The organism is Mesorhizobium sp. CC13 (genome assembly GCF_039907765.1).
In the GTDB taxonomy this organism is placed as follows: domain Bacteria; phylum Pseudomonadota; class Alphaproteobacteria; order Rhizobiales; family Rhizobiaceae; genus Aminobacter.
Window position 1 is genome coordinate 277,481 of record NZ_JARDJI010000003.1, and the last position, 112,490, is coordinate 389,970.

A 112,490-nucleotide genomic window follows, 5' to 3' on the forward strand; every position below is an offset into this window, starting at 1 on the left:
TAGGCTCGGCAGCTTCCTTTCTGTGTGCGAAGGCCGCCGTGGGCGGATAGCCCAGGCTCCGACGCCTGCGCATGCGGGCAGGCGCGCGACCGCGTCCGGACCATAGCATCTCCGCTTTTCTTCGAAACGCGGAAACGCTCCATCTCTTTGTTTTTGCGCAATTCCGGACGGAAAACCGCTGCGCGCTTTTCCTGGAATTGCTCCAGGTCTCGCTGGCTTCAACCTTCGGCTCCGGCACCTCGCCGGAGCATGGCCCGATCAACGCTGCAGGGTACACAAGCCCTTCGCGACAAGCTGACTGCGACCGGCGCAAGTCACGCCGCCTGCGCCATCCGCTCCGAAGCGATGCGGTATGAGATCGCCTCGGCCAGGTGGATGCGGCCCACGCCGTCGCTGCCGTCGAGATCGGCGAGCGTACGCGCGACCTTGAGTACCCGGTGATAGGCGCGGGCCGAGAAGCCGAGCTTCTCGCTCGCATCCCTGAGCAGCGCCAGCCCGCCGGCATCGGGGACGGCGATATCCTCGATCAGGCCGGCAGAGCACTGAGCGTTGGTCGTGGCGTTCGTCGCACCGAGCCTCTCCAGGCGCTCCCGCTGCACGGCACGGGCACGGGCGACGCGCACCGCCACCTGCGTGCTCGCTTCCGATCTGGCGCCACGGATGAGGTCGGTGGCAGAAACCGCCGGAACTTCGATGCGCAGGTCGATGCGGTCGAGCAGCGGGCCGGAAATGCGCGCCTGGTAATCGGCCTGGCAGCGCGCGCCGCGCAGGCAGCGATAGCCCGGCTCGCCCGCCATGCCGCAGCGGCACGGATTCATGGCGGCGACGAGCTGGATGCGGGCAGGGTAGGTGACGCGGTGGTTGACGCGCGCGATCATGCATTCGCCGGTCTCGAGCGGCTGGCGCAGCGAATCGAGAACCTGCGGCGAGAACTCGGGAAGCTCGTCCAGGAACAGCACGCCGTGATGAGCAAGCGAAACCTCGCCGGGGCGGGCGCGCAGCCCGCCGCCGACCATCGCCGCCATTGAGGCCGAGTGATGCGGTGCCCGGAACGGCCGGCGGTCGGTGAGCCGTCCCTCGGCCAGTTCACCCGCCACCGAAGCGATCATCGACACTTCGAGCAGTTCCCTGGGCGACAGCGGCGGCAGGATCGACGGCAGGCGCGCCGCCAGCATTGACTTGCCGGCGCCCGGAGGACCGACCATCAGGAGATTGTGCCCGCCGGCCGCCGCCACCTCGAGCGCGCGCCTGGCGGTCTCCTGGCCTTTGATATCCGCTAAATCCGGCAACCCGGCCGACGGCGCGCGGATGCCCGGCTCGGGTCGCGACAGCACCTGCGTGCCACGAAAATGGTTGGCCAGGGCAATCAGGCTGCGCGGCGCGAGAATGTCGATGTCGGTCCCTGCCCATGCCGCTTCCGGCCCGCACGCCGAGGGGCAGATCAGGCCCTTGCCCTCGGAGTTTGCTCCGATCGCGGCCGGCAGCGCGCCGGCCACCGGCGCTATGGTGCCATCAAGCGAAAGCTCGCCCAACACGATGTAGGCAGCAAGCGCGTCGCCCGGCACGGCCCCCAGCGCAGCCATCAGGCCGAGGGCGATGGGCAGGTCATAGTGGCTGCCTTCCTTGGGCAGATCCGCCGGCGCGAGGTTGACCGTCACCTTCTTGGGCGGCATCGATAGCCCCGATGCATGCAGCGCCGCCTGCACGCGCTCCCGGCTCTCCGCCACGGCCTTGTCGGGAAGGCCGACGATCTGCATGCCGGCCTTGCCCGGTGCGACCATCACCTGCACATCGACCGGAACCGCCTCGATGCCCTGGAACGCGACCGTGCGAACCCGTGAAACCATGCTGCCCTCCCGTTCGATGGATGAGCGTGGCCCTGCCCCAGGCACACGGCCATATCCTTTCTTCAGACAAGCATAAAAAATTATCCAAGACAAGAACATTTATAGAACAAACGGAAACACCGCCTGGAATGCTTGAGCTGCGACTTTCCCTCTCCAGCCGATTTTCAACAGCGCTCGCTGTCAAGCTGAGATCAGGAAGGACAACTTGAGAGGTCCCAGGATCAATTTTGTCGGCACCGCGCGCCGCGCCACGATAGTCTTTGCGGCAGGGGGGTCGTGCCAGGAATGCGCATCCGGCACCGCCGATCCGGCCGGTCCGTGGCCCAGCACGCCGTGGAAGCGCCGCTACACAGTCTCCCAGCCGTCGTGCTCGCCGGCGCGGAAGATGGCGTCGATGACCTTCTGGTTGAGCACCGACTCTTCCAGCGAGAATACGCGGTCCTTACCGCCCTGCGCCGCGCGCACGAAGGCCTCGACCTCGAGCCTGTACTGCTGCGTGCCGGGAAAGCGGAACACGGTGGCCTCGGTGTGGCCGGCATTGTGCAGTTCGACGCGGTGATGCTCGTAGAGCCCGGCATTGAAGGGCGAGCGCACTTCGATGAAGCCCTTGTCGCCGTGAAAGACCATCAGCTGGCGGTTGGCGAGTTGGGTGGACAGGTAGAAGGACAGCTCGAACTCGCCGAAATCGGCGCGCACGCTCGAATAGATGTCGGTACCGAACTTTTTGTCGCGCTCGATGCTGGCCTGCACGCGCAGGGGCTCCCTGCCGGTCGAGAACCGCGTCGTCACGGTTGGGTAGACGCCGATGTCGGGCAGGGCGCCGCCGCCGAGATCGAGCTTGTTGCGCATGTTGTCGGGGTCAACGTTGAAATAGGAGAACGCGCCCTGGACGTGGCGCAGCCTGCCGATGGTGCCCGAGGCGATCAGGTCGCGCACCTTGTGCCATTGGGGGTGGTAGGTGACCATGAAGGCTTCGGACACGACCACCTTGCTGCGGTCGCGGATGGCGATCAGCGGCGCGATGTCGTCTGCCTTCAGCGCCAGCGGCTTTTCGACCAGCACATGCCTGCCGGCCTCGGCTGCCCTGGCCGCCCATTCGAGATGCTGCGAGGTGGGCAGAGGGATGTAGACGCCGTCGACCGCATCCGAAGCGAGCAGGTCCTCGTAGGAGCCGAAGGCGTGGCGAGCACCGAAACGGTCGGCGAGCGCCCTGGCCTTGCCGAGATCGCGGCTGGCGACCGCCGCGACCACGCCGTTGTCGGAATCGGCGATCGCCGGCAGGACATGGTCGCGTCCGATCTTGGCGGTGGATAGTACGCCCCAACGAAACATCTGGCCTCCACGACTGGCTGGCAATGCGATCGGCCGTCACGGCCGCGCCCGATGTTGGCCGATGCGGCTGCCAAATTCCAGTGGAGATTCGGCTAAGGCCAATCAGCTGCGGCGGCCGGTGAACTCCATGTCGAAGGCGACGATGTTCGAATAGATCGGCGTACCGACATCCATCTGGTAGCGCGAGCGCAGCACCTTGCCGCTGACATGGAAGCGGATCTGGCGACCATTGAGGCTCTGCAGCTCGGCCTGGAATTTCTCGGTGAACGTGCGTCCCCTGGCGGTGAGGCGACCGGTGATCATCGCGGTGTTTTCGCCGGTGCGCGTCACGCTGGTCGAGCGGAAGACGATTTCCTGCTCGTTGGTCGTATCGAAGACCGCATCCGACTTGAGGAAGGCATCGACGCGGCCCTCACCGGTACCGACGCTGTCGGGGAAGATGGTCAGGTCCACGCGCGACCGCCCGATGTCGCCGCCGTCGATACGGATGGAGCCCTTGAAACGGCCGAAGGCGCCGTTCAGTCCGCCGCCGCCAACCTTACCGATGGCAAAACGGATGGCCGAACCGTCGGCGGAAATGGCGTAGCGCCCGGCGGCATCGGAAAGTGCCACCGCCCCGGCGCTCCCGACGACGCTGATGACGGCGAGGAATGCTGCAAGCCCCAAGCGTGTTGTGATCATTGCCTCGGCACTCCCTGTCGGTGCGGCTAGATCCAACCGCACAGGCAGTGAACGAATCTCGTGCCGCCGCTATTCCGGACCGTGGTCCCCGCGGCCGAGCGAAGGCGAGATCATCCTCGCCATGACCGCGTCGCGCAACCAGAAATGATGCCGCAGGGCCGCCAGGAAATGCAGCGCCACCAGGGCCATGCCGAGATAGGCGAGCCAGCGGTGGCCGAAGATCCAGAAGGTCTCGGCCTGCTCGGAAACGCCGAGAGGCAGATGCGGCATGACGAACAGGTTGAACGGCATCGAGGGGATTTCGAGCACAGAGACCGATACCAGCACCCAGCCGGACAGCGGCACGACGAGTTGCGCGGCGTAAAGCGCAAGGTGGACGGCAGGCGCTGCCTTGCGTTCCATCGCCCCGACCTCGGCCGGCAGCTCCGGCCTGGCATTGCCGAGACGCCAGCCGATGCGGATCAGCACCAGCCCGAGCAGCAGGAAGCCGAAGGACTTGTGCAGCTGGATCAGCTCGAAGGAGGTGCGCTGGCTGGCCACTCGGATCATCGCCAGGCCGAGCGCGAACTGGCCGATGAAGACCAGTGCGACGAGCCAGTGGAAGACGATCGCGGCCCAGCCATAGCGGGTAGTGGTGTTGCGCAGCATCGACGGCACCTCCGTGGCACAACGAATCTGCCACGGATTTCGTCCCGGGACAGCAGCCTACCAGTCGACGACGGTCACCTCGGGCCACATCTCTCTGGCACGCCGGCCCTTGGCCTCGTGGGTGGCGCGGTTGTCGTTGCGGTGGTTGGGCGTGAGCCGGAAGGCGAAGATGTCGTCGAGACCGAAGGGCGCCCAGACCTCTGGCGCGCCGTCGACGAGGGCGATGCCGACGGCATGCGTCCGCGAGGCGAAATGTTCAAGCGACTCGGCGCTGGATCCCAGCGGCGCGCGCGGCGAGCCGAAATGGTCCTCGAACCAGAGATGGACGCGGGCCTGGTTGCGGATCTCGACCGGCAGCGGCAGATCCGCAAATGCGTCATTGCCACGGCGGATGACGGCGTCCTCGGCCTCCCAGGAAAGGTCCGAGCCGTCGAAGTAGAAGAGGTCGATGTCGCGGACGCCGTGACCGACCGGACGGCCGGTCAGATGGTTCCAGACGCTGTTGTAGAGCGCGCCCGAAACCAGCATCCACTGGGGCAGGCCGAGCGTCTCGGCCGCCGCGAGCGCGGGGCGGACGATCGGATCGGCGAGGAGGATATCGAGCAGAACCTGCCGCTGGTCTTCGAACGGCAGGCCCTTGTAGCGAAGATGCTCCATGCTCCTCCCCGAGGGCGGCTAGAGCGGCGGACGCCCGAAAAAATCCGGGCTGCCGCTCTATCCGTTTGTTTTCGCCGCATTTTTGCGACGCCAAGCGATCCCTCTTGGCTGCAAAATGCTCTAGCTCCGGAGCGCGCCGCCGGACTGCTTCTTGACGTTGTCGACGATCTTGGCCGCAAGCGCCTCGAAATCCTGGTCGGTCAGCGTCTTTTCGACCGGCTGGATGGTGACCTCGATGGCGACCGACTTCTTGCCCTCGCCGAGCGCAGCGCCCTCGAAGACGTCGAAGACGGAAACGCCGGTGATGAGCTTCTTGTCGGCGCCAAGGGCGGCGCGGGTCAGCGTGCCGGCCTCGACGGCCTTGTCGACGACGAAGGCGAAGTCGCGCTTGACCGCCTGGAACGGCGACAGTTCGAGCCTAGGCTTGGTCTTGGTCGGCTTGGCCTTGGGCTCGGGGATGGCATCGACATAGACCTCGAAGCCGCAGAGCGGGCCCGACACGTCGAGGCCTTCGAGCGTATTCGGGTGGAACTCGCCGAAGGTGCCGAGCACGACCTTGGGGCCGAGCTTGATCACACCCGAGCGGCCCGGGTGGTACCAGGCGGGAGCGCCGGTCTCGATCTGCAGGCGGTCGACCGGTGCGCCACAGGCTTCGAGTGCCGCGATCGCGTCGGCCTTGGCGTCGAACACGCCGACATTGCCCGCATTGCCCGACCAGTTGCGGCCAGAACCTTCAAGCTTGGCGGTGCCGCGACGGACGCCGGCGGCGACGCGACGCTGGCCCTCGGCCGTGTCGTTCTCATAGGTGCCGGAGACCTCGAACAGGGCGACGTCGCCCAGGCCACGGTCCGCGTTGCGCTGGGCAGCCGCCATCAGTCCGGGCAGCAGCGATGGACGCATGTCCGACATGTCTGATGCGATCGGGTTCGACAGCTTCAGGCTCTCCTGGCCGCCGCCGAACAGCTCGGCGTGCCTGGCCGGGATGAACGACCAGGTGACGGCCTCCATCATGCCGCGCACGGCGAGCGCGCGCCGCGCCGAGCGGGTGCGGATCTGCAGCGTGGTCAGGATCTTGCCGTTGACGGCGTCATGCGCGCCGAGCGGCTGCGGCGCGATGTTGTCGACGCCGTGGATGCGCATGACCTCTTCGACCAGGTCGGCCTTGCCGTCGACATCGGGACGCCAGGACGGCACCGAAACGTCGACGACATCGCCACTGCCCACGACACCGAAGCCGAGGCGGGTCAGGATATCGAGGCTCTCGGCCTTATCGACCTCGATGCCGGTCAGGCGCTTGACCTCGCTGAGCGGGAAGGAGACGACCTTCGGCTCATGGCCGGCGTAGCCGACGACATCGGTCTTCGTCGGCTGGCCGCCGCAGAGCTCCAGCACCAGCTTCGTCGCCAGCTCGACGCCCGGAACCATGAATTCGGGGTCGACGCCGCGCTCGAAGCGGTAGCGCGCATCGGTGATAATGCCGAGCGTGCGGCCGGTGCGGGCGACGTTGAGCGGCGCCCAGAGAGCGGACTCGATCAGCACGTCGGTAGTGTTCTCGTCGCAGCCCGAATGCTCGCCGCCCATGACGCCGGCGATGGATTCGACGCCGTTGGCGTCGGCGATGACGCACATCTCCGATGTCAGCGCATATTCGCGGCCGTCGAGCGCCAGCACCTTGTCGCCTTCGCGGCCACGGCGGACCACCAGGTTGCCGGCGACCTTCCTGGCGTCGAAGACATGCAGCGGGCGGCCGCGGTCGAAGGTGACGTAGTTGGTGATGTCGACCAGCGTGTTGATGGGGCGCAGGCCGATGGCCAGCAGGCGCTGCTGCATCCACTTGGGCGAGGGGCCGTTCCTGACGCCGCGCACCAGGCGTAGCGCGAAGCCCGGGCAGAGCTCCGGCGCCTCGATCGACACCTTGACCGGGCAGTCGCCTTCGCCGGCGATGGCTGCGACCGCGCCGTCCTTGAGCGTGCCGAGGCCGGAGGCCGCCAGATCGCGGGCGATGCCATGGACGCTGGTGGCGTCGGGACGGTTCGGCGTCAGGTTGATCTCGATGACCGGGTCGTCGAGATGGGCGTAGGCGGCGTAGGACGTACCCACGGGCGCATCGGCCGGCAGGTCGATGATGCCGTTGTGCTCGTCCGACAGCTGCAGCTCGCGCTCGGAGCACATCATGCCGTGGCTTTCGACACCGCGGATCTTGCCGACCGACAGGGTGACATCGATGCCGGGAACGTAGGCGCCGGGGGCTGCGAAGGCACCGATCAGGCCGGCGCGCGCGTTGGGCGCACCGCAGACGACCTGGACGGGGTTGCCCGTCCCGGTGTCGACGGTCAGCACCTGCAGCTTGTCGGCGTCCGGGTGACGGCTCGCCGTTAGCACCTTGGCGATGACGAAGGGCTTGAGCGCCGCCTTGTCGTCGACCGACTCGACTTCGAGGCCGATCGAGGTCAACCGCTCGACGATCTGGTCGAGCGTGGCGTCGGTATCGAGGTGATCCTTGAGCCAAGAGAGCGTGAATTTCATGGGTTCACTCGTTTCGTGTCGTTGCGGTCGAGCACTTCCACCAGCCGGAACCGCTCACAAACCAAAATCATGTCAGGCGAAAAGCCGCCATTGCGGGCGAAATAGGCCTCGTGGGCATCACGCCAGTATTCGTAGGACAGGTCGCCCTCGCCTTCCGCGGCAGCAAACTCGGCATCGACCTCGTCGAAGCGACGCTGGATCGCCTCGACGGTTTCGATGACGGCGGCGCGGCGACCCTCACCGTCGAGCACGACATCCCTGCGGCCGACCTCCGGCACCGGCTCGGCACCGCCATAGTCGCGCAAGGCGCCGCAGGTCGCGGTCTTCTTGCCCGACAGCACCAGCGCCAGAAGCTCATCCGCGAGCTCCGGGGTGTCGCCGAAAGCGAAGGTCACCGCACCGGCATATCGGTCGGCGGCCTGGGTCATGCGCTCAGGCCACCGAACAGGGTCGGCATGTCGAGCGGGCGGAAACCGTAGTGCTGCAGCCAGCGGACATCGGCGTCGAAGAAGGCGCGCAGGTCCGGCATGCCATATTTCAGCATGGCTATGCGGTCGATGCCCATGCCCCAGGCAAAGCCCTGGTACTCGTCCGGATCGAGCCCGCCGAAGCGCAGCACGTTGGGGTGCACCATGCCGCAGCCGAGGATCTCCATCCAGTCGTTGCCTTCGCCGAAACGTACTTCGCCGGGACGCGAGCGATCGCACTGGATGTCGACCTCGAGGCTCGGCTCGGTGAACGGGAAGAAGGACGGACGGAAGCGCATCTTGACCGAGGGCACCTCGAAGAACGCCTTGCAGAATTCCTCCAGCACCCACTTCATGTTGGCGATGTTGGCGGTCTTGTCGATCACCAGACCCTCGACCTGATGGAACATCGGCGAGTGCGTCGCGTCCGAATCCTGGCGATAGGTCTTGCCCGGGATGACGATGCGGATCGGCGGCTTCTGCGTCTCCATGGTGCGGATCTGCACCGGCGAGGTGTGGGTGCGCAAAAGCTTGCGCTCGCCGCTCTCGACGGGCGGGAAGAAGAAGGTGTCGTGCATCTCGCGCGCCGGATGGCCTTCGGGGAAGTTCAGCGCGGTGAAATTGTAGTGGTCGGTCTCGACATCGGGACCTTCGGCGATCGAGAAACCGAGGTCGCCGAAGATCGCGGCGATCTCGTCGATCACCTGGCTGATCGGGTGGATACGGCCGCGCTCGGCCGGCGACTGGCGCACCGGCAAGGTGACGTCGACTGTCTCGGCGGCGAGGCGGGCGGTGATCGCCACATCGCGAAGTTCGCCCTTGCGGGCGGCGAGCGCGTCGGTGACGCGGTTCTTGAGCCCGTTGATGGCGGGGCCCTTGGTCTGGCGCTCCTCGGGGCTCATGCCGCCGAGGGTCTTCAGCATTTCCGAGACCGAGCCCTTCTTGCCAAGGGCGGCGACGCGCACCGCCTCGATCGCCTGCTCGTCGGCGGCGGAGGCGATTTCTGCCAGAAGCGATGCTTCGAGCAATCCTAGATCGTGGCTGCTGGCGTTCATGAACGAACCTATTCGAAACGGCGGATCATCGCGTTCTCGGCGGACAATCCACCTTCAGTTGACTTGCGGCCTAAAAGAAAAAACCCGCGCTAGCCCTGCCAGCGCGGGTTTCCCAAATCACAATGCAGAAAGCTTGGGAAGCGCTGGTCTTTACGCGACAGCGCTTTCAAAAGCGTTCGGGGTGGTGTTCTTGAGGTACTCAAGAGCGACCTTGGCCTTGGCGACGAGAGCGGCGAAAGCCTGCGGCTCGTGGATGGCCATATCGGAGAGGATCTTGCGATCGATCTCGATGTTCGCCTTGTTCAGGCCGTCGATGAAGCGGCCGTAGGTCAGGCCATGCTCGCGAACGGCGGCGTTGATGCGCTGGACCCACAGGGCGCGGAAGTTGCGCTTGCGGTTCTTGCGGTCGCGATAGGCGTACTGCTTCGACTTCTCCACCGCCTGCTTGGCAATGCGGATGGTGTTCTTGCGGCGGCCGTAGAAACCCTTGGCCTGCTCGAGAACCTTCTTGTGCTTGGCGTGGGCGGTTACGCCCCTTTTGACGCGTGCCATGTCATGATCTCCTTAAAACGCTGGCCGGGCTCAGAGGCCGTTCGGCAGAAAATTCTTGATGACCTTCTTGGCATCCGGTTCAGCCAGAACCATCGTGCCGCGGGCATCGCGAATGAACTTGTTGGTGCGCTTGATCATGCCATGACGCTTGCCAGCGGCCTGCGCCAGGACCTTGCCAGTGCCGGTTACCTTGAACCGCTTCTTGGCAGCCGATTTGGTCTTCATCTTGGGCATTTTGCTACTCCGTTCTTCGGGAATCCCGCAGCACCCGGAGGTGCCTCGAAATCCCTTCATGTTGTTGTTTTCAGGCCGACCAAAGCCCGAAAAGCAAATGAAACCGCCACGGCATGCCCTGCCGGGCGGTTCTGGGACGCGGCTATATACGCGGAAGTTCGACGCAGCGCAACACCCAGAAAGGGCCGCAAGCGCAATGAATCCGCGGCCTCAGGGGAGGCGAAACAGTACCGGCAGCGCGCCGGTGATCTGGGCATGGTCGATCAGCTCGAACACCGGCAGCGCCACCAGGAAGACGAGTCCGTCCAGCAGCGTGTTGAGCAGGAGCTTCGGCCTGAAGCTTCCCGTATCGCCCTCCCGGTAGAGCGACAGCTTCGGCCAGAAGCGGGGCACGCGAGCGAGGTAGCTCTGGTATTCGGCGCCGAATTCGGAAGCGAGATAACGCTCCTCGCGCCGGATGACGACGTGGAAGGCGCCTGCGCACAAAAGCGCAAAGCCGATGGTGGCGACGATGGACCCCATCTGGGCGCCGACGCCGGCCGCGGCAAGTGTCGAGAACACGTAGAGCGGATTGCGGGTCACCGAATAGGGGCCGCCGGTCACCACTTCGTCCGACTTGCGACCGCCGATGTAGAGCGTGCACCAGAGACGCCCGACGACACCCAGGAAGATCATCAGGATGCCCAGCATCTCCACGACCTCGTGGAACGTGGTGTCGGGCGGGAAGGAGGACTGGCCGAAGAGCAATGCCGCGAACATCGCGACGACCATCACCGCAAGCACGAGCCTGCGCATGCGCTGGTAATGCCCCAGCCCGTTCCTGTTCCGTGAATTCATGCCAACCCAAACGCGAGCGGCCCGCCTGAAAGGCCCGGCCGCTAGGCGCCCCACCATGCAAGGATATGCCGGCCCCGGCTCATGCCGGGGCATTGCGGCATCAGCGTGGCGCCAGCACCATCATCATCTGGCGACCTTCGAGCTTGGGCTCGGCTTCGACCTTGGCAATCGTTGCGACTTCCTCACGGACCTTGTTGAGGAGCTGCATGCCGAGTTCCATATGCGCCATCTCGCGGCCGCGGAAGCGCAGCGTCAGCTTGACCTTGTCGCCTTCCTCGAAGAAGCGGCGCACCGCCTTCATCTTCACCTCGTAGTCGTGGCTGTCGATGTTCGGGCGCATCTTGATCTCCTTGATCTCGATGACCCGCTGGTTCTTGCGCGCTTCGGCCGCCTTCTTCTGGTTGGCGTATTTCAGCTTGCCGAGGTCGAGGATCTTGACGACGGGCGGCGTGGCATTGGGGGAAATTTCGACGAGGTCGAGGCCGGCCTCTTCGGCAGCCAGGAGCGCTTCGTTGATGGAGACGTCGCCGCGGTTCTGGCCGTCGGCGTCGATGAGCTGGACCCGGGGAACCCGGATGTCGCGGTTGGAGCGCGGGCCGTCCTTGGTGGGCGCGGCTGCTTTAAAAGGTCTGCGAATGGTCGTGGTCTCCTCGAGCCATTGACGTTCGATGGGTTTCGGACGCGCCAATGTGGGTAGCGCGCGGGCGATGTCAATAGCACAGCAATCACAACAAATCACCAGCAACTGTGTATGCGGACTGCGCCAAACGAAGGTTTTTGGCGAGACTGTTCGCCATAGCCGAGCTATGCCACAAGTCCGGCCAAGGGGATCCGACATGACCGCAAGTGCTCCAGCCTTCATCGAAGTCGACGGCAAACGCATCGCCTACCGCAGGCAGCCCGGCAAGGCGCCGGGCCTCGTCTGGCTCGGCGGCTACAAGTCCGACATGCTGGGCACCAAGGCCGAGACGCTGGCCGGCTGGGCTGCGGGCGAAGGGCGGAGCTTCCTGCGCCACGACTATTCCGGTCACGGCGAAAGCGGCGGCGCATTCGCCGACGGCACGATCTCGAAATGGCTGGCCGAAAGCCTCGCCGTGTTCCGCAAATTCACCGAAGGCCCGCAGGTGCTGGTCGGCTCGTCGATGGGCGCATGGATTGCGTTGCGCATGAACGAGGAACTCAACAAAGCGGGCGAGGGCGAGCGGGTCGCGGGGCTGGTGCTGCTGGCACCGGCGCCGGACTTCACCGTCGAGCTGGTGGAGCCGCAGCTGACCGACGCGCAGCGCCTGGAGCTGGCCGAGAAGGGTTATTTCGAGGAGCCGTCGGAGTATTCGCCCGAGCCCTACATCTACACCCGCGCGCTGATCGAGGATGGTCGCCAGAACCTCGTCATGACCGCTCCTATCCACACCCATTGTCCCGTCCACATCATCCAGGGGCTGGCCGACCCCGACGTGCCGCACAGCCACGCGCTGAAGCTGATGAGCCTTTTGCCCGCCGACGACGCGACGCTGTCCTTGGTGCCCGCCGGCGACCACCGCCTGTCGCGGCCTGAGGACCTCGAGCTGATGACCCGCGCGGTTGGCGAAACCATCGCAAGGGCGGCGGGCTGATGCGCGCCTCGATCCCGATCTCGGCCTTCGTCGCGGCGATCGTCGGCTTCGGCGGCACGCTCGCCATCATCATCGCCGCGGCGAACGCGGTGGGAGCGACGCACATACAGACGGCGAGCTGGGTCACCGCCATCTGCCTCGCCATGGCCTTCGAGACGGCCTGGCTGTCATGGCGGACCAAGATGCCGGTCATCTCCGCCTGGTCGACGCCGGGTGCGGCGCTGATCGCCGCCAGCAGCGGCTTTTCCATCGGCGAGGCTGTCGGCGCCTTCCTGGTCGCCGGCGCGCTGCTGGTGCTGACCGGCCTCATCAAGCCGCTGACGCAGCTGATCTCGCGCATCCCGGCCTCGGTGGCCTCGGGCATGCTCGCCGGCATCGTCGTCACCTTCGCCATCAACGCCGCCAAGACGGTGCCGTCCGACCCCTGGCTGATCGTGCCGCTGATCGCCGCCTTCTTCCTGATCCGGCTCTACAATCCGGCGCTGTCGGTGCTGGTGGTCCTGGTCGGCGGCGGGCTTGCCGCATTCCTCACCGGCCGCGTCGGCAGCCTGCCGGCGCCGGAGCTTTCTACGCTGACGCTGATCATGCCCGAATTGAGCCTAGCCGCCATCTTCGGCCTGGCACTGCCGCTCTACCTCGTCACCATGGCCTCGCAGAACCTTTCGGGTCTGGCCGTGCTGCGCGCCGCCGGCTACCACCCCGAACCCGCCCCGCTGATCGGGGTGACCGGGCTGTTCTCGATCCTGTCGGCGCCCTTCGGCGCCTCGACCACCAACCTGGCGGCGATCTCGGCGGCGATCTGCACCGGCCCGGACGTGCATCCCGACATGGCCGAGCGCTGGAAGACGGGGCCGTTCTACGCGCTGGCCTATCTGGTATTCGCCGCCTTCGGCGCCTCGCTGGTGGCAATCTTCGCAGTGCTGCCGCCGAGCCTGATCGTGCTGGTGGCGGGGCTGGCGCTGATGGCTTCGCTCGCCAATGCGCTGGCGATCGCGCTCAAGGACGACCACCACCGCATGGCGGCAACGACGGCCTTCGTGGTTACCGCATCCGGGCTCACCCTGTTCGGCGTTGGCTCGGCGTTCTGGGGGCTCGTCGCGGGGCTGGTGGTGCTGGTCCTGGAGAACCTCAAAAAAGGATCGCCTTTCCAGAGCCTTGTCCGGTTTTGGACGACGCCGTCTTGAATCGCCATTTTTGCCATCCCATGTCGATTGGAGCAGCTTTTTCCCCGGCTGCCTCGAACAAAGGAACGGCAATCTAGATGACCACGACTGCACTGATCCGTCCGGCTTGGACGCCGGCAACCATCGCGTTGATGGTGATCGGCTTCATGGTGTTCTGGCCGCTCGGCCTCGCCATGCTTGCCTACATCATCTGGGGCGACCGGCTTGACGGCTTCAAGCGTGACGTGAACCGCGCGACGGACGGCGTCTTCGCCGGCTGCCGCCGGGCTTCCTACCGGGCCACCGCCCGGACCGGCAACGTCGCCTTCGACGACTGGCGCGAGAAGGAACTCGAGCGCCTCAACGAGGAGCGCCGCAAGCTGGACGAGATGCGCGACGAATTCGACGCCTATGCCCGCGAACTGCGCCGGGCCAAGGACCAGGACGAGTTCGACCGCTTCATGGCGAACCGCAACAAGCCGACCGCGCCCACGGTCACGCCCAAGAAGGGCGGCAAGTCCGGCCTGCTCGACGACTGAGGCAACGCCTCGACGATGAACGCCAACGGCGCCGTGAACGCGGCGCCGTTTTCTATTGCGCCCAATTCCCTCGAATCATCTAGTCTCGCGCCCATGTCCTTTGGCTTCTTCCGCAAGCTGGCAAAGCCCGCACCCGCCCCTGTACAGGAGCGGGACCACGTGGTTGCCGGCCGGACGCTGCCGCTGCGCATCGTCGAGAACGACCGGGCGCGGCGGCTGACGCTGCGCATCGACGCGGGCGGCCGAGGCCTGCGCATTACCGTGCCGCCCGGCCTGCGCCAGGGCGAGGTCGAGCGCTTCCTCACCCGCCACCAGGGCTGGCTGGAACAACGCCTCGCCAAGGTTCCCGACCGGCCGCAAGTGCGTCCCGGCATCAAGATACCCATTCGCGGTGTCCCGCATCTCATCGTTCACGAAGGGGGTACGCGCGGCACCGTGCGCCTGAGCGAAGACGAAACCGGGCCGACGCTGGTCGTCCATGGCGATCGCGCGCATCTGGCCCGCCGCGTTGCCGATTTCCTCAAGCGCGAAGCCAAGCGCGACATAGAAATGATGGTGGCAAGGCACTGCGAGGCCGCCGGTCGGCGCGCCAAGGCGATCCGCTTCCGCGACACCTCCAGCCGCTGGGGCTCGTGCACCTCCGACGGCACATTGTCGTTCTCGTGGCGGATCATGATGGCGCCGGCGCCGGTCATCAATTATCTCGTCGCCCACGAGGTCGCGCATCTCAGGGAGATGAACCACGGCCCGAAATTCTGGAAGCTGTGCGAGGAGCTTTGCCCAGACACCGAGCGCTGCAAGGCATGGCTCAAGCGCAACGGCGGGGCGTTGCAGGCGATCGTGTTCGAGTAGCGAATAGGGAATGGCGAATAGTGAGTAGTGGGGTCGCGCCTGGACAATGCGCCCCGGCCAGGCCGACCAGCCGCGGCAGACCATTTGCCATTCGCTACTCGCCATTCCCTATTCGCTACTTGCTACTCCCTGTTCGCAAGCTTTCCTCGACTCCGCCACCGTTTCGTGCCAATCCCGACCCATGGCACTCGACATCAAGATCTGTGGCCTGAGCACCGCCGACACGCTTGAAGCCGCGCTTGGCAACGGCGCGAGCCATGTCGGCTTCATCTTCTTCGCCAAGAGCCCGCGCAACGTCTCGCCCACGCTTGCCGCACAGCTGCGCCAGGCGGCGAAGGGCCGGGCGCAGGCAGTGGCCGTGACGGTCGACGCCGACGATGCCTCCCTCGACGCGATCGTGGCCGCGGTTGAGCCCGACATGCTGCAGCTGCATGGCAAGGAGACGCCGGCGCGCGTGGCCGAGGTGAAGGCGCGCTACGGCCTGCCCGTGATGAAGGCCTTTTCCATTCGCGAGGCCAAGGATTTCGACGCGATCATGCCCTATGGCGGCATCGCCGACCGCCTGCTTTTCGACGCCAAGCCGCCCGCCGGCTCCGAATTGCCCGGCGGCAATGGCGTCTCCTTCGACTGGCGGCTGCTTGCGGGCCTTGACGCCTCCGTCGATTACATGCTTTCCGGTGGCTTGAACGCCGCCAATATCGGCGACGCCCTCAGGTGTGCTGCCCCGCCCGGCATCGATATTTCCTCGGGCGTGGAAAGCGCACCGGGCGTCAAGGATGCGGCGCTGATCGACAATTTCTTCAGGGCCGTCCGGGCCGCGCGCGAAGACAGCGCCGCCTGAGTGTGCCTCCAGCCGCAAGGAGATCGGCCTTGAACCAGCCGGCAGAGCCCAATTCCTTCCGCACCGGACCCGACGAGCAGGGCATGTTCGGCATATTCGGCGGCCGCTTCGTCGCCGAGACGCTGATGCCGCTGATCCTCGATCTGCAGCGCCACTGGGACGAGGCCAAGAACGACCCGGCCTTCAAGGCGGAGCTCAACGAGCTGTCGACCTTCTATGCCGGCCGGCCGTCCAAGCTCTATTGCGCCGAGGGCCTGACCCGTCATCTCGGCGGCGCCAAGATCTACTTCAAGCGCGAGGACCTGAACCACACGGGCTCGCACAAGATCAACAACTGCCTGGGCCAGATCCTTTTGGCCAAGCGCATGGGCAAGACCCGCATCATCGCCGAGACCGGTGCCGGCCAGCACGGCGTGGCGTCCGCGACCGTCGCCGCACGCTTCGGCTTCCCCTGCTTCGTCTACATGGGCGCCACCGACGTCGAGCGGCAGAAGCCCAATGTCTTCCGCATGAAGCTGCTCGGCGCCGAAGTGCGTCCGGTCAGCGCCGGCCACGGCACGCTGAAGGATGCCATGAACGAGGCGCTGCGCGACTGGGTCACCAACGTGCACGACACCTACTACCTGATCGGCACCGCCGCCGGCCCGCACCCCTATCCGGAACTGGTGCGGGACTTCCAGTCGGTGATCGGCTCGGAGGCGCGCCAGCAGGTGCTGGAGCAGGAAGGCCGCCTGCCCGACATGATCGTGGCAGCCGTCGGCGGCGGCTCCAACGCCATCGGCCTGTTCCATCCCTTCCTCGATGACCGCAGCGTCAAGATCGTCGGCATCGAAGCCGGCGGCCGCGGCCTCGACGGCATCGAGCACTGCGCCTCGATGAATGCCGGCAAGCCCGGCGTGCTGCACGGCAACCGCACGTATCTCTTGCAGAACGAGGACGGCCAGATCCTCGACGGCCATTCGATCTCTGCCGGCCTCGACTATCCCGGCGTCGGCCCTGAGCATTCGTGGCTGCGCGACACCGGCCGCGTCGACTACCAGCCGATCCTCGACGACGAGGCGCTCGACGCGTTCCAGCTGACCACGAAGGTTGAAGGCATCATCCCGGCGCTCGAATCCGCCCACGCGATCGCCTATGCGGTGAAGACCGCGCCGACGATGGGCAAGGACAAGATCATGATCGTCAACCTGTCCGGCCGCGGCGACAAGGACGTGCATACGGTTGCCAAGATGCTGGGCATGGAGATCTGAACATGACGACCACCCGCATCGACCGCCGCATGGCGAAGCTGAAGGCCGAGGGACGCCCGGCGCTCGTGACCTATTTCATGGGCGGCGATCCCGACTACGAGACGTCGCTGTCGATCATGAAAGCGCTGCCCAAGGCCGGCAGCGACATCATCGAGCTCGGCATGCCCTTCTCCGACCCGATGGCCGACGGCCCGGCGATCCAGGCCGCCGGCCTGCGCGCGCTGAAGGCCGGCCAGACGCTTGCGAAGACGCTGCAGATGGCGCGCGAATTCCGCAAGGACGACAACGACACGCCGATCGTGATGATGGGCTACTACAACCCCATCTACATCTACGGCGTCGGCCGCTTCCTCGAAGACGCCGTCGCTTCGGGCATCGACGGGCTGATCGTCGTCGACCTGCCGCCGGAGATGGATGCCGAGCTGTGCATCCCGGCGCTCAAGGCCGGCATCAACTTCATCCGCCTGGCGACGCCGACGACCGACGACAAGCGCCTGCCCAAGGTGCTCGAGAACACGTCCGGCTTCGTCTACTACGTGTCGATGACCGGCATCACCGGCTCGGCGCTGGCCGACACGGCCAAGGTGAGCGAGGCGGTGAAGCGCATCAAGGCGCATACCGACCTGCCGGTCTGCGTCGGCTTCGGCGTCAAGACCGCCGAACAGGCGCGCACTATCGGCGGCTCGGCCGACGGCGTGGTCGTCGGCACGGCGATCGTCAATGCGGTGGCCAATGTCATCGGCCCGAAGGGCGAGAAGACCGCCGACCCGGCCGAGGCGGTGGCGACGCTGGTCAACGGCTTGTCCCAAGGCATTCGTGCCGCGCGCCTTGCCGCCGCCCAATAAATATCCCATGTCCTAGGTTCGAAGAGGACCAAAACCATGAACTGGATCACGAACTTCGTTCGTCCGAAGATCAACTCGATGCTCGGCCGTCGCGAGATGCCGGAAAACCTCTGGATCAAGGATCCCGAGAGCGGCGAGATGGTGTTCCACAAGGACCTCGAGGAAAACCAGTACGTCATCCCGTCGTCGGGCCACCACATGAAGATCTCGGCGAAGGAGCGGCTGCGCTTCTTCTTCGACGAGGGCCGCTATGAGGTCATCGACAACCCGAAGGTCATGGTCGACCCGCTGAAGTTCCGCGACGAGAAGCGTTATGTCGACCGACTGAAGGACGCCAAGGCCAAGACCGGCCTGGAAGACGCGATCCTGTCGGCCACCGGCAAGGTCGAGGGCCTGCCGGTCGTCGTCACCGTGCAGGACTTCGCCTTCATGGGCGGTTCGCTCGGCATGGCCGCCGGCGACGCCATCATCCGCGCCTTCGAGGTTGCGCTGGAAAAGAAGCGGCCGCTGATCCTGTTTGCCGCCTCGGGCGGCGCTCGCATGCAGGAGGGCATCTTGTCCCTCATGCAGCTGCCGCGCACGACGGTGGCGCTCGACCGGCTCAAGGAGGCCGGCCTGCCCTACATCGTGGTGCTGACCAACCCGACCACAGGCGGCGTCACCGCCTCCTATGCGATGCTGGGCGACGTGCACATCGCCGAGCCCGGCGCGCTGATCGGGTTTGCCGGCCCCCGCGTCATCGAGCAGACCATCCGCGAGAAGCTGCCCGACGGCTTCCAACGCTCCGAGTACCTTATGGAGCACGGCATGGTCGACATGGTGGTGTCGCGACTGGAGATGAAGTCGACCATCGCCAACCTGCTCAAGATCTTGGTCAAGGCGCCGGTGGAAGCCAAGCCGGCTGAGGCCGAGATCCTGCCGCCTATCGCGCCGGCGCCGGAGCGCCGCCCGCAGGCCTGATCCGTCCATAGCAGCGTAGTGCCCGGGGAAATGCCATGACCACGCTCGAAGCCGACGTCGAAATCGAGCGCCTTCTGGCGCTTCACCCGAAGGGCTTCGACCTTTCGCTCGACCGCATCACCCGGCTGCTCGACAGGCTCGGCAATCCGCAGGATCACATCCCGCCTGTGATCCATATTGCCGGCACCAACGGCAAGGGCTCTTGTGCAGCGTTCTCGCGCGCTTTGCTTGAGGCGCAGGGTCGGCTCGTCCACGTCCATACCTCGCCGCATCTGGTGAACTGGCACGAGCGCTACCGCCTGGCCGCACCCGGCGGCGGCAAGCTGGTGGCCGATGACGTGCTGGCGGATGCGGTGCGCCGCGTCGGCGAGGCCAATCGGGGCGAAAAGATCACCGTCTTCGAGATCCTGACCGCCGTCACCTTCGTGCTGTTCTCCGAGCATCCGGCCGACGCTTGCATCATCGAGGTAGGGCTTGGCGGACGTTTCGACGCCACCAACGTGATCGGGAAGCCGGCCTGCTCGGTGATCATGCCAGTCTCGATGGACCACGAAGCCTATCTCGGCGACAAGGTCGAGCTGATCGCCGCCGAGAAGGCCGGCATCGTCAAGCGCGGCTGCCCGGTGGTCATCGGCGCCCAGGAAACCGAGGCGGCGCAGCAGGTGCTGATCGACACGGCCGAACGGCTGAATTGCCCGCTCGAGGTCTATGGCCAGGATTTCGTTGCCTTCGAGGAAAACGGCCGCATGGTCTACCAGGACCAGACCGGACTCATGGATCTCACCCCGCCGCGCCTGCCGGGCCGCCACCAGTACGCCAATGCGGCGGCAGCGATCGCGGCGGTGAAATCCGCCGGCTTCCCCGTGGATGAGCGCATCGCCGACAAGGCGATGGCCTCCGTCACCTGGCCCGGCCGCATGCAGCGCCTGCCGCAAGGCGCGCTGACCGATCTCGCGCCCAAGGGCGCGGAGGTGTGGATCGACGGCGGCCACAATCCGGGCGCCGGCACCGTGATCGCCGAGGCGCTGACCGAACAGGAGGAGAAGATGCAGCGGCCGCTGTTCCTGATCTCCGGCATGATCAACACCAAGGACCAGACCGGCTATTTCAAGCCGTTCCACGGCATGGCACGGCATGTCTACACCGTGCCGGTGCGGATGAGCGAAAGCGGCGTGCCCAACGAGGAACTGGCCGTGCGCGCGACCGAGGCCGGGCTTTCGGCCGAACCGGTGAGTTCGGTCGCCAATGCGCTGATGCTGTTGCGCGACACCTGGGACGAGAACGAGCCTGCGCCGCGCATCCTGATCGGCGGCTCGCTCTACCTGGTGGGAGAGGTGCTGGCCGAGAACGGCACGCCGCCGACCTGATCCTCACGAATTTCCCAACAAAAAAGCCCGGCAGTGCCGGGCTTTTTCGTATTCGAAAGCAGTTCGCTCAGACGTTGCCGGCGATCCAGTGAGACAGGGCGGTCTTGGGGGCCGCGCCAACCTTGATGTCGGCCACTTCGCCGCCCTTGAAGATCATCAGCGTCGGGATCGAGCGCACGCCGAACTGGGCGGCGATTTCGGGGTTCTCGTCGATGTTGACCTTGGTGATCTTCACCTTGCCGGCCAGCTCGTCGGAAATTTCCTCGAGCGACGGACCGATCATCTTGCAGGGGCCGCACCATTCCGCCCAGAAATCGACCACGACGGGCTCCTTGGCTTCGAGCACGCCGGACTTGAAGTTGCTGTTGTCGATCTTGACGGTGGCCATGATGCCGATCCTCTTGCGGTTAGCTGTCGCGCCATATGTGGTAGTGCGCGGACCCGTGGTCAAGCACCCCTTGTGTCACGCTTGGGTGAGTCGAACAAGGGCGGCGTCCATCGCCGCAGCGGGCAAGGGGATGAGACGAGGCGCCTCCGTGAAGAGCAGCGCGGCCGAGACGGTTCTGCCGGGATAGAGCGGCTGGAGCAGCGCCCGGTAGAGCGCAAGCTGCACGACGTAGGCCTCCGGCACTTGGTCGATCGATACCGGCGGCACGTTGTTGGTCTTGTAGTCGACGATCAAAACCTCGTCATCGGTGATCGCCAGCCGGTCGATCTTGCCGGACACCGAGCGCGGCTTGCCGCGCACGTCCAGACTGCCCATGACCGAGACCTCGGCGCGGGAGGAGGGCGAGAAGAGGGGAGCGAAACGTTCGTCGTCGAGGATCGACAGCACCGAGGCGAGAGCCGCAGCACGCTGCGCGCCGTCCCAATCCCGGCCGGCGCGGGCGAGGTAGCGCTCGGCGGTCGCACGGCGCTGGTCGGGATCGAGGCGCGGCAGCATCTGCAGCAGGCGGTGCAGCGCCGAACCGCGGGCAATGGCAAAAGCGGGCTCGGCTTCCGCGTCGAGAACCGGCGAGCGGCCGGAGATGACGACCTCCTGCGTCCCCTCGATCAGGGCCGAGGCGCCCGACGGCGACAGCGGTCGCGGCAGGTCCTCGAAGGGCGGAGGGCGGTCGAACAGGGTTTCGGGCAACCGGGCGGGCGCGAAAACTTCCGCGGCCTCGGGTTCGGGCGCAACCTCGGCTGCACCCGACAGGGGCGTGACGCGGAAGCGGTGGACCTGGAGATCGGCGACCACGGGATGGCTGCGCAACTCGCTCTCGGGCGCGGCCGACAGCGCACGCGTGACGATCGAGTGCCAGGTGTTGCCGCCGGGCGCGCGCTTGCCATGGTAGCCGCAGACGATGAGGCGATCCTCGGCGCGGGTCATGCCGACATAGAGCAGGCGGCGGTATTCGTCGTCGGCCAGTTCGCGGGCGGTGAGCGCCGCTCCCCTGGAGAAGGCATTGGCGACGTCGGCGCCGGCGCGCCAGAGGTAACCCTTGCCGTGCCAATGTCTTCCACGCGGCAGGAAAGGCATCAGCCGGGGCAGATGCTGGTCGCTGAACGGCGCCGAGCCGCTGTCGACCAGGAACACGACCGTCGCCTCCAGACCCTTGGCGGCGTGCGCAGTCATGATTCGGACCTCGTCGCGGGTCTGGTCCATCTCGCGCTTGATCTCTGGGCCGGCGTTTTCCAGCGTCGACAGGAAAGCTTCGAGACCGGGCAGGCCCGTGCGCTCCTCCGCCAGGCAGAAATTCAGGAACTCGTCGAGAATGTCGCCGGCCTCCTGGCCGAGGCGGGAGATCATCTTCTTGCGCACGCCGTCGCGCCCGCGCCCGCCAGAGAGAACGCCGGAATAGAACTCGAAGACCGGCCGGAACGCAGCCTCCGTGCCCCACGCGTCGAGCTGTTCGGCGACCACCGTCAGAGCGGCATCCGTCTCGGCGGCGTCGCGCAGCGAGGCGATGAGCGAGCGGCTGCGCGACCGGCCGGAGGCGAGCGCAAACAGCGCCTCCTCGGACAAACCGAAGACCGGGCTGCGCAGCACGGCGGCCAGCGACAGGTCGTCCTCGGGCTGGATGAGGAACCGGCCGAGCGCGATCAGATCCTTGACCGCGATGTGGCCGGGCAGGCTCAGCCTGTCGGCGCCGGCAACGGGGATGTCGCGGCGCTTGAGGGCGCGGGACAGCGCATGGACGAAGCGGTCGCGCTTGCGCACCAGCACCATGACGTCGCCGGCGCGCAGGCGCTTGCCGGTGCCTTCGATGATCTCGCCGTCGTCGAGCCATTTGCGGATCGTCGCAGCCACCTGCTCGGCCACGACGACGGCAGGGGCATGGGCATGGTCGATGGGCTTGCGCCAGTCGTCGGGCTCGTCGACCACATCAGTGCCGACCGACGGCCAGACCTCGACATAGCCCGGCGCGCCGGCACGGATGGCCTTGTGGCTCGGCGGCTCGGGCGCGCGGGTGACGCCACGGCGGACCGTCGGGTCCTCGAACACGCGGTCGACGGCCGACAGAACGTCGTCGGTCGAGCGGAACGACCAGGTCAGCGTGACGTCCTCGAAGCGGCTTTCCGCAGCGCGGATGCGCGCGGCGAATTCCTGCTTGGAATCGTCGAAGGATTCAGGCGCGGCCCCCTGGAACGAATAGATCGACTGCTTCTCGTCGCCGACGGCAAAGACGGTACGGTGGACATGGTCGCGGGCGCCGGATCCGGCGAAGAATTCCTCCGCCAGCCGCTTCACCACCTCCCACTGGTCGGGGCTGGTGTCCTGGGCCTCGTCGAGCAGGATGTGGTCGATGCCCTTGTCGAGCTTGTACTGCACCCACGGCCCTGCATCTGGGCGGGCGAGCAGGCTGACCGTGCGCGTGATCAGGTCGTTGAAATCGAGAAACCCACGGCCGGTCTTCAGCCGCTCGTAGCGGGCGATCAGCCAGTCGGCGATGGTGAGTGCTGAGCGCGTCGCTTCCAGCATGCGGAAGTGGGCGAGGCGGTCGGAGGCACGCATGATCGCCTCCGCGGTCGCCTGGTAGCGCTCGGGCAGCTCGGGCACGCGGTCGAGCAGCGCTTTCTTGAAGGTGCTCGGCGTGTAGGGATCGCCGTCGGCCTTGAGGAAGGCGTCGGCGAGCAGCCCGAGACGCTTGATCGGGTCGGTCTCGGCATAGGCGAGCCTCGCAAAGGGCAGGATGTTGTTGAGCACGCTGCGTGCATCTGTGGCGTCGGCCGCCACGGCAAAGGCATTGAAGAACTCGGGCTCGAAACCTGGGAGCGGCCAGATGGAGGCGGCGATGCCTTCGGCGCTGTCGTCCTGGGAAAAGCCGAACTCCTCGTAGAGCGCGCCGAACGGCCAGGCGAAGTCCATGACCTGGCCGATGAAAGCACGCAGGCCGTCGCGCTTGGCGACGATCTCGGAGAGCAGGGCGTCGAGCCCTGCCTCGCCGCCACGCTCCAACACCATGGCGAAGGCTTCGGCCAGCTCGGGATTGGCGGCGCCGCCGGTCACCATCTCGCGCCGCGCGGTGGCGAACAGCGTCGCCTCCATCTGCGGGTCGAGCATCTCGAAATGGGCGGCGATGTTGGCCTCGAGCGGGAACTGGTGCAGCACCGACTCGCAGAAGGCGTGGATGGTCTGGATCTTGAGGCCGCCGGGCGTTTCCAGCGCCTCGGCGAAGAGACGGCGGGCACGGCGCAGCATCGCCCGGTCGGGTTGCGCACCGTCGAGGGCAGCGATGCGCTTGGCCAGCTCCACATCGGGCAGCATGGTCCATTCCGACAGGTTGGCGAACACGCGGTTCGACATGTTGGCGGCGGCGGCGCGGGTGTAGGTGAGGCAGAGGATCTTCGACGGGTCGGTGCCGCGCAGCAGAAGCCGCATCACGCGCTGCGACAGCACGTGGGTCTTGCCCGAGCCGGCATTGGCCGACACCCAGACGGAGTTGCCGGGATCGGAGGCGCGCGCCTGGCGATCTGCGGTTTCCTGGGGGACGAAGAACTTCTTCTTCATTCCTCGCCCTCCGAACCGCCATCGCCGCCGGCAGACCATTCGAGAACGCGGGCGAGATGGTCGTAGTCGCCGTCGGTCTCGCCTTCGCGGAAGGGCAGGGCGCGTGAAAGATAGCCGGTCGTCGGGTCGTCGTAGTGGACGAGCAATTGCTCCAGCCGCATCCAGGCTTCTTCCGACAGCTCCGCCGCCGACTTGGGCTTGCGGTTGTGCTCGAGGATCGATTCCTCGAACACCTCGCCATTGGGCTTGAGGCGGACGAAGGCGAGCTGCGACGGCTCGCGCTGGCCGAGTTCACGGAACGCGCCGCGGCGGAGCAGCGCGCCTTCGAGGGCCAGCTGTGGCGCGATCAGCGTGTGGGCCTGCGCCTTGGACGGCGACGAACCCGTCTTGTAGTCGATGATGTCGGCCATGCCGCCGGCGAGCAGATCGATGCGGTCGGCGCGGCCCGACAGCGTGATGCCGGTGCGGCCAACTTCGGTGGCAGCAGCACTTTCCTCGGCATGGCGGCTGGCGACGGCTGCGGCGCGGCTGCGCTCCCATTCGAGGATGCCGTCGGCCATGCGCTCGAAGCGCGGCCACCAGACGGCCTCGACATCGGCGGGCAGGGCGGCTTCGGCGAAGCAGCGCCTGCCGGCGGCGATCAGCACGTCACGCGCCTGCGGCGTCCTGGGGTCGCCCACCGTTGCCGAGAACAGGTGCAGGATGTCGTGAAACAGCGTGCCGCGCTCGGCGGCACCGGGGTCGCGCACCAGCGGGTCGACCGGCATCAGCCCGAGAATGCGGCGGGCATAGACAGCGTAGGGGTCGCGGCGCAGCGTCTCGATCTCCGTGACCGAGAAGCGGCGCGGACGCACGTCCACAGCCGGCTTGGGTTCCGGCCGCGCGGCGAATTCGGTCTTGATGCCGGCGTCGAGCTGGCGGGCCCAGCCGAGCAGCCTGTGGCCGCGCTTGCGCAGCACGGCGGCGTGGTCGGGGCCGACATAGGTGAGCAGGCGCTGCAGCCAGCGCGAGGGCACGGCGGGCGCGTCGCCGGAACGGGCCGAGCGCGACAAGACGACGTTCTTGGCGCCCATCGCCATCTGGAAATCGTGGGCGGCGAGGCCGATGCGGCGCTCGGGCGGTTCGAGGTCGATGCCCGATTTCATGACGCGCGACATGAAGCGGTCGGCCTCGGCCTTGCGCGGCCAGCTGCCTTCGTTGAGTGCGCCGATGATCAGCGTGTCGACGGTCAGCAGGCGCGCTTCGAGTGCGCCCCAAATGGAGATGGCGCGGTCGGCGCCCTGCGACGGCTTCACCGCCTCGGGAGCGACCAGCGCATCGAGCACGTCGGGCCATTCGGCAGCAGCGAAACCGAACCTCGCCTGGGCCGAGACCAACCCACGCAGCGACTCGGCGAGCTTTGCGCCGGCGTCGCCGTCATAAAGCGTCGCCAGCCCGCCTGTTTCGTCGCGCCCGAGGTTTTCGAGCGCCTCGACGGTGGCGCGGACGATTGCGGCGAGATCGACCTCCTCGTCGCCGCGAAATGCGGTAAGCGGTGCGACAGCCGTCACCAGCCGGGTCACGACGCTGCGCGCCTCGTCGATGCGGCGGACCGTGACGCGATCAAACCAGAACGGCTTGCGCGAGGCGTCGCCGAGGCCGGTGAGACGAATATCGAAATCCTCGGCCAGCCTGGCGATATCGGGACGGCCGACGCCACCGCGCAGCACGACGAGCTCGATGGTTTCGGCCGCACGCCTGACGATCGAGCGCTCCAGTCCGAGGCGCAGCAGCGGATGCTTGAGCAGCGACAGCACCGCGACGGGATCGCCCGGGCGGATCGCCGCCTCGACCATGGTGCGCAGCAGCGCCGCGGGCGGGGTGTTGGCCAGCGGCACGCCGCCGGAATCGTCGGCCTGAATGCCGAAGCGGCGGAGCTCGGAGGCGACGCGGCGGGCGAGGTTGCGATCTGACGTGACGAGAGCGGCGCGATGGCCATCCTGGGCGACCGCCTCGCGCAAAGCGATCGCAATCGCCGCCGCCTCGTCGCGCTCGTGGGCGGCTTCGAGCAGCGTCACCCCGGCCAGCGCCTCCGATATCTCGGCGTCGCTGACACTGCTGCGCTTTTCGGCCCAGGCATCGGTCGTCTCGGCCGGGCGCAGCGCCTCGCCGACGATGGCCGCACGGCGCATCAATGCCGGTGACGCCGTGCCCAGCTCCTCGACGTCGCCGCGCAGGATGCCGAGCTTGCCGATCAGCTTGGCGAGGCCGTATTGCGGATGGCCGAGGACCGAGGCGCGCAGGTCCGGCGCGGTGATGGCATCGAAGGCGGCTTGGTCGAGCGAGGCATCGAGCCCGGGCAGCACGACGGCGCCGCGCGGCAGGCGGGCGATGGCCGCAAGCAGCTCGGCGGTGGCCGGAATGGAGCCGGTGGAGCCGGCGGCGATGACAGGGCCCGTGGGCGGGTTGCGCCTGAGGCGCTCGGCCTCGAGCCGGATGAGGGCGCTGCGGTGCGCTGCCGGATTGGACTGGTCGCGTTCGGCCAAAAGATCGGGCCAGACTGAGGTGACGATGGACAGGAAGTCGAGCGTGACCTGCCACCAGCTGGACAGTTCGCCCGAGACGAGGCCGCCGAGCTTCGCCCAGTCGGAGCCCTCGGTCTCGATCTCGTCCATCAACCCGGCCAGGTCGCGCGCCAGCCAGATGGCGTCCGCGGCGGAGGCCGGAACGACGACCTCTTCCTCGAACAGGGCGGCGACGTGGGCCGGCAGGCGGCGCTTCCAGGCGCGCACCAGCGGCGCCAGCATCAGCAGCCGGTCGGTGGACGAGATCGGCGGCGCGAGGTCGAGGGCACCAGCGCCTTCGCTACCGAAGGCGGCTTCGTCCTCGTCGAACTCGCCGAGCGGCTTGATGACCGGCAGGATGGCCGAGCGGCCGCCGGCGGCATCGACGAAAACGCTGCGCAGGGCGCGCGCGGCGCGGCGCGTCGGCACGTAGATGGTGACGTCGGCCAGCGCCAGCGGATCACCCTCGAAGCGGAAGTCGGGAATCAGGCTGCCGTCGAGCAGCGATGCCGCCAGCGTCGGCAGGAAGGGAGCGCCGGGCGGGATAGAGAAGACGCGTGGCGACGCGCGGCCGCTCATCGCGCCCCTGCCAGGGCCCTTTTCACCGCAGCCTCGGCCGGCGCGATGGCGTCAGGCGTGCCGACGGTGATCCAGCTGCCCCGCATCTGCAGGCCATGCAGGCGTCCGGACGCGATCGCTTCGTCGAAATAGCGGTTGAGCGACGCCGGCTTGGCGGCGGCATCGGCGAAGATACGCGGATGAACGATGGCGGCGCCGGCATAGATCAGGCCATCGGGCGCGCCCCTGGCGCGGCTCAGCCGGCCGTCCGGAGCGAGAAGGAAGTCGGTGCTGCCGGAATGGCCGGTCGCCTGGTCGAGTTCCGCGAGCATGATCAGAATATCCATGCGCGCGTCGTCCCAGGCAAGGGCGAGGCGGGTGAGATTGGGTTCGCCTGCGTCGATCCAGAAGGTGTCGGCATTGACGATGTAGAACGGCTCGGTGCCGAGCTCGGGCAGGGCCTTGACGATGCCGCCGGCGGAATCGAGCAGGCCGTCGCGCTCATCGGAAATGACTATGCGCGGCGCGGCGCGCGAGGCAACATGCTCGACGATCTGGTCGGGCAGGTAATGGACGTTGACGACGGCCTTTTCGACACCTGCTTCGGCCAGGCTGTCGAGCCCCCAGTCGAGCAGGGTCTTGCCGGAGATGCACACCAGCGGCTTGGGGATCGTGTCGGTGATCGGCCGCATGCGCTTGCCGAGGCCGGCCGCAAGCACCATGGCGACCGACGGGTTCCTCAAAGGCCCACTCACGTCAGAACTCCTCGAGCAGGCGGTTGTCGCGATAGAAGTCGCGCAGCGCGGCCAGGGCTGGATGCGCCAGAGCGCGATGCAGATAGTCGCGGATGCGCGGCAGGTGCCTGAGGTATTGCGGCTTGCCGTCGCGACGGTCGAGGCGAACGAAGATGCCGAGGATCTTGGAGTTCCGCTGTGCCGCCGTGATGGCGTAGGCCTCGCGGAAGGCGGCCTCGTCGAAGCTGCCGGCGGCGTGGCGGGCGGCGACATAGGCATCGACCGTGGCGTGCTCGATCTCCGCCGAGACCGTCACCCGCGCATCCATGGCGAGCGAGGCGACGTCATAGGCGACCGGGCCGATCAGCGCATCCTGGAAGTCGACGATGCCGAGCCGGTCGAAACCCTTCTTCTCCGCGCGCCAGATGATGTTGGGCGAATGGTAGTCGCGCAGCACCAGCCCATACTGTTTGTCGGCGAGGCGATCGAAGACGGCGTTCCAGGCGGCGCGGTAGCCGTCGCGCAGCTCGGCGGAGGCGGGTGCGCCGGTGACGGCGGGCACGTACCAGTCGACCAAAAGGTCGACCTCGATCGTCAGCGCGTCGAGGTCGAATGGCGGGACCTGGTGGAAGACGCCGGGCGCGGCCTCCAGCCGGTCGTCCCAGTGTTTCCCGTGAATCATCGCCAGCAATTCGGCGGCGGCGGCGTAGCGCCCGGCGATCGGCTTGCCCTCGGGATCGAGAAAGGCGCCGGAGCCGAGATGTTCAAGCAGCAGGAACCCCCGCTCGAGATCCTGGGCGACGATGCCGGGCACGGTGACGCCGCCTGCGGCAAGCGCGCGGTCGACGGCCGCGAAGGCGGCGACGGTCTGGGCGGTATGCGCGATCTCGGCATAGGGCTTGCCGTCGCGCACAGGCGGGCCGAGCACAAGACGCGGCGAGTTCATCAGCACCAGCGGCGCATGACCGACGCGCGTCACCGTCTCGTAGGCGCGGGCGGAAGCGTCGCCGACGAAGCGGGCGCGATGCGCCTCGCCCCAGCCGGAGGCGACCAGGAAGTCGCGCATGGCGAGCGAGCGGGCGACACGGTCGAAGGCCGGACCGTCGCCCGAGATCGTGACGCGGCGGCCGTCGCCTTCATGCTCTATGGCGAGCCGCAGGCTGGTGGCGGGCATGGCGTCGGCAGCGCGCTCCGGCCATTCGACCAACGCGACACCTGTTGCGGCCGCCTCGTCGAAGCCGAGCTCTTCCAGCTCTTCCGACGACGACAGGCGGTAGAGATCGAAATGGTGGACGGGGACCGGCGTGTCGTAGCTCTGGACCAGGGTAAAGGTCGGGCTCGGCACCTCGTGGGCGGGATCGCCGGCCAGCGACCGGATCAGGCCGCGCGCGAGTGTCGATTTGCCGGCGCCGAGGTCGCCGTCGAGCAGGAACACGTCGCCCGGCCTGACAGCCATGGCGAGGTCCTCGCCCAGCTGCGTCGTCGCGGCCTCATCGGGCAGGAAGCGCTCCAGCGATCTGGCCGCCAAGGGGCTACTCCGCCGCCACCCGGACGCCTGCCGGCGTGTCGGGGAAGAGGCAGACCACGGTCGTGCCGCGGTCCTTGCCGCTGTCGATACGGACGGTGCCGCCATGCAGCTCGACGAAACTCTTGACGATGGAGAGGCCGAGGCCGGCGCCACGGCGGCGGCCGCCATTGACGCGGGATTCGAAGCGCTGGAATACCGTGTCGAGCACCTCCGGCGGCATGCCGGGGCCATCGTCATGGACGGAGAACTCAACGCCGTCGGGACGCTGGCGGCAAGCGAGCGAGATGGTGCTGGCCGACGGTGCGTAGTTCACCGCATTGCTGAGCAGGTTGTAGAGGATCTGGCGAACGCGGGTCTCGTCGCCGCTGAAGCTCTTGGGAGCAGCCGCAAGATCGACGGAAAGCTGGATCGAATGCTCCTGCAGGCGGTCGGCCACCAGCTCGACCGCAGCTTCGATGGCACGGTCGACGCGGACCTCGGAGATGTCGAGCTGCATGATGCCGGCGTCGACGGTGGCGAGGTCGAGGATATCGTTGACGATCGTCAAGAGCACGCCGGAGGACGAACCGATGTGCTCGACGTATTCGCGCTGGCGCTGAGACAGCGGGCCGGTGCCGGGCAGGGACAGAAGCTCGGTGAAACCGATGATGTTGGTCAGCGGCGAGCGCAGCTCATAGGAGACGTGCTGGACGAATTCGTTCTTGATCTGGTCGGCGCGTTGCAGCGCCTCGTTCTTGTCCTTGAGGGCGCGCTCCATGTTGACGCTGTCGGTGACGTCGACGAAGGTCAGCATCACCTGGCCGTTGGGCAGATGCACGACGGCGTGCTGCAGCACGGTGCCGTTGAGCAGTTCGGTCTGCCCGCGCCTGTCGCTGCGCTCGTCGAAGCCGGTGACGGCGGCAACGAAATCGCCCCACGGGCTGTTGTCGGCGTGCATGTCGCATTCGGCGCGGATGGCCGAGATGTGCGTGCTGGGCCGCAGGATGTCGTCGGAGACGCCCCAGAGCTGGCCGAAGGCCGGGTTGAACAGGCGGATGCGGCCGTCGGGACCGAAGACGACGACGCCTTCGGCGAGATTGTCGAGGGTTTCGCCCTGGACGCGTACGGCGGTGGTGTAGCGGCTTTCGAGATCGATCTTCTCGGTCAGGTTCTCGAACACCCAGGTGACGCCGCCCTTGGGCTGTGGGTTGGCGACGACGCGGATGGTGCGGCCGTCGGGCAGATGCCAGAGATGCTCCTGCGGATCGACGGCGCGATAGGCGCCGAGTAGGTTTTCCTTCCAGCGTCGCCATTCCGGCTGCTCGGGCAGCTTGCGCTCGCTGCGCAGGCGGTCGAGCAGCAGTGCATTGTCGGGCGCGCTGGTGAGATAGCCGGCGTCGAGGTCCCAGAGCTTCTGGAAGGCCTGGTTGTAGAAGCGCAGCTTCTGGCCCGCGTCGAAGGTGGCCACGGCCGTCGCCACCTGGTCGAGCGTGTCGGAATGGCTGCGCACGACCTGGGTGAATTCCTCGCGGATGGCGTCCGCTGCGCTCATGTCCACCGCCAGGCCGGCCGAGCCGCCCCTGCCGACCACGTCGGTGACCAAGAACATCCTGCGGTCGCCGTCGATCACCGTCGACATGTTTTGCTGGAAGGCGGGTCGCGAAATCTGCTGCTGGGCGATGGCCTCGCGCGACCGGGTTCCCAGGAACTCCTTGCCGTCGCGCACGACAGCGGAGGAATCGGTCGCCTCGACGGCCCGGGCGAAGGCCTTGTTGACCCATTTCAGGCGGCCGTCGGCGTCGCGCATCCAGAACGGCATGTCGACGGCGTCCATCAGGCCGACGAGCGTTTCGTATTCGGCGCCGATGCGCTGGTTCTCGAGCTTCAGCCGGGCCTGCAGGCGCTGGGCTTCGGAAATGGACATGAAGCGGACGATGACGTGGGCGCCGCTCTTGCGGCCCTGCACCTCGAGCACCGCACCCGCATGGGTCTCGACCACCAGCTCGAAGGCGGTCCCCTTGTCGCGCAACGTGGCCACGGCGTTTTCGAGTGCTGCAGCCGAGCGCGGCATCACCCAGCGGCCGAACGCAAGGAAGGCCGCGCGTTCGTCAGGCGCCCCAGTCTCGACAGGCAGCGAGCCGATCAGCTCAGGCTTCTTGTTTTCGCTCGCCCAGACGACGATGCGCTGGTCGCGCAGGTTGAGCAGCGCATCCGAACGCTGCAGCGAGGCATTGAGGTCGGCGACGCGGCCGCGCAACTCTGTGTTCTGAGACGACAGGCGGCCCTTTTCGCGGATCAGCGCAACGGCGGTGATGAGCGCGGCGCCCATGACGCCGACGAACATGGCGAGCTGGATGACCTCGGCGGTTCCGACGGGAAGGCCGGCGACCGAGGCCTGCTGGGCATGAGCGACGTCGAGCTGGGTCCAGAGCGCGGTCGTGCCGAGCACGAGGAAAGCCACGCGACGCCCCAGCCGACGCACGGCCAACCACTGGCCGCCCGGAAGGGCTTTCTGCGAATCTTCATGGCCGCCGGAGGCGGCCCTTCCCGCTGGAAGCGGGTATTCCCCCGGCATGTCCTGTTATCCTCTGTGCCGCCCGTTTGCGCGACCGCCCCGAGGCGCCCGGCTGTGCCGCCAGCACCGGACGCGTGACGAATCACGTCACAATACCGCTTAGGCGAATCGCCGTGAAGGAGCCGGCGCGGCAAAAGAAATGCCGGGCGAAAAGTCAATCGCCCGGCATCAATATCTTGTAGGTATTAGCGCTATGGTTAATAGCGATAGTGTTCCGGCTTGAACGGCCCCTTCGGCGTGACACCGATATAGGACGCCTGCTCGTCGGACAGGGTGGTCAGCTTGACGCCGAGCTTGTCGAGGTGCAGCCGCGCAACCTTCTCGTCGAGATGCTTGGGCAGCACATAAACCTCGTTCTTGTACTGGCTACCCTTGGCGAAGAGTTCGATCTGGGCCAGCACCTGGTTGGTGAAGGACGCCGACATGACGAAGCTCGGGTGGCCGGTGGCGTTGCCGAGATTGAGCAGTCGGCCCTCCGACAGCAGGATCATCCGCTTGCCGTCCGGGAAGGAGATCATGTCGACCTGCGGCTTGACGTTGGTCCACTTCAGATTGCGCAGGCCTGCGACCTGGATCTCGTTGTCGAAGTGGCCGATGTTGCCGACGATGACCATGTCCTTCATCGCCCTCATGTGGTCGAGGGTGACGACATCCTTGTTGCCGGTGGTGGTGATGACGATGTCGGCCGTCGGCGCAGCGTCCTCGAGCGTGACGACCTCGAAGCCGTCCATCGCCGCCTGCAACGCGCAGATCGGATCGACCTCGGTGACCTTGACGCGGGCGCCGGCCCCCTTGAGCGAGGCAGCCGAGCCCTTGCCGACGTCGCCGTAGCCGCAGACGACGGCGACCTTGCCGGCCATCATCACGTCGGTGCCGCGACGGATGCCATCGACCAACGATTCCTTGCAGCCGTACTTGTTGTCGAACTTCGACTTGGTGACCGAGTCGTTGACGTTGATCGCGGGGAAGGGCAGCAGGCCCTTCTTCTGCAGCTGGTAGAGGCGGTTGACGCCGGTCGTGGTCTCCTCGGTGACGCCACGGATCGCCTCGCGCTGCCTGGTGAAGAAGCCGGGCGTCGCGGCAAGGCGCTTCTTGATCTGGGCGAACAGGATCTCTTCTTCCTCGCTGCCCGGCCTGGACAGCACGTCCTCGCCTGCCTCGGCGCGGGCGCCGATCAGGATATACATGGTGGCATCGCCACCGTCGTCGAGGATCATGTTCGAGGTGCCGCCGTCGGCCCACTGGAAGATCTTGTCGGTGTATTCCCAGTACTCCTCGAGCGTCTCGCCCTTGACCGCGAAGACCGGAATTCCGGCATCGGCGATTGCCGCCGCGGCATGATCCTGGGTCGAGAAGATGTTGCACGAGGCCCAGCGGACATCGGCGCCGAGCGCCTTCAGCGTTTCGATCAGCACGGCCGTCTGGATGGTCATGTGCAGCGAGCCGGAAATGCGCGCGCCCTTGAGCGGCTTGGCCTCGCCGAACTCGGCGCGGCAGGCCATCAGGCCCGGCATTTCGGTTTCGGCGATCTCGATTTCCTTGCGTCCCCAGCCGGCGAGCGAAATGTCGGCGACCAGATAATCCTTGCTACCCGTCATGGTTTGCTCCGATTCCTGTTGCTGCGCGCCGGCGCGGGAGGCCTAGTCGTGGGCGCGCGGAAAGAAGCGCCTGACTATCAGATCAGGCCGCCACCGACAATGGGACATAAAGAAATCTTTATTCGTGCATGTCGCCTGGCCGATGCCGGCGATCAGCATTCCTCGCCGAAACGCGCAGCGACGAGGGTGGCGAGCGCCTCGACGGCCTCGGCCGCCTCCGGTCCGCTGGCGCTGACGCGGATCGTGCAGCCGGGGCTCGCGGCCAGCATCATCAGGCCCATGATCGAGGTGCCGCCGACCGAAATCCCGTCCTTCTCCACGGTCACCGAGGCCTGGTATTCGCCGGCGATCTGGACGAACTTGGCGGAAGCCCGGGCGTGCAGGCCGCGCTGGTTCACGATGGCGAGGTCGCGCACGACGTGACCCTGTTCGGCGGGATAGGGCATGCCGCTCATTTTCCGCTCAGCACCTGGCTTGCAACGTTGATGTATTTGCGACCGGCGGCCTGCGCCTCGTCGAGGGCGGCGGCCATGTTGTCCGCCTTGCGCACGCTCGACAGCTTGATCAGCATCGGCAGGTTCATGCCGGCGATGACCTCGACCCGGCCGGCTTCCATGACGGAAATGGCAAGATTCGACGGCGTGCCGCCGAACATGTCGGTGAGCACGACCACGCCGGTGCCGGTATCGGCGCGGGAAACGGCAGTGATGATATCGCTGCGGCGCTGCGCCATGTCGTCATCGGCACCGATCGATACGGTCTCGAAATTGTCCTGCGGTCCGACGACGTGTTCCACCGCATGGCGGAACTCCTCGGCCAGTTGACCGTGCGTCACTAGCACGAGTCCGATCATTCTGATTTGGCTCCCGTCATGGCCCCTTCACAGCCGCGCAGTATGCTCGCCGCCTTCGGATGGCGGGAGCGCTATCTTGTCGACGGCGAAGGCGTTTACAAGCCCCTATTTACGGCACAGCACGCCATTTTGACGCAATGCAGCAAAAAATTTGGGCAGCGTCACGCGCGGAGCCCGATGCCCATGCGCGTCAGTACGGCAGGCACCGCGGCGAATGTTTCGCGCTGGGCGAGAACAAGTCTCGCCACGCTGCAACCAAGAAGCGTCTCTTCCGTTTCGTCGGGAAGCCGCTGCACATCGGCGGGCGGCACGAGCCTGGCGATCAGATCCACCACCGTGGCCGGCTCGTGGTCGCAAGCGACAGGCCCGATCCCGCGGATCTCGGCCAGACCGGCAATCGCAGCCGGAGCGCGGCAGAGCAGGCGTCCACCATGACCGGACAGGAACACCTGATCGTCGGAAACCAGGCGTCCAAAGAGACCTTGAGCGCGCACCCGATCGACGAGGGCGAGCGCCAAGGTCGACTTGCCGGAGCCGGAAGGCCCGGCGACGAGCACCCCGCGATCACCGAGGACCACTGCCGTCGCATGCATGTTGAACCTCGGCACGATCAGCCTTCGGCAGGAAGCGTGACGATGAAGCGGGCACCCTTGATCTCGCCCGGCTTGGTGCCGCTGATATTTTCCGCGCTGAGCGTGCCGCCATGCGCTTCGACGATCTGGCGGCTGATCGAAAGGCCCAGTCCGGAGTTCTGGCCGAAGGCCTCGCTGGACGGCCGATCGGTGTAGAAGCGCTCGAAGATGCGGTCGATGTTCTCGGCGCGGATGCCGGGACCGTTGTCCTCGACGGTGATGACATTGAACTTGCCGACACGCGCCAGGCCGATGTCGATCCGGCCATACTCATCGGGCACGAAGGAACGGGCGTTCTCGATCAGGTTGGTGATGACCTGGCCGATGCGCAGATCATGGCCCACCGCGTTGTAGCCCTTCACGTTGGCCGGCAGCTTGGCCGTCTTGAACTCGATCTCGACGGGTTTCTTGTGGCGACCGGTCTCGCGCGAAACCGAAACCAGGTCGCCGATGAATTTCTTGAGGTCGACCTTGGTCGCGTCCTCGCGCGCCAGCTCGGCGTCGAGGCGCGATGCATCGGAGATGTCGGTGATCAACCGGTCCAGGCGCTTGACGTCGTGCTGGATGATTTCCATCAGCCTTTCGCGCGAACTCTCGCTCTTGGCCAGCGGCAAGGTCTCGACCGCGCTGCGCAGCGAGGTGAGCGGGTTCTTGAGCTCGTGGCTGACGTCGGCGGCGAAGCTCTCGATCGCCTCGATGCGGGCATAGAGCGCATTGGTCATGTCGCGAACGGCGACCGACAGATTGCCGATCTCGTCCTGCCGGTCGGAGAAGTCGGGGATCTCCTCGCGATTCTTACCGCCGCGGCGGACGCGATTGGCAGCCGCAGAAAGCCTGCGCAGCGGATTGGCGATCGTCGAGGCCAGCAGCAGCGACAGCAGCGCGGTCACCAGAGCGGCGACGCCGAAGACACGCAGGATCGCCTTGCGCTCGGCCGCGACGATCTTGTCGATGTCGCCGCCTTCGGTCGAAAGCATCAGCACGCCGAGCACCGCCCGGAAGCGCTGGACGGGAACGGCGACGGAGACGATCTGCTCGCCCTTCTCGCTGATACGCACGATCGTCGCCGGACTGCCGGTAAGCGCCTGCATCACTTCCGGGAATGCGGAACCGTTGCCGCCCGGCTGCTCCTTGTAGACGGGCAGCGTGCTGTCGCGGAAGAAATCGAAGACGAACTTCTGCGCCCGCTCGAGCAGCGTCGCCTCCTCCTCCTCGACCGGCGGCAAGTCATATCGGAGGATCTGGCCGCGCGAATAGAGATGGCGCGAGTCGAGCAGGAGATTGGCTTCGCGGTCGAAGATGCGCGCCCGCGTCCGCGTCGGCGAAATGAGGCGGCGCAACACCGGCGCAACACGCTCCGGATTGATCGGGAAATCCAGGCTCTCCAGCTGGTCGGACCCAGGCGCGAGCGTTTCGCCGGCTTGCAGCTCGAGTAGCTTTTCCGGGTCGATGCTGATCGAGTCCGTCTCGACCGTCGCCGAGGCGGCAATTGCGCCGGCGATGATCTCGCCCTGCGTCATAAGGCTTTCGACGCGGGCATCGATGAGGCCGTCGCGGAAGGTGTTGAGGTAGAGGATGCCGGCGACCAGCACGCCCAGCCCGGCGAGATTGAGAAAGAGGATTCGCCGCGTCAGGCTGGAGAAGAAATGATGGCCGAGGAAACGACTGAGCCGCAGACGCGTCCGGTCGATCACGGCCGACAGGCGCCCGCGTGGTCGCTTGGCGGTGGCCGCCGGCTTCCTGATCTCCGCCTCAATCGCCATGTGATCTCAGCCCTCGCCGGAATCACGCCTCGCGGAATCTGTAGCCGACGCCGTAGAGGGTCTCGATCATCTCGAAGTCGTCATCGACGGCCTTGAACTTCTTGCGCAGGCGCTTGATATGGCTGTCGATGGTGCGGTCGTCGACATAGACCTGCTCATCATAGGCCGAATCCATCAGGGCGTCGCGGCTTTTGACCACGCCGGGACGCTGTGCCAGCGAGTGCAGAATGAGGAATTCGGTGACGGTCAGCACCACCGGCTCACCCTTCCAGGTGCAGGTGTGACGCTCCTGGTCCATCACCAGCTGGCCGCGTTCGAGCGAGCGCGACGCCTGCGTCGGAGCCTTGGCGGCGGCTTCGCGGGCGCTGGCGCGGCGCAGCACGGCACGTACCCGCTCGACCAGCAGACGCTGCGAGAACGGCTTGCGGATGAAATCGTCGGCGCCCATCTTGAGGCCGAAGAGTTCGTCGATCTCGTCGTCCTTGGAGGTCAGGAAAATCACCGGAAGATCGGTCTTCTGGCGCAGCCGGCGCAGCAGTTCCATGCCGTCCATGCGCGGCATCTTGATGTCGAGGATCGCAAGGTTCGGCGGCCGGGCGGTCAGGCCCTCCAGCGCCGAGGCGCCATCCGTGTAGGTCTCGACACGGTACCCTTCGGACTCGAGCGCAATCGAAACCGATGTAAGAATGTTGCGGTCGTCGTCGACAAGCGCGATCGTTGCCATCTCCGGCGGCTCCCTCATATGGCTGTCCCTTCCTGCGATAAGCAGGGCTTTTGCAGGACAAATTAGGTACAAAATGTGGCATAGCCCCCGCCGACGGAGAGCGCAACCGCCATGCCCGATGCTTGCCTTATATGGGGCAGCCCCGCCAAAACTCGAACAAAAAACTGCCTACGTCCTGTGCGTCGCCGCCTAGTTCGTGATCATTTAAACGATTTAGATATTTTTCAAATTTTTTAAATCGATTAATGATTTGATATCGTTTGGCTTTTCTGTTTCTGGCTGCCTCCAGTCCCCTCGGGACAGCGGCGTCCGGCCCGTCGACCGGACATTGGCGTCAAAGCAAACGAGGCTGTACCACATGTCGGAAACCGGTAAGCGCAATCCCGCCTGCGGGATCGAGACGGCAGGGCTCAAGACATCGGGAAAGGTCCGTTACAACTTGGGCGCCGCGTTTCTCACCGAAGAGGCCATCCGCCGCGGTGAAGCGCAGCTGACCGCCCATGGCGCGCTGGTTGCCGAGACCGGCCAGCACACCGGCCGCTCGCCGAAGGACAAATTCGTCGTGCGCGACGAAAACACCGAGCCGCACGTCTGGTGGGACAACAACAAGCCGATCAGCCGCGCCCAGTTCGACGCCCTGCATGCCGATTTCCTGGCGCATGCGGCCGACAAGGACCTTTACGTGCAGGATCTGATCGGCGGCGCCGACCGCTCGCTCTGCCTGCCGACGCGCGTCGTCACCGAATTCGCCTGGCACTCGATGTTCATCCGTAACCTGCTGATCCGTCCGGAAGAAGCCGAGCTTGCGCGTTTCGTGCCGGAGATGACGATCATCGACCTGCCGTCGTTCCGCGCCGACCCGGCACGCCACGGCACGCGCACCGAAACCGTCATCGCGGTCGACCTCACCCGCATGATCGTGCTGATCGGCGGCACGGCCTATGCCGGCGAGATGAAGAAGTCGGTGTTCACCGCGCTCAACTACCTGCTGCCGGCCAAGGGCGTGATGCCGATGCACTGCTCGGCCAACGAAGGCCCCGACGGCGACGCCGCCGTGTTCTTCGGGCTTTCCGGCACCGGCAAGACGACGCTTTCGGCCGATCCCAAGCGCACGCTGATCGGCGACGACGAGCACGGCTGGGGGCCTGGCGGCATCTTCAACTTCGAGGGCGGCTGCTACGCCAAGACCATCCGCCTGTCGGCCGAGGCCGAGCCGGAGATATTCGCCACCACCCGGCGCTTCGGCACCGTGCTCGAGAACGTCGTGCTCGACGAGAACCGCGTGCCCGACTTCGACGATGGTTCGCGCACCGAGAACACCCGCTGCGCCTATCCGCTGGACTTCATCCCGAACGCCAGCGCAACCGGCCGCGCCAGCCACCCGAAGAACATCATCATGCTGACGGCCGATGCCTTCGGCGTGATGCCGCCCATCGCCAAGCTGACCCCGGCGCAGGCGATGTACCACTTCCTGTCGGGCTACACGGCCAAGGTCGCCGGCACCGAGCGCGGCGTAACCGAGCCGGAAGCGACCTTCTCGACCTGCTTCGGCGCGCCGTTCATGCCGCGCCACCCCAGCGAATACGGCAACCTGCTGCGCCAGCTGATCGCCGAACACGGCGTCGACTGCTGGCTGGTCAACACCGGCTGGACCGGCGGCGCCTATGGCACGGGCTCGCGCATGCCGATCAAGGCGACCCGCGCGCTTCTGTCGGCAGCGCTCGACGGCTCGCTGAATTCGGTCGAGTTCCGCACCGACCCGAACTTCGGCTTCGCCGTGCCAGTCTCGGTGCCCGGCGTCGACGGCAAGATCCTCGACCCGCGCTCGACCTGGGCAGACGCTGCGGCCTATGACCGCCAGGCCAAGAAACTTGTGTCGATGTTCGTCGACAATTTCGGCAAGTTCGAAAGCCATGTCGACGCCACCGTGCTGGGCGCTGCCCCGCAAGTGCGCGAGGCGGCCGAGTAAGGCCGGCAACGCCCCGGAGATTTTCGAAAGGCCCGGCCCAGCGCCGGGCCTTTTCTTTTCTGCGCCGGCGCGGCATGACTTCGCTCATGAACGCCGACGACAAGATCATCATCGCCGACGACGTGGTCATCCATCCCGACGACATCGAGGAGAACTTCATCCGTTCCTCGGGGCCGGGCGGGCAGAACGTCAACAAGGTGGCAACCGCCGTGCAGCTGCGCTTCGACGCCGCCAACGCCCCGGGGCTGCCCGAGCGCGTGCGGGCGCGCACCATCAAGCTCGCCGGGCAGAGGGCGACCAAGGACGGTGTCATCGTCATCGAGGCTGGCCGCTACCGGACGCAGGAGCAGAACCGCGCCGACGCGCGCGCCCGGCTGGCAGCATTGGTGGCCAAGGCCGCCGAGCCGCCGCCACCGCCGCGCAAGAAGACCAAACCGACAAAGGGTTCGGTCGAGCGGCGCCTGAAAAGCAAAGCCGGACGTTCGACAGTCAAGAAGCTGCGCGGGCGCGTCGACGGCGACTAGAACTCATCTTGCATATTCCTAATGGAAGGCGCTTCGCACCTTTCCTGGAATGTCCTCGCTCACAGCTGTTGGTTGCCGCTTCCAATTTGGTCTAGCAGATGCCAAGTTTCGGCGACTGCCACAGCAAGGGAGACCACGGATGGGCATGTTCGATTTCGTCAAGAATGTCGGCAAGAAGCTTGGTTTCGGCGGCGAAGACGAGGCGCCGACGGCAGAGACGTTGAAGAAGGAGCTCGATTCGCACAAGCTTGGCACCGACAACGTTCAGGTCGTGGTCAAGGGCGACACGGCCGTGCTGACCGGCGTGGTCAAGGACCAGTCGATTTTCGAGAAGGCCGTCATCGCCGTGGGCAACACGCTCGGCGTTTCCAAGGTGCAGGCGGACGAACTCAAGGTCGTGGCGCCCGATTCCGGCCTGAAGCTCGACGGCAAGGTCGACATGACCGAGTTGGTGAAGGCTGCGACCCCGGCCAAGCAGCCGGTATTCTACACGGTCAAGAAGGGCGACAACCTGTCGAAGATCGCCGAGGCCCAGTACGGCAAGGGCAAGGCGTCGAAATACACCGTCATCTTCGAGGCCAACAAGCCGATGCTGACGCATCCCGACAAGATCTATCCCGGTCAGGTGCTGCGCATCCCCGACATCGCGACTGCCTGATCCGGAAACATCCATTCCAACGAACGGCGGCTTTCGGGTCGCCGTTTTTCGTTTCGGGTGGCATGCTTGGCGGCAGAATCGACGAGGCCTCATGATCGTGCTCGTGCTCCCGAAAGGCGTTCGCCACATGCCCGGCTTCCTGTCCCGCGAGGTGCAGGAAGGCTTGGTCGAAAGCGTGCGCGAAGTGGTGAAGCAGGCACCGCTCTACACACCCGGGATGCCGCGCACGGGCAAGCCGATGAGCGTGCGCATGACCAATTGCGGCAGCCTCGGCTGGGTCACCGACAAGGATCGCGGCTATCGCTACCAGCCGACCCATCCGCTCACTGGCGAACCCTGGCCGCCCATTCCGGAAGCCCTGCTTGCGCTGTGGCGCGAGGTTTCCGGCTATCCCCATCCGCCCGAGGCCTGCCTGGTCAATTTCTACACCGACAGTGCCAAGATGGGCTTGCACCAGGACCGCGACGAGAAGGAGTTCGAAGCACCCGTCGTCTCGGTGTCGCTGGGAGACGCCTGCCTATTTCGCGTCGGTGGCTCCCGGCGCGACGACCGAACGGTGTCGATCCGGCTGGAGAGCGGCGACGTGGTGGTGCTGGGCGGGGAGGGGCGGCTCGCCTTCCACGGCGTCGACCGCATCTATCCGATGACCTCCGCGCTGTTGAGGCAGGGCGGACGCATCAACCTGACGTTACGGCGGGTGACGAAGCCAGAAACGGCGTAAGCGACCAGCCGAGTTCAAACCTCAGAGCTTGCGGATCGCCACTTCCTCGACCAGGTGGCCGGCGCCCTTCTTGAGGATCAGGTCGGCGCGCGGGCGTGTGGGCAGGATGTTCTCGCGCAGGTTCTTGAGGTTGATGTTGGCCCACAGCCCCTCGGCGATGGCACGGGCGGCATCTTCTGACAGCTGCGAATAGCGATGGAAGAAGGACTGCGGGTTGCGGAAGGCGGTCTCGCGCAGGCGCATGAAGCGCTCGATGTACCATTCGTGGATGATGCCTTCCTCGGCATCGATGTAGATCGAGAAGTCGAAGAAATCGGACACGAAGGGCACGAACTTGCCATCCTTGGGCAGTTCGCGCGGCTGCAGCACGTTGATGCCCTCGAAGATCAGGATGTCCGGCCGGTCGACGGTGACGAACTCGCCGGGCATGACGTCGTAGGTCAGGTGCGAATAGACGGGCGCACGCACATTGGGCTGGCCCGACTTGATGGCCGAGAGAAAGCGCAGCAGCGCGCCGACGTCGTAGCTGTCTGGAAAGCCCTTGCGCTCCATCAGATTGTCTCGCCTCAGCACCTCGTTGGGGTAGAGGAAGCCATCGGTGGTGACGAGATCGACCTTCGGGCTCGACGGCCAGCGCGTCAGCAGTTCCTTCAGGATACGCGCCGTGGTCGACTTGCCGACGGCGACCGACCCGGCCATGCCGATGATGAAGGGGGTCTTGGTGCCTTTCCTGTCGGAATTGAAGAAACGCTGGCGCTGGCGGAACAGCTGCTGGCTGGTCTCGACATGGGCGGACAGCAGCCGCGACAGGGACAGGTAGATGCGCCGGACTTCCTCGAGGTCGATCGGCTCGTACATGGAGCTCAGCCGCGCGACCTCGTCCCGGGTCAGGGTCATCGGCGTGTCGGCACCGAAGCCCGCCCAATGCTCGGCGGAAAAGAACCAGTACGGGGAGTATTTTTCCGTCGGCGCGAGTTGATCCATCGCATGTTCCCTGCAGGGGGCCTGGGCCCGGGGCAAGCTACTTCGTCCGGGAGGCCTTCTCGGCTAGCCCCGACTGTGCGGTGCGGCGTTCGAGTTCGGCCATCACCTCAGACATCGGGACGCCGGCGACGGCCAGCACGACGAGCCAATGATAGAGGAGATCGGCACTTTCCGAAACGAGGCCCTTGTCGTCGCCCTTGACGGCGGCGATCACCGTCTCGACCGCCTCTTCGCCGAGCTTCTTCGCCGCCCGCTCCATGCCGCTTTGGTAGAGCTTGGCGGTCCAGGAACTGGCATCGCCCGAGCGGGCGCGCTCGGCGACGATCCTCTCGAGATCGGAAAGGGAGAATCCGGTCATTTCTATCTCCCGCGTCAACCGATCGGATCGAGCCGCATCGGCAAGCCCGCTTTTGCCATGTGGGCCTTGGCCTCGGCAATGGAATAGGTGCCGAAGTGGAAGATCGAGGCGGCGAGCACCGCCGTCGCATGGCCCTCGCGGATACCGGCCACCATGTGGTCGAGAGTGCCGACGCCGCCCGAGGCGATGACGGGCGCGCGCACCGCATCGGCCACGGCGCGGGTCAAAGCGATGTCGTAGCCGATCTTGGTGCCGTCGCGATCCATCGAGGTCAAAAGGATTTCGCCCGCGCCGAGGTCGACCACCTTGCGGGCGAATTCGACGGCGTCGATGCCGGTGCGCTCCCGGCCACCATGGGTGAAGATCTCCCAGCGGTCGGCCTCGCTTGCCTGGGACACCTTCTTGGCGTCGATGGCGACGACGATGCACTGGTTGCCGAACTTGTCTGCCGCCTCGGCGACGAAATCAGGGTTCTTCACCGCCGCCGTGTTGATCGACACCTTGTCGGCGCCGGCGAGCAGAAGCTTGCGGATGTCGGCGACCTGCCGCACGCCCCCGCCGACGGTCAGCGGCATGAAGCACTGCTCGGCGGTACGGGCGATGACGTCGAAGATGGTCTCGCGGTTGTCGGAAGAGGCGGTGATGTCGAGGAAGCAGAGCTCGTCCGCGCCAGCGGCATCATAGGCCTTGGCGGCCTCGACCGGATCGCCGGCGTCGACGAGATCGACGAAGTTCACGCCCTTGACGACACGGCCGTCTTTCACGTCGAGGCAGGGGATGACTCGAGCTTTGAGGGTCAAAGGACGGCCTCCGTTTTTGTTTGCGCGTCCTCGCCGCTTCGCGGCTGCGGGCGACGCGGGCCGTCCTTCACGTCGAGGCAAGGGTTGACGCGGGCCTTGAGGGTCATGGGCGTTCCTCAAATAGTCCGGGCTCGGGCTTGAGCGTGCCACGAAGAATGGCGAGCGCCTGGGCCGGGTCGATGCGGCCGTCATAGAGCGCGCGGCCGGAGATCGCGCCTTCGAGCTTCTTCGCGTCGGGCATGGTCATGCGGACGATGTCGGCAATCGAGGCGAGGCCACCCGAGGCGATGATCGGGATCGACACGGCTTCGGCGAGATCGATGGTCGAATTCCAGTTGATGCCGGCCAGAATGCCGTCGCGGTCGATGTCGGTGTAGATGATGGCGGCGACGCCGGCGCCCTCGAACTTCTTCGCCAGCTCGACGACGCCGAGGCTCGCGGCTTCGGCCCAGCCTTCGACTGCGACCTTGCCGCCCTTGGCGTCGATGCCGACGGCCACCTTGCCGGGGAATTTTTTGCAGGCTTCCTTGACCAGATCGGGGTCGCGCACCGCGACCGTGCCGAGGATGACGCGGGCGAGGCCCTTGTCCAGCCAGCTTTCGATATGGGCGAGAGTGCGAATGCCGCCGCCGAGCTGGACCGGGTTCTTCGTCGCCTTGAGGATCGCCTCGACGGCCGAACCATTGACGCTCTCGCCTGCGAAGGCGCCGTTGAGGTCGACCACGTGCAGCCACTCGAAGCCCTGGTCCTCGAAGGCCTTCGCCTGGGCGCCGGGGTCTTTGTTGTAGACGGTCGCCTGGTCCATGTCGCCGAGCTTGAGGCGCACGCACTGGCCATCCTTGAGGTCGATGGCGGGGAAAAGGATCATGCTCAGACGCCTTCGACGATGACGAACTTGCCGATGGAGGCGGCGTGCCGAAGCTTCACCACCTCCTGGTATTCGGGGGAGTGGTAGCAGGCGACCGCCTGCTCGTAGGATTCGAACTCGACGACCACGTGGCGGTTGCCGGTCGGGCCCTCGGGGTCCTCGTGACGGCCGCCGCGGACGATCAGCTTGGCACCGTAGGGGGCGATCGCCGCGCCGTTGGAGGCGATGTAGGCCGGATAGGCCTCGGGGTCGGTGATCTCGATCATCGCGATCCAGTAGCCCTTCTTGGTCGTCATGGCTTCCACCTCAGGAAGTTGGCGATGAGGCCGAGGCCAAGCGCCTGGCTCTTTTCGGGATGAAACTGGGTGCCGACGAGATTGTCGCGCGCCACGGCGGCGGTGACGCGGCCGCCATAGTCGGCGGTTGCCAGCACCTCTTTCTCGTTCGTCGCGTCGAGATGGTAGGAATGCACGAAATAGGCATGCAGGCCCTGTGGTCCCGTTTCGATGCCGTGGAACACCGGATGGGCCTGTTTCACGTGAATCGTGTTCCAGCCGATCTGCGGAATCTTGAGCGTCGGGTCGGACGGCGTGATCTCCTTGACGTCACCGGCGATCCAACCGAAGCCGTCGGTGACGGTCTTCTCCAGCCCACGTTCCGACATCAGCTGCATGCCGACGCAGATGCCGAGGAAGGGATGCGCCTTGCGTATGGCGACCTCCTCGACCGCTTCCCACATGCCGTCGACGGCGCGCAGGCCGGCGGCGCAGTCGGCATAGGCGCCGACGCCGGGAAGCACGATGCGGTCCGCCGTCAGAACGCGATCGGCATCCGCGGTGAGGTCGATCTCGGCGGAAATGCCGGCCTCGCGGGCGGCGCGTTCGAAGGCCTTGGTTGCCGAGCGGAGGTTGCCCGAACCGTAGTCGATGATGGCGACACGCATGTCAGTTTCTTCCCGGATAGTTCAGGAGGCCAAGCGCCGCGCCAGTGGTCGGCGAGCGCGGCGCAACGGCAGGGGAGATGGCGACAGTGGCCGGCACAGGTTCGTCCTCAAGCGTTCCCGCGGCAAACAGGTATCGCATCTCGGCGTCGTCGGCCGAGTCGGCTTCGAGCACGCCCCACTGGCTCCAGCCGGCACGGCGCAGCGCGGCGATCCGCAGGGCGCCGCCCTCGAGCCCGACATAGAGTGAAATCAGCAGCGGCAGCAGGGGGGCTGCAATGGTCAGGCCGGCCCACTCGCTCGCCGCGGCCAATGCCAGACCCACGGCGAAGGTCACCACGGCCTCGAGCCACAGCCTGTGCCAGAGCATCCACAGGATCGGCGCGACGAAGCCGAAGAAATACACGCCGTCGCGGACGAAGACTGCACTTTCCGAAGCGTTTTTTCCTGCCGAGGCTGGAGGCTCCATGACGACATGGATGGCCATGGCTATCCCTTCAGGCTGCCCTTGGTCGAGGGTACTGCGTCAGGCTGGCGCGGGTCGCTTTCAAGGGCCGTGCGCAACACGCGCGCCACGGCCTTGAAGCAGGTTTCGGCGACATGATGGTTGTTGGCGCCATAGTGGTTGGTGACGTGCAGCGTTATGCCAGCATTCTGGGCGAAGGCCTGGAAGAACTCGCGCACCAGCTCGGTGTCGAAGCTGCCGATCTTGGGCGCCGAGAAATCGACGTTCCAGACCAGGAACGGCCGGCCCGACACGTCGATCGCCGCGCGCGTCAGCGTCTCGTCCATGGCGAGGTCGATCGAGGCGTAGCGCATGATGCCGCGACGGTCGCCAAGTGCCTTGGAGAGCGCCTGGCCAATCGCAATGCCGCAATCCTCGACGGTGTGGTGGTCGTCGATGTGCAGGTCGCCCTTGGCCGAGACCTTCATGTCGATCAGCGAATGCCGCGACAGCTGGTCGAGCATGTGGTCGAAGAAGCCGACGCCGGTTGCCATTTCCGAGCGGCCGGTGCCGTCGACATGGACCGAGACGGAAATCTCGGTTTCCTTGGTCTTGCGGCTGACTTCGGCGGAACGGGGGGCCATGGCTGATCCTTGTCCTTGGAACGTGAGCCTTCTAACAGCATGATCGGCCGGTTGCCAATTGCTGGAAAGTGCATTTCGTCCCCGCTCCGGCCGATTTGCAATCCTTGCCTGGCGGCATACATAAGGTCGAACTTCCACTCGTAACGCGCTCGCCGCCTGAAAGGGGCAGCGCGCCATCGGAGACCCGAATGTCCAACGAACAGAGCATGCACGCCACGACCATCGTGACCGTGCGCAAGGGCGGCAAGGTGGTGATCGCCGGCGACGGCCAGGTGAGCCTCGGCCAGACGATCATGAAGGGCAACGCCCGCAAGGTCCGCCGCCTGGGCAAGGGCAACGTGATCGCAGGGTTCGCCGGCGCCACGGCGGATGCATTCACGCTACTCGAAAGGCTCGAGGCCAAGCTCGAGCAATATCCCGACCAGCTGACGCGCGCCTGCGTCGAGCTCGCCAAGGACTGGCGCACCGACCGCTACCTGCGCCGCCTCGAGGCGATGATGCTGGTGGCCGACAAGAACGTGTCGCTGGCGCTGACCGGCACCGGCGACGTGCTGGAACCCGAACACGGCGTGATGGCCATCGGCTCGGGCGGCAACTACGCGCTGGCCGCAGCGCGTGCGCTGATGGACACCGACAAGGACGCCGAGGAGATCGCCCGCAAGGCGATGCAGATCGCCGCCGACATCTGCGTCTACACCAACCACAGCTTCGTCGTCGAAACGCTCGATGCCGAATAAGGCATCTGCGCACTACGACTTCCGCCCGGTGACCAGGGCCGACCTGCCGATGATCAGGGCCTGGTTGGCCCAGCCGCATGTCGCCGAATGGTGGGATGACCCAGAAGACGAGATCGCCGCGATCGAGGAGCACATCGACAGCATCTCGGTCGAGCCGCTAGTCATCGAGCTGGACGGCAAGCCGATCGGCTACCTCCAGAGCTACGATCCCCACATGGAGGACGACCACCCCTACCAGGACCAGCCCTTCGGCACGCTTGGCATCGACATGTCGATCGGCGTGCCGGATCTGGTCGGCAAGGGTCACGGTTCGGCCATCATCCGGCAGTTCGTCGCGGATCTGTTCGAGGAAGGCGTGCCAAGGGTGATCATCGACCCGGACCCTGCCAACAAGCGGGCCATCCGTGCCTATGAAAAGGCCGGCTTCGTGGCTTTCGACACGCGAACGTCGATCTACGGCCCGGCGCTGATGATGGCGATCGACGCCGATGGGGAGGAATTCTAGGGATGGTCGCAGGGGAGGACGCCGTCCGGGCGGAGCGCGAAAGACTGGGCTGGTGGCTGCTCGCCGCGGCCCTGATGATCGCGGGGCAAGGCCTGGCGCTCTACTGGATGGGCCACCCGGCGATCTGCAAGTGCGGGTACGTCAAGCTGTGGCACGGGGTGGTGCAAAGCTCTGAGAACTCGCAGCACATCTCCGACTGGTACACTTTCTCGCACATCATCCACGGCTTCCTGTTTTATGCGTTGCTGCGGTGGCTGATGCCCAACAGCCCGCTCGGCCTGAGGCTGGCGATCGCGGTCGGCATCGAGGTGGCCTGGGAGCTGGTGGAGAACAGCGACTTCATCATCAACCGCTACCGCGAGGGGACCATTTCCCTCGACTACTACGGCGACAGCGTCATCAACTCCGTGTCCGACACGCTGGCCATGGCGCTGGGCTTTGTGATGGCCGCACGGCTTCCTATATGGAGCATCGTGGCCCTCGCTCTCATCTTCGAAATCGGCGTCGGCTACGTCATCCGAGACAATCTGACGCTCAACGTCATCATGCTGCTGCATCCGTTCGACTCCATCAGGCAGTGGCAAGCAGGAATTGTGTGATCCATGAGTAATTTCTCCCCCCGCGAGATCGTTTCCGAACTCGACCGCTTCATCATCGGCCAGAAGGACGCCAAGCGCGCCGTGGCGATCGCGCTGCGCAACCGCTGGCGCCGGCAGCAGCTCGAAGGCCAGATGCGCGAAGAGGTGATGCCGAAGAACATCCTGATGATCGGGCCGACGGGCGTCGGCAAGACCGAGATCTCGCGCCGCCTGGCCAAGCTGGCGGGTGCGCCCTTCGTCAAGGTCGAGGCCACCAAGTTCACCGAGGTCGGCTATGTCGGCCGCGACGTCGAGCAGATCGTGCGCGACCTGGTCGAGGTCGCCATAGGGTTGGTGCGCGAGAAGATGCGTGAGGACGTCAAGGCCCGCGCCCATGTCAATGCCGAGGAGCGCGTGCTCGAGGCGCTGGTCGGCAAGACCGCGAGCCCGGCCACCCGCGACTCGTTCCGGAAAAAACTGCGCGACGGCGAACTCGACGACAAGGAGATCGAGGTCCAGGTGGCCGATACCGGTACCGGCGGCATGCCGAGCTTCGACATTCCCGGCATGCCGGGCGGCAATGTCGGCGTGCTCAACATCAACGACATGCTGTCGAAGGCGATGGGCGGCCAGCGGACCAAGACGCGCAAGACGACCATCAAGGATTCCTACGCGCTGCTGATCCAGGACGAATCCGACAAGCTGCTCGACCAGGACGAGGTGGTGCGCCGGGCGCTGGAAGTGACGGAGAACGATGGCATCGTCTTCCTCGACGAGATCGACAAGATCGCCCGCGGCGACGTCCAGGGCGGACCTTCGCGCGAAGGCGTGCAGCGGGATCTGCTGCCGCTGGTCGAAGGCACGACGGTTGCGACCAAATACGGGCAGATCAAGACCGACCACATCCTGTTCATCGCCTCGGGCGCCTTCCACATCTCGAAACCGTCGGACCTCCTGCCTGAGCTGCAGGGCCGCCTGCCGATCCGCGTCGAGCTCAGGGCGCTGGACAAGGACGACTTCCGCCGCATCCTGACCGAAACGGAGGCGAGCCTGATCAAGCAGTACATCGCCCTGATGAACACCGAGGGCGTCAACCTCGAATTCACCGACGACGCCATCGATGCGCTCGCCGGCATCGCGGTCGATCTCAACGCCACCGTCGAGAATATCGGCGCGCGGCGCCTGCAGACGGTCATGGAGCGCGTTCTGGACGAAATCTCCTACGACGCACCCGACCGCAACGGCTCAACCGTCAAGATCGACGCGGCCTATGTCGAAAAACACGTCGGCGACCTGTCCAGGAACACAGATTTGTCGCGTTTCATCCTTTAACAGGCCCGCGCCGGAGCTTCCGGCGCGACGGTTCGCGGGCGGCGGGCCGGCAACCGGAACGTGGCCGAATGCAACACTCGGCCACCTTTCGTCGGACGAGATGGGTGGCGCTCTCGACTCGACGGGACGCTTTTCCTACTTTGCCCGGCATGACCATGGGCAAGCGGCGGCGCATGAAAAAGGCTTACATTTCGGCATTCATTGCAGTTTCGATACTGAGCGCGGGATACGCCTCGGCAGCGACCGTGGTCGCCTCGGGCAACGTCAATGTCGAGCAACCGCAGGTGCCCGGAGCATCGGCAAGGCGCACAAAGGCGGGGAACACGAGCTTCGAGGCCAAATACCGCAAGGTCTATGCGCTGCTCCAGAACGACAGCAAATTGCGGGGCAAGATCAAGTCGGTGGCGCGCGACTACGGCATCGACCCGATGCACATCGTCGGCGCGATCGTCGGCGAGCACACCTACAATGTCGATGCCTACGACCGCCTGCAGACCTACTACGTCAAGGCGGTCTCGTACCTGTCGAGCAAGCTGCAGTTCAGCTACGAAGGCGAGGACATCACCGATTTCGTCAAGCGACCGCAATTTGCGGAATGCGCCGCCAAGTCGGGCAGCTACGATCTGTGGTCGTGTCGCGAGGCGGTGTGGGAACAATCCTTCCGTGGCAAGACGGTAGATGGCACAAGTTTTCCCGACGACCGCTTCAGCGCCACCTTCTTCCAGCCCTTCTATGCCGGCCAGACCTTCGGCATCGGTCAGCTCAATCCGCTGACCGCGCTGCAGATGAGCGACGAGGTCAACAAGGTCTCGGGTCTTCCGAAGCTGGACGTCGGCGACCCCAATGCCGTCTACAAGACGATCATGGACCCGGACCTGACGCTTCCCTACGTGGCGGCAACGCTGAAAACCTCGATCGACGCCTACAGGCGCATCGCCGGCTTCGACATCTCAGGCAATCCTGGGCTGACGGCCACGCTCTACAATGTCGGCAATCCGGAAGCGCGCGCCTATGCGCTGAAGGCCGAGAACGAGCGCCGCAAAGCCGCCGGCGAGCCGGAAAAGGTGCCCGAGGAGAACTACTACGGCTGGCTGGTCAACGACCGGCTCGCCGAACTCAAGGCGCTGTTTTAGACTAGAGCGGCGGGCATTCTGACGGATGCAACTCCGCCGCTCTCGTTGTTTTTCCTTGCCGCATTTGTGCGATGCCGGACGGCTCCGTCTGGCATCAAAAATGCTCTATGCGCCCTTCCGCCGCGCCAGCGCTTCGCGTAGCTGGTCGCCGAGCGCCAGGAGCTCGGCTTCGCTCAGCTCGCCGACCGCCGTTGCCAGCAAATTGGCGACCTGGGTGGCCGCGGGCGACAGGCCCGACGTGTCGACCACGACGCGCGGCCGCGACCCCTCCGCGAGCTTCTGGAGCTCCTCCGCGTCGTCCCAGATGACGTTGAAGTAGCCGATGATCTTCTGGATCATCGGCCAGCTCGGCACGCCGCGGTGGCCGTGCTCCAGTGCCGACAGGTAGGCCGCGCTGACGCCGATGGCAGAGGCCATGTCCTTCTGGCTGACGCCGCGTTCGCGCCTGAGTTCGCGGATGCGCTGGCCGAGCGGGGTCAATGGCCCGCCCTCCGACGCAGCCGGACGTAGATCGCCCCCGAGTCGCCGTGGTGGCGGGCGGCGTGGTCGTGGCTGCCGACCAGCAGTCGGAACGGCGCGGTTGCCAGCCAGGCAGGCACCATGCGCTTCAGCACGCCGTCGCCACCCTTGGAAGTGCCCTTGCCGGTGATGACCAGCACGTAGCGTAGCCCGCCGGCATGGGCGCGCGACAGGAACATGTAGAGCAGCGAATAGGCCTCTTCCTGCGTCATCCCGTGCAGGTCGACCCTGCCTTCGATCCGGAGACGGCCCTTGGAAAGCTTGTCCAGCGTCGGTTCGTCAAGGTGGTGCGAGAGGTGCTGGCGCTTCGGCGAGACCGACGGGCGCGGAGACACGTTTGGCATAGCCTGCGCCGGCGCCGCGTCCGGCATGGCGGTTGCCGTTGCTTCCGGTATTTCGACGGCTCCCCGACCCTTGAGCGGCATCGCCGTCCTGGCGACGACCGTCCACAGCACCCGCTCCTCGTCGGTAAGCTTGCGGTCGCGCCCTGCGCTCATGACGAGCCTCCGGCGAGCAGGGGCCTGGGCAACAACGCAAAGAAGTCGGCGTCGTTGCGCACGACGCCCGCGACCTCGCCGGCCGCGTCGCCAGAGCCCGCGAACAGGTCGCCGCGCGCAGGCCCGGTGATGGCCGAACCCGTATCCTGCGCGATCATCAGCCGGCCAAACGGCTTGCCGTCGAAGGCCGTCAGCGACGGCGAAGCGATGAAGAACGGCGTGCCGAATGTGTGAAGCAGGCGGTCGACTGCAACCGACCGCCCCGGAGTCAGCGGCACTTTTGCGGCGGCTATCGGTCCGAGCGAGGCGTCGTCCACGGGCGCATCCCTAAAGAAGATGTAGGAGCGGTTGCGCCAGAGAATATCGTCGATGCGATGCGGATTGGCTCTGAACCAGGCGCGGATCGACTGCATCGTGACCTCGGCCAGCGGTATTTCGCCGATTTTCGCCAGGATCCCGCCCGGTCCGGTGAAACGCTGCCCCGATTTGGCGGCGTAGGTAACCCGCCGCAACGTGCCGTCGGGCATCCTCAGCCGCGCCGCGCCCTGGACATGGACGAAAAACGCGTCGACCGGATCGGCCAGCCAGGCAATGTCCAGCCCACGGGCGCGCAAGGCCCCGCGCTCGATCGCCTCGCGGTCGAAATACTCGACCAGGCCGTCAGGGGTCTGCCGGGCAAAGGCGAGGTACGGATCCATGCCGGTCGGCCGGTTGGCCACGTCGACGTCGACCAGGTCGGCTGGCCGCCCGAGCAAGGGCACCGTGAAACGTTCGGTCCGGACGGGGGAGGCGTCGACCTCGGGCTCATAGAACCCGGTGACCAGCCCTGCGGGGCGACCAGCTGGCGCCACGAAGGCCGGTTGGAAATGCCGCGCGAAGAACGAGCGAGCGGCAGCTCCGTCACGACAAGAGCGTTCGCGCGCCTCGGCATAGGCTTCGCCGAAAGCACCGGAATCCACGCCGAGCGCGCCAGTGCGATAGGGCTTGGTCAGGACATGGAAGGCCGAACGGCGGAAAGCTTCGAAGGCGCCCAGCTGGTCGTCGGCGAGCCAGCCGGGCAGGTCGGCGAAGCTGATCGGCCGGAATGCGGGGGCGAGCGGCACAGGCGTCGTCCGCCCTATCTGATCAGTCTTCTTCCTCGGTCGCGACAAGCTTCCAGTTCGGGTCGCGCGAGCGCGTGTCGCGGGCGAAGGTCCAGACGTCCTTGACCTCGGCCACGGTTTCCGGGTCGCCGTCGATGACCGTGCCGGCCTTGTCGCGCGTCGCCGAGATAAGTTCGCTGACGATCCGCAGCGTGACATGGGCCTCCGAGCCCTTCATCTCGGCCGAAACGATGTCGGCCTTGTCGATGCCGACAAAGGACGACTGGATCTTCTCCGAACGGCCCTCGCGGTCGCTGATGGCAGCGACGAAGCCGTCGAAGACTTCGCGCGACAGCAGGTTCTTCAGCGTCTTTCGGTCGCCATCGGCATAGGCCATGACGATCATCTCGTAGGCCATCTTGGCGCCGTCGACGAAACCCTTGGGTTCAAAGGAGGCATCCGCGTCCTTGATGGCGCGTAGGCCCTTGTTGAGGTCCGTACCCGGCTGGGCGAAGGCGTCGATCGCGGCATAGGCCTCTTCGCCGGTTTCACCGGCGGCGCGCTTGCGCGGCAGCGAGACGACGTTCTCCGACTTGCCATTGGCGTCCTGGGAACGGTTGCGTGCGGCAGTATAAGGGTCGAACGGCGGGCGTTCGTTGCCGGTACGGCGTCCGAGCACGTTGCGGAGTTGGAAAAAGATCACAACCGCCGCGATCAGAAAGAAAATCGTGCCGAAATCGAAGAATTCCATATCTTCCGCCGATCCGTCCCTTGTTCGCGGCCTGAGCCGGACTATCTGCCATTCGCTGGTGCCCTGCGAGCACCCCTTAGCCCTTGCATATAGAACGCATGCGCCGATCATTCAAATCAAAGGCGCAGCGTCCTATCTAGAGATGTATGCGATTTGCGTGTGACCGCATGTCGCTGGGACCTTAACTCGAACCGGACCAATCCATGCTGCCCCTACTGATCCTCGCCCTGCCGCTGCTGGAGATCGCCGGTTTCGTCGTCGTGGGCAGCGAAATCGGCGTGCTTCCGACCATCGGGCTGGTGCTGCTCAGCGCCGTCGTGGGCTCGGTGCTGCTGCGCGTACAGGGTTTCGGGGTCATGACCCGCATCCGCAACGAACTCGATGCCGGACGAGATCCCAGCAAGGAGCTCGCCAACGGCGCCATGATCGTACTCGCCGGCATCCTGCTCCTGATCCCCGGCTTCATCACCGACGTCTTCGGCATCCTGCTGTTTCTGCCGCCAGTGCGCGAGCTCGCTTGGCGCTTTCTGAGCAAGCGCGTGCATTTCGCGACGGATTTCAGCGGTTTCGCCCGCCGCGGCGGCCCGACGCCCGGCAAGACCATCGACCTCGACAAGAACGATTTCTCCCGTCAGCCGAACCCCAATTCGCCTTGGCGCTCCATCGGCAACGAACGTGGTGACAGGGACTGACGCCGGCAAAACCTTGTCTTGCCATGCCGAGCATGCTAGCCAACGCGCGATTCCAATACGGGCCGCGCCGCGGCCAAGCCAAGAGGAAACAGGCTTATGGCCACGAACGATGCGCCTGAAGGCGCCAACGGCAACGGGAACTCGCAGCCGACGCTCAACGTCCTGGCGCAATATGTGAAGGACTTCTCCTTCGAGAGCCCCGGCGCGCCGAACTCGCTGCGCGGCCGTGACAAGGCCCCCGGCATCAACATCAACGTCAACGTCAACGCCAATCCGATGACGGACAAGCAGTTCGACGTGAACCTGACGCTCAACGCCAAGGCCGCCTTCGACAACGACGTCCTGTTCAACGTCGAGCTGGTGTACGGCGGCGTCTTCCGCATCGACGGCTTCCCGCAGGAGCACATGCTGCCGCTGCTTTTCATCGAGTGCCCGCGCCTGCTGTTCCCGTTCGCCCGCCAGATCATCGCGGACGCGACCCGCAACGGCGGCTTCCCGCCGCTGATGCTCGACCCGATCGACTTCGCTCAGATGTTCCAGCAGAAGATCGCCGAGGAAAAGGCTGCCTCGAAGGTCAAGGCGAGCTAAACCTCGGCGACCCATCGCATTTCGTTCAGAGCCCGGCCTTGTGCCGGGCTTTTTCGTTTCAAGGATTGTTGGAACGCTTTTGGTGCCTGGGCAGGCGGCACTCACGCTCGCCGCGTCACGCGGACGGCGTTTGTTGGGCGAGCTTGCTCCAGATCGCCTTTTCGCCCAGCTGGCCGACCAGCTTTTCATGGGCAGCGATCTCAGCCTCGCTCAGCCGTGGGGGCAGCGGTTCGGGCCGCGCCGATATGACGATCTCGACGTCTACGGAACTGCGTCCGTTGGCGGCCGAACCGGCCGCACTGTCGAGCACCAGTGCGGCCTGCTTGCCGCCGATCAGTTCGATATAGACTTCCGCCAGGAGTTCGGAGTCGAGCAGCGCGCCATGCTTGGTGCGGCGGCTGTTGTCGATGCCGTAGCGCCGGCAGAGCGCATCGAGCGAATTCGGCCCCATCGGGTGCTTGCGGCGGGCAAGCGCCAGGGTATCGATCACCAGACCCGGATCGACGGCAGCAACGCTGAGCCGCGCGAACTCGGCATTGATGAAGCCCATGTCGAAGTTCGCGTTGTGCGCCACGAGCTTGGCGCCGTCGATGAATTCCAGAAAGTCATCCAGGATCTCGGGAAAGGTCGGCTTGCCCTCGAGATCGGCATTGCTGATGCCGTGCACCTCCTGTGCCTCGGGGTGCACCGAGCGCCCTTGCGGATTGATGTACTGGTGGAACGTCCGCCCGGTCGGGAAGCGGTTGATCAGTTCGACGCCGCCAATCTCGATGACGCGATCCTCGCGGTTGTCGAGGCCGGTGGTTTCGGTATCGAAAATGATCTCGCGCAAGTGATTCTCCTTGGCTGCGAGCATGCCCTCCCGCCCGGCCGGCGGACAAGTGCGGCGATTCGCCGGCCTAGGGCTTTCCCACCGTCAAATCGTCGATGATTGCCTGGACGGCCGCGCGTGCCGCGTCGAGCCCACGGCTGGTGTCGACGACATAGTCGGCGAGCTTGCGCTTTTCTGCGTCGGGAACCTGCTTGGCCAGGATCGCCTCGAACTTCTCCGCCGTCATGCCGGGGCGGGCGAGCACGCGTTCGCGCTGCACGTCGGCAGGGGCCGTCACCACCACCACCTTGTCGACGCGGCCGCGTCCGCCGGTCTCGAACAGAAGCGGGATGTCGAGCACGGCGATGGCAGCACCTGCTGCCCGGCACCGCTCGAGAAATGCGTTGGCGTCGGCCCGAACCAAAGGATGCACGATGGCCTCCACCTTCTTCAGCGCCGCGGCGTTGCCCAGCACATGGCGGGACAGCTCGGCGCGATCGACGACGCCGTCCATGACCGTACCTGGAAAGGCCGCATCGATCAGGGGGGCCGCCTCCCCGGCATAGAGCCGGTGCACCGCCTCGTCGGAATCGTGCACCGGCACGCCCGCCTCGGCGAACATCCTCGCCGTGGTCGACTTGCCCATGCCGATGGACCCGGTCAGCCCCAGTACGATCATTTCCTGGCGTCCAGGTCGGCAACGATCAGGTTGCGCAATTCGGGCGTAACCTCCGGCCGGCGCCCGAACCAGCGCTCGAAGCCGGGCACCGCCTGGTGCAGCAGCATGCCGAGACCGTCCACCGTTTTCAGACCTCGCGCCCTGGCCGCAGCGAGCAGCGGCGTCTCAAGCGGCACATAGACGATGTCGGTGACGATTGCATGGTCCGGCAGGCCGGCGGGATCAGCCGGCAGGCCCTCGTTGCCGTGCATGCCGAGCGCGGTGGTGTTGACCAGGAGCGAGGTGTCGCCGAGCAATTCGCCGGTCGCGGCCTGGGTGTGAGCAGTCACGCCCGGTCCGAACTGGCTAGCGAGTTCCTCGGCTCGTGCAACGGTGCGGTTGACGATGCGGATATCCTTGAAGCCGCGCTGCTTCAGCGCGTGGATGATGGCCCGCGCGGCGCCGCCGGCGCCGAGAACCACTGCAACGCCTCCTGCCGCCCAGCCCGGTGCGAACTGATCGAGGTTGGCGGCGAAGCCGTAGGCGTCGGTATTGCCGCCCCAGAGCATGCCGTCATCGAGCCAGAGCGTATTCACCGCACCGATCTGCTCGGCCGCTTCGTCGCGAAGCTGGACCTGAGCAAACGCGACCTCCTTGTGCGGGATGGTGACGTTGCCGCCACGGAACCCGGTGGCAGCCAAACCATCGAGAAAGGCCGAAAAATCCTCCGGCGCAACGTCCACGGCCGTATAGGAGCCGTCGATGCCGTGGCTTTTCAGCCAGTGGCCATGGATCATCGGCGAGCGCGAATGGGCGATCGGATGACCGCAGACGAATGCCTTCAGTTCAGCCATCGACAGCGCCCAGTTCCCTCAGTTTCTCCAGGACAGGCAAAAGCGGCAGTCCGACGATGGTGAAGTAGTCGCCTTCGACCTTGTCGAAGAGCTGGATGCCTTCGCCCTCGATCTGGTAGGCGCCGACGCTCGACAGGGCCTTGTCGCCGACCCGCGCTAGGTGACGGCCGATGAATGCGGGATCGAGCTCGCGCATGGTCAGCGAAGCGATGCCGACATGCCGCCATAGCGTCTCGCCGTCGCGGACGAGCACGGCGGCGCTGTTGAGATGGTGCGTCTTGCCCGACAGCTTGAGCAGGTGGCGACGGGCGCCTTCCATGTCGGCCGGCTTGTGGAACACCTCGTCGCCGAGAGACAGCGTCTGGTCGCAGCCGAGCACCAGCCTGCCGGGGTGTTCCTCGCTGACGGCCGTCGCCTTGGCTTCGGCAAGCACGAGCGCCACGTCCTCCGGGGATGCGCCGCTGTCGGCCAACGGGGCTTCCAGCGCGCGTTCGTCGAGATCCGCGGGGATTGCCTCGACGCCGATGCCGGCATGTTCGAGCAGCTTCTTCCGGAATGGGCTTCCGGACGCCAGGATGAGTTTTTCGGTCACGGGCCTTGCCTGTCTCGTGGCGCGGCCATCGGCGCCGCCAGTCTTCGCTCCTAGCGGCTCTTGTTGCGCAGGGCAACGATCGCCGCGGCCGTCTCCTCGATCGAACGGCGGCTGACGTCGATCATCGGCCAGTTGTGCCGGGTGCATATCTGCCGCGCATAGGCGAGTTCCTCGGTGATCGAGGCCCTGTCGATATATTCCTGGGCGTCGAACGCCATGGTCGAGCCGAGGATGCGGTTTTGACGGACATGCGAGATGCGTTCGGCCGTCGCCACCAGCCCGACGATCAGCGGCACCCTGGCGGAGACCAGGCTTTCGGGCACCGGCACGCCGAGCACGATGGGGATGTTGGCGGTCTTGATGCCGCGATTGGCCAGATAGATGCTGGTCGGCGTCTTAGACGTCCGGGAAATGCCGATCAGCACGACATCCGCCTGGTCGATGTCGTCCGGCAGCTGCCCGTCGTCGTGCTCCATGGTGAAGTTCAGCGCGTCGATGCGGCGGAAGTATTCGGCGTCGAGAACGTGCTGGGCGCCGACCCTGCGGCCCGCCGGCGCGCCCAGGTAGGACTGGAATACGGTCAGCACCGGTTCGAGCACCGACACGCACGGCAAGCCCATCGCCGCACAACGGCTGTCGATGATGCCGGCCAGATGCTGGTCGACCACCGTGTACAGCACGATGCCTGGCTCTTCGTCGATGTCGTCGAACACCTTCATCAGCTGCTTTTCGGTGCGGATCAGCGGGTAGATGTGCTCGATCGCGCGGGCGTCCTTGTATTGCGCCGAAGCCGCGCGGCCGGCGGCCAGCAAGGTTTCGCCGGTAGCATCGGAAATGAGGTGCAGGTGGAAGAAGCTTTGCGGTTTGTTCACAGCGGGCGCCCGGGTCTGTGGTCAAATGTGGATAAAGGGCCGGCACGGCCCGATGCGGTCGGCGCGACTGTATCAGATGCCAATTTGTCCACAATTCGGTCCGCTGTCAGTTTCGCCGCGGCGGCGGGGAGTATTGTGGGGATTGTTTGATCATCCCTGGCCGCTCACAGAATCAGGATCCCTTCGCCGGGCAGCTAGGGCTTTGATTCAGATCGTTGAATCGAAAGCAGTCACGGAGTTTTCCCCAGTGGCCAAAACGCTTGCGCGTCACTATGACAGGTGGAAAACGGGGGCCGCCTATGAACAGGTGCCAATCCACGATTCCAACAGAGTCTAAGAATCAGAAGACTCTTTCTCTAAGAATTTTTGTTTATAGATGGCTCCAGGAAAGCGAGGCTCAATGCCCGTGAAACGCGCCCTTCTCCAAGTCCTCAAAGGCGAGAGCCTCGACGTTCCTCCGCTCTGGATGATGCGCCAGGCCGGACGCTATCTCCCCGAGTACCGGGAGACACGGAAAAAGGCGGGGAGCTTCCTCGACCTCTGCTACAATCCCGATTTCGCCGTCGAGGTGACGCTGCAGCCGATCAGGCGCTTTGATTTCGACGCCTCGATCCTGTTCTCCGACATCCTGGTCGTTCCCCACGCGCTCGGTCGCGACCTCCGCTTTGAAGAGGGGCGAGGGCCGTTGATGACGCCGATCACGGCGAATGAAGTTGCCGCGCTCGATGGCGAAAAGTTTCACGTGAATCTCGAACCGGTCTACGAGACCGTGCGGCGGCTGCGGCGGGAATTGCCGGACAAGACCACCCTGATCGGCTTCTGCGGCGCACCCTGGACTGTCGCCACCTACATGATCGCCGGCCATGGAACCCCCGACCAGGCGCCGGCGCGGCTGTTCGCCTACCGCGAGCCCGAGGCGATGGCGAAGCTGCTGTCGATCCTTGCCGATCATTCGGCCTCCTACCTCATTCGCCAGATCGAAGCGGGTGCCGACGTGGTGCAGATCTTCGATTCCTGGTCGGGCGTGCTCGACGAAGCGAGCTTCGACAAGTGCTGCGTGAAACCGGTGGCCGAGATCGTGCGCAAGGTGAGGGCGGCGCATCCCCATGTGCCGATCATCGGCTTTCCCAAGGGGGCCGGCGCGCAGCTCTCCAGCTATCGCGAACGGACCGGCGTCACCGGTCTTGGCCTAGACTGGACGGTTCCGCTCGCGCAGGCGAAGGCGCTGCAGGCGGGTGGCGCGGTGCAGGGCAACCTCGATCCGCTCCGCCTCGTTGCGGGTGGCAAGGCCCTGGAACAAGGCATCGACGCGATCCTGGATGCGCTGGGGTCGGGGCCGCTGATCTTTAATCTCGGCCATGGGATCACGCCGGAGACGCCGGTCGCGCATGTCGAGGCAATGGTCAAGCAGGTGAGAAGGGCAGTGCGGCGATGAGCATCAACGTACAATCGAGTGGCGGATCTGCCGCCAAGCGTGCGGCTATTGCCATCGTGGTCCTTGTCGCGCTGACGGCAGCGCTGTTTTTTGCGGCGCCCGAAGGTTTTTATCTCTGGGCCAAGGCGATCCATGTCATCGCGGTGATCTCGTGGATGGCCGGGATGCTCTACCTGCCGCGGCTGTTCGTTTATCACGCGGAGGCCGAAAGGGGCTCGGTGCAGTCCGAGACCTTCAAGGTGATGGAACGACGCCTGCTGCGCGGCATCATCAACCCTGCCATGACCGTGACCTGGGTTTTCGGTCTGTGGCTCGCGTGGAAAGGGTTTGGCTTCTCCGGCGGATGGCTGCATGCCAAGATCGCCGCCGTTCTCCTGATGTCGGGTGTGCATGGCTACCTGTCGGCATCGGTGCGCCGCTTTGCCGAGGATCGCAACGAGAAGCCGTCGCGGCACTGGCGCATCGTCAATGAGGTCCCCACGGTGCTGATGATCGCGATCGTGATCCTGGTGGTGGTCAAGCCGTTTTAGATCGCTTCCAAAATCGTGGGACCGCGCCTTGCTCTTTCGGCTGGGGAGGGATACAAAGCTGTTCTTCCTTCCAGCCATGCGCCGTCTTCACCCGCTCTCTGGCCGCGCCCGGCGCTTATCGCGATAAGCCGATAGAATTTTCCCCACGCTCACCCAGAGTCCGTTCATGCAGGAAATGAAACTCCAGGATTTCAAGAACAAGAAGCCGACCGATCTGATCGCGTTTGCCGAATCGCTCGAGGTCGAGAACGCCAGCGTCATGCGCAAGCAGGAGCTGATGTTCGCCATCCTGAAGAAGCTTGCCGCGCAGGACATCGAGATCATCGGCGACGGCGTGGTGGAAGTGCTGCAGGACGGTTTCGGCTTCCTGCGCTCGGCCAACGCTAACTACCTGCCGGGACCGGATGACATCTATATCTCGCCCTCGCAGATCCGCCGTTTCTCGCTGAAGACCGGCGACACGGTGGAAGGCCCGATCCGCAGTCCGAAGGAAGGCGAGCGCTATTTCGCGCTGCTCAAGGTCAACACCATCAATTTCGACGATCCCGAGAAGATCCGTCACAAGATCCACTTCGACAACCTGACGCCGCTCTACCCGACGTCGCGGCTGAAGATGGAAGTCGAGAATCCGACGACCAAGGACATCTCGCCCCGCGTCATCGACCTGGTGGCGCCGCTCGGCAAGGGCCAGCGCGCCCTGATCGTGGCGCAGCCGCGCACCGGCAAGACCGTGCTGCTGCAGAACATCGCGCACTCGATCACCACCAACCATCCCGAATGCTATCTGATCGTGCTTCTGATCGACGAGCGTCCGGAAGAAGTGACCGACATGCAGCGCTCGGTGAAGGGCGAGGTGGTGTCGTCGACCTTCGACGAACCGGCCGTTCGCCACGTCCAGGTTGCCGAAATGGTCATCGAGAAGGCCAAGCGCCTGGTCGAACACGGCCGCGACGTCGTCATCCTGCTCGATTCGATCACCCGCCTCGGCCGCGCCTACAACACCGTCGTGCCGTCATCCGGCAAGGTGCTGACCGGCGGTGTCGATGCCAACGCGCTGCAGCGTCCGAAGCGCTTCTTCGGTGCAGCCCGCAACATCGAAGAGGGCGGTTCGCTCACCATCATCGCCACCGCGCTGATCGATACCGGCAGCCGAATGGACGAAGTCATCTTCGAAGAGTTCAAAGGCACCGGCAACTCGGAAATCGTGCTCGACCGCAAGGTGGCGGACAAGCGCATCTACCCTGCGATGGACATCCTGAAGTCCGGCACCCGCAAGGAAGACCTCCTGGTGCAGCGGCAGGATCTGCAGAAGATCTTCGTTCTGCGCCGTATCCTCGCGCCGATGGGGACGACCGACGCGATCGAATTCCTCATCGACAAGCTGAAGCAGACCAAGACCAACGCCGACTTCTTCGATTCGATGAATACCTGAGCCGTCAGCGCCGGCGCAGCGCTGCTTCGAGCGCTTCGGGATCGTTGATGACAGGAAGGCAAGTGAGGCCGGCGCAGAGATAGGCGCCGGCCTTTTTCGTGTCCGGCAGTTCGTCTCCCGGCAGCGTGGCGTGGGCCGGTTGCTCCCCGAGCGCGAGAATTATGTCTACCCGGCGCGGGTCCGGGCTTCGATTCGCCACCGGAACAAGCTTTGGTTCGACTGGGTCCTCGACGATTATCAGCTTCTTGGGTTCATGCAGCAGGACGCAGGCATTGACGATGCCGGCCTGGCCATATTGCTGTCCCTGGATACGACCGGTGGCATGGGCGCCGACGTCCCAGGCCCTGCGTTCCAATTCAAGGTCGCCCGTGGCGGAAGCCAGCCGCACCATGGCCTCGATGACCTGGCTCGAGGCGGATGGGATCGCTTCGTCGACATCGCCGCGTATGCGCAGTGGCACATCGCCGCTGTCCGCGGCGGTGAGGTAGTAACCGCTGCCTGTCGCATCGAGATACCAGCGGTCGAGTTGCTCGAGGAAGTCGCGGGCGCGATCGATGTAGGTGCTGTCCCGCGTTGCTTCGAAAAGCGAAACCGCTGCGTTGATCATGGCGGCATAGTCGCTGGAAAGCGCCGGAAAGAGCCGCCTGTCCCCGAGGCTGGAGTGGGGAAGGCGCCCGTCCTGGTCGACCGCTGCCGCGATCGCCTCGAAGGCACTGGCAGCGGTGGATATCCACTCCTTGCGGCCGAGCGAGCGCCCGGTTTCGGCAAGAGCGGCGATCGCCAGGCCGTTCCAGTCGGTCAGCGTCTTGTCGTCGCGGCCGGGGCGTATGCGATTTTCGCGCGATAGCTGCAATCGTTCCAGGACTGTTCGAACGGTTTTGCTTTCGGTCAGGGCCAGATCGGCTTGCGCCTGTGTCTGGCAGACGACGGGGTCGCCTTCCCAAGCGGCCGGCTTCTCCAGTGAGAAGTATTTGAAAAATATGGAGGAATCGTTTCCAAGCGCGGATTCGATTTGAGCTCTCGTCCAGGTGTAAAAGCGACCTTCTTCGCCTTCGCTGTCGGCATCTAGGCTCGACGCGAATGTTCCCGCCGGCAACTGCATCTCGCGAAGCATCCAGTCCACCGTCTGTTCGATTCGCATCCGAAACAGTTCGTCTGCAGAGGCTGCATAAGCCCAGTTGAGCAGCCTGATGAGCTGGGCGTTGTCGTACAGCATCTTCTCGAAATGCGGGATCAGCCATTCGGCATCAGTGGAGTACCTGGCCAACCCGCCGCCGACTTGGTCGTAGATCCCGCCACGCAGCATGTGCTCCAGGCTTTCGAGAACGTCGTCGCGATGCTTCTCGTTTCCCGACTTAAGCCAGGAAAGCCATAGCGTCTGCATGAACGGCGCATTGGGGAATTTCGGCGCTCCGCGCAAGCCGCCCAGTTCCCTGTCGATGAGGCTGGAAATACCGGAGGCCAAGGTCCTGACCGCCTCTGCGGTGAGTTCGGCCGGAGCTGCACTGCCGCCCAGCCTCTGACCTACATGCTGGCTGAGTTCCTGGGCGCTCTGGAGGATATTCGCTCGCTTGCCACGCCAGGCTGCGTCCACGGCATTGAGCACCTGGATGAAGCCGGGGCGGCCATAACGCGGTTCGCGTGGGAAGTAGGTACCGCCCCAGAACGGCTTGGCGTCGGGCGTGAGAAACATGGTCAGCGGCCAGCCGCCTTGTTCGCCCATGCTGGCCAGTCCGGCCATATAGATCTGGTCGATGTCGGGCCGCTCCTCGCGGTCCACCTTGATATTGACGAACAGCCGGTTCATTACCTCGGCGACCTGCTCGTTCTCGAAGCTTTCATGGGCCATGACGTGGCACCAGTGGCACGCGGCATATCCGACCGAGAGCAGAATGGGGCGGTCGAGGCGGACGGCCTCTGCCAGCGCACCCTTTGACCAGGGCCTCCAATGCACCGGGTTTTCGGCATGTTGGCGCAGATAGGGGCTACCTTGGTCGCGCAGCAGGTTCTTGGTGGGAAGCATGCTCGGCTTGCTCCAAAACAGATGCTAAGAGACTTCAAACCTAGGGCGCTTCCATAGGGCGAGCAAATGCAATTCACCGATTCGATCGTCGCCTTGTCGAGCGGACATCTCCCGTCCGGCGTGGCGATCGTGCGCATCTCCGGCCCGCAGGTTCGATTCGCTCTCGAAACGATTGCCGGCAGCGTTCCAAACCCGAGGCGAGCGCACTATGGCCCCTTGCGCAGTGGCGGCGAGCTGATCGACCACGGCCTGACGCTTTTCTTTCCAGGTCCCAACAGTTTTACCGGCGAGGATTGCGGCGAATTCCATGTTCATGGCGGGAGGGCGGTGGTTTCGGCGCTGCTGGCCGCGGTCAGCGGCCTGGCTGGATTCAGGCATGCGGAGGCAGGCGAGTTCACCAGGCGGGCATTTCTCAACGGCAAGGTGGACCTGCTCGCGGCAGAGGCGCTCGCGGACCTGATCAATTCGGAAACGGAAGCGCAGCGGCAGTTTGCAGTCCTCAACGCGGGCGGCGCCCAGAGCGAACTCTACCGCTCGTGGCGGCAGCAACTGATCCACGCGCGCGCCATGATAGAAGCCGAGATGGATTTTGCCGACGAGGCCGACGTGCCTGGATCGGTCTCTGACCAAGTGTGGCACGACGTCGAAATGCTGGTCGCCGAGATCGATCGGCACATCGCCGGCTACGGCAGGGCGGAGATGATCAGGGACGGTTTCGACGTGGTCATACTCGGGGCACCCAATGCCGGCAAATCCAGCCTGCTGAACGCCCTGTTGAAGCGTGAGGTAGCGATCGTCACCGACGAGCCGGGCACGACGCGCGACCTCGTCGAAGCGGCGCTCGACCTGGATGGAGTGAAGATCCGCGTGACGGACACGGCCGGCCTGCGTGAACCCGCAGGCAAAGTCGAGGCAATTGGTATCGCCAGGGCGCGGGAAAGGGCCAGATCGGCCGATCTCATCCTCTACCTCGAGGACCTTGCCGGGCCCCGCGGCAGTGCAGAGGCGCCCGCAGAAACGCCTGTTGTGACGGTGGGCACCAAACTCGACCAGGTCGAAGGAGGTTCGGGCAATCTCTCCAGCTACGACGTTGCAATATCGACGCGCACGGGCCAAGGCCTGGACACGTTGCTGGACTTGGTTGGCGAGCGCGCGCGGCAGGCCGTGGGCAAGCGAGGCGAAGTGCTGCCTTCGCGCTTGCGGCATGTCGAACTGCTCAGAGAGGCTACCGGTTATCTGCGTGAAGCCCTGGCAGCCGACTCGCAATTCTTGGAGATCAAAGCTGAAAATCTGCGTCTCGCGAGCGATCGGATAGGTCGCATCTCCGGTGCGGTGGATGTGGAAGATCTGCTCGACGTGATCTTTTCACAGTTTTGCATCGGCAAGTGATTCACGTGAAACAACGGCCGGACATTGCGTGATTCACGTGAAACACTGAAGAAATGCCCGGCGGCCACCCCGCTGGGTTGTTTCACGTGAAACCACCACCTGTGCGATTCCCTTGACAGGCAGTGTCGTAAGGGACATCTGTCCTGCCATGCATTTCAGGAGAGATTCATGAGCGAACGCTACGACGTCGTCGTGGTCGGTGGGGGGCATGCCGGCTGCGAAGCCGCTTCCGCATCGGCGCGCGCCGGTGCCATGACCGCGCTTGTGACCCTTCGGTGCGACACGATCGGAACGATGTCCTGCAATCCGGCCATCGGCGGCCTCGGAAAGGGGCACCTCGTGCGTGAGATTGACGCGATGGACGGCCTAATGGGTCGGGTGGCCGATGCGGCGGGCATCCAGTTTCGCCTTCTCAACCGACGCAAGGGTCCGGCGGTCCGCGGCCCGCGCACCCAGGCAGACCGCAAGCTCTATCGCCTGGCCATGCAGGCTGCCATTGCCGAACAGCCGAACCTCGACGTCGTCGAAGGCGAAGTCTTCGATTTCGTACTCGACCAGTCCGGAGTCCAGGCGGTAGTTCTCGCCGACGGCCGTCGTCTCGACTGTGGGGCGATCGTGCTGACCACCGGCACGTTCCTGCGCGGCCTCATCCATATCGGCGAGCGCAAATTCGCTGCCGGTCGCATGAACGAACAGGCTTCGATAGGCCTGTCGAAAACGCTGAAGCGGGCCGGTTTCGCGCTTGGACGACTGAAGACGGGGACCCCGCCGCGCCTCGACGGCAAGACGATCGATTGGGCTTCCCTCGAAAAGCAGGCGGCGGACGAGGATCCGGTGCCCTTTTCGCTGCTGACCGACCGGCTGGCAAATCCGCAGATCGAATGCGGCATCACCCGCACGACCGAGCGCACGCACAGCATCATCCGTGAAAATCTTGGCCGTTCGGCCATGTACTCCGGGTCGATCGAAGGCGTGGGGCCACGCTACTGTCCGTCGATCGAGGACAAGATCGTCAAGTTCGGCGACCGGGATGGGCACCAGATCTTCCTGGAACCAGAAGGGCTCGACGACGACACGGTCTACCCGAACGGCATCTCGACCTCGCTCCCGGAAGACGTTCAGCTCGACATCCTCAAGTCGATCCCCGGGCTGGAAACGGCCGTGATGCTACAGCCGGGCTATGCGATCGAATACGACCATGTAGATCCGCGCGAATTGGAACCGACGCTCGAGACCAAGCGTGTCACAGGGCTCTACCTGGCCGGCCAGATCAACGGCACGACTGGATATGAAGAGGCGGGCGCGCAGGGATTGGTCGCCGGCCTCAACGCTGCGCGCAGGGCCGGAGGCGCCGAGCAGCTCGTCTTCAGCCGCGCCCAGGCCTATATCGGGGTGATGATCGACGATCTGACCAGCCGCGGCATCAGCGAGCCATATCGGATGTTCACCTCGCGCGCCGAATTCCGCCTGTCGCTGCGGGCGGACAACGCCGATGAGCGGCTGACGCCCCTGGCCATTGAACTCGGGGTCGCTTCCGGCGAACGTAGCGCGCGCTATGGCGAGATGGTCGCGCGGGTCGAGCGGGCGCGAGCCCTGGCCAAATCGCGCACGCTCTCTCCAAACGAAGCGCGGCGGCACGGCATCGAAGTCAATCTCGATGGTATCAAGCGTTCGCTGTATGAACTTCTCGCCTACCCCAATATCGATATTGCCAATCTGGCATCGATCGAGCCTGAATTGAAGTCGCTCGACACCAAGACGGCCGAAGCGCTTGAAACGGAGGCGAAATATTCGGTCTATCTCGACCGTCAGAAAGCCGATGCAGCGCTGATCCTCAAGGAAGAAGAGAGAATCATTCCCGAAGCACTTGATTTCGAGTCGGTTCCCGGGCTCTCCAATGAGTTGAGGCAGAAAATGCGCTTGCGCCGACCCCGGTCGCTGGCCGAGGCACAGCGTATCGACGGCATGACTCCTGCAGCTCTTGCCATCATCCTGGCTCATGTCCGCAATGCCGAGGCGGAAAACAGGGGTGCCGCGTGAAAGACAGTGCCTACGCCCGGTTGCAGGATGTCGCCGGGCCAGTTTCACGTGAAACATTCGATCGGCTTGCGGCATTTGAGCGTGTGTTCCGCAAATGGGCACAGCGGATAAACCTCGTCGCGCCCTCCACGCTCGACGACGTCTGGGAGCGTCATATCCTCGACAGCGCGCAGGTGGTGCGGCTGGGCGGCGCCGCTGCGCGGTGGCTGGACATAGGCTCGGGTGGCGGTTTCCCTGGCCTGATCATCGCCTCGATGATCGCCGGTCGCCCTGGCGCCTCGATCGATCTGGTGGAAAGCAACCGCAAGAAGGCCAGCTTCCTGCAAGCGGTCGTTGGCGAGTTGGCGCTGCCCGCCCGGGTGCATGCGAAGCGAATCGAAGATGTTCATGGCGTGATTCGCGCTCCGGATGTCCTGAGTGCGCGTGCCTTGGCGCCTCTGCCGCTGCTGCTCGAGCTTTCTTCGCCCTGGCTGGAGACCGGAACGACGGCCCTGTTTCACAAAGGCCGGGATTACCGGCAGGAAATCCAGGATAGCGCTCCCAGCTGGAGATTCGATCTGGTAGAACATCCCAGCCTGACCGACGCGCAGGGAGTAATTCTCGAGATTCGGAACCTGCGTCGCGCCTGATCTGCGACGCCGAGACGGAAAATAGCAGTCGAGCCATGAAGACCGGACCAAGAATCATCACCATTGCCAATCAGAAAGGCGGGGTCGGCAAGACGACCACCGCGATCAACTTGGCGACTGCGCTGGCTGCAATCGGCGAGCGTGTTCTCATCATCGACCTCGATCCGCAGGGCAATGCCAGCACTGGCCTGGGCATCGACCGCCGCGACCGCAGCGTGTCGTCCTACGACGTGCTGACGGGAGAGCTGGAGATCGAGCAGGCCGCCATGGAGACGGCGGTGCCGGGTCTCTCCTTGGTTCCCTCGACGCTCGATCTCCTTGGAATCGAGATGGAAATCGCCGCGCAGCCGGATCGCGTGCTGAAGTTGCGCAACGCGCTGCGCGCTGCTGCCGCGCGTTCGGCCAACTACAGCTACGTGCTGATCGATTGCCCGCCGTCGCTCAACCTGTTGACGCTGAACTCGATGGCTGCTGCCGACTCGGTGCTGGTTCCGTTGCAGTGCGAGTTCTTTGCGCTCGAAGGTTTGAGTCAGTTGCTTGAGACGGTGGATCAGGTCCGGCAAACCATCAACCCGGACCTTTCGATCCAGGGCATCGTGCTGACCATGTTCGACGGCCGCAACAATCTGGCCAACCAGGTGGTCGAGGACGTGCGCGCCCATATGGGCGAGAAGGTCTACGAGACGGTGATCCCGCGCAATGTGCGCATCTCGGAGGCGCCGTCGTATGGAAAGCCGGCGATCCTCTACGATCTCAAATGTTCCGGCAGCCAGGCCTACCTTCAGCTGGCGTCGGAGGTGATCAGGCGCGAACGTAAATTGCGGGCGGCGTAGACCGATTCGGTAACGAAACAATCCGGAAAAGAACAAGAAAATGAGCGAAGACCTTTCCAGAAAGCGGCTCGGACGAGGCCTCGCAGCCCTGATCGGCGAGATGGACAAGCCGGTCGCGCCGGAAAAACCGGCAGCGCTGGCCGACGGACGCGTGCCGATCGAATTCGTCAGTCCCAACCCGCGCAATCCGCGTCGTCACTTCGCCGAGGCGGACCTCGCCGATCTCGCCCAGTCCATCAGGGAGCATGGACTCGTCCAGCCGGTGGTCGTGCGCCCCGCGGCGCAGGCCGGGCGTTATGAAATCATCGCCGGCGAGCGCCGATGGCGTGCCGCGCAACGCGCCGGCGTCAACGAGATCCCGGTCATCGTCCGCGAGGTCAACGATCGCACCGCGCTCGAACTCGCCATCATCGAGAACGTCCAGCGCACCGATCTCAACGCCATCGAAGAGGCGCTCGGCTATCAGCAGCTCATCGACGACCACAACTACACCCAGGCGGATCTCGGGCAGGTGATCGGCAAGAGCCGGAGCCACGTCGCCAACACGCTGCGCTTGCTGAAGCTGCCGGACGTGGTGCGCGACATGCTGGTCAATGGCGAGCTGTCGGCCGGCCATGCGCGCGCGCTGATCACCGCGGAAGATCCCGTGGGCCTCGCCAAGCGCATCGTGGAGGACGGACTGTCGGTGCGCCAGGCCGAGGCGCTGGCGCAGATGCCGGTATCCGCAAGCGCCGAGCAGAAGCAGCGAAATCCGCTCGAGAAGGATCCCGATACGGTCGCGCTGGAGAAGCTCCTGAGCGACGTGGTCGGCATGAAGATTTCGATCGCGCACAAGGACAAGGGCGGTGGCGAACTGCGCGTCGCCTACCGTTCGCTCGAACAGCTGGACGATCTCTGCCGTCGCCTGAAATTCGAGCGCGGCTGACCGGCCCAACGGCTGGTCCGGCGATTACGCGAGCATGACGTCGGGCTTGTGGTGCGACGGGTTGGTCTCCTTGCCCGGCGCCAGCTCCTCGAGCGCCGCGCCGACATGAGTGCCGCCGGCGAAGCTGGACAGATGCCGGAAGCTCGAACCGAACCGCTCGCCATGGGAGAATGGATCGAGTGGCGCTTCGGTCGCCACGAAGGGCTCCGAAATTCCTTCCTCGTTGATGGCGGACTTTGTCGCTGACATAGCGATACCCACTCTGCCTGTCGAGAAGAGGTGACCGTGGCGGCTTGCCGGGTCAAGTCCGGCGTCCACCACCGAGACTTTGTCGGCGCCCCAAAAGCAAAACGGCGGACCTTTCGGCCCGCCGTTCGCGATATGCCTTTGGCAGGCAGATTACTCGGCCGAAGCCTCGGCCGGAGCAGCAGCGGCTGCAGCGATCGCCGCGGCGGCATCGTCCTGGGCCTTCTTCAGGGCAGCCAGGCGCTCCTGGGCCTTCTTGCCCGGCTCGCCCTTGGTCGGGTTCGAACGAACTTCGCGCTTCACGACGCCAGCCTGGTCGAGGAAGCGGGCAACGCGGTCGGTCGGCAGGGCGCCGTTCGACAGCCAGTGCTTGGCGCGGTCGGCGTCGAGCTTCACGCGGTCGCCATCCTTGGGCAGCAGCGGGTTCCAGGCGCCGATCGCCTCGATGAAGCGGCCGTCACGCGGGCTGCGGGCGTCGGCAACGACGATGTGGTAGTAGGGGCGCTTCTTCGAGCCGGCGCGGGCCAGACGGATCTTGAGGGACATTTTTTTCTCCTGGGATGGTTCTGTCTTGGGTTGTTTCTGGTCTTCAGTCTGTTCCGCCGTCAGGCGGAGGTAGTCTTGTCCGACGCGCCGTTGTGTTCGGCGGCCAGCATTTCGTGGTGACGGATCACCTCGCGGATGATGAAGTTGAGGAACTTCTCCGCGAAATCGGGGTCGAGATGCGCCTCGTCGGCAAGCCGGCGCAGGCGCGCGATCTGCGTCTGCTCACGCGCCGGATCGGCCGGCGGCAAGCCGTGGGTGGCCTTGAGCACGCCCACAGCCTTGGTGCAGCGGAAGCGCTCGGCCAGCATGTGGATCAGCGCCGCGTCGATGTTGTCGATCGAAGCGCGCAGTTCCTGGAGCTGTGCCTGCGGGGTGATGCCGGTCATCGCGCCCTCCTCACTTCTTCTTGCCAAGGCCAGGCAGGCCGCCGCCGAGGCCCGGAAGCTTCATTCCGCCCGGCACGCCGGGAAGACCGCCACCGCCAAGACCGGGCAAGCCGCCTCCCGGAAGTCCCTTGAGGCCCTGGCCGAGACCAGCGGCTTCCGCCTGCTTCTTCAGCGCTTCGAGCTGCTTGGGGTCCATCTTGGAGAGGTCCGGCATGCCGCCGCCGGGCATCATGCCGCCGAGGCCCATCTTCTGGGCGAGGCCGCCCATCATGCCGCGCATGAGGCCGCCGCCCTTGCCCTTGCCGCCCATGGCTTTCATCATGTCGGCCATCTGGCGGTGCATCTTGAGCAGCTTGTTGATCTCGGCCGCATCGGTGCCGGAGCCGGACGCGATGCGCTTCTTGCGCGAATGCTTGAGGATGTCGGGGTTGGCGCGCTCGGCCTTGGTCATCGACGAGATGATGGCCAACTGGCGGCCGAACATCTTGTCGTCCAGGCCGGCCGCCGCCATCTGGTCCTTCATCTTGCCCATGCCGGGCATCATGCCCATGATGCCGCCCATGCCGCCCATCTTCTGCATCTGGCCAAGCTGGTCGGCGAGATCGTTCAGGTCGAACTTGCCCGACTGCATCTTCTTGGCCATCGCCGCGGCCTTTTCCGCGTCGATGGTCTCGGCAGCCTTCTCGACGAGGCTGACGATGTCGCCCATACCGAGGATGCGGTCGGCGATGCGCTTGGGATAGAACTCCTCCAGCGCATCCATCTTTTCGCCGACGCCGATGAGCTTGATCGGCTTGCCGGTGACGGCGCGCATCGACAGCGCCGCGCCGCCGCGGCCGTCGCCGTCCATGCGGGTGAGCACCAGGCCGGTGATGCCGACGCGATCGTCGAAATTCTTGGCGAGGTTGACGGCGTCCTGACCGGTCAGCGAGTCGGCGACAAGCAGGATTTCGTGCGGGTCCGACACCTTGCGGATGTCGGCCATCTCGACCATCAGCGGCTCGTCGATATGGGTGCGGCCGGCGGTGTCGAGGATGACGACGTCATGGCCGCCGAGCTTGGCCGCCTGGACGGAACGCTTGGCGATGTCGACCGGCGACTGGCCGGCGATGATCGGCAGGGTCGCGACCTTGGTCTGCTCGCCGAGCTGGCGCAGCTGCTCCTGCGCGGCAGGCCGCCGCGTGTCGAGCGAGGCCATCAGCACCTTCTTGCCCTGGCGCTCGGTCAGCCGCTTGGCGATCTTGGCGGTGGTCGTCGTCTTGCCCGAGCCCTGCAGGCCGACCATCATGATGACGACGGGCGCCGGTGCGTTGAGGTCGACGGCGACGCCTTCGGCACCAAGCATCTCGACCAACTCGTCATGGACGATCTTGACGACCATCTGCCCGGGCTTGATCGACTTCAGAACCGCGGCGCCAACGGCCTTCTCGCGCACCCGGTCGGTGAACGAACGGACGACCTCGAGCGCGACGTCGGCCTCGAGCAGGGCGCGACGGACCTCGCGCAGGGCTGCCGAAACATCGGCCTCCGACAGCGCGCCACGGCCGGTGAGGCCGTTCAGGATCGATCCAAGCCGCTCTTGCAGCGATTCAAACATTCGACTTTCCCTTTCTCGGACAAACCAGCTTTGGCCGAGAAGTAATGCCTCCGCGCCCAAGCGCCAAACCAATCATGCGGCCAAAACCAAAAAGCACCCGGGGGCGCATCGCGCTGCCGGGTGTTGGCCTCCGGGATCGTTCGACAACCACTTGGGTGTCCCGGTCGGCCGCTCGGAGTGGAACTCTTCGCGGAATTTCGAGGGCTGTAGACAGGAAAATGGCCGAGGAGTCAAGCTTTGCCGGCATTTTCGAGCCGGCCGGGCCGACATACGATGTCCGCCAGGGCGACCCGTACCTGCGGTATCGGTTTTGCGGGCTCTCCCGCGGATGGGAGTATAGACTAAACGCCCTGGCGGGATTGGGATGCCGCCCTCGCTATGCTTCACGGGTGGAAATGCAGGGCATAGCCGCCGAAGCGGTTCCAGGGAGGTTGTCATGCAGGAAGCAACAAAGCCCGATGTCCTCCAGCAGAGTGCGCTGCTGCCGCTGACCTCGACCGAGATCGTCAACACCATGGCGCACTACCACCGCGCCGAGATGGCCCGGATGGCCGGCTGGCGCGATCGCATCGACCGCACCAGCAACTGGGCGATCACAGTGGTGGCGGCGATGTTGTCGGTATCGCTGTCCACCCCCAACGCGCATCATGGCGTGCTCCTGTTCGCCATGCTGCTGGTCTTCCTGCTCCTGTGGATCGAGGCACGCCGCTACCGCTTCTTCGACGTCTACCGCTCCCGGGTCCGCACCTTCGAGCGCTACTATTTCGCACCGATCTTCGCGCCGGTCATCGGCGAGGCCGTGAACTGGCGGCAGATGCTCGGCGAAAGCCTGCGCGACCCGCAGTTCCGCATATCCTATGCGGACGCGTTTTCGCGGCGGCTGAGGCGCAACTACATCTGGATGTTCCTGATCCTGCTGTTGGCCTGGGTGCTGAAGATCTCCACCCCGCAACTGCAGGCCGAAGGTGCCACCGGGGGGCTGGTTTCGTCGCTGCGCGAAGTCCTGCGAAATGCGGCCCTTGGGCCGTTGCCGGGGTGGCTCATCATGCTTGGCGTGGCGGGTTTCTACGGTTGGCTGCTCTACGCCTCGCTGCGCCCCTATGACGACGCGGCCGAAGGCAGCCTGGGACAGGTGCATGTGTGAAAGGCGCGGCTGCCGGACATCCGCCCGGCAGCCTGATCGCATTACCTTGGCCATCCTAGCGCATCACATAGACGATGCGGCGCGTGGAGGGATCCACCAGGACGGGCTGGTTGTTCACATAGACGTAACGGTACTGGTAGTCGGGGATTGCTGCCAGCTGGACCGTCTCGGGCAGACTCGCGCCCACCACGACCTCACCGTCCAGATAGACCGGTTCTAGCGGCCGGCTGGCCACATAGGTGCGGACCTCGCCGGGCGGATCGATCGCGGTACCGGTCGCACCGCCCGCGATCACGCCGGCACCGCCGCCAACGGCCGCACCGACCGGTCCGCCGATCACAGCGCCAGCGATGGCACCGGTGACGCCGCCGACAACGGCGCCCGTATCACCGCCACCTTTTGGCCGATCGACCATGACGACACCGGAATCCGCCGGGCGCTGCGAAAGCACCACCTGCTGGCCACCGAAATCGCCGACCAGGTAATCGGCGTAGACCCAGCCTTCACCGCCGGATTCCGAGATCGAGCACCATTTGCTGTTGTCGAGACAGCCGCGAAGGATTGTGGACTGGCCTGCCGCAATCACGCCGATGACCGGGTATTGCGGCCCAGGCCCGGCCCTCACATTGAGATCAGCGGTAGCTGAAACCGCGGTCTCGGCAAAAGCCGCGCCCGAAAGTGCCAGGAACGCGCCCAATGTAGCGGGCAGGAACAACGAATGCTTCATCGTTCTTCTCCGTTTGCTTGACCCCTCGGATCGAAAACGGGCCGGGCAACGGTCAGTTCCGCTGCCGAAGGCTCACGATTTGTTCCATTTTCTTGCGGCAGGCGGCAGAAATCTCATCGCTGCAGCTGCCCCACGACCTGCCGGGCCACCTGCTCGCCCGACAGGCGGGCTCCGCCGCAGGTCTGGATCAGCGGTCCGGCAAGGTGCTCCCCGGCGAAATAGATCCGGTCGGCGACCGGCTGCGCGAGGATGGAACGCGCCTCGGCTCGTCCCGGCCGTGCCGCCGCATAGGCACCGCGGACATATCGCTCGGCCCCCCAGTCGGTCATCATGGCGCGGCCGACATGCCTGCGGCTGTCGTTGCCGAACAGTTCGCACAGACGGTCGACGGCAAAGTCGATGCCGGCGGCCTCTCCCGCAGCCGACATCTCCCAGGCGAAATCGCCGCCGATGAAACCGACCATCAGGTCGAGATCGAAAGGAAAGCAGAGGAAATAGATGTCGTGGCGCGCTACGCGCTCGACCAGGAGGTCATCGAAGGGCTTCAGGCCCAGGCGCGTGCCGCGGATCTCGAGCGGCAGCTTGGTCAGCATGCCCATGGGCAGGTCGAAGAACGCCGTCATATGCGCGTCCGGCAATGCCGGCGAGAAGGCGATCTCCTCGAAGGCGAGCACCGCCGGGGAAGCCGTGACGATCGCCGCGCGGGCCTGCAAGGTGCCGCGCTCGGTCTCGCACGCGACACCCGGACCGTCCCAGTGGATCCGCTTCACCGGCGTCGACAGCTCCACCGGCACGTCCGCGCCGAAGCGCGCCACCAGCGCGCCGTAGCCCTCCCAGGTGAAGTAGTTCGGGTCGAGATCCGCCGCCGCCTTGAAATCGGCGATGGAAATCTCGTCCTCATCGGAACCGAAATCCATCGGGCCCGAGAAGGTCGCGGCGGCGCGCGACGAGCGCCCTTTGGCCAGCAGCGCGCCCAGGCGATCGTCGTCACCGGAGTGGCTTTCCATGAGCGCCGCGATAGCGGCATCGGCCGCCTTGACCTGTGCCTCCTCCGCCTCGCTGGCCTTTCGCCCGCGATAGTAGAGATGATCGATGTTCATGTCGTGATGATGCAGCGTCCAGCCGGAGACCTGGGCCTCGGGGAAATAGGGATTGCGGTCCGCGGCATGCAGCCAGGCGCAGCCGATATCGAAAGGCACGCCGAAATGCGCGTCGCTGGTCCAGGCGCGTCCGCCGATGCGGTCCATGGCTTCCAGCAGCCGGAAGTTGAGGCCGGCGTTGCGCAGGACTTTTGCCGCCGAAAGACCGGCAGAACCTGCCCCGATGATCACGACATCGACATCTTCCATCGATTTTCCCCCTCTCGCCACATTCACAGCTTGATCGTATGCGAGTTTTTTGCCACCAGCCATTGCATGCTGGCGGGGACATGAACGCCTTCTTAACGATGACAAGAGAGCGTTTGGCTGGCAACATCCCTCCCAAGGGTTCACGATTCAGGCATCAGGAGAACGGCATGGCAGTATTTGCCAGAGTGAAGACTTTTGCTGCGGCTTCCGCCATGCTGGCGGCCACCGCGAGCGTCGCGCTTGCTGCCCCTTGCGGCAACGACAAGGGCGGATTCGACGCGTGGAAGGCGCAGTTCGCGCAGGAAGCGGCGGCCAATGGCATCCAGGGCAAGGCGCTCGACGCCCTGTCCCAGACGACCTATGCAACCAAGACGATCTTTGCCGACCGCAACCAGAAGAGCTTCAAGCTGTCGCTCGACCAATTCATGATCAAGCGCGGCGGCAAGGCGATCGCTTCCAAGGGCAAGACCATCAAGAAGCAGAATGCGGCCCTGTTCGAGAGCATCGAGGCCAGCTACGGCGTGCCTGCCGGCCCGCTGATCGCCATCTGGGGCATGGAGACCGGCTTCGGCGGCTTCATGGGCAACCAGCACACGCTGTCGGCCGTCGCCACACTCGCATACGACTGCCGCCGCTCGGAGTACTTCACCGACCAGCTCTATGCCGCACTGAAACTGATCCAGAACGGCAATCTTTCTCCCAGCGCCATTGGCGCCGCGCACGGCGAGATCGGCCAGACCCAGTTCCTGCCGGTCAACGTGCTCAAGTTCGGCGTCGACGGCGACGGCAACGGGCGCATCGACATGATCCGCTCCAAGGCCGACGCGCTGGCCTCGACGGCCAACTTCCTGCGCGGCCACGGCTGGAGCGCCGGCGGCGGCTATCAGCCCGGCCAGGCCAATTTCGGGGCGCTGCAGGGCTGGAATGCGGCCAGCGTCTACCAGCAGGCCATCGCCATCATTGGCGCCGAGATCGATGGAAACTGACCTTCCGCACGGTTTCGCAATGTCAGGATGATTTCCTGGCACGCTGGCGAAAACGGTCAGCACGACACATGTTTGGAAGCCCGGTGGCCCCACCGGGCTTTTTTCATGCGGCCAATGCGCCACCAATCCGGGTAGCGCGAGAGAGGTAGTCAGATGAAGTCAGCGAGCGGACAGCCAGCCGATATCTCGGCGTTCGGCAATTTCGAGGGCTATTCCCACCACGCCAAGACCGTCGCGCCGGAGCCGCCCGTCACCGCCGGCGGCGGCCTGCTCAAATGGTACGACATCGCCCACCAGGACGCTGCGGTGGCGCGCGAGACCCGCGCCCTGGCGCAACGCTTCCTCGCAGCCGAGACGGCGACCGGGCGCCTCTGCCTCGAGGGCGAGCTGGGTTTCGTCATCCTCCACCGCTGCGGCGGCGATTTTCACTTCCTGCTGGTAAGCTCGTGGCGCAATGCCAACGAGATGTGGGAGACGGTCTACGCCAAGACGGCCGACCAGCCCGACTTTTCGCTGCTGCCGCTGCCGGGGCCGCATCGCGCGACCTTCTGCGTCTGGGAACTGGCCGCAATCAATCACGAGCGGCAAGCCTTCGGGCGGTATCTGTACTCGCGGCGCGACGACGCCGCCAAGCGGGTCTATCTGGCGGACATGTACAGCGGCGGAGCGTAGGCTGGAAGAGGAGCATGCCTACATCCTCGAGGGCTGCTTGACGCTGAAGCTCGGCCAACGGCGCTACGTGATAACGGCGCGCGGTTCCCGCTACGGATCGTCCGATACGACGATGAATAGGGCATTTCCAGCGGCTACATCCGTGCAAGACCGGCACGGAAAGGAACGACATGACGGCAGACACATCCGGGCTGCGTGATGTCTGGCGCGGCGGCGTCGCCACCTGGGAATGCGACGAGATGGGCCACATGAACACGCGCTTCTATGTAGCGCGCAGCGTGGAGGCCGTCGCCATGACGTTCGGCCTCGCCGGCCTGCCGCTGCTGTTCGCGCCCGCCTCGGCGACGACGCTGGCCGTCACCAGCATGCATATCCGCTTCCTGCGCGAGGCGCGTGCGGGAACCTCGATGCACATGACCGCCGGCTTCACGTCCATTGGCGACACCAGTGCCGACATCGTGGTCATGATGTTCGACAGCGCCTCGGGCGAATGTGCCGCGACCTTCCGCATCGGCCTGAGCCATGTCGAGGTCGCGAACGGTGCCGCGCGGGCCTGGCCGGAAGCGTTCGCCACGCGTGTCGCGTCGGATCTCGCCGACACGCCGAAGCTGGCATTGCCGCGAAGCACAGGTGAACTGCCGGCAACCACGTCCGCCTCGGGCGCGCGGGCAAGGGAGCTCGGCTTGCGCCAGCTCGGCCAGGGCGCAGTGCAGCAGCAGGCCTGCGATCCCTTCGGAAAGATGCTGCCTCAGGGCTTCGTCGCGGCGATTGCCGACAGCGTCCGCAACATCATCACCCCGCTGCGCGAACTTTGCGCCCGTCACAGCGACCGCAACGGCCCCCATTTTGGCGCAGCCGCGCTCGAATTCCTGATCCTGGTCGACGACATGCCTGGCAACGGCGACTGCTGGGAGGTACGCTCCGGCCTCGCCCGCGCCGACGGCCGCACCATGAACATCGTCAACTGGATGCTCGATCCGTTCTCCGGCCGCGCCTTCGGTACGATGGAGGTGATCGCCATCTGCTTCGACCTCGAGGCGCGCCGGCTGATTCCGATCGCGCCGGCGGCCCAGGCCGAACTGGCAGGCTGGACCATACCGGGTCTTGCTCTCTGACCCCGCAAACGAAAACGCCGCCCGCTTTCGCGGACGGCGCTCGGAGTCGGTCGGCTTGCCCGGTCAGTCGATATCGAAAGACACGCCCTGGGCCAGCGGCAGCGCCTTGGAGTAGTTCACCGTGTTGGTGGCGCGGCGCATATAGGCCTTCCAGGCATCCGAGCCGCTCTCGCGGCCGCCGCCGGTCTCCTTCTCGCCACCGAAGGCGCCGCCGATTTCGGCGCCCGAGGTGCCGATATTGACGTTGGCGATGCCGCAGTCCGAGCCTTCGACCGACAGGAAGCGCTCGGCCTCCTGCAGGTCGAGCGTGAAGATCGACGACGACAGGCCGGCGCCGACTTCGTTGTGCAACTCCAGCACCTGGTCGAAATCGGAATACTTCATCACGTAGAGGATCGGCGCGAAGGTTTCTTCCAGCACCGGGCCAACCTGGCCCGGCATCTCCACCAGAGCCGGCTTGACGTAGTAGGCGCCGTCATGGCCCTGGTCGACGCGGGCGCCGCCGGTGATCTTACCGCCGTGCTCGCCGGCTTCCTTCAGCGCCTTCTGCATGCCGTCGAAGGCGGCCTTGTCGATCAGCGGACCGACGAGCGCCGAGCTCTCAAGGGGGCTTCCGACCGAGACGCTCTCATAGGCCTTCTTGAGGCGCGGGACGAGCGTCTCGTAGACGCTGTCATGCACGAACAGGCGGCGCATGGTGGTGCAGCGCTGGCCGGCGGTGCCCATGGCGCCAAAGGCAATCGCCCGCAGCGCCATGTCGAGATTGGCCGAGGGGCAGACGATGCCGGCATTGTTGCCGCCGAGCTCGAGGATGGCTCGGGCGAAGCGCTTGGCGAGGCGCGGGCCGACGTCGCGGCCCATGCGGGTCGAGCCGGTGGCCGACACCAGCGGCACCTTCGGGTTGTCGACCAGCACCTCGCCGACGGCGCGGTCGCCGATCAGCACCTGCGACAGGCCTTCGGGCGCGTCAGTGCCGAAGCGGGCCGCGGCGCGCTTGAAGATCGCCTCGCAGGCGAGCGCGGTCAGCGGCGTCTTTTCCGATGGCTTCCACACCACCGAGTTGCCGCAGACGAAGGCAAGCGCGGCGTTCCACGACCACACCGCGACGGGGAAGTTGAAGGCCGAGATGACGCCGACGACGCCGAGCGGGTGCCAGGTCTCCATCATGCGATGGCCGGCGCGCTCGGTGGCGATGGTCAGGCCGTAGAGCTGGCGCGACAGGCCGACGGCGAAGTCGCAGATGTCGATCATTTCCTGGACTTCGCCCAGGCCTTCCGACGGGATCTTGCCGACTTCGATCGACACCAGGCGGCCGAGATCGGCCTTGGCGGCGCGCAGTTCCTCGCCGAGCAGGCGAACGAGCTCGCCGCGCTTCGGCGCCGGCACGTTGCGCCAGGCCTTGAAGGCCTTGTCGGCACGCTCGATGGCCTTGCCGGCTTGGGTGGGCGAAATCGACGTCAGCGCGCCGATCTGCTCGCCGGTCACCGGGCTGCGCACGATCAGGTCGCCGCCGGTGTAGTCGGCCTTGGCGACGCCGAGCCGTTCGAGAAGTGCCGCGGTTTCGCTGATCACGTTCATGCTGAGTACCTTTCCTCGTTCCTCACCCGCCGCCGGCGCACAGCTCGCGTTTCGTCTGTCGCGGGCCGCGGCGGCCATAGTTTCGTTTCTCCGCAGCAAAGGCCGGGAGACGCTTGGCACTGCCTATAGCCTGTAAGGCCACCCGAACGCCACACCGGTGATTGCTCCGCACGGTCTGTCCGGCGCATTGCATGGCTGTGGCCCAGTGGCGGGAGGCCAGGGCGGTCGTTGCTGGAGTTTTGGAGGGCTGAAAAAACAACACCCGCCGGGGGAGGAGGTCCGGCGGGTGTCGTATTGGTGGCCAGCGTCTGGGAGGAGGTAGGCGCTGACCTATTCGTCGAGGTCTGGGAGGAGGTAGGCCCCGACAAATTCGATGAGTGATATCTAGCCCCGCAGGTTCGGGTTTTAAAGTGTTGATATTGCATAGGAGCATTGCATATTGTGCAATGCAGCAGAATTGACGCGCTGCAACATCAAAAGGACGCTGCGGAAGCTGGGGCGAGCCTGCCAGGTGGCGCGGAACTTCCGGCTGGCCTGCCGGTTAATTGGCATCGTCAGGGGCATGCCATGATCGACTATCGGCCGGCGCGCCTCAACATGGTGGAGCGCCAGATCGCAAGGCGCGGCGTCAGCGACCTCGCCGTGCTCGAAGCCATGTCCGAAGTGCCGCGCGAGGAATTCGTTCCCGAGAACCTGCGCGACTACGCCTATGAAGACACGGCCCTGCCGATCGACGGGTACCAGACGATTTCGCAGCCCTATATCGTGGCGCTCATGGCTTCGGCCGGCGAATTGTCGCCAGGGCAGAAGGTTCTCGAGATCGGCACCGGCTCCGGCTATGCGGCGGCCGTCATGGCGCGGATCGTGTCCCGCGTCGTTACCATCGAGCGACTGGCGTCGCTCGCCGACACCGCACGCATGCGCCTGACCCGGCTGGGTTACGGCAACGTCGAGGTGGTGACCGGCGACGGCGTTGCCGGTTGCGAGGCCGAGGCTCCATTCGATGCCATCCTGTCCGCTGCCGGTTCGCGCAGGATTCCGCCGGCCTGGAAAAGCCAGCTCGCCATAGGCGGCAGGCTGGTGATGCCGCTGGGCCCCTTGGGCGACCAGATCCTGGTCAAGGTCACCCGCCTGAAGGACGACGACTATGTGGAGAAGGCGCTCGCCGCGGTTCGCTTCGTCCCGCTGATCGGCGGCGGCTGAATTCAGCCCGTGCCGCCCTTCGCCCGGAACATGCGCTCGGGCATGGAGCCGGGATCCGGCGGCAGGCTGGTGCCGCCATTCAGCGGAAGCTGCATGAAGACGGTGTCGAGCCAGCGGCCATGCTTGTAGCCGGAGCCGTCCAGCCGGCCCGAATGCTGGAACCCGAGCCTCTCATGCAGGCGCACCGACGCGCTGTCCGCGTGGCCGTCGCCGATCACGGCGATGATCTGGCGGAAGCCGAGCTTTGCCGCCTCCTCGATCAGTACCTCCATCAGCGCCTTGCCGATGCCGGCACCCTTGGCGTCGGGCGCGATGTAGATCGAATCCTCGACAATGAACCGGTAGGCCGGCCGGGCCCGGAACGGTCCGGCATAGGCATAGCCGACGATCCGGCCCTGCCGTTCGGCGACGAGATAGGGATAGTTGCCGGCGCTCAGGGTCTCGAACCGCACCCCCATCTCCGCCCGTGTCGGCGGCTCCAGCTCATAGCTTGCCGTGCCGTTCAGCACCGCGTCGGCATAGATTTCGGTGATGCGGTCGAGATCGCCCGCCAAAGCGTGTCGGATCGTCATGCTCACTATTTAGGCAGCCTGTGTTTCTGCCACCCATAAGAGCAAATCGTTCCGGAAATGGAAAGGGCCGAGATGCATTTCGAGGCGATTTGCGGCAGGCCCCCCCTCAAACGGCGACGGAGTGACGCGCCGTTCCCTTGCCGAGATACGCGTCGAACCGTGCCGCGACCGAACGGACGAAGGGCTTGCCCTGTTCGGTGACGACAAAGCGGTTTCCGGACCGCGCAAAGATCCCGTCGCCACTGTTGGCTAGAAGCAACTCAGCCTCCGCGATGACCTCCCGCGCCGGCTCTCCGAATCGGGCGACCAGGTCGCAGGGCGAGAATGAGAATTCGCACATCAGTCGCTCGATCACCCAGGAACGCATGCGATCCTCCTCGGTGAGGGCGATACCGCGCTCTGTCGCCAGGCCGCCGGCCAGCACGCGGCGCTCGTATTCGGCCGTGGCCGGCATGTTCTGGACATAGCCCTGCGGCAGAAGGCCGATCGAGGAAGCCCCCAGGCCGATCAGCGCATCCGCCTGGTCGGTGGTGTAGCCCTGAAAATTGCGCCGCAGCGTGGCCGAGCGGGCGGCCATGGCGAGGCTGTCGTCCGGAAGCGCGAAATGGTCCATGCCGATCGCCTGGTAACCCGCAGCCAGGATCAGCCGCGCCGCCGTCTCCGCCTGCGCCAGGCGCGCCTCGGCGCCGGGCAGCAGCGCCTCGTCGATCATCGTCTGGTGCTTCTTCATCCACGGAACATGGGCATAACCGAACAGGGCGATGCGGTTGGGCCGTAGCGACAGCACCTGCCCGATCGTTGCCGCGATGGTTTCGAGCGTCTGGTGCGGCAGGCCGTAAAGCACGTCGAGATTGACCGAGCGCACGCCGCGTGCGCGAACCGCATCGACCACGGCCTTGGTCTGTTCGAACGTCTGCTCGCGGTTGATGGTTCGCTGCACGTGTGGATCGAAATCCTGGACGCCGAGGCTGGCGCGGGTCATGCCGATGGCGGCGAGCGCGTCGAAGCGCGCCTCGTCCATGTCGTTGGGGTCCATTTCGACGCTGATCTCGGCATCGTCCGCGAAGGCGAATCTGCTGCGCAGGAGCCTGCCCAGCGCAATCATGTCGTCAGGCGCGACCAGCGTCGGCGAGCCACCGCCGAGATGCAGCGCCGTTATGATTAGCCGGCTTTCAGCCTCGGCCGAGATTGATTCGATCTCCGCTGCGAGGGCTTCGAGATAGCGGGCGACGGGATCGTAGCGGCGGACCTGCTTGGTGTGGCAGGCACAGAACCAGCACAGGCGGTCGCAGTAGGGAATGTGCACGTAGAGCGAGGTTGCGGTTCCCTCCGGCAGGGCCCGCAGCCACTCGGCATAGGTCGCCGCCGAAACATCGGTCTTGAAGTGCGGCGCTGTCGGATAACTCGTGTAGCGCGGCACCGGCGCGGCATGTTTCTCGACAAGGGTCCGGTCCATCAGCCTCTCCATGAGTAGCCGCAACTTGGACCTTGGCCTCCGTGGCCGCCTTGACATGGATCAACGGCTGGGAGCGCGTGGACACAATGACACGGTTCCAATTCCGGGAACTGGAACATAGATTGGCCACAATCAGACATCGGACGACGCGATGGCGGTTCGCCAGGACATTCACAACTCAGAAATACCAGTGCTGTGCCGCTCATGCGAAGCGCGGCACAAGGGCGTTTGCGGTGCGCTCACGACCGAGCAACTGGTCGAGCTCAGCCGTCACACCACCAAGCGCAAGGTCGAACCGGGCACGATGCTTGTCTCGGACTCCGAAACCGTCGACAGCTACGCCAATGTGCTCGCCGGGGTGGTCAAGCTGACCAAGACACTCTCTGACGGCCGCCAGCAGATCGTCGGCCTCCAGTTCGCTCCCGACTTCCTCGGCCGCCCGTTCAAGCACGAGAGCTCGACCAGCGCCGAGGCCGCCACGCCGGTTCGGGTCTGCTCCTTCCCCAAGAAATCGCTCGACCGCATGATCGAGCAGTCGCCGGAACTCGGGCACCGCCTGCACGTGCAGGCCCTGAACGAACTCGACGACGCGCGCGACTGGATGCTGACGCTCGGCCGCAAGACGGCGGCCGAGCGTGTCGCCTCGTTCCTCCAGCTCATCGCCAGGCACGGCGATCCCGAGGCGGAGAGCGAAGGCGAGGTCAGCTTCGACCTGCCGCTGACGCGTGCCGACATAGCCGACTTCCTCGGCCTCACCATCGAGACCGTCAGCCGTCAGCTCACCAAGCTGCGCAAGGACGGGCTGATCTCGGTCGAGAACAACCGCCACATCACCGTCTTCGACCTCGCCAAGCTCGAGCGGCGCGCCAACATCTAGTCCCGCGCCTCGCAGTCCGGTGCGACCTGCGCCATGACATGGTCGCGCTCGAAGGCGATGTGGCGCCTCAGCGCGCCGAAAAAGCCGCGCAGCATGAAGCCCAGCGTCTCGGGATTCTCAGCCCTGCCGCGCCGTGCGGTGGCGCGCAAGGTGTCGCGCAGTTCGGCGGCATAGCCCTCATCCTCGCAATGCTCGCTCTTGAGCCGCGCAATGGTCTTGCGCGCCTCGGCGCTCTGCAGCAGCCGGGCGGCGAAATGGGGGTAGACGTGCTGCTCCTCGAAGCGATGGACCTTGATCATTGCTGGGCCGAGGGCGCGCGCCGCCAACAGGCACTCGCGCCTGTCCAGCCCGCCGGGCAGCGAATCCGCTATCGCTTCCAGCCGGTCGCAGAGCATTAGCTTGGCAGCGTGGGCGCGACGCACGGCGGCTATCGCCTCGGTGAGAGCCGTCTGCTCCGTCCCGACCTTCATTTCCCGGCGTGATCTCATGTCTTCTCGAGGTTCCCCATTGCCCGAAGGCTGAGGCGGAGCGCCCGGCTTGACCTTGATCCAGATCAAGGCAGGAGCGGCAATTGTCGTGGATGTGTGGCGTCTGGCGCCGAAAGGGATCTTCGGTCGCCCTGAGTTCGTCGGGGTTCTCTCATGAAATACGCAACCGAAATCATCCTGCTCGCGGTGGCGGCCTTCGCCGCCCTGCTGGGCGCGGCCTTCGCGCAGGACAACCTGTTCGCCGCCCACATGTGGGTGCTGTTCTTCGCACTCACCGCCGGTGCCATCGTGCTGATGCGCACCACCAGCTACGCCACGGTCAATATAGCCGAAGCGCCGTCCCCCTATATGGACGGTCCGGTGCGCTACGGCGTCATAGCCACGGTGTTCTGGGGCGTCGCCGGCTTCCTGGTCGGCGTCATCGTCGCAGCCCAGCTCGCCTTCCCCGATCTCAACATCGAGCCCTGGCTCAATTTCGGCCGCCTGCGTCCGCTGCATACCTCGGCCGTGATCTTCGCCTTCGGCGGCAACGCGCTGATCGCCACCTCCTTCTACGTGGTGCAGCGGACCTCGCGGGTGCGCCTCTTCGGCGGCAACCTCGCCTGGTATGTCTTCTGGGGCTATCAGCTGTTCATCGTCATGGCGGCGACCGGCTATCTGCTCGGCATCACCCAGAGCCGCGAATACGCCGAGCCGGAATGGTACGTCGACCTGTTCCTGACGGTCGTCTGGGTCGCCTATTTCGTCGTCTTCTTCGGCACGATCCTGACCCGCAAGGAGCCGCATATCTACGTCGCCAACTGGTTCTACCTGTCATTCATCGTCACCATCGCGATGCTGCATATCGTCAACAACCTCGCGGTGCCGGCATCCTTCCTCGGCTCGAAGAGCTACTCGCTGTTCGCCGGCGTGCAGGACGCGCTGACGCAGTGGTGGTATGGCCACAACGCCGTCGGCTTCTTCCTGACCGCCGGCTTCCTCGGCATGATGTACTATTTCGTGCCCAAGCAGGCCGAGCGCCCGGTCTATTCCTACCGGCTGTCGATCATCCACTTCTGGTCGCTGATCTTCATGTACATCTGGGCAGGGCCGCACCACCTGCATTACACCGCCCTGCCCGACTGGGCGCAGACGCTCGGCATGGTGTTCTCGATCATGTTGTGGATGCCCTCCTGGGGCGGCATGATCAACGGTCTGATGACGCTCTCCGGCGCCTGGGACAAGATCCGCACCGACCCGATCATCCGCATGATGGTCGTTGCCATCGCCTTCTACGGCATGTCGACCTTCGAAGGCCCGATGATGTCGATCAAGGCGGTGAACTCGCTCAGCCACTACACCGAGTGGACCATCGGCCACGTGCACTCCGGTGCGCTCGGCTGGAACGGCATGATCACCTTCGGCGCCATCTACTTCCTGGTGCCGCGGCTGTGGGGTCGTGAGCGTCTCTACTCGATGCGGCTGGTCACCTGGCACTTCTGGCTCGCCACGCTCGGCATCGTCGTCTACGCCGCCGTCATGTGGGTGGCAGGCATCACGCAGGGCCTGATGTGGCGCGAATACGACGAGCAGGGCTTCCTGGTCTATTCCTTCGCCGAAAGCGTCGCGGCGATGAACCCCTACTACATCCTCCGCACCATCGGCGGCCTGATGTACCTCGCCGGCGGTCTGGTCATGGCCTGGAACGTCTACATGACGATCCGCGGATACCAGCGGAAGGAAGAACCGCTGCCCGGTGCCGCTCCAGCCCTCCAGCCTGCCCAGTAAGGATTGAGACATGGCACTGCTCGACAAACACCAGACAATCGAGAGAAACGCGACGCTGCTTCTGATCGGCTCGCTGATCGTCGTCAGCATCGGCGGCATCGTCCAGATCACACCCCTCTTCTACCTCGAGAACACCATCGAGAAGGTGGAGGGCATGCGTCCCTACTCGCCGCTGGAGCTCGCCGGCCGCAACATCTACATCCGCGAGGGCTGCTACGTCTGCCACAGCCAGATGATCCGGCCCTTCCGCGACGAGGTGGAGCGCTACGGCAACTACAGCCTAGCGGCGGAGTCGATGTATGATCATCCCTTCCAGTGGGGATCGAAGCGCACCGGACCCGATCTCGCCCGCGTCGGCGACCGCTATTCCAACGAGTGGCACGTCCAGCACCTCGTCGAGCCGCGATCGGTGGTGCCGGAATCGGTCATGCCCAGCTACGCCTTCCTCAAGGAAACGCCGCTGGCGGTGAGGACCATCAGCTACGACCTGATCGCCAACCGTCGCGTCGGCGTTCCCTACAGCGACGAGATGATCGCCAGCGCCGAGGCCGACCTCCGGGCGCAGGCCGACCCGAATGCCGATACGAGCGGCGTTCTGGCGCGCTATCCGAAGGCCAAGCTCGGCGATTTCGACGGCAACCCGGCGACGCTGACCGAGATGGACGCGCTCGTCGCCTATCTGCAGATGCTCGGCACGCTGGTCGACTTCTCGACCTACGACGCCGAAGCCAACTACCGCTAGGAGGCTTGTCGTGGACTACACCACCCTCAGACATTTCGCCGACAGCTGGGCTTTGCTGGCCATGACGATCTTCGTGGCCGGCGTGTTCATCTTCGCGCTTCGCCCAGGCAGCCGCGAGGCAGCCGAGCGGGCGGCCCAAATCCCGCTCAAGGAGGACTGATCTGTGAGCGACAAGCATATCGACGAGCTTTCCGGCGTCGAGACCACCGGACATGAGTGGGATGGCATCCGCGAACTCAACAACCCGATGCCGCGCTGGTGGCTGTGGACGTTCTACGCCACCATCGCATGGGCGCTTGCATATACGATCGCCTATCCGGCCTGGCCGATGATCCGCACCGCCACCACGGGCATGCTCGGCTATTCGAGCCGGGCCGAGGTCCAGGCCGAGCTCGCCGCGGCCGAGGCCGCCAAGAGCGTCTATGTCGAGGCGGTGAAGACCAAGGGCGTCGGCGAGATCCTCGCCGACGACAATTTGCGCCAGTTCGCCACCTCGGCAGGCTCGGCAGCGTTCAAGGTCAACTGCGTGCAGTGCCACGGCTCCGGTGCGCAGGGTTCGCCCGGATTCCCCAACCTCAACGACGACGAGTGGCTGTGGGGCGGCAAGATCGAGCAGATCTACCAGACGATATCGAACGGCGTCCGTTTCGCCGGCGACGAGGAGACGCACAGCTCCGAAATGCCGGCCTTCGCCGAAGTGCTCGAACCGCAGCAGGTCAACGAGGTTGCGGCCTTCGTCGCGAGCCTGTCGGGCCAGGCGCTGACGCCGGAGCTGGTTCCGGCAGGGGCAACCGTGTTCGCCGAAAACTGCGCCGCCTGCCATGGCGACAATGCCAAGGGCAACAGGGAAATGGGCGCGCCCGACCTGACCGATGCGATCGCGCTCTACGCCTCCGGGCAGGCGGCCATCGCCCAGCAGGTGCGCCGGCCCAGGCATGGCGTGATGCCGGCGTGGGGCGCCCGACTGGGCGACGTGAAGGTCAAGGAACTTGCCGTCTTCGTCCATTCGCTCGGCGGCGGTGAATAACCCTCCAAGGCTGGGGGCGATGGATGAAGGGGTGGGGGGAGGCCCGGCAGAAATGCCGGGCCTCCTTGCGCACTTCCCCGGCTTGACCTGGGTCAAGGCCTAGGTGCGCCAGATGAGGCAAAGACGAAGCGACCCTGTCGATCTTGACCGGCAGGCGGTCAGCAGGAGACGAGAATGCTTGACGAACGGGAAGTGGAGCGGCTCGATGTCGAGGCGGTCAACTCGGCAAAGACACGCCAGCCGCTTTATGCCGCTCGCAAGAAAGTCTTCCCCAAGCGGGCCTCCGGCCGGTTCCGTCAATTCAAGTGGCTGGTCATGCTGGTCACGCTCGGCATCTACTACCTGACGCCGTGGATTCGCTGGGACCGCGGCCCCTATGCGCCCGATCAGGCGGTCCTGCTCGACATCGCCAACCGCCGCTTCTATTTCTTCGCCATCGAGATCTGGCCGCAGGAGTTCTTCTATGTCGCCGGCATGCTGGTCATGGCCGGCATTGGCCTGTTCCTGGTAACCTCGACGGTCGGCCGTGCGTGGTGCGGCTACACCTGCCCGCAGACCGTCTGGGTCGATCTTTTCCTGGTGGTCGAACGGGGCATCGAGGGAGACCGCAACGCCCGCATCAAGCTCGACGGCGCGCCGTGGTCGTTCGACAAGCTCGGGAAACGTGCCGCCAAGCACGTGACCTGGCTGTTGATTGCGGTGGCAACCGGCGGCGCCTGGATCTTCTATTTTGCCGATGCGCCCACATTGCTTGGCGAGCTGGTTACCGGAAAGGCAGCGCCGGTCGCCTACCTCACGGTCGCCATCCTGACCGCCACCACCTACGTCTTCGGCGGCCTCATGCGCGAGCAGGTCTGCACCTATATGTGCCCGTGGCCGCGCATCCAGGCAGCGATGCTCGACGAGAACTCGCTGACCGTCACCTACAACGACTGGCGCGGCGAACCGCGTTCACGTCATGCCAAGAAGGCTGTCGCCGAAGGGCTTTCCGTCGGCGACTGCGTCGACTGCAACGCCTGCGTCGCCGTCTGCCCGATGGGCATCGACATCCGCGACGGCCAGCAGCTCGAATGCATCACCTGCGCGCTCTGCATCGACGCCTGCGACAGCGTCATGGACAAGATCGGCAAGGAGCGCGGCCTGATCTCCTACGCGACGCTCGCCGACTACCAGTCCAACATGGCGATCGCCACCAACCCGACCACCGGGGCGATCGATCCAAAGCAGGTGCGTGATGTCGACGGCAAGCTCGACAAGGGCATTGCCCATTTCCACATCCGCCGGATCTTCCGGCTACGCACCTTTGTCTATGCCGGTGCCTGGAGCCTGATCGGCGTCGCGCTGCTCGTCGCACTGTTCAGTCGCGACCGGCTCGACCTCAACGTGCTGCAGGACCGCAATCCGCAATTCGTGCGCCTGTCGGACGGATCGATCCGCAACGGCTACACCGTCAAACTGCTCAACATGGTGCCGGAGCCGCGCACCCTGACGCTGCGTCTCGACGGCCTGCCCGGCGCGGCGATGACCATCGTCGGGATGGGGCAGGCCGAAGGCCGTTCGGTCGACATCGAGGCCCAGCCCGACAAGCTCACCACGCTGCGGGTCTATGTCCGCCAGCCGCTCGAGCAGGTCAGCGCGGGGCAGAGCTTCACCTTCGTGGTCGAAGACAGGGCGAGTTCCGAAAGCGACTCCTACGTGGCCAACTTCAACGTTCCGGAGACCGGCAAATGACCCTGCGGCCCCTGCGGCAGCCAAGGCAGTTCACCGGCCGGCACATGCTGGCGATCATGGTGGCCTTCTTCGGCACCATCATCGCCGTCAACCTGGTCATGGCAACCTTCGCCAACACCAGCTGGACGGGTCTCGTCGTCCAGAACACCTATGTCGCCAGCCAGCAGTTCAACGAGCGGGTTGCCGAAGCCAGGGCGCAGCAGTCGCTCGGCTGGAAAGGTGCGCTCGCGATCAAGGCTGGCGAGATTCGCTACAGTCTGGTCGATGCCTCGGGAGCGCCGGTGCCGGCCGAATCCGTCACCGTTTCCTTCCGCCGGCCCTCCTACGAGGCCGAGGACTGGCAAGTGAAGCTCGAGCGTGCGGCCGACGGCGCCTATGTCGTGCCCGCTGCCGTTCGCGACGGCAACTGGATCGTCAACACCGAGGCCGTGATCCCCAACGGCGCCCCCTACCGCGAGGCGCGGCGCATCGTCGTCAGCAAGGGAGAGGTCAAATGAGCTGCTGCGCTCCCGCCGCCGAAGCGGCGCTGCTGCTGCAAGGTGGCACTGCGAAGGGCCCGTCCCGCGAGGAACTGGCACTGTCGAGCCGTCCCGTGCCCGGCGACCTGCGCCAGATCGACCTTTCCGTGCCCGGCGTGCATTGCGGCGCCTGCATGGTCAACATCGAGGCGGCGTTGGGCGCGCTCGACGGCGTCGAGCATGCTCGCGTCAACCTGTCGACCAAGCGCGTTTCGGTGCGCTGGCGCGAAGCCGCCGGCGTGCCCAGGATCGTCGATGCACTGGCGCGGCTGGGCTACGAAAGCCACCTCTTCGAACAGGGCGCCGACGACAAGGACGAGACCCTCGCCGAACTGATCCGCGGCCTTGGCATCGCAGGATTCGCGGCGGCAAACATCATGCTCCTTTCCGTGTCGGTGTGGTCCGGGGCAACGGACGCCACGCGCGACCTGTTTCACTGGATCTCGGCGCTGATCGCACTCCCGGCGCTCGCCTATTCCGGCCGCATCTTCTTCCGCTCCGCCTGGGGGGCCTTGCGTAACGGCCGCACCAACATGGACGTGCCGATCTCGATCGGCGTGCTGCTCGCCTACGGCATGAGCCTCTACGAGACCGCCAACAGCGGCCCGCATGCCTATTTCGACGCTTCGGCGTCGCTGCTCTTCTTCCTGCTCATCGGGCGTGCGCTCGACCATGTCATGCGCGAACGGGCCCGCGTCGCGGTCAAGGGCCTGGCGAGGCTCGCGGCACGGGGCGCAACCGTGCTCCATGCCGATGGCTCCAATGCCTACCTGCCGGTCGGCGACATCAAGCCAGGCATGCAGATCCTGCTCGCCGCCGGCGAACGCGTCCCGGTCGACGCCCGGGTCATCAAGGGGAATTCGGAGCTCGACTGCGCCATCGTTTCCGGAGAAAGCGATCCCGTCGCGGCGGATCCGGGCGCTACCTTGCGCGCCGGCACGCTCAACCTGACCGGACCACTGACCATCGAAGCCACCGCGGCGGCCGAGGATTCGTTCCTGGCCGAGATGATGCGGCTGATGGAGGCCGCGGAGAGCGGCCGCGGCGGTTATCGCCGCATCGCCGACCGTGCTTCGGCGCTCTATGCGCCGGTCGTGCACCTGACGGCCTTCCTGGCCTTCCTCGGCTGGATGGCGGCTTCGGGCGACGCCTACCGCGCCATTACCATCGCCATCGCCGTCCTGATCATCACCTGCCCTTGCGCGCTCGGCCTTGCCGTGCCGATCGTGCAGGTGGCCGCCGCGCGGCGCCTGTTCGAGGCCGGCATCATGGTCAAGGACGGCTCGGCCATGGAGCGCCTGGCCGAGATCGACACCGTCGTCTTCGACAAGACCGGAACGCTGACGCTCGGCATGCCCAGGCTCGTGAATGCCGGCGAATTGTTGTCCCGGACCCTTTCGCTGGCCGCGGCGATCGCCCTGCACTCGCGCCATCCGATATCCCGCGCCCTGGCGGACGCGGCCGAGGGCTGCGGCGAATGGAATTTCGACAGGGTCGACGAGCTGCCGGGCTTCGGCCTCGAAGCCGGGAGCGGCGCCGACAGCTACCGGCTGGGGCGCGCGGAATGGGCGTTGCAAGATGATGTCGGGGGCGCCGGCGGCACCGTGCTGTCGCGGAATGGCGCGCTCGTGGCCGAGTTCCGTTTCGAAGACCAGCTGCGTTCGGGCGCGGCCGCGACGGTCGCCGCGCTCCGGCAGAGCGGTCTCGCGGTCGAGATTCTGTCCGGCGATCGCGTTGAGGCGGTGGCGACGGTCGCAAAGGCGCTCGGCATAGCGCAAGCCTCGGCCGGCGTGCTGCCGAGCGGCAAGGTCGCGCGTCTCGAACAGCTGAAGGCCGAAGGCCGCAAGGTGCTGATGGTGGGCGACGGCCTCAACGACGCGCCGGCATTGGCGGCAGCGCATGTGTCGATCGCGCCGGCGAGCGCCGCCGACATCGGCCGGAGCGCCGCGGACTTCGTCTTCTTGCGCGAGAGCCTCGCGGCCGTTCCGCTGGCGCTAGCCACCTCGCGCGAAGCCAAGCGGCTGATCCGCCAGAACCTGATCCTGGCCGTCGCCTACAATGCGATCGCGGTGCCGATCGCGCTCGCCGGCTACGTCACCCCGCTGGTCGCGGCATTGGCCATGTCGGGCTCGTCGGTTATCGTGATCGCCAACGGGCTCAGGCTCGGCGCCGGCAAGGCCAGGCGGGCCAGCCGCTCGTTCGAGGCGCCGGCGGCGTTTCCGCCCAAGGAGGCAATGGCGTCATGAGCGGGCTTATCTTTCTTCTCCCGATCGCCCTGTTGCTCGGTGGCCTGGGGCTGGCCGCCTTCCTGTGGTCGCTGAAAAGCGGTCAGTACGACGACCTGGATGGCGCCGCCCAGCGCATCCTGGTCGACGACGAGTAGGGACAGCCCGATCCAAAAAACCTGCGGCACGGCCGGCACCGTATGCTAACAGGGTGCCATGGCTCAGAAGAAAGCACATGAGGTCGATTCCTGGCTCGCCCGTCCCGCTCCGGAGGCGGTGATCGTGCTGATCTACGGGCCGGATCGCGGTCTCGTCTCCGAGCGGGCCGCGGCCTTCGCGGCCAAGACCGGACTGCCGCTCGACGACCCGTTCTCGGTGGTGAAGCTCGACGCCGGCGAGGTCGAACGCGACAGCGGCCGTCTCGTCGACGAGGCACGCACCGTGCCGATGTTCTCGCCGAGGCGGCTCATCTGGGTCCGCAATGCCGGCGCCCAGAAGAGCCTCGCCGACGACGTCAGGGCACTCACCGCCGAACCGCCCCGCGACGCGGTGATCCTGATAGAGGCGCAGGACCTGAAGAAGGGCGCGCCCCTGCGCACGGTGGTCGAAGGGGCGTTCTGCGGCATGGCCCTGCCCTGCTATGGCGACGAGGCGCGCGATCTCGAAACCATCATCGACGACGAATTGCGTGCGGCCGGGCTGACGATGGCGCTCGATGCGCGCAATGCCCTGCGCCGCAGCCTCGGCGGCGACCGGCTGGCGACGCGCGGCGAACTGCAGAAGCTGACGCTCTACGCCATGGGCAAGGGCGAGATCAGCCTCGACGACGTCAAGGCGATGACGGGAGACGTGTCGGCGCTGTCGCTGGACGATGCCGTCGACGCCGCCCTCGGCGGCAACATCGCCGAATTCGACGCGGCCTTCACCAAGCAGTGCCAGAACGGCAGCCAGGCCGCGCAGCTGCTGGCGGCGGCCTTGCGCCACCTGCAAAACCTGCACCTGATGCGCGGCGAGCTCGAAGGCGGCAACCGCAATGCCGCGGCGATTATCGCGACGGCACGGCCGCCGGTGTTCTTCTCGCGCAAGCGAGCGGTCGAGCGGGCGCTGACGAGCTGGAGTTCGGCGGCGCTCGATCGCGCGCTGGCGCGTCTCCAGGCAACGACGCTGCAAACCCGCCGCCGGCCCGAGCTGGCCGTGGCCCTGGCGCGCCAGGCGATGCTGGGAATTGCCGTGGAAGGCGCCCGCCTGGCGGCGGGGCGGCGTTAGAAGGCGGTCGAAAACGGCCAACATTCCGGTCTCGGACAATGCGCCGCCAGGTGAATGGCGGCGCTCGCCGAAGCGGTTCCCCCACTTCGGAAGCGGGGGCCCGTGGCGATCAGCGGTTGCGCGCGGCCAGCGTACGCAGGCGTAGCGCGTTCAGCTTGATGAAGCCGGCGGCGTCCTTCTGGTCGTAGGCGCCCTGGTCGTCCTCGAAGGTGACCAGCTTGTCCGAGTAGAGCGACTTGGCGCTCTCGCGGCCGATGACCATGACGTTGCCCTTGTAGAGCTTGAGCGTGACTTCACCCTCGACGTCCTTCTGGCTGAGGTCGATCGCCGCCTGCAGCATCTGGCGCTCCGGCGAGAACCAGAAGCCGTAGTAGATCAGCTCCGCATAGCGCGGCATCAGCTCGTCCTTGAGATGCGCGGCACCGCGGTCGAGCGTGATCGACTCGATGGCGCGGTGCGCCGAGAGCAGGATCGTGCCGCCCGGGGTCTCGTAGACGCCGCGGCTCTTCATGCCGACGAAGCGGTTCTCGACCAGGTCGAGGCGGCCGATGCCGTTGTCGCGGCCGTAGTCGTTGAGCTTGGCCAGAAGCGTTGCCGGCGACAGGCGCTCGCCATTGATCGAGACTGCATCTCCCTTTTCGAAGCCGATCTTGATGATGGTCGCCTTGTCCGGCGCGGCCTCGGGCGAGATGGTGCGCATGTGCACGTATTCGGGCGCCTCGACGGCCGGATCCTCCAGCACCTTGCCCTCGGAGGACGAGTGCAAGAGGTTCGCGTCGACGGAGAAGGGGGCCTCGCCCTTCTTGTCCTTGGCAACCGGGATCTGGTGCTTCTCGGCGAAGTCGAGCAGGTCGGTGCGGCTCTTGAAGCTCCAGTCGCGCCACGGCGCGATGATCTTGATGTCGGGGTTCAGTGCATAGGCCGACAGCTCGAAGCGGACCTGGTCGTTGCCCTTGCCGGTGGCGCCGTGGGCAATGGCGTCGGCGCCGGTCTTGCGGGCGATGTCGACGAGGTGCTTGGAGATCAGCGGGCGGGCGATCGAGGTGCCGAGCAGGTAGACGCCTTCATAGACGGCATTGGCACGGAACATCGGGAAGACGAAGTCGCGGACGAATTCCTCGCGCACGTCCTCGATGAAGATCTCCTTGATGCCGAGCATCTCGGCCTTCTTGCGCGCCGGCGCGAGTTCCTCGCCCTGGCCGAGGTCGGCGGTGAAGGTGACGACCTCCGCGCCGAGTTCGGTCTGCAGCCACTTGAGGATGATGGAGGTATCGAGGCCGCCCGAATAGGCGAGCACGACCTTCTTGACGTCTTTCCACTTGGTCATTTGAGCAGGGCACCTTTCGCAGGCGGCCAGAGCCGCGTTTTCCCGGGCTTTCTAACACGAACGGCCAAACGGGCAAGGGCGATCATGCCGCTGCGGAGCAGAGGGCGGTTCGGCTCGCTGCAGAAGGAGCGCGGCGTCGCGGACGGCGTTCTTCTCCCCGTCCTTCACGGGGAGAAGATGCCGGCAGGCAGATGAGGGGCAGCGCAAACGTCCCAGGATTGCCCCTCACCCTTACCCTCTCCCCGCGAAGAACGGGGAGAGGGGGGACGTCCGCGTCGCGCCTCTGCATCACCGGAGATGCCCCGGCTACGGGACTGCCGAGCGAGACGGAGACCGGGAGCCGGCCTTGACGTCCTCGCGCGTTACTTCCGCTTCATCGCCTCGAGCAGCGCCGCGCCGAACGCGCCTTGCTGCGCCGGCTTGTTCGGCTGCGGCTTGGGCGATGCAGAGCTGAACTTCATGTCGCGGCCCTTGGCGGGCACTGCCGAGCGCGGTGCCGGCTCGCCGCCATCCTTGCGCATGGTGAGCCCGATGCGCTTGCGCGGGATGTCGACCTCGACGACGCGGACCTTGACCACGTCGCCGGCCTTCACCACCTCGTGCGGGTCCTTCACGAACTTGTCGGCCAGCTGCGAGACATGGACGAGGCCATCCTGGTGCACGCCGATGTCGACGAAGGCGCCGAAGGCGGCGACGTTGGTGACGGTGCCCTCCAGCAGCATGCCCGGCTTCAGGTCCTTGATGTCGTCGACGCCGTCGGCAAAGGTCGCGGTCTTGAAGCCCGGACGCGGGTCGCGGCCTGGCTTTTCCAGCTCGGCGATGATGTCGCGCACCGTCGGCAGGCCGAAACGCTCGTCGACGAAGGCGCGGGGGTCGATGGCTTTCAGCGCCGCGCTGTCGCCCATCAGCTGGCGCACATCGCGGCCGCAGGAGGCGACGATCTTCTTGGCGACGCCATAGGCCTCGGGGTGGACCGACGACGCATCGAGCGGTTCCTTGCCGTCGCGGATGCGCAGGAAGCCGGCGCACTGCTCGAAGGCGCGCTGGCCAAGACGCGGGACCGACAAGAGGTCGCGGCGCGTGGCGAAAGCACCCGAGGCATCGCGATAGGCGACGATCGATTCCGCCAGCGACGGCCCGAGGCCGGAGACGCGGGCGAGCAAGGGCGCGGAGGCAGTGTTGAGGTCGACGCCGACGGCATTCACCGCGTCCTCGACCACCGCTTCGAGCGAGCGGCCCAGGCGATACTGATCGACGTCGTGCTGATACTGGCCGACGCCGATCGACTTGGGCTCGATCTTGACCAGCTCGGCCAGCGGGTCCTGCAGGCGGCGCGCGATGGAGACCGCGCCACGCAACGACACGTCGAGATTGGGGAATTCGGCCGCGGCGGTGGCGGAGGCCGAATAGACCGAGGCGCCGGCTTCGCTGACGATGACCTTCGTCGGCTTGGGCGCAGGCAGATCGCCAAGCATGTCGGCGACCAGGCGCTCGGTCTCGCGGCTGCCGGTGCCGTTGCCGATGGCGATCAGCTCGACCTTGTGGCGGATGATCAGCCGCGCAAGCTCGGCCTGGGTGCCGCGCACGTCGTTCTTGGGCGGGAAGGGATAGACGGTGGTGGTGTCGAGCACCTTGCCGGTAGCATCAACGATCGCGACCTTGACGCCGGTGCGGATGCCCGGATCGAGGCCCATGGTGGCGCGCGACCCGGCGGGGGCGGCGAGCAGCAAGTCCTTGAGGTTGCGCGAGAAGACGCGGATCGCCTCTTCCTCGGCCGCCTCGCGCAGGTCGCGCATCAGGTCGAGCGACAGCGACAGCGACAGCTTCACCCGCCAGGTCCAGCCGGCGACCTGCATCAACCACTGGTCGCCGGGCAATGTCGCGCCGATCTGGTAGGCGGCGGTGATCATGCGCTCCACCGGCTTGATCGGCGAGGTGTCGTCGGCGTCGACCTCGAGGTCGAGCGACAGCACGTCTTCGTTGCGGCCGCGCAGCATGGCGAGCGCCCGGTGGCTCGGCACGCCGGCCCAGCGCTCGGAATGGTCGAAATAGTCGGAGAACTTGGCGCCCGCCTCCTGCTTGCCGTCGACGACGCGGGCGCGCAGCACCGCGCGCTCCTTCATGTGGCCGCGCAGGCGGCCGAGCAGGTCGGCGTTTTCCGAGATGGCCTCGGCGACAATGTCGCGCGCGCCTTCGAGTGCGGCCTTCACGTCGGCCACTTCGCCGCCAACATAGGCCTCGGCCAGCTCGGCCGGCACCTTGGAGCGGTCGAAGAGGATGGCTTCGGCCAGCGGACCGAGCCCGCGCTCCCGGGCAATTTCCGCCTTGGTGCGGCGCTTGGGCTTGTAGGGCAGGTAGATGTCCTCAAGCTCGGCCTTGGTCGTTACGGTAGCGATACGAACCGCCAGGTCGTCGGTCATCTTGCCCTGGCCGGTGATGGATTCGACGATCGCGGCGCGGCGCGCCTCAAGCTCGCGCAGATAGGCGAGGCGCTCGGAGAGATCGCGCAGCTGGGTGTCGTCGAGACCGCCGGTGACTTCCTTGCGGTAGCGCGCGACGAAGGGAACGGTCGCGCCCTCGTCGAGCAGTCCGACGGCGGCCACGACCTGTTCGGGCTTCGCATTGATCTCGGCTGCGATGATCGCAGCGATTTTCCTGTTGTCGCCAGCCATGGAATCCTGGTGCCTGTTGAACGGGTGCGCGAACATAGTGACTGCCGGCGCGAACGCCAAACGGGCATTTTCCTGCGCCGTCTCAGGCTCCACAGAAAAGCGGCAGGGCTGCGGCAATCGGCGCGACAAACGAACGACGTTTTGCTGGGCGGCTTCCCTATGCCCTTGGGTATGATGGGGTGATGATACCCCCACCCCCTAAGCTTTTTGCGGGGACCTGGCTCGGTCGGACGCGATGCCGGACGTCCGACTCCCTCCTTGTGGGGAGGGGGGTACCTTCGCTCCACGCCTGAGAACAGGAGAAAAGAATGAATTTCGATCGGGTTCTGTTCGTCGCGGGTGCGTTGTGTGGCGCGGCCGGCGTGGCGCTCTCGGCGGCATCCAGCCATGGCGGCAGCACGAACGTCGCCGTCGCGGCCAACTTCCTTCTCATCCACGCGCCGGCGCTGCTTGCCCTGTCGCTGGTCGCCGGCGGCAAGCTGCTGCGCGCCGGCACCTTGGTGCTGATCGCTGGGCTGCTGCTGTTTGCAGGGGACCTCCTGGTGCGGGACTATCTCGGGCAGCGGCTGTTCCCCTTCGCGGCACCCGTCGGCGGGGCCGGCATGATCCTCGGCTGGCTGACGTTGGCCCTCGGCGGGATTTTCGCCGGGCGCTAGCCGATCCGGTATGGCAGCGGGTGACGGACGTCCTTGTCGATCACCAGCCGGCGCTTGAGCGGCGGAATGGCGCGCTGCTGGCAGTTGGTGCGCTCGCAGATGCGGCATGAGATGCCGATGGGATCGAAGGCGGTCTTGCTGCCGAGCTCCAGCCCGTCGGCATAGACGAAGTCCTGCGCATAGGCGACCTCGCAGCCGAGCGCGATGGCATAGCGCCGGTGCGGTGCGTTGAATCCGACGCCGCCCTTGGAGATCTCCGTCGCGATGCAGAGGTAGCGTACGCCGTCAGGCGTCTCGGCCAGCTGGCGGATGATGCGCCCCGGAGCCTCGAAGGCCTGGTGCACGTTCCACAGCGGGCAGGCTGCGCCGAAGCGGGCAAACTGCAGCTTGGCCGCACTATGGCGCTTGGTGATGTTGCCGGCGCGGTCGATGCGGGCGAAGAAAATCGGCACCCCCTTGAAGCCCGGGCGCTGCAGGGTGCTCAAGCGATGCGCGACCTGCTCGATCGAGGCGCCGAAATGGGCGGCGAGCAGTTCCAGGTCGTGGCGCAGCTCCTGCGCCGCCTTCATGAACGCCTGGTAGGGCAAGGTCAGCGCCCCGGCATAATAGTTGTGCAGGCCCATCTTGCAGATCTCGACCGCCTCGTTGGTGCGGAAATCGGCGGAACGCGCGATCTTTGCAACCTGGGCCTCCATCTCCATTTCGGCGATCTGGAAGGCGATCTGGAAGCTTCGTGTCGCCACGGGCGAATAGGGGTTGAGGAACAGGACGCCGGATTTGGGGTCGAAGCGCCTGAGCGCGTCGTCGCCCGCGTCGGCGCGAGCGATACGCACGCCGTGGCGACTTTCGAGATATTCGCTGAGCGCCGCATAACTGTCACGTCCGCCGATGCCGAGCTCGCCGGCCAGCCGCTCGGCCGCCACGTCGAGCCCGTGGATGTAGTTGTCGACGAAGTGGAAGAAGTCGCGCACCTCCTCATAGGGCGTCGGCTCGGCGAAACTCGCGCTCCTGCCCAGAGTGTCGTCCAGGCTCGCCAGCTGTTCCGAGTTGCGGCGATAGGCCTGGTGGGCCGAGATCAGCGCCCGGGCGAAACCCGGCGCGTTCTGCGTCACCAGCTTGAGCTCCTGCAGGTTCGGCGCATAGTTCTCGAAGATCGGGTCGGACAGCGCCTCGGTCAGGGCCGACAGCAGCCGGTCGCTGTCGCCCTGCGAGATCTCGGCGATGTCGATCTGGAATTTCTCGGCGAGCGCCAGGAGCACGGAGGCCGAGACGGGGCGCTGGTTGTTCTCGATCTGGTTGAGGTAGCTCGTCGAGATGCCGATGCGTTCGGCGAAGCTCTGCTGCGTCGCCTTGTTGGTCTCGCGCAGCTCACGCACCTTGCGGCCGATATAAAGTTTGCGGGTCGCCATGTTTGCAATTTCGCAATTTTCAGTTCTCGAATTTGTACATTACGCTTTTGCACATTTTCAACGGTTTTCCGGAAGCCGACTTGAGCGTAATGGGCGCTATTCGCTCCTTGCCGTGGAAGTGGCGAGGAGCCATTATTTTTCAACCTCATAGTGCGGGAGAAAGCCCATGACGCTCTACCAGGTGGTTGCCGACAGGCCGACAGGCCGGCTCACCCCGGCGGATGTCGTGGCCGTCATCGCCGGCTCGCTGCTGCTGACGCTGTCGGCTAAGGTCCAGGTGCCTTTTTATCCCGTGCCGATGACCATGCAGACGCTTGCAGTGATCGGGCTCGGCTTGGCGCTCGGCCCGGTGCGCGGTGCCGCCGCCGTGGCGCTCTATCTCGCTGAGGGCGCGCTCGGCCTGCCGGTCTTCGCCGGCACGCCCGAAAAGGGCATCGGCCTCACCTACATGATGGGCCCGACCGGCGGCTATCTGCTCGGCTACATTTTCGCTGCCCTGCTTGCCGGCTGGCTGGCCGAGCGAGGCTGGGACCGCAACGTTTTCACCGCCATGGCCGTGGCATTGATCGCCGGTGCCGTGATCTACGTGCCCGGCCTCTTCTGGCTCGGCAGCGTCATCGCCTGGGACAAGCCGGTGCTGGCCTTGGGGCTTTTCCCCTTCATCCCCGGTGACATCATGAAGGCCGTGTTGGCCGCCGTCGCCTTCCCCGCCGCATGGAAGTGGCTTTCCGCAAAGGGCATGAACTGATGCGCGCCGTTCTCGAACAACTGGAAGACCGCCGCACCGAAGCCCGCCTCGGGGGTGGCCAGAAGCGCATCGACGCCCAGCATGCCAAGGGCAAGCTGACCGCGCGCGAGCGCATCGACGTCCTGCTCGACGAAGGCTCCTTCGAAGAGTTCGACATGTATGTCACCCATCGCACGACCGAGTTCGGCATGGCCGAGCAGAAGGTGGCGGGCGACGGCGTGGTCACCGGCTGGGGCACCATCAACGGCCGCCTGGTCTATGTCTTCTCGCAGGACTTCACCGTGCTCGGCGGCTCGCTGTCCGAAACCCATGCCCAGAAGATCTGCAAGATCATGGACATGGCGGTGCGCAACGGCGCCCCGGTCATCGGCCTCAACGATTCAGGCGGCGCCCGCATCCAGGAAGGCGTCGCCTCGCTGGCCGGCTATGCCGACGTGTTCAAGCGCAACGTCGACGCCTCCGGGGTGATCCCGCAGATCTCCGTCATCATGGGTCCCTGCGCCGGCGGCGCGGTCTATTCGCCCGCCATGACCGACTTCATCTTCATGGTGCGGGACAGTTCCTACATGTTCGTGACCGGTCCCGACGTTGTGAAGACCGTCACCAACGAGATCGTCACCGCCGAGGAGTTGGGCGGCGCCCGCACCCACACGTCGAAGTCCTCGGTCGCCGACGGCGCCTACGAGAACGACATCGAGGCGCTCGAGCAGGTGCGCCTGCTGTTCGACTTCCTGCCGCTCAACAACCGCGAGAAGCCGCCGGTGCGGCCGTTCCACGACGACCCGGCGCGGATCGAGAAGCGCCTCGACACGCTGATCCCAGACAGCGCGACAAAGCCCTACGACATGAAGGAGCTGATCCTGGCCGTCGCCGACGAGGGCGATTTCTTCGAGATCCAGGAAGCCTTCGCCAAGAACATCATCACCGGCTTCATGCGCATCGAGGGGCAGACCGTCGGCGTCGTCGCCAACCAGCCAATGGTGCTGGCCGGCTGCCTCGACATCGACTCGTCGCGCAAGGCGGCGCGCTTCGTGCGCTTCTGCGACGCGTTTTCGATCCCGATCCTGACTTTGGTCGATGTGCCGGGCTTCCTGCCGGGCACCGCGCAGGAGTATGGTGGCGTCATCAAGCACGGCGCCAAGCTGCTCTTCGCCTATTCGCAGGCGACCGTTCCCATGGTCACGCTGATCACGCGAAAAGCTTATGGCGGCGCCTATGACGTCATGGCCTCCAAGCATATCGGCGCCGACATCAACTATGCCTGGCCGACCGCCGAGATCGCCGTGATGGGTGCCAAGGGCGCGACCGAGATCCTTTATCGCTCGGAACTGGGCGACGCGGAAAAGATCGCCGAGCGCACCAGGGAGTACGAGACCAACTTCGCCAATCCGTTCAAGGCGGCCGAGCGCGGCTTCATCGACGAGGTGATCATGCCGCATTCGTCGCGCCGCCGCATCGCCCGCGCCTTCGCAGCCCTGCGCGGCAAGAAGGTGGATGCGCCGTGGAAGAAGCACGACACGATACCGCTGTGAGCAGGTCAAAGATGTTCAAGAAAATCCTCATCGCCAATCGCGGCGAGATCGCCTGCCGGGTCATCAAGACCGCCCAAAAGCTCGGAATCGCCACCGTCGCGGTCTATTCCGACGCCGATCGCGAGGCGCTGCATGTGAAGATGGCCGACGAGGCCGCCCGCATCGGGCCTGCGCCGTCGAGCCAGTCCTACATCGTCATCCAGAAGATCATCGACGCCATCCGCCAGACCGGCGCGGACGCGGTGCATCCGGGTTACGGCTTCCTGTCGGAGAACCCTAACTTCGCCGAGGCGCTGAAGGGCGAGGGCGTCGCCTTCATCGGCCCGCCGCCGGTCGCCATCGAGGCGATGGGCGACAAGATCACGTCCAAGAAGATCGCAGCCTCGGCGGGCGTCAACACCGTGCCCGGCCACATGGGGCTGATCGAGGGCGCCGACGAGGCGGTGAAGATCGCCAATTCGATCGGCTATCCCGTCATGATCAAGGCTTCCGCCGGCGGCGGCGGCAAGGGCATGCGCATCGCCTGGAACGATGCCGAGGCGCGCGAGGGCTTCCAGTCGTCGAGGAACGAGGCCAAGTCGTCCTTCGGCGACGACCGCATCTTCATCGAGAAATTCGTCACCCAGCCGCGCCACATCGAAATCCAGGTGCTGGGCGACCAGCACGGCAACCTCGTCTATCTCGGCGAGCGCGAATGCTCGATCCAGCGCCGCAACCAGAAGGTCATCGAGGAGGCGCCGTCGCCCTTCCTCGACGCCGCCACCCGCAAGGCGATGGGCGAACAGGCCGTCGCGCTGGGCAAGGCCGTCGGCTACTTCTCGGCCGGCACGGTCGAGTTCATCGTCGACGGTGACCGCAACTTCTACTTCCTCGAGATGAACACCCGCCTGCAGGTCGAGCACCCGGTGACGGAATTGATCACCGGCATCGACCTGGTCGAGGAGATGATCCGCGTCGCGGCCGGCGAGAAGCTGCGCTTCACCCAGGCCGACGTGAAGCTGAACGGCTGGGCGATCGAAAGCCGCCTCTACGCCGAGGATCCCTACCGCAACTTCCTGCCGTCGATCGGCCGGCTGACCCGCTATCGCCCGCCGGTCGAGGGCAAGCGCGACGACGGCACCGTGGTGCGCAACGACACCGGCGTCTTCGAGGGCGGCGAGATCTCGATGTATTACGATCCGATGATCGCCAAGCTCTGCACCTGGGCGCCCGATCGGGCCGCCGCGGTCGAAGCCATGGGCCGCGCGCTCGACGATTTCGAGGTCGAGGGCATCGGCCACAACCTGCCGTTCCTGTCGGCGGTCATGGACCACCAACGCTTCCGCGCCGGCGCGCTGACCACCGCTTTCATCGCCGAGGAATATCCCGATGGCTTCTCGGGTGTCGCGCCCTCGGAGGCCGATGCCAGGAGGCTCGCGGCGGTCGCGGCCCTGATCAACCTGTTCGTGCAGCGCCGCGGCGCCCAGATTTCCGGTGCGCTCGCACATCACCAGCGCCCCGTGGGAGCCGACTGGGTGGTCACGCTGGCCGGCTTCACCCTGCCGCTGCGGATCAACGAGGGTGGCGACGGCACCGTCGTCGAGTTCGACGACGGCACGTCGCTCGCAGTGTCGAGCGACTGGCTGCCCGGGCACCTGCATGCCAACTTCGCAGTCGGCGGCACCTCCATCGGCGTCAAGATCTCGCGCTCGGGCACCGGGTGGCGCCTGCGCTGGCGCGGCATGGACGTGGTCGCGCATGTGCGCAGCCCGCGTGTCGCCGAACTGGCGAAGCTGATGCCGGTGAAGCTGCCGCCCGACACCTCGAAGATGCTGCTCTGCCCGATGCCGGGCGTAGTAACTTCGGTGCTGGTCAAGGAAGGCGATGTCGTCGAGGCCGGCCAGTCGCTGGCGACTGTGGAGGCGATGAAGATGGAGAACGTGCTGCGCGCCGAGCGCAAGGGCGCGGTCAAGCGCATCGCCGCGGCGGCGGGCGAGAGCCTCGCCGTGGATGAACTGATCATGGAGTTCGAGTGATGGACGCGCAAAGCACCCCCACTCCGGTTTGCTGCGCAAACCACCTCTCCCCCTGCCCGGGGGAGAGGAACTCGAGTTCTGCCAACTCGCGGCGTTCGCGATTAGAGTTTCCTCTCCCCCGGGCAGGGGGAGAGGTGGCCCGAAGGGCCGGTGAGGGGGTGATTTCGCCCGTTTCCAGGAGGCCTCAATGACCGACAAGCCAAACATCGTTTCCTGGAAAAAGCTCGCCGAGCGCGAGATCAAGGCGTCGCCCGACACGCTGACCTGGAACACGCCCGAGGGCATCGAGGTCAAGCCGCTCTACACGGCCGACGACCTCGAGGGTGTTGGCCATCTCGGCTCGTTGCCGGGCTTCGAGCCGTTCCTGCGCGGGCCGCGCGCCACCATGTACACCGGCCGCCCGTGGACGATCCGGCAATATGCCGGCTTCTCGACGGCGGAGGCCTCCAACAACTTCTACCGCAAGGCGCTTGCCGCCGGACAGCAGGGCGTGTCGGTCGCCTTCGACCTTGCCACTCATCGCGGCTACGACAGCGACCATCCGCGCGTCGTCGGCGACGTCGGCAAGGCGGGTGTGGCGATCGACTCCGTCGAGGACATGAAGATCCTGTTCGACGGCATCCCGCTCGAGCAGATTTCGGTGTCGATGACCATGAATGGCGCCGTCATCCCCATTCTCGCCAACTTCATCGTTGCCGGCGAGGAACAGGGCGTTTCACGTGAAAAGCTGTCGGGGACCATCCAGAACGACATCCTCAAGGAGTTCATGGTCCGCAACACCTACATTTATCCGCCCGAGCCCTCGATGCGCATCGTCGCCGACATCATCGAGTACACGGCCAAGGAAATGCCGAAGTTCAACTCGATCTCGATCTCCGGCTACCACATGCAGGAGGCCGGCTCGACGCTGGTGCAGGAACTCGCCTTCACGCTGGCTGACGGGCGCGAATATGTTCGTGCCGCACTGAAGAAGGGTCTCAACGTCGACGATTTCGCCGGCCGGCTGTCGTTCTTCTTCGCCATCGGCATGAACTTCTTCATGGAGGCCGCCAAGCTACGCGCCGCGCGGTTGCTCTGGTCGCGCATCATGACCGAGTTCGAGCCGAAGAAGGCTTCGTCGCTGATGCTGCGCACCCATTGCCAGACTTCCGGCGTGTCGCTGCAGGAGCAGGATCCCTACAACAACATCGTCCGCACCGCCTTCGAGGCAATGTCGGCGGCACTCGGCGGCACCCAGTCGCTGCACACCAACTCATTTGACGAGGCCATCGCGCTGCCGACCGAATTCTCGGCCCGCATCGCCCGCAACACCCAGCTGATCCTCCAGCACGAGACGGGCGTGACCAAGGTCGTCGATCCCCTCGCCGGGTCCTATTATGTCGAGGCCCTGACCAACGATCTTGCGGAAAAAGCCTGGGCGCTGATCGAGGAGGTGGAGGCCATGGGCGGCATGACCAAGGCGGTCGCCTCCGGCCTGCCCAAGCGCCTGATCGAGGAAGCGGCGACGCGCAAGCAGGCGGCCATCGACCGCGGCGACGAGGTCATCGTCGGCGTCAACAAGTACCGCCTCGAGCAGGAAGACGAGATCGACATTCTCGAAATCGACAACTCCGCCGTCCGCCAGGCCCAGATCGCCCGCATCGAGCGCACGCGCCGCCAGCGCGACCCGAAGCGCGTCGAAGAGACACTGTCAGCACTGGAGAAGGTGGCGCGCTCGGGCGAGGGCAACATCCTCGCCGCCGCCGTCGAAGCGTCGCGGGCCCGCGCCACCGTCGGCGAAATCTCCGACGCCATGCGCCGCGCCTTCGGCGACCACGCGGCAGTTCCTGAGGTGGTTGAGAACGTCTACGGCAAGGCCTATGACGACGAGCCGGAGTTCCGGACGCTGGTATCGCGCCTCGAGCAGTTTGCCGGTTCGCTGGGCGAGAAGCCGCGCATCATGGTGGCCAAGCTTGGCCAGGACGGCCACGACCGTGGCGCCAAGGTGATCGCTTCTGCCTTCGGCGACATCGGCTTCGAGGTTATTGCAGGGCCGCTGTTCCAGACCCCGCAGGAGGCCGCCGACACGGCGATTTCGTCCAAGGTGCATGTGGTCGGCATGTCGTCGCTGGCGGCCGGCCACAAGACGCTTGCCCCGCAACTGGTCGAGGCGCTGAGGGCCAAGGGCGCGGACAACGTCATCGTCGTGGTCGGCGGTGTGATCCCCCGGCAGGATTACCAGTACCTGATCGACCATGGCGTGGCCGCCGTCTTCGGTCCGGGCACCAACGTGCTCGACGCCGCGCGTGCCGTGCTCGACCTGATGGAAGGCAAGCGTCGCAACCAGTGAGCGGCGCGGCTACGCCGATCAAGCAGCCTGCGATTGTGCTCGAAACGAAAAAAAGAGGCCCCGGTTTTGCCGGGGCCTCTTTTCATTGCGGCCGGGGTGATCCGACCGAAATTCGCTTGGCTGTTACTCGCGGTTGCCCAGGAACGACAGCAGGAACGAGAACAGGTTGATGAAGTCGAGATAGAGCGTCAGCGCGCCCATGATCGCCTTGCGGCCGGCAACGAGCACGTCGTCGCCCTCGAAATACATCTCCTTGATCTTCTGCGTGTCGTAGGCGGTCAGGCCTGCGAACACCAGCACGCCGATCGCCGAGATGGCGAACTGCAGGGCCGACGACTGCAGGAAGATGTTGACCACCATCGCGATCAGGATGCCGAACACGCCCATGATCAGGAACGAGCCCATGGCCGTCAGGTCACGCTTGGTCGTGTAGCCGAACAGCGACAGCGCGCCGAAGGAGGCAGCGGTCACGAAGAAGGTCTGCACGATGCTCGCGCTGGTGTAGACCAGGAAGATCGACGACAGCGACAGGCCCATCAGGCCGGCGAAGACCCAGAATGCGGTCTGCGCGCCGGAGACGCTCATCGATTGGATGCGGGCACCCAGGAAGAACACCATGCCGAGCGGCGCCAGCATGACGACCCACTTGAGCGGCGAACCATAGAGTGCCACGCCCAGGCTGGTCAGCATCTTGCCGTTGCCCAGCGTCGCAACCGCGGTCGCGGGGTCGTTGGTCGTGGCCAGCATCATCGTGGCGAGCGCGGCAAAGCCGGTGATGGCAAGGCCCAGGCCCATAAGGTTGTAGACCTTGAGCATGTAGGCGCGCAGGCCTTCGTCGATCGACGCATCAGTGCGGGCACCGGTGGTCGCCATGCGCGTCTGGTAATTTCTGAAGTCAGACATGGTTTCCTCTGTTGCTTCTGCCCCGTCGGGTGTCGGGTGGAGAACCCAGGCGCCGCTGGCGGGACTCCAGCATGCCTGCGGCGAAATATGATGCTTCTTTCGGGCCAGAACAAGGCCCGTAACCGTCTGAAACCCAGCGTGAGGGCACATTTCTCATACAAATGTATTTGAGAATCGTTTTCGACAAGCCCTCTTATCTATTCGGTCCGCAGCACCGGTGCGGCCTTGTGTCCCAGCACGCGCCAGGTGCCCACGAGGCCGAAGCCGACCGTCAGAATCAGCGCCGCGGCGATCGTCGCCACTGCAACCTCGGGCAGAAACTGCGACGGCAGCGTCATGATGCGGGCGACGACGAACCAGGCCGCCACCCCACCGGCGGCGAGCGCGAAGACGGCGGTGGCGAGGCCGATTAGCATGTATTCAAGCGAAAACGCGGCGATCAGCGTCCGGCGCGTCGCGCCGAGCGTCTTGAGGATGACCGCGTCGTGGATGCGGGCGCGATTTCCCGCAGCGAGCGCCCCGGCCAGCACCAGCACCGAAGCGATCAGCGCCACGCCTGCCGCGGCACGGATCGCCGTGCCGAGCTGGGCGACCAGACGGTTGACCACGTCGAGCGCATCCTTGACCCGCACCGTGGTGATCGCCGGATAGCTGCGCGTCACCGCGTTGAGGATGCGCGATTCCTCGACGGGTGACGCCTTGGCCTCGGTCAGCGTTGCGAGCCAGCTGTGCGGTGCGCCGGCAAAGGTGTTCGGCGAGAACACCATGACGAAGTTGATGCCCATCGATTCCCACTGCACCTCGCGGAAGCTGGCGATCTTCGCGGTCACGTTGCGGCCCAGCACATTGACCGTCACCGTGTCGCCGAGCTTGAGGCCGAGTTCGCGCGCCTCCTGCGCCGAGAACGACACCAGCGGCTCGCCGGCATAGTCTGCCGGCCACCATGTGCCCTGCGACAGCGTCGAATTCTCCGGGATGTTCTTCGCATAGGTCAGGCCGCGGTCGCCGCGCAGCACCCAGGCGCCTTCCGGCGGCACGTTGAGCTTCTGCACCTCGGTGCCGTTGAGCGCCATGACCCGGCCGCGCAGCATCGGCACGCGCACCAGCTTGCCGCCGGGGGCTTCCTGCTCGACCAGGCTGGCGAAGGCGTCGACCTCGCCGGGCTGGATGTCGACGAAGAAGAAGTTCGGTGCCCGCTCCGGCAGGCTGCCGGCGATCTGGCGGCGCAGGTTGCCGTCGATCAGCGCCAGCGTCACGAGCAGCGTCAGCCCCAGGCCGAGCGACAGCACCACCGAAGGCGTCAGCGCGCCGGGACGATGGATGTTGCCGACAGCCAGCCTGAGCGCCGTCGAGCGCACGCGCGGGCTTTTCCGCGCCAGCCATTGCACGGCGAGCGCCACGGCCCTCAGCACCAGGAACGAGAAGACGGTCGCGCCCACGAAGATGGTGGCGATGCGCCGGTCGCCGGCGAACCAGATGGCGAGCATCGCCAGAACAGCGGCGATGCCCAGCGCCACAGCGACATAGACGAAGCGCGGCAGGCCGCGGCCCTCGAAGCCCATCTCGCGGAACAGGGCGGTGGCCGGCACGTCGCGGGCGCGGCCGAGCGGCAGGATGGCGAAAGCGAGCGTCACGAGCACGCCGAACAGCGCCGCGATCGCCAGCGCTGCCGGATAGACGCCCGCCTCGGCGGGTACGGGGATGACCGACTGGAGTGCAGCGCTTGCCGCAAACGGCATCATTGCACCGAGCGCGAGGCCGATGACGATGCCGAAGCCGGCGATCAGCATGATCTGGATGAGATAGACCGCAAGCACGAAGCCACCCGAGGCGCCCAGGCTCTTGAAGGTGGCGATCACGCCGCGCTTGCCGTCGAGATAGGCGCGCACGGCATTTGCCACGCCGACGCCGCCGACCACCAGCGAGGTCAGGCCGACCAGCGTCAGGAACTGTGAGAAGCGCTCGATGTTGGCCGACAGAGCCGGCGCGGCGTTGGTGCGGGTGCGTATGCTCCAGCCGGCCTCGGGGAAGTCGGCATTTGCCCGTTCGCGCACCGCACGCAGTTCAGCCTCGCTGGTGCCGGCAGGCAAACGCAGCTTGTAGGCATGCTCGACCAGGCTGCCGGGCTGGATCAGCCCCGAGGCGGTGAGGCCCTCCATGGAAACGAGCAGCCGCGGCGCGAAGCCGAAGCCGTCGGACACGGCATCCGGCTCGGTGACGAGTTTTGCGCGCAGCTCGAAGGTGGCGCCGCCTAGCATCACGCGGTCGCCGAGCTTGAGTTTCAGGCGCTCGAACAGAAGATCGGGCGCGGCCGCGCCAAAGGCCCCGGCCTTCTCGCCAAGCAGGTTGGCGCGCGGCAATGCCGGTTCGGTCACCAGTTGCCCATAGAGCGGATAGGCGTCGTCGACAGCCTTCGCCTCGACCAGCGACTGGTCGGAGCCGTCCTCCAATCGCGCCATCGAGCGCATGCCGGCATTGTGCGAAACGGTGCCGAGGCTTTCGAGGAACGCGCGTTCCTTGTCGGTCGCCTCGCGCTGGATCAGCTGAAAGCGGATATCGCCGCCGAGCAGTGCCTGGCCCTCGCTGGCAACGCCGGCAGTAATGGCGCGGGCCACAGAATTGACGCCGCCGATCGCCGCCACGCCGAGCGCGATGCAGGTCAGGAAGATGAGGAAGCCCCGCAGGCCGCCGCGCATCTCGCGCGAGGCAAAGCGGAAGGCGAGAGGCAGGTCCTTCAGCACGGGCGCGCCTGCGACCTGTCAGCCGAATTCCGCGAGGCCGGCGCCCCATTCCACCCCCCTCTGCCCTGCCGGGCATCTCCCCCGCAAGGGGGGAGATTGGCAACGTCACCGTCGCAGCTCTCCCTGAGACGTTGGCGGTTGGCAAAGGTGGCAATGAAGGCCGATCTCCCTCCTTGCGGGGGAGATGGCCGGCAGGCCAGAGGGGAGTGCGAAGAAGCGAAAATCATGCCCGAACCTTCTCAGCCAGCGGCGTCACCATCGCGGTCTCGATCCGGCCCGAGCGCATTGCCACCTGCCGGTCGCAGCGCGCGGCCAGTGCGGGATCGTGGGTGACCAGTACCAACGTCATGCCGCGTTCGGCCGCCTTGGCGAAGATCAGGTCGGCGATCTGCCGACCCGTCGCCTGGTCGAGATTGCCGGTCGGTTCGTCGGCAATCAGGATGCGCGGTTCGGGCGCCAGCGCGCGCGCAATCGCCACGCGCTGCTGCTCGCCGCCGGAAAGCTCGCCCGGGTAGTGCGTCACCCGGTCGGCAAGACCGACGGCCGCAAGCTCGCGCTCGGCAATGGCGAAGGCGTCGCGCTTGCCGGCCAGTTCCAGCGGCACGGCGACGTTTTCCAGCGCCGTCATGTTGGGGATGAGGTGGAAGGACTGGAACACGATGCCGATGTTTCGCCCGCGGAACGAAGCGATCTGGTCCTCGCTGCGGCCGTTGAGCGGTTCGCCGGCGATCGTCACCGTGCCGGAATCGACGCGTTCGAGGCCGGCCAGCACCATCAGCAGCGTCGACTTGCCGGAGCCCGACGGTCCGACGATGCCCGTCGCCTCGCCGGCGGACACGTCGAGGCTGACGCCCTTCAGCACCTGGACGGACGAGGCGCCCTCGCCGAGCGTCAGCGACACATCCCTCAGTTCGATGACGGCTTCTGTCACGGCAATTCTATCCTATATGAAAACCGGAGGGCGGGGACTGTCTTCGTCATATCGGATCTGACTTGATGGCTTTCAAACAGTTCTTTGCCGCGCTCGTGCTTGGACTTGCGGTCATGGCGGCGCCCGCCGCCCGGGCCGAACCGTTCCGCATCGTCGGCTTCGGCGACAGCCTTATGGCGGGCTTCGGCCTCGGACCCGGCGAGGGTTTTCCCGAAAAACTCGAAGCGGCGCTACGCGCCCGCGGTCACGATGTGGTGATCGCCAATGCCGGCGTGTCGGGCGACACGACCAGCGGCGGCCTGTCCCGCCTCGACTGGTCGGTGCCCGACGGAACGCAGCTGGTCATCCTAGAGCTCGGCGCCAACGACATGCTGCGCGGCATCGACCCGGCGCTCGTCGAGCAGAACCTCGACAAGATGCTGGCACGGCTCAAGCAGCGCAACATTCCGGTGCTTTTGGCCGGCATGGTCGCCGCACCCAACCTCGGCCATGCCTATGGCGAACAGTTCGGGACGATCTATCCGAAACTCGCGGAAAAATACGGCGCCACGCTTTATCCGTTCTTCCTCGACGGCGTCGCCGGCGACCGGTCGCTGCTGCTCGAGGACGGCATGCACCCCAACGCGGCCGGCATCGACCGCATGGTCGAGCGCGCCCTGCCGACCGTCGAAAAGGCCATCGCCGGCAAATGAGCCGGCCCATATGACCGGCATGCAGGGCTGCAACACTTGCCTGTCACAAACGTTGTCTATTCAGCGGCGGCTGAACAAACAGCTTGCCCGATGGGGCGATCGATGATTCGCTGAGCTTACGAATTTCGATTCGAGGAGAAGGGAGCCTGGCCATGCCGCGACTTTTCACCGCCCTCGAAATTCCGCGCGACGCGGCACTTTCCCTCTCGCTCCTGCGGGGAG

General features: G+C 65.6%; 109 protein-coding genes (2 of these 109 running past the window's edge). 51 read left to right on the forward strand and 58 right to left on the reverse strand.

Annotation, left to right across the window (positions count from 1 at the left end):
• Window positions 1–3, forward strand: the 3' portion of a protein-coding gene (locus tag PV773_RS07210) for a transglutaminase-like cysteine peptidase (protein WP_347965687.1). The gene continues 567 nt to the left of window position 1, outside the view; only the last 3 of its 570 coding nucleotides appear in the window; its start codon lies off the left edge, out of view; its stop codon occupies window positions 1–3.
• 311 nt (window positions 4–314) lie between these two features.
• Here the strand turns inward: PV773_RS07210 and PV773_RS07215 are convergent, their stop codons facing one another.
• The 12 genes from PV773_RS07215 to infC form a co-directional block, all read right to left on the reverse strand.
• Window positions 315–1,847, reverse strand: a complete 1,533-nt coding sequence (locus PV773_RS07215) for a YifB family Mg chelatase-like AAA ATPase (protein WP_347965688.1) — start codon at window positions 1,845–1,847, stop codon at window positions 315–317.
• A gap of 345 nt (window positions 1,848–2,192) precedes the next feature.
• The gene (locus tag PV773_RS07220; protein WP_347965689.1) at window positions 2,193–3,179 is read right to left on the reverse strand and encodes a Gfo/Idh/MocA family oxidoreductase; all 987 of its coding nucleotides are present in this window, start codon (window positions 3,177–3,179) and stop codon (window positions 2,193–2,195) included.
• A gap of 102 nt (window positions 3,180–3,281) precedes the next feature.
• Window positions 3,282–3,860, reverse strand: a complete 579-nt coding sequence (locus tag PV773_RS07225; protein ID WP_347965690.1) for a YceI family protein — start codon at window positions 3,858–3,860, stop codon at window positions 3,282–3,284.
• Between the two features lie 69 nt (window positions 3,861–3,929).
• Window positions 3,930–4,517, reverse strand: a complete 588-nt coding sequence (locus PV773_RS07230) for a cytochrome b (RefSeq protein ID WP_347965691.1) — start codon at window positions 4,515–4,517, stop codon at window positions 3,930–3,932.
• 48 nt (window positions 4,518–4,565) lie between these two features.
• Window positions 4,566–5,165, reverse strand: a complete 600-nt coding sequence (locus PV773_RS07235) for a nucleotidyltransferase family protein (RefSeq protein ID WP_347965692.1) — start codon at window positions 5,163–5,165, stop codon at window positions 4,566–4,568.
• Between the two features lie 120 nt (window positions 5,166–5,285).
• The gene (pheT, locus tag PV773_RS07240; protein WP_347965693.1) at window positions 5,286–7,691 is read right to left on the reverse strand and encodes a phenylalanine--tRNA ligase subunit beta; all 2,406 of its coding nucleotides are present in this window, start codon (window positions 7,689–7,691) and stop codon (window positions 5,286–5,288) included.
• Window positions 7,688–8,119, reverse strand: a complete 432-nt coding sequence (locus PV773_RS07245) for an ASCH domain-containing protein (protein ID WP_347965694.1) — start codon at window positions 8,117–8,119, stop codon at window positions 7,688–7,690. Before PV773_RS07245 ends, pheT begins: the two co-directional genes overlap by 4 nt.
• A complete protein-coding gene (gene pheS, locus PV773_RS07250; protein WP_347965695.1) occupies window positions 8,116–9,213 on the reverse strand; it encodes a phenylalanine--tRNA ligase subunit alpha in 1,098 nt (365 codons plus the stop codon). The genes PV773_RS07245 and pheS overlap by 4 nt, the downstream gene beginning before the upstream one ends.
• 150 nt (window positions 9,214–9,363) lie before the next feature.
• Window positions 9,364–9,765 carry a 50S ribosomal protein L20 gene (gene rplT, locus PV773_RS07255; RefSeq protein WP_067955711.1) on the reverse strand — a complete coding sequence of 134 codons (402 nt, stop codon included), beginning with the start codon at window positions 9,763–9,765 and terminating at the stop codon, window positions 9,364–9,366.
• A 30-nt stretch (window positions 9,766–9,795) separates the two neighbouring features.
• Window positions 9,796–9,999 carry a 50S ribosomal protein L35 gene (gene rpmI / locus PV773_RS07260; protein WP_347965696.1) on the reverse strand — a complete coding sequence of 68 codons (204 nt, stop codon included), beginning with the start codon at window positions 9,997–9,999 and terminating at the stop codon, window positions 9,796–9,798.
• Window positions 10,000–10,209: 210 nt separating this feature from the next.
• Window positions 10,210–10,836 (reverse strand): isoprenylcysteine carboxylmethyltransferase family protein, encoded by a 627-nt coding sequence (locus PV773_RS07265; protein ID WP_347965697.1) that lies wholly within the window; start codon window positions 10,834–10,836, stop codon window positions 10,210–10,212.
• A 100-nt stretch (window positions 10,837–10,936) separates the two neighbouring features.
• A complete protein-coding gene (infC, locus tag PV773_RS07270) occupies window positions 10,937–11,473 on the reverse strand; it encodes a translation initiation factor IF-3 (RefSeq protein WP_347965817.1) in 537 nt (178 codons plus the stop codon).
• 199 nt (window positions 11,474–11,672) lie between these two features.
• Here infC and PV773_RS07275 point away from each other — a divergent pair, with 199 nt between their 5' ends.
• From PV773_RS07275 to PV773_RS07315, 9 genes are all read left to right on the forward strand, one after another.
• Entirely contained in the window at window positions 11,673–12,449 is a 777-nt protein-coding gene (locus PV773_RS07275; RefSeq protein ID WP_347965698.1) for an alpha/beta hydrolase, read from the forward strand.
• Window positions 12,449–13,633 carry a benzoate/H(+) symporter BenE family transporter gene (locus PV773_RS07280; protein ID WP_347965699.1) on the forward strand — a complete coding sequence of 395 codons (1,185 nt, stop codon included), beginning with the start codon at window positions 12,449–12,451 and terminating at the stop codon, window positions 13,631–13,633. Before PV773_RS07275 ends, PV773_RS07280 begins: the two co-directional genes overlap by 1 nt.
• A gap of 77 nt (window positions 13,634–13,710) precedes the next feature.
• On the forward strand, window positions 13,711–14,151 hold the full coding sequence (locus PV773_RS07285; protein WP_347965700.1) for a DUF2852 domain-containing protein: 441 nt from the start codon (window positions 13,711–13,713) through the stop codon (window positions 14,149–14,151).
• A gap of 93 nt (window positions 14,152–14,244) precedes the next feature.
• Window positions 14,245–15,003: a M48 family metallopeptidase gene (locus tag PV773_RS07290; protein ID WP_347965701.1), complete on the forward strand. Its 759-nt coding sequence runs from the start codon at window positions 14,245–14,247 to the stop codon at window positions 15,001–15,003.
• Window positions 15,004–15,184: 181 nt separating this feature from the next.
• On the forward strand, window positions 15,185–15,844 hold the full coding sequence (locus PV773_RS07295; protein WP_347965702.1) for a phosphoribosylanthranilate isomerase: 660 nt from the start codon (window positions 15,185–15,187) through the stop codon (window positions 15,842–15,844).
• Between the two features lie 29 nt (window positions 15,845–15,873).
• Window positions 15,874–17,094 carry a tryptophan synthase subunit beta gene (gene trpB / locus PV773_RS07300; RefSeq protein WP_347965703.1) on the forward strand — a complete coding sequence of 407 codons (1,221 nt, stop codon included), beginning with the start codon at window positions 15,874–15,876 and terminating at the stop codon, window positions 17,092–17,094.
• A gap of 2 nt (window positions 17,095–17,096) precedes the next feature.
• Window positions 17,097–17,939 carry a tryptophan synthase subunit alpha gene (gene trpA, locus PV773_RS07305; RefSeq protein WP_347965704.1) on the forward strand — a complete coding sequence of 281 codons (843 nt, stop codon included), beginning with the start codon at window positions 17,097–17,099 and terminating at the stop codon, window positions 17,937–17,939.
• Window positions 17,940–17,975: 36 nt separating this feature from the next.
• Window positions 17,976–18,899, forward strand: coding sequence for an acetyl-CoA carboxylase, carboxyltransferase subunit beta (gene accD, locus PV773_RS07310; protein WP_347965705.1), 924 nt, complete (start codon window positions 17,976–17,978; stop codon window positions 18,897–18,899).
• Window positions 18,900–18,934: 35 nt separating this feature from the next.
• Window positions 18,935–20,266 (forward strand): folylpolyglutamate synthase/dihydrofolate synthase family protein, encoded by a 1,332-nt coding sequence (locus tag PV773_RS07315; RefSeq protein ID WP_347965706.1) that lies wholly within the window; start codon window positions 18,935–18,937, stop codon window positions 20,264–20,266.
• Between the two features lie 67 nt (window positions 20,267–20,333).
• Here PV773_RS07315 and trxA read toward each other — a convergent pair whose 3' ends face one another.
• The 12 genes from trxA to PV773_RS07375 form a co-directional block, all read right to left on the reverse strand.
• A complete protein-coding gene (gene trxA, locus PV773_RS07320) occupies window positions 20,334–20,654 on the reverse strand; it encodes a thioredoxin (protein ID WP_340038529.1) in 321 nt (106 codons plus the stop codon).
• A gap of 75 nt (window positions 20,655–20,729) precedes the next feature.
• A complete protein-coding gene (gene addA, locus PV773_RS07325) occupies window positions 20,730–24,260 on the reverse strand; it encodes a double-strand break repair helicase AddA (protein ID WP_347965707.1) in 3,531 nt (1,176 codons plus the stop codon).
• Window positions 24,257–27,382: a double-strand break repair protein AddB gene (addB, locus tag PV773_RS07330; RefSeq protein WP_347965708.1), complete on the reverse strand. Its 3,126-nt coding sequence runs from the start codon at window positions 27,380–27,382 to the stop codon at window positions 24,257–24,259. Before addB ends, addA begins: the two co-directional genes overlap by 4 nt.
• Window positions 27,379–28,083 (reverse strand): nucleotidyltransferase family protein, encoded by a 705-nt coding sequence (locus tag PV773_RS07335; RefSeq protein WP_347965818.1) that lies wholly within the window; start codon window positions 28,081–28,083, stop codon window positions 27,379–27,381. The genes addB and PV773_RS07335 overlap by 4 nt, the downstream gene beginning before the upstream one ends.
• Window positions 28,084–28,117: 34 nt before the next feature.
• Window positions 28,118–29,623 (reverse strand): tRNA (adenosine(37)-N6)-threonylcarbamoyltransferase complex ATPase subunit type 1 TsaE, encoded by a 1,506-nt coding sequence (tsaE, locus tag PV773_RS07340; protein WP_347965709.1) that lies wholly within the window; start codon window positions 29,621–29,623, stop codon window positions 28,118–28,120.
• 4 nt (window positions 29,624–29,627) lie between these two features.
• Window positions 29,628–32,177, reverse strand: a complete 2,550-nt coding sequence (locus tag PV773_RS07345; RefSeq protein ID WP_347965710.1) for an ATP-binding protein — start codon at window positions 32,175–32,177, stop codon at window positions 29,628–29,630.
• 197 nt (window positions 32,178–32,374) lie between these two features.
• Entirely contained in the window at window positions 32,375–33,775 is a 1,401-nt protein-coding gene (gene ahcY / locus PV773_RS07350) for an adenosylhomocysteinase (RefSeq protein ID WP_347965711.1), read from the reverse strand.
• A gap of 152 nt (window positions 33,776–33,927) precedes the next feature.
• Window positions 33,928–34,230 (reverse strand): HPr family phosphocarrier protein, encoded by a 303-nt coding sequence (locus PV773_RS07355; RefSeq protein ID WP_340038535.1) that lies wholly within the window; start codon window positions 34,228–34,230, stop codon window positions 33,928–33,930.
• Window positions 34,227–34,628, reverse strand: a complete 402-nt coding sequence (locus tag PV773_RS07360) for a PTS sugar transporter subunit IIA (RefSeq protein ID WP_347965712.1) — start codon at window positions 34,626–34,628, stop codon at window positions 34,227–34,229. Before PV773_RS07360 ends, PV773_RS07355 begins: the two co-directional genes overlap by 4 nt.
• A gap of 161 nt (window positions 34,629–34,789) precedes the next feature.
• Window positions 34,790–35,221, reverse strand: a complete 432-nt coding sequence (locus PV773_RS07365) for an HPr kinase/phosphorylase (RefSeq protein ID WP_347965713.1) — start codon at window positions 35,219–35,221, stop codon at window positions 34,790–34,792.
• Between the two features lie 17 nt (window positions 35,222–35,238).
• Window positions 35,239–37,023 (reverse strand): sensor histidine kinase, encoded by a 1,785-nt coding sequence (locus tag PV773_RS07370; protein ID WP_347965714.1) that lies wholly within the window; start codon window positions 37,021–37,023, stop codon window positions 35,239–35,241.
• 22 nt (window positions 37,024–37,045) lie between these two features.
• Entirely contained in the window at window positions 37,046–37,747 is a 702-nt protein-coding gene (locus tag PV773_RS07375) for a response regulator transcription factor (protein ID WP_340038539.1), read from the reverse strand.
• Between the two features lie 358 nt (window positions 37,748–38,105).
• Between PV773_RS07375 and PV773_RS07380 the strand changes: the two genes are divergently transcribed.
• The 4 genes from PV773_RS07380 (at window position 38,106) to PV773_RS07395 (ending at window position 41,619) form a co-directional block, all read left to right on the forward strand.
• Window positions 38,106–39,716, forward strand: a complete 1,611-nt coding sequence (locus PV773_RS07380; RefSeq protein ID WP_347965715.1) for a phosphoenolpyruvate carboxykinase — start codon at window positions 38,106–38,108, stop codon at window positions 39,714–39,716.
• 86 nt (window positions 39,717–39,802) lie between these two features.
• Complete coding sequence (gene arfB / locus PV773_RS07385) at window positions 39,803–40,240, forward strand: alternative ribosome rescue aminoacyl-tRNA hydrolase ArfB (protein WP_347965716.1); 438 nt, start codon at window positions 39,803–39,805, stop codon at window positions 40,238–40,240.
• 139 nt (window positions 40,241–40,379) lie between these two features.
• On the forward strand, window positions 40,380–40,898 hold the full coding sequence (gene lysM, locus PV773_RS07390; RefSeq protein ID WP_347965717.1) for a peptidoglycan-binding protein LysM: 519 nt from the start codon (window positions 40,380–40,382) through the stop codon (window positions 40,896–40,898).
• A gap of 97 nt (window positions 40,899–40,995) precedes the next feature.
• On the forward strand, window positions 40,996–41,619 hold the full coding sequence (locus PV773_RS07395) for an alpha-ketoglutarate-dependent dioxygenase AlkB (RefSeq protein ID WP_347965819.1): 624 nt from the start codon (window positions 40,996–40,998) through the stop codon (window positions 41,617–41,619).
• 21 nt (window positions 41,620–41,640) lie between these two features.
• On the opposite strand, the gene coaA is transcribed toward PV773_RS07395, so the two are convergent.
• The 8 genes from coaA to hisB all read right to left on the reverse strand — a co-directional run bounded on the left by coaA (window position 41,641) and on the right by hisB (window position 46,658).
• Complete coding sequence (gene coaA, locus PV773_RS07400; protein WP_347965718.1) at window positions 41,641–42,603, reverse strand: type I pantothenate kinase; 963 nt, start codon at window positions 42,601–42,603, stop codon at window positions 41,641–41,643.
• Between the two features lie 37 nt (window positions 42,604–42,640).
• Complete coding sequence (locus PV773_RS07405) at window positions 42,641–42,961, reverse strand: phosphoribosyl-ATP diphosphatase (protein ID WP_347965719.1); 321 nt, start codon at window positions 42,959–42,961, stop codon at window positions 42,641–42,643.
• 14 nt (window positions 42,962–42,975) lie between these two features.
• The gene (gene hisF, locus PV773_RS07410) at window positions 42,976–43,761 is read right to left on the reverse strand and encodes an imidazole glycerol phosphate synthase subunit HisF (protein ID WP_347965720.1); all 786 of its coding nucleotides are present in this window, start codon (window positions 43,759–43,761) and stop codon (window positions 42,976–42,978) included.
• A 103-nt stretch (window positions 43,762–43,864) separates the two neighbouring features.
• Window positions 43,865–44,629 carry a 1-(5-phosphoribosyl)-5-[(5-phosphoribosylamino)methylideneamino]imidazole-4-carboxamide isomerase gene (gene hisA / locus PV773_RS07415; protein ID WP_347965721.1) on the reverse strand — a complete coding sequence of 255 codons (765 nt, stop codon included), beginning with the start codon at window positions 44,627–44,629 and terminating at the stop codon, window positions 43,865–43,867.
• Between the two features lie 2 nt (window positions 44,630–44,631).
• Window positions 44,632–44,925 (reverse strand): DUF1330 domain-containing protein, encoded by a 294-nt coding sequence (locus PV773_RS07420; protein WP_347965722.1) that lies wholly within the window; start codon window positions 44,923–44,925, stop codon window positions 44,632–44,634.
• Window positions 44,922–45,572, reverse strand: a complete 651-nt coding sequence (gene hisH, locus PV773_RS07425) for an imidazole glycerol phosphate synthase subunit HisH (RefSeq protein ID WP_347965723.1) — start codon at window positions 45,570–45,572, stop codon at window positions 44,922–44,924. The genes PV773_RS07420 and hisH overlap by 4 nt, the downstream gene beginning before the upstream one ends.
• 1 nt (window position 45,573) lies before the next feature.
• Complete coding sequence (locus PV773_RS07430; protein ID WP_347965724.1) at window positions 45,574–46,056, reverse strand: DUF2628 domain-containing protein; 483 nt, start codon at window positions 46,054–46,056, stop codon at window positions 45,574–45,576.
• 2 nt (window positions 46,057–46,058) lie between these two features.
• Window positions 46,059–46,658, reverse strand: coding sequence for an imidazoleglycerol-phosphate dehydratase HisB (gene hisB, locus PV773_RS07435; RefSeq protein ID WP_347965725.1), 600 nt, complete (start codon window positions 46,656–46,658; stop codon window positions 46,059–46,061).
• Window positions 46,659–46,846: 188 nt separating this feature from the next.
• Between hisB and hslV the strand changes: the two genes are divergently transcribed.
• From hslV to PV773_RS07460, 5 genes are all read left to right on the forward strand, one after another.
• The gene (gene hslV / locus PV773_RS07440; protein WP_340038552.1) at window positions 46,847–47,395 is read left to right on the forward strand and encodes an ATP-dependent protease subunit HslV; all 549 of its coding nucleotides are present in this window, start codon (window positions 46,847–46,849) and stop codon (window positions 47,393–47,395) included.
• Window positions 47,385–47,900, forward strand: coding sequence for a GNAT family N-acetyltransferase (locus PV773_RS07445; protein WP_347965726.1), 516 nt, complete (start codon window positions 47,385–47,387; stop codon window positions 47,898–47,900). Before hslV ends, PV773_RS07445 begins: the two co-directional genes overlap by 11 nt.
• 2 nt (window positions 47,901–47,902) lie before the next feature.
• Window positions 47,903–48,499 (forward strand): DUF2585 domain-containing protein, encoded by a 597-nt coding sequence (locus tag PV773_RS07450; RefSeq protein ID WP_347965727.1) that lies wholly within the window; start codon window positions 47,903–47,905, stop codon window positions 48,497–48,499.
• 3 nt (window positions 48,500–48,502) lie between these two features.
• Window positions 48,503–49,810 (forward strand): ATP-dependent protease ATPase subunit HslU, encoded by a 1,308-nt coding sequence (gene hslU, locus PV773_RS07455; RefSeq protein WP_347965728.1) that lies wholly within the window; start codon window positions 48,503–48,505, stop codon window positions 49,808–49,810.
• 173 nt (window positions 49,811–49,983) lie between these two features.
• A complete protein-coding gene (locus PV773_RS07460; RefSeq protein WP_347965729.1) occupies window positions 49,984–50,943 on the forward strand; it encodes a DUF1402 family protein in 960 nt (319 codons plus the stop codon).
• Window positions 50,944–51,048: 105 nt separating this feature from the next.
• Here PV773_RS07460 and PV773_RS07465 read toward each other — a convergent pair whose 3' ends face one another.
• From PV773_RS07465 to PV773_RS07480, 4 genes are read right to left on the reverse strand one after another with little or no spacing between them, the layout of a single operon-like run.
• A complete protein-coding gene (locus tag PV773_RS07465; RefSeq protein WP_347965730.1) occupies window positions 51,049–51,423 on the reverse strand; it encodes a helix-turn-helix transcriptional regulator in 375 nt (124 codons plus the stop codon).
• Entirely contained in the window at window positions 51,420–51,959 is a 540-nt protein-coding gene (locus PV773_RS07470; protein ID WP_347965731.1) for a Smr/MutS family protein, read from the reverse strand. The genes PV773_RS07465 and PV773_RS07470 overlap by 4 nt, the downstream gene beginning before the upstream one ends.
• A complete protein-coding gene (locus PV773_RS07475) occupies window positions 51,956–53,062 on the reverse strand; it encodes a murein transglycosylase A (protein WP_347965732.1) in 1,107 nt (368 codons plus the stop codon). Before PV773_RS07475 ends, PV773_RS07470 begins: the two co-directional genes overlap by 4 nt.
• A 22-nt stretch (window positions 53,063–53,084) precedes the next feature.
• Entirely contained in the window at window positions 53,085–53,792 is a 708-nt protein-coding gene (locus PV773_RS07480; protein WP_347965733.1) for a Tim44/TimA family putative adaptor protein, read from the reverse strand.
• 203 nt (window positions 53,793–53,995) lie between these two features.
• On the opposite strand from PV773_RS07480, the gene PV773_RS07485 reads away from it, so the two are divergent.
• Both PV773_RS07485 and secB read left to right on the forward strand, forming a co-directional pair.
• Window positions 53,996–54,484, forward strand: a complete 489-nt coding sequence (locus PV773_RS07485; protein ID WP_347965734.1) for an FxsA family protein — start codon at window positions 53,996–53,998, stop codon at window positions 54,482–54,484.
• A 96-nt stretch (window positions 54,485–54,580) separates the two neighbouring features.
• On the forward strand, window positions 54,581–55,072 hold the full coding sequence (secB, locus tag PV773_RS07490) for a protein-export chaperone SecB (RefSeq protein WP_340038562.1): 492 nt from the start codon (window positions 54,581–54,583) through the stop codon (window positions 55,070–55,072).
• A gap of 115 nt (window positions 55,073–55,187) precedes the next feature.
• On the opposite strand, the gene dnaQ is transcribed toward secB, so the two are convergent.
• The 5 genes from dnaQ to PV773_RS07515 form a co-directional block, all read right to left on the reverse strand.
• Window positions 55,188–55,904, reverse strand: a complete 717-nt coding sequence (dnaQ, locus tag PV773_RS07495) for a DNA polymerase III subunit epsilon (protein ID WP_347965735.1) — start codon at window positions 55,902–55,904, stop codon at window positions 55,188–55,190.
• Window positions 55,905–55,971: 67 nt separating this feature from the next.
• Entirely contained in the window at window positions 55,972–56,562 is a 591-nt protein-coding gene (coaE, locus tag PV773_RS07500; RefSeq protein WP_347965736.1) for a dephospho-CoA kinase, read from the reverse strand.
• A complete protein-coding gene (locus PV773_RS07505) occupies window positions 56,559–57,395 on the reverse strand; it encodes a shikimate dehydrogenase (protein WP_347965737.1) in 837 nt (278 codons plus the stop codon). The genes coaE and PV773_RS07505 overlap by 4 nt, the downstream gene beginning before the upstream one ends.
• Window positions 57,388–57,987, reverse strand: a complete 600-nt coding sequence (locus tag PV773_RS07510; protein ID WP_347965738.1) for a Maf-like protein — start codon at window positions 57,985–57,987, stop codon at window positions 57,388–57,390. The genes PV773_RS07505 and PV773_RS07510 overlap by 8 nt, the downstream gene beginning before the upstream one ends.
• 50 nt (window positions 57,988–58,037) lie before the next feature.
• On the reverse strand, window positions 58,038–58,859 hold the full coding sequence (locus PV773_RS07515) for a pyruvate, water dikinase regulatory protein (protein WP_347965739.1): 822 nt from the start codon (window positions 58,857–58,859) through the stop codon (window positions 58,038–58,040).
• A 400-nt stretch (window positions 58,860–59,259) separates the two neighbouring features.
• Here PV773_RS07515 and hemE point away from each other — a divergent pair, with 400 nt between their 5' ends.
• The 3 genes from hemE to rho all read left to right on the forward strand — a co-directional run bounded on the left by hemE (window position 59,260) and on the right by rho (window position 62,256).
• Complete coding sequence (hemE, locus tag PV773_RS07520) at window positions 59,260–60,294, forward strand: uroporphyrinogen decarboxylase (RefSeq protein WP_347965740.1); 1,035 nt, start codon at window positions 59,260–59,262, stop codon at window positions 60,292–60,294.
• The gene (gene hemJ / locus PV773_RS07525; protein WP_347965741.1) at window positions 60,291–60,824 is read left to right on the forward strand and encodes a protoporphyrinogen oxidase HemJ; all 534 of its coding nucleotides are present in this window, start codon (window positions 60,291–60,293) and stop codon (window positions 60,822–60,824) included. Before hemE ends, hemJ begins: the two co-directional genes overlap by 4 nt.
• A gap of 166 nt (window positions 60,825–60,990) precedes the next feature.
• Entirely contained in the window at window positions 60,991–62,256 is a 1,266-nt protein-coding gene (rho, locus tag PV773_RS07530) for a transcription termination factor Rho (protein WP_018430513.1), read from the forward strand.
• Window positions 62,257–62,260: 4 nt separating this feature from the next.
• Here rho and PV773_RS07535 read toward each other — a convergent pair whose 3' ends face one another.
• Complete coding sequence (locus PV773_RS07535) at window positions 62,261–64,279, reverse strand: thioredoxin domain-containing protein (protein WP_347965742.1); 2,019 nt, start codon at window positions 64,277–64,279, stop codon at window positions 62,261–62,263.
• A gap of 66 nt (window positions 64,280–64,345) precedes the next feature.
• Between PV773_RS07535 and mnmE the strand changes: the two genes are divergently transcribed.
• The 5 genes from mnmE (at window position 64,346) to PV773_RS07560 (ending at window position 70,095) form a co-directional block, all read left to right on the forward strand.
• On the forward strand, window positions 64,346–65,668 hold the full coding sequence (gene mnmE / locus PV773_RS07540; RefSeq protein ID WP_347965743.1) for a tRNA uridine-5-carboxymethylaminomethyl(34) synthesis GTPase MnmE: 1,323 nt from the start codon (window positions 64,346–64,348) through the stop codon (window positions 65,666–65,668).
• A 168-nt stretch (window positions 65,669–65,836) separates the two neighbouring features.
• Window positions 65,837–67,708 (forward strand): tRNA uridine-5-carboxymethylaminomethyl(34) synthesis enzyme MnmG, encoded by a 1,872-nt coding sequence (gene mnmG / locus PV773_RS07545; RefSeq protein ID WP_347965744.1) that lies wholly within the window; start codon window positions 65,837–65,839, stop codon window positions 67,706–67,708.
• Window positions 67,705–68,337 carry a 16S rRNA (guanine(527)-N(7))-methyltransferase RsmG gene (rsmG, locus tag PV773_RS07550; RefSeq protein ID WP_347965745.1) on the forward strand — a complete coding sequence of 211 codons (633 nt, stop codon included), beginning with the start codon at window positions 67,705–67,707 and terminating at the stop codon, window positions 68,335–68,337. The genes mnmG and rsmG overlap by 4 nt, the downstream gene beginning before the upstream one ends.
• Before the next feature lie 35 nt (window positions 68,338–68,372).
• Window positions 68,373–69,170: a ParA family protein gene (locus tag PV773_RS07555; RefSeq protein ID WP_347965746.1), complete on the forward strand. Its 798-nt coding sequence runs from the start codon at window positions 68,373–68,375 to the stop codon at window positions 69,168–69,170.
• Between the two features lie 40 nt (window positions 69,171–69,210).
• A complete protein-coding gene (locus tag PV773_RS07560) occupies window positions 69,211–70,095 on the forward strand; it encodes a ParB/RepB/Spo0J family partition protein (RefSeq protein WP_347965747.1) in 885 nt (294 codons plus the stop codon).
• A gap of 24 nt (window positions 70,096–70,119) precedes the next feature.
• On the opposite strand, the gene PV773_RS07565 is transcribed toward PV773_RS07560, so the two are convergent.
• From PV773_RS07565 to ffh, 4 genes are all read right to left on the reverse strand, one after another.
• Window positions 70,120–70,344: a hypothetical protein gene (locus tag PV773_RS07565; RefSeq protein WP_347965748.1), complete on the reverse strand. Its 225-nt coding sequence runs from the start codon at window positions 70,342–70,344 to the stop codon at window positions 70,120–70,122.
• A 150-nt stretch (window positions 70,345–70,494) separates the two neighbouring features.
• Window positions 70,495–70,887, reverse strand: coding sequence for a 30S ribosomal protein S16 (rpsP, locus tag PV773_RS07570; protein WP_347965749.1), 393 nt, complete (start codon window positions 70,885–70,887; stop codon window positions 70,495–70,497).
• A gap of 59 nt (window positions 70,888–70,946) precedes the next feature.
• On the reverse strand, window positions 70,947–71,273 hold the full coding sequence (locus tag PV773_RS07575) for a chorismate mutase (RefSeq protein WP_347965750.1): 327 nt from the start codon (window positions 71,271–71,273) through the stop codon (window positions 70,947–70,949).
• 10 nt (window positions 71,274–71,283) lie between these two features.
• On the reverse strand, window positions 71,284–72,870 hold the full coding sequence (gene ffh / locus PV773_RS07580; protein ID WP_347965751.1) for a signal recognition particle protein: 1,587 nt from the start codon (window positions 72,868–72,870) through the stop codon (window positions 71,284–71,286).
• A gap of 436 nt (window positions 72,871–73,306) precedes the next feature.
• Between ffh and PV773_RS07585 the strand changes: the two genes are divergently transcribed.
• Entirely contained in the window at window positions 73,307–74,014 is a 708-nt protein-coding gene (locus tag PV773_RS07585; protein WP_347965752.1) for a DUF2270 domain-containing protein, read from the forward strand.
• Window positions 74,015–74,069: 55 nt separating this feature from the next.
• Here the strand turns inward: PV773_RS07585 and PV773_RS07590 are convergent, their stop codons facing one another.
• The gene (locus PV773_RS07590) at window positions 74,070–74,741 is read right to left on the reverse strand and encodes a DUF1236 domain-containing protein (RefSeq protein ID WP_347965753.1); all 672 of its coding nucleotides are present in this window, start codon (window positions 74,739–74,741) and stop codon (window positions 74,070–74,072) included.
• Window positions 74,742–74,854: 113 nt separating this feature from the next.
• Window positions 74,855–76,090 carry an NAD(P)/FAD-dependent oxidoreductase gene (locus PV773_RS07595; protein ID WP_347965754.1) on the reverse strand — a complete coding sequence of 412 codons (1,236 nt, stop codon included), beginning with the start codon at window positions 76,088–76,090 and terminating at the stop codon, window positions 74,855–74,857.
• A gap of 212 nt (window positions 76,091–76,302) precedes the next feature.
• Here PV773_RS07595 and PV773_RS07600 point away from each other — a divergent pair, with 212 nt between their 5' ends.
• The 3 genes from PV773_RS07600 (at window position 76,303) to PV773_RS07610 (ending at window position 78,863) form a co-directional block, all read left to right on the forward strand.
• Window positions 76,303–77,076, forward strand: a complete 774-nt coding sequence (locus PV773_RS07600; protein WP_347965820.1) for a lytic transglycosylase domain-containing protein — start codon at window positions 76,303–76,305, stop codon at window positions 77,074–77,076.
• Window positions 77,077–77,229: 153 nt separating this feature from the next.
• The gene (locus PV773_RS07605) at window positions 77,230–77,748 is read left to right on the forward strand and encodes a hypothetical protein (RefSeq protein ID WP_347965755.1); all 519 of its coding nucleotides are present in this window, start codon (window positions 77,230–77,232) and stop codon (window positions 77,746–77,748) included.
• 170 nt (window positions 77,749–77,918) lie between these two features.
• The gene (locus PV773_RS07610) at window positions 77,919–78,863 is read left to right on the forward strand and encodes a thioesterase family protein (protein ID WP_347965756.1); all 945 of its coding nucleotides are present in this window, start codon (window positions 77,919–77,921) and stop codon (window positions 78,861–78,863) included.
• Window positions 78,864–78,926: 63 nt separating this feature from the next.
• On the opposite strand, the gene PV773_RS07615 is transcribed toward PV773_RS07610, so the two are convergent.
• The gene (locus PV773_RS07615) at window positions 78,927–80,441 is read right to left on the reverse strand and encodes an aldehyde dehydrogenase family protein (protein WP_347965757.1); all 1,515 of its coding nucleotides are present in this window, start codon (window positions 80,439–80,441) and stop codon (window positions 78,927–78,929) included.
• A 567-nt stretch (window positions 80,442–81,008) separates the two neighbouring features.
• Between PV773_RS07615 and PV773_RS07620 the strand changes: the two genes are divergently transcribed.
• Window positions 81,009–81,644 carry a protein-L-isoaspartate(D-aspartate) O-methyltransferase gene (locus PV773_RS07620; protein WP_347965758.1) on the forward strand — a complete coding sequence of 212 codons (636 nt, stop codon included), beginning with the start codon at window positions 81,009–81,011 and terminating at the stop codon, window positions 81,642–81,644.
• Window positions 81,645–81,646: 2 nt separating this feature from the next.
• On the opposite strand, the gene PV773_RS07625 is transcribed toward PV773_RS07620, so the two are convergent.
• Window positions 81,647–82,225 carry an N-acetyltransferase family protein gene (locus PV773_RS07625; RefSeq protein ID WP_347965821.1) on the reverse strand — a complete coding sequence of 193 codons (579 nt, stop codon included), beginning with the start codon at window positions 82,223–82,225 and terminating at the stop codon, window positions 81,647–81,649.
• A gap of 97 nt (window positions 82,226–82,322) precedes the next feature.
• Window positions 82,323–83,672, reverse strand: a complete 1,350-nt coding sequence (gene hemN / locus PV773_RS07630) for an oxygen-independent coproporphyrinogen III oxidase (protein WP_347965759.1) — start codon at window positions 83,670–83,672, stop codon at window positions 82,323–82,325.
• A gap of 151 nt (window positions 83,673–83,823) precedes the next feature.
• Here hemN and PV773_RS07635 point away from each other — a divergent pair, with 151 nt between their 5' ends.
• Window positions 83,824–84,549, forward strand: coding sequence for a Crp/Fnr family transcriptional regulator (locus tag PV773_RS07635; protein ID WP_347965760.1), 726 nt, complete (start codon window positions 83,824–83,826; stop codon window positions 84,547–84,549).
• On the opposite strand, the gene PV773_RS07640 is transcribed toward PV773_RS07635, so the two are convergent.
• Window positions 84,546–85,037 carry a hemerythrin domain-containing protein gene (locus tag PV773_RS07640; RefSeq protein WP_347965761.1) on the reverse strand — a complete coding sequence of 164 codons (492 nt, stop codon included), beginning with the start codon at window positions 85,035–85,037 and terminating at the stop codon, window positions 84,546–84,548. The genes PV773_RS07635 and PV773_RS07640 overlap by 4 nt on opposite strands.
• A 153-nt stretch (window positions 85,038–85,190) precedes the next feature.
• Between PV773_RS07640 and ccoN the strand changes: the two genes are divergently transcribed.
• The 9 genes from ccoN to holA all read left to right on the forward strand — a co-directional run bounded on the left by ccoN (window position 85,191) and on the right by holA (window position 94,313).
• Window positions 85,191–86,804 (forward strand): cytochrome-c oxidase, cbb3-type subunit I, encoded by a 1,614-nt coding sequence (gene ccoN / locus PV773_RS07645; protein WP_347965762.1) that lies wholly within the window; start codon window positions 85,191–85,193, stop codon window positions 86,802–86,804.
• A 10-nt stretch (window positions 86,805–86,814) separates the two neighbouring features.
• A complete protein-coding gene (gene ccoO, locus PV773_RS07650) occupies window positions 86,815–87,546 on the forward strand; it encodes a cytochrome-c oxidase, cbb3-type subunit II (RefSeq protein WP_347965763.1) in 732 nt (243 codons plus the stop codon).
• A 10-nt stretch (window positions 87,547–87,556) separates the two neighbouring features.
• Complete coding sequence (locus PV773_RS07655) at window positions 87,557–87,706, forward strand: cbb3-type cytochrome c oxidase subunit 3 (RefSeq protein ID WP_340038593.1); 150 nt, start codon at window positions 87,557–87,559, stop codon at window positions 87,704–87,706.
• A 3-nt stretch (window positions 87,707–87,709) separates the two neighbouring features.
• Entirely contained in the window at window positions 87,710–88,573 is an 864-nt protein-coding gene (gene ccoP, locus PV773_RS07660; protein ID WP_347965764.1) for a cytochrome-c oxidase, cbb3-type subunit III, read from the forward strand.
• A 174-nt stretch (window positions 88,574–88,747) separates the two neighbouring features.
• Window positions 88,748–90,304, forward strand: a complete 1,557-nt coding sequence (gene ccoG, locus PV773_RS07665) for a cytochrome c oxidase accessory protein CcoG (protein ID WP_347965765.1) — start codon at window positions 88,748–88,750, stop codon at window positions 90,302–90,304.
• Window positions 90,301–90,801, forward strand: coding sequence for a FixH family protein (locus PV773_RS07670; protein ID WP_347965766.1), 501 nt, complete (start codon window positions 90,301–90,303; stop codon window positions 90,799–90,801). The genes ccoG and PV773_RS07670 overlap by 4 nt, the downstream gene beginning before the upstream one ends.
• The gene (locus PV773_RS07675; RefSeq protein WP_347965767.1) at window positions 90,798–93,068 is read left to right on the forward strand and encodes a cation-translocating P-type ATPase; all 2,271 of its coding nucleotides are present in this window, start codon (window positions 90,798–90,800) and stop codon (window positions 93,066–93,068) included. The genes PV773_RS07670 and PV773_RS07675 overlap by 4 nt, the downstream gene beginning before the upstream one ends.
• Window positions 93,065–93,205 carry a cbb3-type cytochrome oxidase assembly protein CcoS gene (ccoS, locus tag PV773_RS07680; protein ID WP_347965768.1) on the forward strand — a complete coding sequence of 47 codons (141 nt, stop codon included), beginning with the start codon at window positions 93,065–93,067 and terminating at the stop codon, window positions 93,203–93,205. The genes PV773_RS07675 and ccoS overlap by 4 nt, the downstream gene beginning before the upstream one ends.
• 58 nt (window positions 93,206–93,263) lie before the next feature.
• A complete protein-coding gene (gene holA, locus PV773_RS07685) occupies window positions 93,264–94,313 on the forward strand; it encodes a DNA polymerase III subunit delta (RefSeq protein WP_347965769.1) in 1,050 nt (349 codons plus the stop codon).
• Between the two features lie 109 nt (window positions 94,314–94,422).
• Here holA and PV773_RS07690 read toward each other — a convergent pair whose 3' ends face one another.
• Window positions 94,423–95,640 (reverse strand): argininosuccinate synthase, encoded by a 1,218-nt coding sequence (locus PV773_RS07690; protein WP_347965770.1) that lies wholly within the window; start codon window positions 95,638–95,640, stop codon window positions 94,423–94,425.
• A gap of 362 nt (window positions 95,641–96,002) precedes the next feature.
• Window positions 96,003–98,312, reverse strand: a complete 2,310-nt coding sequence (locus PV773_RS07695; RefSeq protein ID WP_347965771.1) for a Tex family protein — start codon at window positions 98,310–98,312, stop codon at window positions 96,003–96,005.
• 308 nt (window positions 98,313–98,620) lie between these two features.
• Here PV773_RS07695 and PV773_RS07700 point away from each other — a divergent pair, with 308 nt between their 5' ends.
• Window positions 98,621–98,968: a DUF423 domain-containing protein gene (locus PV773_RS07700; RefSeq protein ID WP_347965772.1), complete on the forward strand. Its 348-nt coding sequence runs from the start codon at window positions 98,621–98,623 to the stop codon at window positions 98,966–98,968.
• Here the strand turns inward: PV773_RS07700 and PV773_RS07705 are convergent.
• A complete protein-coding gene (locus PV773_RS07705) occupies window positions 98,965–100,377 on the reverse strand; it encodes an XRE family transcriptional regulator (protein ID WP_347965773.1) in 1,413 nt (470 codons plus the stop codon). The two genes, PV773_RS07700 and PV773_RS07705, sit on opposite strands and share 4 nt — an antisense overlap.
• A 166-nt stretch (window positions 100,378–100,543) precedes the next feature.
• Between PV773_RS07705 and PV773_RS07710 the strand changes: the two genes are divergently transcribed.
• From PV773_RS07710 to scpA, 4 genes are all read left to right on the forward strand, one after another.
• Window positions 100,544–101,125: a biotin transporter BioY gene (locus PV773_RS07710; RefSeq protein WP_347965774.1), complete on the forward strand. Its 582-nt coding sequence runs from the start codon at window positions 100,544–100,546 to the stop codon at window positions 101,123–101,125.
• Entirely contained in the window at window positions 101,125–102,657 is a 1,533-nt protein-coding gene (locus tag PV773_RS07715) for an acyl-CoA carboxylase subunit beta (protein WP_347965775.1), read from the forward strand. The genes PV773_RS07710 and PV773_RS07715 overlap by 1 nt, the downstream gene beginning before the upstream one ends.
• A gap of 11 nt (window positions 102,658–102,668) precedes the next feature.
• A complete protein-coding gene (locus PV773_RS07720; RefSeq protein ID WP_347965776.1) occupies window positions 102,669–104,672 on the forward strand; it encodes an acetyl/propionyl/methylcrotonyl-CoA carboxylase subunit alpha in 2,004 nt (667 codons plus the stop codon).
• Between the two features lie 187 nt (window positions 104,673–104,859).
• Complete coding sequence (gene scpA, locus PV773_RS07725) at window positions 104,860–107,001, forward strand: methylmalonyl-CoA mutase (protein ID WP_347965777.1); 2,142 nt, start codon at window positions 104,860–104,862, stop codon at window positions 106,999–107,001.
• Between the two features lie 123 nt (window positions 107,002–107,124).
• On the opposite strand, the gene PV773_RS07730 is transcribed toward scpA, so the two are convergent.
• The 3 genes from PV773_RS07730 to PV773_RS07740 form a co-directional block, all read right to left on the reverse strand.
• Window positions 107,125–107,904 (reverse strand): Bax inhibitor-1/YccA family protein, encoded by a 780-nt coding sequence (locus PV773_RS07730; protein ID WP_347965778.1) that lies wholly within the window; start codon window positions 107,902–107,904, stop codon window positions 107,125–107,127.
• 197 nt (window positions 107,905–108,101) lie between these two features.
• Complete coding sequence (locus PV773_RS07735) at window positions 108,102–110,600, reverse strand: ABC transporter permease (RefSeq protein WP_347965822.1); 2,499 nt, start codon at window positions 110,598–110,600, stop codon at window positions 108,102–108,104.
• Between the two features lie 268 nt (window positions 110,601–110,868).
• Window positions 110,869–111,576 (reverse strand): ABC transporter ATP-binding protein, encoded by a 708-nt coding sequence (locus PV773_RS07740; RefSeq protein WP_347965779.1) that lies wholly within the window; start codon window positions 111,574–111,576, stop codon window positions 110,869–110,871.
• A 65-nt stretch (window positions 111,577–111,641) separates the two neighbouring features.
• Between PV773_RS07740 and PV773_RS07745 the strand changes: the two genes are divergently transcribed.
• Together PV773_RS07745 and thpR are read left to right on the forward strand one after the other, a co-directional pair.
• Complete coding sequence (locus PV773_RS07745; protein WP_347965780.1) at window positions 111,642–112,268, forward strand: arylesterase; 627 nt, start codon at window positions 111,642–111,644, stop codon at window positions 112,266–112,268.
• Window positions 112,269–112,420: 152 nt separating this feature from the next.
• Window positions 112,421–112,490, forward strand: the start of a protein-coding gene (thpR, locus tag PV773_RS07750) for an RNA 2',3'-cyclic phosphodiesterase (protein ID WP_347965781.1). It continues 527 nt past the right edge of the window; 70 of the gene's 597 nt are visible here — the first part of the coding sequence; it begins with the start codon at window positions 112,421–112,423; its stop codon lies beyond the right edge, outside the window.

Excerpts from the sequence above, each read along its gene's own strand:
- PV773_RS07535 (WP_347965742.1), bottom strand. The coding sequence starts at position 64,279 with ATGCTTCCCACCAAGAACCTGCTGCGCGACCAAGGTAGCCCCTATCTG.
- PV773_RS07225 (WP_347965690.1), bottom strand. The coding sequence starts at position 3,860 with ATGATCACAACACGCTTGGGGCTTGCAGCATTCCTCGCCGTCATCAGC.
- PV773_RS07710 (WP_347965774.1), top strand. The coding sequence starts at position 100,544 with ATGACGCTCTACCAGGTGGTTGCCGACAGGCCGACAGGCCGGCTCACC.
- PV773_RS07355 (WP_340038535.1), bottom strand. The coding sequence starts at position 34,230 with ATGAGCGGCATGCCCTATCCCGCCGAACAGGGTCACGTCGTGCGCGAC.
- mnmG (WP_347965744.1), top strand. The coding sequence starts at position 65,837 with ATGAGCGAACGCTACGACGTCGTCGTGGTCGGTGGGGGGCATGCCGGC.
- PV773_RS07370 (WP_347965714.1), bottom strand. The coding sequence starts at position 37,023 with ATGGCGATTGAGGCGGAGATCAGGAAGCCGGCGGCCACCGCCAAGCGA.
- ahcY (WP_347965711.1), bottom strand. The coding sequence starts at position 33,775 with ATGACGGGTAGCAAGGATTATCTGGTCGCCGACATTTCGCTCGCCGGC.
- scpA (WP_347965777.1), top strand. The coding sequence starts at position 104,860 with ATGACCGACAAGCCAAACATCGTTTCCTGGAAAAAGCTCGCCGAGCGC.
- hisH (WP_347965723.1), bottom strand. The coding sequence starts at position 45,572 with ATGCGTGTCGCCATCATCGACTACGGTTCGGGCAACCTCCGCTCGGCA.
- ccoN (WP_347965762.1), top strand. The coding sequence starts at position 85,191 with ATGAAATACGCAACCGAAATCATCCTGCTCGCGGTGGCGGCCTTCGCC.
- PV773_RS07335 (WP_347965818.1), bottom strand. The coding sequence starts at position 28,083 with ATGGTGCTTGCGGCCGGCCTCGGCAAGCGCATGCGGCCGATCACCGAC.
- PV773_RS07420 (WP_347965722.1), bottom strand. The coding sequence starts at position 44,925 with ATGACGACCAAGAAGGGCTACTGGATCGCGATGATCGAGATCACCGAC.
- PV773_RS07460 (WP_347965729.1), top strand. The coding sequence starts at position 49,984 with ATGAAAAAGGCTTACATTTCGGCATTCATTGCAGTTTCGATACTGAGC.
- addB (WP_347965708.1), bottom strand. The coding sequence starts at position 27,382 with ATGAGCGGCCGCGCGTCGCCACGCGTCTTCTCTATCCCGCCCGGCGCT.
- PV773_RS07505 (WP_347965737.1), bottom strand. The coding sequence starts at position 57,395 with ATGGCTGAACTGAAGGCATTCGTCTGCGGTCATCCGATCGCCCATTCG.
- arfB (WP_347965716.1), top strand. The coding sequence starts at position 39,803 with ATGAACGCCGACGACAAGATCATCATCGCCGACGACGTGGTCATCCAT.
- secB (WP_340038562.1), top strand. The coding sequence starts at position 54,581 with ATGGCCACGAACGATGCGCCTGAAGGCGCCAACGGCAACGGGAACTCG.
- PV773_RS07705 (WP_347965773.1), bottom strand. The coding sequence starts at position 100,377 with ATGGCGACCCGCAAACTTTATATCGGCCGCAAGGTGCGTGAGCTGCGC.
- PV773_RS07605 (WP_347965755.1), top strand. The coding sequence starts at position 77,230 with ATGAAGTCAGCGAGCGGACAGCCAGCCGATATCTCGGCGTTCGGCAAT.
- PV773_RS07365 (WP_347965713.1), bottom strand. The coding sequence starts at position 35,221 with ATGCATGCGACGGCAGTGGTCCTCGGTGATCGCGGGGTGCTCGTCGCC.
- holA (WP_347965769.1), top strand. The coding sequence starts at position 93,264 with ATGGCTCAGAAGAAAGCACATGAGGTCGATTCCTGGCTCGCCCGTCCC.
- rpmI (WP_347965696.1), bottom strand. The coding sequence starts at position 9,999 with ATGCCCAAGATGAAGACCAAATCGGCTGCCAAGAAGCGGTTCAAGGTA.
- PV773_RS07380 (WP_347965715.1), top strand. The coding sequence starts at position 38,106 with ATGTCGGAAACCGGTAAGCGCAATCCCGCCTGCGGGATCGAGACGGCA.
- PV773_RS07450 (WP_347965727.1), top strand. The coding sequence starts at position 47,903 with ATGGTCGCAGGGGAGGACGCCGTCCGGGCGGAGCGCGAAAGACTGGGC.
- PV773_RS07615 (WP_347965757.1), bottom strand. The coding sequence starts at position 80,441 with ATGAACGTGATCAGCGAAACCGCGGCACTTCTCGAACGGCTCGGCGTC.
- ccoG (WP_347965765.1), top strand. The coding sequence starts at position 88,748 with ATGCTTGACGAACGGGAAGTGGAGCGGCTCGATGTCGAGGCGGTCAAC.
- ffh (WP_347965751.1), bottom strand. The coding sequence starts at position 72,870 with ATGTTTGAATCGCTGCAAGAGCGGCTTGGATCGATCCTGAACGGCCTC.
- PV773_RS07220 (WP_347965689.1), bottom strand. The coding sequence starts at position 3,179 with ATGTTTCGTTGGGGCGTACTATCCACCGCCAAGATCGGACGCGACCAT.
- PV773_RS07215 (WP_347965688.1), bottom strand. The coding sequence starts at position 1,847 with ATGGTTTCACGGGTTCGCACGGTCGCGTTCCAGGGCATCGAGGCGGTT.
- pheS (WP_347965695.1), bottom strand. The coding sequence starts at position 9,213 with ATGAACGCCAGCAGCCACGATCTAGGATTGCTCGAAGCATCGCTTCTG.
- PV773_RS07675 (WP_347965767.1), top strand. The coding sequence starts at position 90,798 with ATGAGCTGCTGCGCTCCCGCCGCCGAAGCGGCGCTGCTGCTGCAAGGT.
- PV773_RS07295 (WP_347965702.1), top strand. The coding sequence starts at position 15,185 with ATGGCACTCGACATCAAGATCTGTGGCCTGAGCACCGCCGACACGCTT.
- PV773_RS07265 (WP_347965697.1), bottom strand. The coding sequence starts at position 10,836 with ATGAATTCACGGAACAGGAACGGGCTGGGGCATTACCAGCGCATGCGC.
- PV773_RS07235 (WP_347965692.1), bottom strand. The coding sequence starts at position 5,165 with ATGGAGCATCTTCGCTACAAGGGCCTGCCGTTCGAAGACCAGCGGCAG.
- hemJ (WP_347965741.1), top strand. The coding sequence starts at position 60,291 with ATGAGCATCAACGTACAATCGAGTGGCGGATCTGCCGCCAAGCGTGCG.
- trpA (WP_347965704.1), top strand. The coding sequence starts at position 17,097 with ATGACGACCACCCGCATCGACCGCCGCATGGCGAAGCTGAAGGCCGAG.
- PV773_RS07745 (WP_347965780.1), top strand. The coding sequence starts at position 111,642 with ATGGCTTTCAAACAGTTCTTTGCCGCGCTCGTGCTTGGACTTGCGGTC.
- PV773_RS07345 (WP_347965710.1), bottom strand. The coding sequence starts at position 32,177 with ATGCCGGGGGAATACCCGCTTCCAGCGGGAAGGGCCGCCTCCGGCGGC.
- PV773_RS07670 (WP_347965766.1), top strand. The coding sequence starts at position 90,301 with ATGACCCTGCGGCCCCTGCGGCAGCCAAGGCAGTTCACCGGCCGGCAC.
- PV773_RS07600 (WP_347965820.1), top strand. The coding sequence starts at position 76,303 with ATGCTGGCGGCCACCGCGAGCGTCGCGCTTGCTGCCCCTTGCGGCAAC.
- PV773_RS07565 (WP_347965748.1), bottom strand. The coding sequence starts at position 70,344 with ATGTCAGCGACAAAGTCCGCCATCAACGAGGAAGGAATTTCGGAGCCC.
- PV773_RS07245 (WP_347965694.1), bottom strand. The coding sequence starts at position 8,119 with ATGACCCAGGCCGCCGACCGATATGCCGGTGCGGTGACCTTCGCTTTC.
- hemN (WP_347965759.1), bottom strand. The coding sequence starts at position 83,672 with ATGGACCGGACCCTTGTCGAGAAACATGCCGCGCCGGTGCCGCGCTAC.
- PV773_RS07280 (WP_347965699.1), top strand. The coding sequence starts at position 12,449 with ATGCGCGCCTCGATCCCGATCTCGGCCTTCGTCGCGGCGATCGTCGGC.
- PV773_RS07730 (WP_347965778.1), bottom strand. The coding sequence starts at position 107,904 with ATGTCTGACTTCAGAAATTACCAGACGCGCATGGCGACCACCGGTGCC.
- lysM (WP_347965717.1), top strand. The coding sequence starts at position 40,380 with ATGGGCATGTTCGATTTCGTCAAGAATGTCGGCAAGAAGCTTGGTTTC.
- PV773_RS07700 (WP_347965772.1), top strand. The coding sequence starts at position 98,621 with ATGAATTTCGATCGGGTTCTGTTCGTCGCGGGTGCGTTGTGTGGCGCG.
- PV773_RS07610 (WP_347965756.1), top strand. The coding sequence starts at position 77,919 with ATGACGGCAGACACATCCGGGCTGCGTGATGTCTGGCGCGGCGGCGTC.
- PV773_RS07375 (WP_340038539.1), bottom strand. The coding sequence starts at position 37,747 with ATGGCAACGATCGCGCTTGTCGACGACGACCGCAACATTCTTACATCG.
- PV773_RS07470 (WP_347965731.1), bottom strand. The coding sequence starts at position 51,959 with ATGAGCGCAGGGCGCGACCGCAAGCTTACCGACGAGGAGCGGGTGCTG.
- hslU (WP_347965728.1), top strand. The coding sequence starts at position 48,503 with ATGAGTAATTTCTCCCCCCGCGAGATCGTTTCCGAACTCGACCGCTTC.
- PV773_RS07405 (WP_347965719.1), bottom strand. The coding sequence starts at position 42,961 with ATGACCGGATTCTCCCTTTCCGATCTCGAGAGGATCGTCGCCGAGCGC.
- PV773_RS07480 (WP_347965733.1), bottom strand. The coding sequence starts at position 53,792 with ATGGAATTCTTCGATTTCGGCACGATTTTCTTTCTGATCGCGGCGGTT.
- PV773_RS07275 (WP_347965698.1), top strand. The coding sequence starts at position 11,673 with ATGACCGCAAGTGCTCCAGCCTTCATCGAAGTCGACGGCAAACGCATC.
- ccoS (WP_347965768.1), top strand. The coding sequence starts at position 93,065 with ATGAGCGGGCTTATCTTTCTTCTCCCGATCGCCCTGTTGCTCGGTGGC.
- PV773_RS07585 (WP_347965752.1), top strand. The coding sequence starts at position 73,307 with ATGCAGGAAGCAACAAAGCCCGATGTCCTCCAGCAGAGTGCGCTGCTG.
- accD (WP_347965705.1), top strand. The coding sequence starts at position 17,976 with ATGAACTGGATCACGAACTTCGTTCGTCCGAAGATCAACTCGATGCTC.
- PV773_RS07315 (WP_347965706.1), top strand. The coding sequence starts at position 18,935 with ATGACCACGCTCGAAGCCGACGTCGAAATCGAGCGCCTTCTGGCGCTT.
- PV773_RS07290 (WP_347965701.1), top strand. The coding sequence starts at position 14,245 with ATGTCCTTTGGCTTCTTCCGCAAGCTGGCAAAGCCCGCACCCGCCCCT.
- PV773_RS07285 (WP_347965700.1), top strand. The coding sequence starts at position 13,711 with ATGACCACGACTGCACTGATCCGTCCGGCTTGGACGCCGGCAACCATC.
- rpsP (WP_347965749.1), bottom strand. The coding sequence starts at position 70,887 with ATGTCCCTCAAGATCCGTCTGGCCCGCGCCGGCTCGAAGAAGCGCCCC.
- hslV (WP_340038552.1), top strand. The coding sequence starts at position 46,847 with ATGTCCAACGAACAGAGCATGCACGCCACGACCATCGTGACCGTGCGC.
- mnmE (WP_347965743.1), top strand. The coding sequence starts at position 64,346 with ATGCAATTCACCGATTCGATCGTCGCCTTGTCGAGCGGACATCTCCCG.
- coaE (WP_347965736.1), bottom strand. The coding sequence starts at position 56,562 with ATGATCGTACTGGGGCTGACCGGGTCCATCGGCATGGGCAAGTCGACC.
- addA (WP_347965707.1), bottom strand. The coding sequence starts at position 24,260 with ATGAAGAAGAAGTTCTTCGTCCCCCAGGAAACCGCAGATCGCCAGGCG.
- PV773_RS07620 (WP_347965758.1), top strand. The coding sequence starts at position 81,009 with ATGATCGACTATCGGCCGGCGCGCCTCAACATGGTGGAGCGCCAGATC.
- PV773_RS07445 (WP_347965726.1), top strand. The coding sequence starts at position 47,385 with ATGCCGAATAAGGCATCTGCGCACTACGACTTCCGCCCGGTGACCAGG.
- rplT (WP_067955711.1), bottom strand. The coding sequence starts at position 9,765 with ATGGCACGCGTCAAAAGGGGCGTAACCGCCCACGCCAAGCACAAGAAG.
- hisA (WP_347965721.1), bottom strand. The coding sequence starts at position 44,629 with ATGATCCTTTTCCCCGCCATCGACCTCAAGGATGGCCAGTGCGTGCGC.
- PV773_RS07720 (WP_347965776.1), top strand. The coding sequence starts at position 102,669 with ATGTTCAAGAAAATCCTCATCGCCAATCGCGGCGAGATCGCCTGCCGG.
- PV773_RS07555 (WP_347965746.1), top strand. The coding sequence starts at position 68,373 with ATGAAGACCGGACCAAGAATCATCACCATTGCCAATCAGAAAGGCGGG.
- PV773_RS07595 (WP_347965754.1), bottom strand. The coding sequence starts at position 76,090 with ATGGAAGATGTCGATGTCGTGATCATCGGGGCAGGTTCTGCCGGTCTT.
- hemE (WP_347965740.1), top strand. The coding sequence starts at position 59,260 with ATGCCCGTGAAACGCGCCCTTCTCCAAGTCCTCAAAGGCGAGAGCCTC.
- coaA (WP_347965718.1), bottom strand. The coding sequence starts at position 42,603 with ATGGATCAACTCGCGCCGACGGAAAAATACTCCCCGTACTGGTTCTTT.
- ccoO (WP_347965763.1), top strand. The coding sequence starts at position 86,815 with ATGGCACTGCTCGACAAACACCAGACAATCGAGAGAAACGCGACGCTG.
- PV773_RS07560 (WP_347965747.1), top strand. The coding sequence starts at position 69,211 with ATGAGCGAAGACCTTTCCAGAAAGCGGCTCGGACGAGGCCTCGCAGCC.
- PV773_RS07695 (WP_347965771.1), bottom strand. The coding sequence starts at position 98,312 with ATGGCTGGCGACAACAGGAAAATCGCTGCGATCATCGCAGCCGAGATC.
- PV773_RS07690 (WP_347965770.1), bottom strand. The coding sequence starts at position 95,640 with ATGACCAAGTGGAAAGACGTCAAGAAGGTCGTGCTCGCCTATTCGGGC.
- rho (WP_018430513.1), top strand. The coding sequence starts at position 60,991 with ATGCAGGAAATGAAACTCCAGGATTTCAAGAACAAGAAGCCGACCGAT.
- pheT (WP_347965693.1), bottom strand. The coding sequence starts at position 7,691 with ATGAAATTCACGCTCTCTTGGCTCAAGGATCACCTCGATACCGACGCC.
- PV773_RS07640 (WP_347965761.1), bottom strand. The coding sequence starts at position 85,037 with ATGAGATCACGCCGGGAAATGAAGGTCGGGACGGAGCAGACGGCTCTC.
- PV773_RS07360 (WP_347965712.1), bottom strand. The coding sequence starts at position 34,628 with ATGATCGGACTCGTGCTAGTGACGCACGGTCAACTGGCCGAGGAGTTC.
- hisB (WP_347965725.1), bottom strand. The coding sequence starts at position 46,658 with ATGGCCCCCCGTTCCGCCGAAGTCAGCCGCAAGACCAAGGAAACCGAG.
- PV773_RS07735 (WP_347965822.1), bottom strand. The coding sequence starts at position 110,600 with ATGCGCGGCGGCCTGCGGGGCTTCCTCATCTTCCTGACCTGCATCGCG.
- PV773_RS07485 (WP_347965734.1), top strand. The coding sequence starts at position 53,996 with ATGCTGCCCCTACTGATCCTCGCCCTGCCGCTGCTGGAGATCGCCGGT.
- PV773_RS07590 (WP_347965753.1), bottom strand. The coding sequence starts at position 74,741 with ATGAAGCATTCGTTGTTCCTGCCCGCTACATTGGGCGCGTTCCTGGCA.
- PV773_RS07715 (WP_347965775.1), top strand. The coding sequence starts at position 101,125 with ATGCGCGCCGTTCTCGAACAACTGGAAGACCGCCGCACCGAAGCCCGC.
- trxA (WP_340038529.1), bottom strand. The coding sequence starts at position 20,654 with ATGGCCACCGTCAAGATCGACAACAGCAACTTCAAGTCCGGCGTGCTC.
- PV773_RS07575 (WP_347965750.1), bottom strand. The coding sequence starts at position 71,273 with ATGACCGGCATCACCCCGCAGGCACAGCTCCAGGAACTGCGCGCTTCG.
- PV773_RS07635 (WP_347965760.1), top strand. The coding sequence starts at position 83,824 with ATGGCGGTTCGCCAGGACATTCACAACTCAGAAATACCAGTGCTGTGC.
- PV773_RS07430 (WP_347965724.1), bottom strand. The coding sequence starts at position 46,056 with ATGGCCATCCATGTCGTCATGGAGCCTCCAGCCTCGGCAGGAAAAAAC.